This is a genomic window from Stenotrophomonas sp., from assembly GCF_032099025.1.
Lineage (GTDB): Bacteria > Pseudomonadota > Gammaproteobacteria > Xanthomonadales > Xanthomonadaceae > Stenotrophomonas.
The window spans coordinates 21,436-134,738 of the sequence record NZ_DAMCID010000008.1 but is presented as its reverse complement, the minus strand read 5'-3'; the positions used below and the strand labels follow the sequence as shown (position 1 = coordinate 134,738).

Genomic DNA, 113,303 nt, shown 5'->3' with positions numbered 1-113,303 from the left:
GCTCCAGCAGCCGCCCGAGCGGATGCCGCGAGCGCTGCGCGGACCAGCTGCGCAGCTCCTCGCCCCACCACGCCAGCTTGGCGTCGGCCGGCATCGGGTCGCCGGCGGTGTTGAGGATGTCGTCGAACTCCTGCAGCAGCGCGAACCATGCCACCACGAGGGCGCGTTGGGATTCGGCGATGAACGGTTCGGCCACCTGCCATTCCGGCCAGCGGGTCCGCCATTTGTCGAGGAAACTGTCGAGGGCAGTGGAAGTGGTCATTGCAGATGTCCTGGTGAACCGCGTATCGACCAACGGTATGCCCGCCTTTGGCGGGCACCCTTGCGGGCCGTCGCGGGCGACGTTGGGAACGACATTGTCATTCCTTGCGGTACCTACCCATGTTGAGCCGCCAGCGTTACCGGCGCGACGCTGGCCACGCGGCGGCATGCTGCAGCTCAGCCGGCTGTTCGATCATGACCTCGGCACCCCAGGCCAGCGGGTCGTCGGCGTCCAGGCGGTAGCCCCACAGCGCGGCCACCGAGGCCATGCCGGCGGCATTGGCCGCGACGATGTCGCGCTCGTCGTCGCCGACGTAGATGCAGGTGCCCGGCTCGATGCCCATGCGCTCGGCCGCCGCCAGCAGCGGCAGCGGGTGCGGCTTGCGCTGGGCCAGGGTGTCGCCGCCGATCAGCACCGCACAGCGGGTTTCCCAGCCGAGCTGCGGCAGGATCAGCCGCGCCAGGTACTCCGGCTTGTTGGTGACGATTCCCCAGGCACAGCCTGCCGCTTCCAGTGCTTCAAGCATGCCGGCCACGCCGTCGAACAGCACCGCGTGCTGGCCGATCAGTGCTTCGTAACGATCCAGGAACTCGGGCACCAGCGCATCACGCGCCTCCTGCCCCAGCTCCGGGAACGCCACGGACACCATCGCGCGCGAGCCCTTGGAGACCACCGGGCGCAACGCGTCCAGGCTGATCGGCGCGCGCCCGCGCGCAGCCAGCATCGCGTTGGCGGTCGCCAGCATGTCCGGCGCGCTGTCGAGCAGCGTGCCATCCAGATCGAACAGAACCGCCTGCGGGAACAGGCCCGCGTGGACGCCGGACTCAGACACGGGAGGCATCGTCCGGCTTGACCGCGTAGGCCAGGTAGTTGATGTCGGTGCGCGAGCTCAGGCGCGCGCGGTTGCGCCACGGCTCGTAGGCCATGCCGCTGACATCGCGCAGGTTGAAATCAGACTCGCGCAGCCACTTGCCCAGTTCGGCCGGCTTGATGAAATCCTGATAGTGGTGCGTGCCCTTGGGCAGCAGGCGCGCCACGTATTCGGCGCCCACGATGGCCACCGCGAACGCGGCCGGGGTGCGGTTGACGGTGGACAGGAACAGCTGGCCGCCGGGCTTGAGCAGGCGGTGGCAGGCGGCGATGATCGCGCCCGGGTCCGGCACGTGCTCCAGCATTTCCATGCAGGTCACCACGTCGAAGCTGCCCGGCTGTTCGGCGGCCAGGTCTTCAGCGGCCTGCACGCGGTAATCCACGCTGACGCCCGACTCCAGCCCGTGCAGGCGCGCGACCTTGACCAGCTCCGGCGCCAGGTCGATGGCAGTGACCTCCGCGCCTTCCTTGGCCAGTGCCTCACTCAGCAGGCCGCCGCCGCAGCCGATGTCCAGCACCCGCGCACCGCGCAGGCGGGCACGCGTGGCCACGTACTGCAGGCGCACCGGGTTCAGCGCATGCAGCGGCTTCTGCGGGCCGTCGGTGTCCCACCAGCGGTTGGCGAGCGCGGCGAATTTGTCCAGCTCGGCCTGGTCGAAATTGGTGGAAGCGTGGGGGGCATTCATGGGGAAATCCTCGGCGCGATCAGGCGCGCGCAATCAAGCACGGATGTGGCGGATACGCTCGCGCCACTGGCGGGCGTTGGCGACGATCGCGGCGGTGTCCATGCCGACCAGCTCGCGCTGGACCAGCTTGGGCTGCCCAGCGATCCAGACATCACTGACCTGGTGGCGGCCGGCGGCATAGACAAGCTGGGAAAGCACGTGGTGCAGCGGCTGGGTTTCCAGCGCGGACAGGTCCACGCAGACCAGATCCGCCTGCTTGCCCACTTCGATCGACCCGATCCGGTCGCCGAAGCCCAGCGCGCGCGCACCGCCCAGGGTGGCCGCACGCAGCGTGGTGGCCGCGTCCAGCGCGGTGGCATCGTTGGCAACGGCCTTGGCCAGGATGGCCGCGGTGCGGTTCTCGCTGAACATGTCCAGATCGTTGTTGCTGGCGCAGCCGTCGGTGCCGATCGCCAGGTTCACCCCGGCGCGCTGCAGGGCGCAGGCCGGGCAGAAGCCGGAGGCCAGCTTCAGGTTGGACTCGGGGCAATGCACCACGCTGACGCCACGTTCGGCGCAGAGGTGGATTTCCGCCTCGGTCAGCTGGGTCATGTGCACCGCGATCAGGCGGTCGTTGACCAGGCCAAGACGGTCCAGCCGCGCCAACGGCCGCTGGCCGTGCAGCTTGATCGAATCGCTGATTTCCTGGGCGGTTTCATGCGTGTGCAGGTGCACCGGCATGTCCAGCTGGTCGGACAGCATGCGCACGCGTTCGAAATTGGCGTCGTTGACGGTGTACGGCGCGTGGGGCGCGAACGAGGTGCCGATCAGCGGATCGTTGCGCCACTGATCATGCAGTTCGCCGGCCTTGGCAAAGTACTCGTCATCGGTCTTGGCCCAGGCGGTGGGGAAATCGATGATCACCGCGCCCACCAGCGCACGGAAGCCGTGCTGCTTGTAGACGGCCGCCTGGACGTCGCCGAAGAAGTAGTTTTCGTTGGCGCAGGTGGTACCACCGCGCAGCATCTCGGCGATGGCCAGGGTGGTGCCGTCGGCCACGAACTCCGGCCCGATCACCGCCGCTTCCACCGGCCAGATGTGCTGCTGCAGCCACACCATCAGCGGCAGGTCGTCGGCAACGCCGCGCAGCAACGTCATCGGATTGTGCGTATGCGCATTGACCAGCCCGGGCATCAGCGCCGCATCGGGGCGCGACACCACCTGGCGTGCATCGAACCGCGCGCGGGCCTCGGCACGCGGCAGGATGGCGATGATTTCGCTGCCGCGCACGGCCACGGCATGGTCTTCCAGCACCACCGCATGCGGTTCGATCGGGACCACGTAACCGGCTTCGATCAGCAGGTCACAGGGTTCGGGAATGCGGGAGGTGTCGGTCATGCGGGCTCACTGAAGCGGTCGGGGGGCTCGCCGGCGGGGCTCGGCGAGGGACTTTCTGGTAGAGCGGACTGTTGGTCCGCTGCCTTTTCCGTTGCCTTTTGGTAGAGCGGACTGTTAGTCCGCTGCCTTTTCCGTTGCCCGTTGAGAGCCCGTTGGGAGCAGCGGACTAACAGTCCGCTCTACACAGTCCGCTCTACACAGTCGGCTCTACCGTAATCCGACCTGCGGTCGGATTACTTTCCTGCGCGGGCGGAGTATTCGCCCGAGCGGGTGTCGACCTTGATGATTTCATCCTGGTTGACGAACAGCGGCACGCGGACCACGGCGCCGGTTTCCAGGGTGGCCGGCTTGCCGCCGCCGCCCGAGGTGTCGCCACGGACGCCCGGATCGGTCTCGGTGATCTTCAGCTCGACGAAGTTCGGCGGCTGCACGAAGATCGGCTCGCCGTTCCACAGGGTCACGATGCAGACTTCCTCGCCCTTCAGCCACTTCTCGGCGCCGCCCATGCCGGACTTGGTGGCCTGGACCTGCTCGAAGGTTTCCGGGTCCATGAAGTGCCAGTACTCGCCGTCGCTGTACATGAAGTCCATGTTGGTATCCACGACATCGGCCTTCTCCACGTCGTCGGTGGCCTTCATGGTCATTTCGACCACGCGGCCCGACTTGATGAAGCGGTACTTCATGCGGGTGAAGGCCTGGCCCTTGCCCGGCTTGACGTACTCGGTCTCGGTGATGACCGCCGGTTCATTGTTGATCAGGATTTTCATCCCGTTCTTGACGTCGTTCATGCCAACAGTGGCCATGCTGAAACTCCTTAATGGGCAAACGCCGCGCAGGCGCGGCGAGCCGGATAGAATGGATGACCCGCCGGCGACGGCGGGTTGACGCGTTTTTCTGACCCATATGATAACCGCAGGCCCCCATTCCATGCAGCTCTCCGCCACACCCCTGCCCTCCCCCGTACGCTGGCAACAGCTGTGGCGCGAGGCGGTCCGCGACCCGCGGATCCTGCTGGGGCAGCTGGGGCTGGACCCGGACGAACTGCCGCTCTCGGCCGAGGCCGCGCAACAGTTCGCGCTGCGGGTGCCCCAGGGCTTCATTGCCCGGATGCGCCACGGCGACCGCCACGACCCCCTGCTGCGCCAGGTGCTGCCGGTCACCGATGAGCTGCAGCATGCGCCGGGCTTTACCCTGGACGCGGTCGGCGACGGCCTGGCGCGTAAAGCCACCGGGGTGATCCAGAAGTACCAGGGGCGGGCCCTGCTGGTGACCACCGGCAGCTGCGCGATCAACTGCCGCTACTGCTTCCGCCGGCATTTCGATTACGGCACGGAGAACGCCGCCCGCGAGGGCTGGCGCGAGGCGGTGGATGCGATCGCCCAGGATCCTGCCATCGACGAGGTGATCCTGTCGGGTGGCGACCCGCTGTCGCTGGCCACCCACAAGCTGGTCGAGCTGACCGACGCGCTGAAGCAGATTCCGCACCTGCGCCGCCTGCGCATCCACAGCCGCCTGCCGGTGGTGCTGCCCGAGCGTGTGGACGACGAGCTGGTGCAGTGGATCGCCTCGCTGCCGTGGCCGGTGGCGTTCGTGATCCACGCCAACCATGCCAACGAATTCGACACCGCAGTGGATGCCGCGATGGCACGCCTGCGTGGCGCCGGCGCCACCCTGCTGAACCAGGCGGTGCTGCTGCGCGGGGTCAACGACTCCCTGCAGGCGCTGCAGGACCTGAGCGAGCGCAGCTTTGCTGCGGGTGTGCTGCCGTATTACCTGTACCAGGTGGACCGGGTGCAGGGCGTGGCGCATTTCGAGGTGTACGATGCCACGGCCAAATCGCTGCATGCGCAGCTGACGGCCAGGTTGTCGGGGTATCTGGTGCCGAAGCTCGTTCGGGAGATTTCGGGCGATTCGAGCAAACGGCCTGTGTGACGCCGATTTCCACGTAAATCCAACGCACACGGTCGCCTGCTCTAAATGGGCCGCGCTGCGCGCGGTCTCCACGCAGGGCGTGGATCTACGGATCATTTCCGCGGTCGTAATCGCACCACGCCGAAAAGCGGATCATTTCCGCGGTCACAATGGCATCGCGCCGAAAACCGGATCATTTCCGCGGTCGCAATGGCATCGCGCCGAAACGCGGATCATTTCCGCGCCGGCGAACGCACGCCGCCGAAAAGCGACGCGCGACGCTGCGGGCAGGTCACCACCGAGGGCCGTCACGCCTTTCAGCGCCCGGATTGAATCATCTCCACGACCTCGGTCGCGGTGATCGGCACGCTCAGCAGGTACCCCTGCGCCAGGTCGCAGCCGCGCTGGCTGAGCAGGTCGAACTGCACTTCCTGTTCGATGCCTTCGGCCACCACCGTGATGCCCAGCGCATGGGCCATGGCGATGATCGCCGTGGTCAGGGCCAGGTCGTCCGGGTCGCGCTGCATGTCGGCCACGAAACTTTTGTCGATCTTCACCCCGTCCACCGGCACCTGGCGCAGGTGGCTCAGCCCGGAGAAGCCGGTGCCGAAGTCGTCCAGCCAGACCTTCACGCCGGTGCGGTGCAGCTTGTCCAGCAATGCCGCAGCGAGCATCTCATCGCCGATCACCGCCGTTTCGGTCAGCTCCAGGTGCAGGCGCGAGGCCGGCAGGCCGGTCTCGCGCAGGCAGTCGGCCACCAGGGTCGGCAATTCGCCGCCACGCAGCTGGCGCGGCGAGACGTTGACCGAGACGAACATGCCTTCGCCGTCGCTCGAATGCGGCCACTGCACCGCCTCCATGCAGGCCGCGCGCAGCACCTTCGGCCCGATCACCTCGATCAGCCCGCTCTGCTCGGCCACTTCAATGAACACCGACGGCGGAATCGTGCCCAGGGTCGGGTGCTGCCAGCGCAGCAGCACTTCCACGCCGACCATGCGCCGGTCGCGGGTGCGGAAGATGGGCTGGTAGACCAGGCGCAGCTCGCCGCGCTCCCAGGCGCCGCGCAGCTCCTGCTCCATGTGCACGCGGCGCTCCACCGCATGGTCCATGGCCCGGCTGTAATACCGGTAGCAGTTCTTGCCCGCCATCTTGGCCTGGTACATGGCGATATCGCCGTTCTTCAGCAGCGTCGTGGCATCGGCTGCATCGTCGGGGAACAGGGTCACGCCGATCGACGTGCCCAGGAACAGTTCCCTGCCCTGCACCACCAGCGGCTTGCTCAGCTCGCGCACGAGGATCTCGGCGAGCTGTCGGGCACCGGCGGCCACGTCGCCATCGCCGATCAGGATCACGAATTCATCGCCGCCAAAGCGCGCCAGCAGGGCCTCGTCGCCACCGGCCTGCGCCACGGCGGCGCTGATGCGCTGGGCGAACTGCAGCAGCGCTTCGTCGCCAGCCTCATGGCCCAGGGTGTCGTTGACCCGCTTGAAATCGTCCATGTCGGCGAACAGCAGGCCCAACCGGTGGTTGGACGCACGGGCCGCCATCAACCGGTGGTCCAGCGCCTCGCGGAACGCGAGCCGGTTGGTCAGCCCGGTCAGGGCGTCGGTATACGCCATGTGCCGCACTTCACGGTCATGGCGCGCGATGGCCTCGCTCATCCGGCCGAACGCACGGACCAGTTCGCCGACCTCGTCCTTCCGGTCGCTCTGGCTCAGCTGCGGACGGTAGTCGCCCGCCTCGATCTGGCGCGCGGCCGCGGCCAGGCCACGGATCGGCCCCACCAGGGTGCGCTGCACATAGATCACCACCAGTACGCCGATCCCGACCAGCAGGCCCAGCATCAACAGCAGCCAGCCCAGGTGGCGCTTGCCGACCTGCTGCAGGCGCTCGCCCAGGGTCTGGTTGGCGCGCAGCTCCATGGCCTGCACGTCATCCAGCGCCATGCCGACCCGGACACCGCCGATGCGCTGGTTGCCGATCATGATGGGCATGGCGTTGTCGAGCACCTTGGGCGACTGCTGCACCACCAGCGCGCGCGCGCCGACGGCACCGGGCGCCAGCGGGTCCTGCATGGGCCGGCCGAAGTCGACCACCTCGGTGGAGCCGTCGTGGATGAGCTTGCCATCCTCGTCGAACACCAGCACGTAGCGCACCACCTGCTGCCGCGAGGTATTGCGCACCAGCGCGCCGACCTGCTCCAGGTCGTTGTAGTACAGCGGATTGGCCAGCGCATCGGACAGTTCGCGCGCCAGGGCCTCGCCCCGGCTGCGCACGCTGCGATCGAACAGGTCATGGATGACGTTGCCGCTGAGGTGCTTGACCTCATCCTGCATCGTCGCCTGGCGCCCCAGCACCACCGCCACGATCGCCACCACCACCAACATTGCCCCGCCCATCGCCAATACGAAACGGGACTGCATTCCGGAACCCAACGGCCTCATTCCACTTCCATCCGCACGCGTGTAAGACCCTGTTTCAATTCATCCAAACGGTGCTGCATCTGCGCATCCACCCGATGGAACCCGGACGTACCAAAAAACTTTTCCAGCGCATCCTGCGCCTGCGGATCCGACGCTGCCTCCAGCAACACCTGCTGCAGCCGGTCGCGCACCTTCGGGTCCAGCCCGGCCCGCACCACTTCCACCGCACGCGGGTACGGCTCGGTGCGATGGATGACCCGGAAGTCCCGACGGAACGTGGCCGGAATGCGGTGCGGGTCGGCCCAGTCCACGCTGCTCACGGCCCCGGCGTCGACCAGCCCCTTGTGCACGAAGGTGGCGATGTTGCCCTCCGAACGTGCAAATACATACCCCACGGTGTCCGGCGCGGCCGCGTCGCGTGCGGACAACAGGATCTCCGGGGTCAGCCCGTTCTGCAACAAGGTCATGACCGGCACCAGGTAGGCGCTGGTGGAGGCCACGTTCTGCAGGGCCAGGGTGTGCCCCTGGAGCTCGGCCAGCGAGGTGATCGCGCTGTCGCGGCGCACGAAGAACACGGTGTGGTAATCGCGCACGCCGCTGCGCTCGGTCAGCAGCAGCGGCTCGGCGCCGCTGCGCAGGCCCAGGTTCACGGCGGTTCCGGAGGTCTCGGTCACCCAGTCCACCCGGCCACGGCGCAGGTAACTGGCCATCTGCTGCGCATCGGGCGCCATCAGGATGCGGCCTTCGGTGATGCCGACATCCCGCATGCGCGGGACGACGTAATCCAGCAGGGGTTGCAGTTGCGCATAGTGTGACTTGGGGTTGTCGCTGATACGGCCCAGGACGAGCACATTGTCAGGGCCTGCGGCGGCCGTTCCGGTCATCGCGATGATGGCCAGACACAGCAACCCTCCCTGCAACAGCCATCGCAGCACCGGCAATCCCATTCGCTCCCCCCAAGGAATCGAAACAGCCTACCCGAAAAACTGAGACGTGCGTCAGCTCATTCGGGCTTCTGGTTCGCCAATCGAGCCATCCGCTGGGCGTCGGACAGGATGCCGCGCAGCAGGCGCACTTCCTGTTCGCTCAGTTCGGTACGCAGGAACAGGCGACGCAGCTTGCGCATGGCCGATTCAGGGGCGCGGCCCTTGTGGAAATCGATATCGTCCAGCGCCTGGCCGAGCTGGCCGAACAGGCCTTCGACCTGAGCGTGGCTGGCCGGCTGCTCACGGTGCTCCGGGTCGGCCGGGGCGGCCGCGTCCACACCGCCCAGGCTGGCCATGCGCAGTTCATAGGCCAGCACCTGCACGGCCGCCGCCAGGTTCAGCGAACTGAAGTCGGGATTGGAGGGGATGTGCACGGCCAGGTGGCAGAGCTGGAGCTCCTCATTGGTCAGGCCGGTGCGCTCGCGACCGAACACGAAGGCCACTTCGCCATCGGCTTCAGTGGTCCTGGCCAGGGCGCGCTGCGCGGCCACGCCGGGCAACAGTTCTTCCAGCTGAACGCGGCGGGCACGGGCGGTGCAGCCCAACACGAGCCGGCAATCTGCCACGGCCTGGGCCAGCGTCGCCACCACCGGGGCATCGCCCAGCACGTCCTCGGCGCCGGCAGAGCGCCGGAAGGCCTCGTCGTCCAGGGGTTTTTCAGGCGCGACCAGCACCAGCCGGCCCAGCCCCATGGTCTTCATGGCGCGCGCCGCGGCCCCCATGTTGCCGGGGTGCTGGGTGCCGACGAGGACGAAACGAATGCGGGATGGAGCGGTTTCGATAGACATGAACAGGCCAAACGCGAGCAGGACAGTCACAAATGGTAAACTGTGTGACCGGCCTCTGCGCCGGGACCGCTCTTTTCCCCCGCCAGTACCCCCTACTCTGCCTTTCCGGGAGCTTTTCGCCATGCAGAAACCCGCCGTCACCGTCATGGTCAAGGCCGCCCGCCTCGCCGGCAACGTCCTGTTGCGCAACATCAACAAGCTGGAGGCGTTGAACGTCGTTCAGAAGGGGCGCATGGACTATGCCAGTGAAGTCGATGCGGATGCGGAAAAGGTCATCGTCAAGGAACTCAAGCGTGCCTACCCTGAATACGGGATCATGGCCGAAGAAGGTGGCGTACAGGGCGCGAACCGCTACATGTGGGTCATCGACCCGCTCGACGGCACCAGCAACTACCTGCGCGGCTTCCCGCATTACTGTGTCTCCATCGCCCTGGTCGAGAACGGCGAGCCGATCGACGCGGTGATCTTCGACCCGCTCCGCAATGAACTGTTCACTGCCAGCCGGGGTGCCGGCGCGGTCCTGAACGACCGCCGCATCCGCGTCGCCGACCGCAAGGACCTGGCCGGCGCGATGATCCACACCGGCTTCGCCCCGCGCGAGCGCAACCGCACCAGCGCCCAGCTGAAGGCCGTCGACGCGCTGCTGGTACACGCCGAAGACGTACGCCGCACCGGTTCGGCCGCGCTGGACCTGGCCTACGTGGCTTGTGGCCGCGCCGACGCCTACTTCGAGGCCGGCGTGAAGGCATGGGACATCGCCGCCGGCGTGCTGCTGGTCCGCGAAGCCGGTGGTCGCGTCTGCGACTACAAGGGCGCCACCCCGGCCCGCATGGACAGCCGCGGCCCGGAGACCCAGCAGATCGTGGCCGGCAACGTGAAGAACACCGACATCCTGCAGAAGGTGCTGGTCAACACCGGCTACGCCGCTGAGTTCGACGCCAAGTTCTGATCTGGTTGATGTGAGATTCAAGCGACGGCGCCTTCGGGCGCCGTCTTTTTTTGGGGATCCCCGCGTAGAGCGGCGGCTGCCTTGGTCTTGCGTGTGGGCGAGGGAGGGGTTTACGCGTGCCCCGCTACCCCCTCCACCCCGCTCCCCCGCGCGCAGACACATAAACAGCCAGCGCTTCTGAGCGGAAAAAGAAAACGCCCGACCAACCGGCCGGGCGTTTCGTCACCACATCAAAGCACCCGCGTTACGCCACGGTGCTGCTCGCCGCCTTCAGCGCCGCGATGCGCTCGTCGAGCGGCGGATGGCTCAGGAACAGCTTCTTTGCCGTGGAACCGGCAATGCCGAACGCCGCGATCTGCGTGGGCAGCGTGCTCTGGCCGTTGTTGAGCTTGAGCCGCTCCAGCGCCGCGATCATCTTCTGGCGGCCGGCCAGATGCGCACCGCCCGCGTCGGCGCGATATTCGCGGTGGCGCGAGAACCACATCGCAATCATCGTCGCGAACACACCCAGCACCATCTCCAGCAGGAACACGATGATGAAGTAGGCGAACCCGCGACCACCGCCTTCCCGGTTACCCGACAGCGCACTGTCGATCACGCCACCGATGAGCCGCGCCAGCACGAACACGAACGTGTTCAACACGCCCTGCAGCAATGCCATCGTGATCATGTCGCCGTTGGCCACATGCGCGATCTCGTGGCCCAGCACCGCCTCGGCCTCGTCTTCGCTCATGTTGTGCAACAGCCCGGTGGACACCGCCACCAGCGCGTTGTTGCGGTTGGCACCCGTGGCGAACGCGTTGATTTCAGGACCCTCGTACACCGCCACTTCCGGCATGCCGATACCGGCCTCGCGCGCCTGGCGCTCCACCGTGGCCAGCAGCCAACGCTCGGTCGGGTTGCGCGGCTCGGTGATCACCACCGCCCGCGTGGACCGCTTGGCGAGCCACTTCGACATCAGCAGCGACACGAACGAACCGCCGAAGCCCAGAACGGCGCCAAAGACCAGCAGACCACTCATCGTGCCGGGATTCACGCCCAGCAGGCGCATCACCACGCTGGCCAGGATCAGCACGGCGAAGTTGGTCGCGAGGAAGAGAGCAATACGACTGAACATGGGAAAAGGACGCTTGTTGGGGGTAGTTGCAGCAAATCTGCGGGGACTTCATGTTGAATTCAAGTCGCAACCTGACCGACGATTCATAGTTCATGTCCATGACTGCCTACCGCGGGCGCTTCGCCCCCTCTCCTACCGGCCCCCTGCATGCCGGCTCCCTGCTCGCCGCCCTCGGCAGCTGGCTGCTCGCCCGCCATGCCGGCGGCCAGTGGCTGGTACGGGTCGAAGACGTCGATCCGCCCCGTACCGTGCCTGGCGCCATCGACCAGCAGCTGTCCGCCCTGGCCGCTTTCGGCCTGGCCAGCGACCGCCCTGTCGTTTACCAGCGCCAGCGCGATGCCCTCTACCAGGCCGCCCTGGATCGCCTGCTCGACGCGGGTACCGCGTTCGCCTGCCACTGCAGCCGCACCGACCTGGCCGAGCAGCATGGCGTCCACCATCACTGCGTCGCACGCACCGAGCGTGCGCAACCGGCCATCCGCCTGCGCGTGCCCCCGGGCAGCGTCGTGACCTTCCAGGACGGCCTGCGCGGTGCCATCCGCCAGGACGTCCACGCCGACGTCGGCGACGTCGTGCTGCGCCGTGCCGATGGCTACTGGGCCTACCAGCTGGCCGTGGTCGTGGACGATGGCGCCCAGTGCATCACCGATGTCGTTCGGGGCGCCGACCTGCTGGACTCCACCCCGCGCCAGATCCTGCTCCAGCGCGCCCTCGGCCTGCCCACCCCGCGCTACCTGCACCTGCCCCTGCTGCTGGACCGCGACGGCCGCAAACTGTCCAAATCCGACGCCGCCCAGCCGCTGGACCCCGACGTTCCCCTGCCCGCCCTGCGACGCGCCTGGGCCCAGCTGGGCCAGGAACCGGCCTGCCTGGCCGGGTGCAGCACCGTCGAAGAAGCGCTTGCCCAGGCCCGCGCCGGCTTCGCCCCGGACCGATTGCCACCGGGAGACATCCGGCCTGACGGCGGTGTCCGTTGAGTCCCCATTCTTCGCCGCGATGTTGCAGAATCGCTGTCCCCCTTGTTGGTCCCGCCCTACGGAGTAGCTGCTCATGACATCTCGCGTCGCACTGGTCACCGGTGGTACCGGCGGTATCGGCACTGCCATCTGCCAACGTCTGGCCGACCAGGGCCATCGGGTTGCCACCAATTACCGCGACGAAGCCAAGGCCACCGCCTGGCGCGAAACGATGCTCGCGCGCGGCTGCGACGTGGCGATCTTCCCCGGCGACGTCTCCGACCCGAGCACGGCCGAACAGATGGTGCATGCCGTCGAGGCCGCGTTCGGCCCGGTCGAGATCCTGGTCAACAACGCCGGCATCACCCGCGACACCACCTTCCACCGCATGCGCGCCGACCAGTGGCACGACGTCATCAACACCAACCTCAATTCGGTGTTCAACGTCACCCGCCCGGTCATCGAAGGCATGCGCCGCCGCGGCTGGGGCCGGGTCATCCAGATCAGCTCGATCAACGGCCTGAAGGGCCAGTATGGCCAGGCCAACTACGCCGCGGCCAAGGCCGGCATGCACGGCTTCACCATCTCGCTGGCCCGCGAGAACGCCGGCTTCGGCATCACCGTCAACACCATCTCGCCCGGCTACGTTGCCACCGACATGGTGATGGCCGTGCCCGACGAAGTGCGCGCCAAGATCATCGCCGACATCCCCACCGGCCGCCTCGGCAGGCCGGAAGAAATCGCCTACGCCGTGGCCTTCCTGGTCGCCGAGGAAGCCTCCTGGATCACCGGCTCCAACCTCGACATCAACGGCGGCCACCACATGGGTTGGTAACGGTTACACCGTTACATAATCTCAGCTGGAGAACAGCCCCCTTCTTGTTGAAGGGGGCGCGCCGAAGGCGCGGGGTTAAGGTGGCATGCCGCAGGGGCCCGAGCTTTGCGCAGCAACGCTTGGGCAAGCGCAGCAGGCGTTGCGATGACCCAAAAATGCTGCACCCATGCTGCGCAGCATGAAGAAAAGCGGTAAACGGCCAATGGAGGTTGCAACGCCTGCTGCGCTGCGCCATGCTTCGCGCTTACTGTGACGAGTGATTGCTTCATGGCTGCGAACCGCATCATCAAGAAGTATCCGAACCGCCGTCTCTACGACACCGAGATTTCCAGCTATATCACCATCGAGGATGTCCGCCAGCTCATCCTGGACGGCGAGGACTTTGAAGTCCGCGACGCCAAGAGCGGCGACGACCTGACCCGCTCGGTATTGCTGCAGATCATCGCCGACCAGGAGCAGGACGGTGAACCGATGCTCTCCACCCAGCTGCTCAGCCAGCTGATCCGCTTCTACGGCGACTCCCTGCAGGGCTTCATGGGCAACTATCTGGAGCGCAGCATGCAGGTCTTCCTGGACCAGCAGCAGCAGTTCCGCCAGCAGATGGGCAACCTGCTCGGCCAGACCCCGTGGGCCATGATGAACCAGCTGACAGAACGCAACATGGAGCTCTGGCAGGACTTCCAGCGCAACATGGGCACCGGCTTTGGCGGCCGTCCGCCGGGCACGGGGACCGGAACGGGTACGGGTACCGGCACGGGCACCGGCAAGCCCGAAGCACCCGCCGCGGGCAAGACCCGCCGCTGAGGGCTGCCTGCCCGGCATCGCCCGGGCAGCATGAAAAAAGGCGCAGCCTCACGGCCGCGCCTTTTTCGTGGGTGCCCCGCGCAGTTCAGCGCTTCGGCTTGGCGCAGCCCGTGCAGATGCGCTCCACCTGGTAGCCCTTGGCGCGCAGCTTCTCCACCACGCCGTCCTCGCCCAGCAGGTGCAGCGTGCCCACCACCACCAGCGTGCCGCCCTGCCCGGCCTTCAGCTGCTGCTGAAGCTTGGGCACCCAGGCGTCGTTTCGGTCGGTGTTGATGCGCTTGTACAGCTGCGGGTATTGCCCGCGCATCTCCACGGCCATCGACGTCCACAACACCTTGTCGTCACCACGGCGCCACGCATCGTGCAGCTTGCGCCCCATCACATCGGCCTGGCCGGCCTGGTCCAGCGCCTCGGCCACCATCTGCTGCTGCTCCTGGGCCGACATCTGCGAGAGCACCGCCACCTGCGTGTCGATGTCCTCAAGACCACTGGTCGGCTTGCCGGCGTCGACAGCGCGGGTCATGAAATGCTGGTCCAGGCCCAGCGCCGGGTCCAACCCCATCCTGGTGAACTGCGCCAGGGTGATGGTCAGCCCCACGAACCAGGGCTTCATGCCCTGCAGCTGGGCCAGCGGGAGGTTGTTGTCACGTGCGTAGGCCTGCAGCTTGGTCCAGGTCGGCGCGTCCAGGTCACGCTTGAGCTCGCTGCCATCGGTGCGCATCGCCGCCTGCAGCATCTTGCGGGTCAGCTCCGGCGACTTCATGTCCTGCGGCGACAGCTCGAACACCACCCGCTTGGACGCGGCAAACGCCTGGTCGACGTCGGCGGCCACCGGGTAGTCGTCCGCGCGCAGCATGTGGAACGAACCCAGCAGGTACAGGCGGCTGTCGCCCGGGCCGGTCACCTTCCACAGCAGCGGAACGGGCGGGGCGGCGGAGGCGGTCGCAACCGCACCGGCACTACCCAGCAGCACGCTGCCGGCCAGCAGCACGGGAACCGCCAGTCGCTTCAACATCGACATGCTCAAACCTCTCCTTCAGGGGCGTGGTAAGCCTGCTCACCGGCTTCGACGCGCAGGTCCAGGCGGTTCTCAGGCGGCGTCAGCGGGCACGTGGCGAACGGTGTGAACGCGCACGGCGGGTTGTAGGCGTGGTTGAAATCGATGATGACCTTGCCGCTGGCATCCGGCGGCGGCAGGTCCAGGTAGCGTCCGGCCGGATAACTGCCATGGCCACTGGTGCGGTCGCCGAAGATCACGAACAGGTCGCGCCCCGGCTCGCCAAGCGCTTCCAGCTGCCATGTCTTTCCATCGCGCTCGAATTCCAGGGCGCCCGAATTGGGCATCTCGGTGGTGAGCCCGGTGATGTCCACGATCGGCAGGGTCTTGCCGGGCGGATGCGGCACGAAACGCGCGGTGATCCGCCAGTCCGGGCCGCCCGGCCAATAGGTCAGGCCGGTGAAGCCGCTGCGCGAAAAGGCATCGGCGTGCTTCACCCGCAATGCGTAGCGCGCGCCGCGATGGATCAGGCTCAACTGGCCCTTGCCGTCGTCGAAGGCGATCAGGGTCGGCGCCGCGTCACGGTCGCTGTTGAAGCGGATCCGCCCGGTCAGCGGCGTGCCATCCACGCTCAACGCCACGCCGCGTTCCGGCGTGAACGTCACCGTGTCGCCATTGCGCGCCACCATGCCCAGCTTGGCCGGGCCCACCGCCAGGCGGATGCCGCTGCCCGGGCCGCTGCCGATGTAGTGCGCCTTGTGCTCCAGCCAGTGCAGGCCCACCAGGCTGGTCCAGCCGTCGGGGGCGTGCAGCTCGGTATACCGCTGTTGGCGCCATTGCTGCTGTTCGGCGGCAAACGTCGGGTCCACCGCCGCCGACGCTGCCGGTGCAGCGTCCTTGTCGCCGCAGCCCACCATGCCCAGCGCCAGCAGTGTGGCGCCAAGTCCCCATCCCCATGTACGCATCGTGCTCCCCTTCAACGTCCGCGCAGGAACCAGCGGTCGATTTCCGCCAGTGAAAAACGGGCCCAGGTCGGTCGGCCGTGGTTGCACTGGCCGGACCGCTCGGTAATTTCCATGTCGCGCAGCAGGCCGTTCATTTCCGGCACCGTCAGGCGCCGGTTGGCGCGCACCGCACCGTGGCAGGCCATGGTGGACAGCAGTTCGTCGCGCGCACTGGCGATGCGCCGGCTCTGGCCGTGTTCGCGCAGGTCGGTCAGCACATCGCGCAGCAGGCCTTCGGGTTCGGCGTTGGCCAGCAACGCCGGAATGCTGCGCACGTGCAGCGAACCGGGGCCCGACCGGGTGATCTCGAAACCCAGCGCGGTGAGGGTGTCGGCCTCGCGCTCGGCCGTATCGGCGTCGCGCTCGCCCACCGCCAGCGTGATCGGCACCAGCAGCGGCTGCGCATGCAGGCCCATGCCGTCGTGCGCGGTCTTCAGGCGTTCGTAGCCGATCCGTTCGTGGGCGGCATGCATGTCCACCACGATCAGGCCTTCGGCGTTTTCGGCCAGGATGTAGATGCCATGCAGCTGTGCCACCGCATAGCCCAGAGGCGGCACGCCGCTGTCGGCGGCGGTCTGCGGCAGGCCCTGCACGCTCGGCATCGGCGGCAACGCGATGTCTTCGCTGCCCGCCGGGCGCGCGTACAACGCGGCGTAGGCGGACGGCGCGTCGGCCACGCGCAGCCCCAGCGGGGACTGCTGCGGGCGCCACGCCTGGCTGCCGCCCATGCCGCCACCGCCACCGCCGCCACCCAGTGCGTACCCCGCACCGGCGGACGCGGTGGCATACGCCGGGGCGGACGCGTCGGCACCGCCCTCTGCGGCAACGCCGGCCGCCGTCATGCCGGCGCGTGTTTCGGCCAGCGCTTCCTTGAGCGTGCGGTAGACGAAATCGTGGATGAGGCGCGAATCGCGGAAGCGCACTTCATGTTTGGCCGGGTGCACGTTGACGTCCACCCGGGTCGGGTCCAGTTCCAGGAACAGCACGTAGGCCGGCTGGCGGCCATGGAACAGCACATCGCCGTAGGCCATCTTCACCGCATGCGCCACGCTGCGGTCGCGCACGGAACGGCCGTTGACGTACAGGTACTGCTGGTCGGTACTGGCCCGCGAATAATGCGGCTGCGCGATCCAGCCGTGCAGGCGCAGGCCGGCACCGCTGTGGTCCACGCGCATGGCCTGCAGGGCGAAATCCTCGCCCAGGGTCTCGCCCAGGCGCGCATCGGAATACAGGTCGCCGGGCTTGTAGCGCCGCGACGGCTTGCCGTTGTGCGAGACGCGCAGCTCCACGTCCGGGCGCGCCAGGGCCAGCGAGCGCAGCCACTCTTCGATGTGGCCCAGCTCGGTGCGTTCGGCGCGCAGGAACTTGCGCCGTGCGGGCACGTTGTAGAACAGTTCGCGCACCTCCACGGTGGTGCCTTGGGCATGCGCGCGCGGGGTCACCTCACCCAGCTTGCCGCCTTCGATCTGCAGCGCGGAGCCATGCGCGTCGCCGGCGCGCCGCGAGGACAGGGTGAACCGGCTGACCGAGGCGATCGACGGCAGCGCCTCGCCGCGGAAGCCGAGCGTGGCCACCGCTTCCAGGTCGTCCAGGCTGGCGATCTTGCTGGTGGCATGCCGCGATACGGCCAGCGACAGTTCCTCCGGGGCGATGCCGCCACCGTCGTCGCGGATGCGGATCAACCGCACACCCCCTTCTTCCAGGTCGATATCCACGCGCGTGGCACCGGCATCGAGCGCGTTTTCCACCAGCTCCTTGACCACCGACGCCGGCCGTTCGACGACCTCGCCGGCAGCGATCTGGTTGATGAGGATTTCGGGGAGTTGGCGGATGGTCATGCGGTGATGATAGCGGCAACCGGCGGTAGAGCCGACTGGGTATGGCCAACTGAGGAGAGGCAGCCGACTCACAGTCGGCTCTACACAGTCGGCTCTACAGCAAATAAAAACCCGCGTTCGCGGGTTTTTATTTGCTTCCACCGGCGACGGTACCGGCGGCGTCTATTTCGGCTTGGGCCTTCGCCGCGTACAGGGTGCCTGGCGGGGGCTGGCGGCTGAAGAAGGTGTGCACGCCATCGAGCACCGCACCGGCGATCTGGCGCTGGTAGGCCGGGTCCATCAGGCGGCGCTCTTCATCCGGATTGGAGATGAAGGCGGTTTCCACCAGCATCGCGGGCATGTCCGAGGTGCGCAGCACCGCGAAGTTGGCGCGTTCGATGTTCGGCTTGTGGTTCTTGCCAATGGCCTTCAGGCCGCCCAGCACATGGCCGGCGGCGTCTTCAGACGCCTTCATGTAGCCGCTCTGGGCCAGGTCCAGCAGCACGTTGGCCAAGGTGCCCTCGGTCTGCTGCAGGCGCACGCCACCCACCAGATCGGCGGCGTTTTCCTTGTCTGCCAGCCAGCGCGCGCGTTGCGACGAGGCGCCCTTGGTCGACAGCACATACACCGACGAGCCCGTCGCGGCCCGGTTCTCGGCCGCGTCCGCGTGGATCGAAATGAAGATGTCCGCCTTGGCCGAGCGTGCCTTCTGCGCGCGCATCGGCAGCGGAATGAACACGTCGGTGTCGCGGGTCAGGAACGCCTTCAGGCCCGGCGTGGCGTTGACCTGGCGCGCCAGCTCCCGCGCCACGGCCAGGGTGATGTCCTTCTCGCGCTTGCCGGTCGGGCCCACGGCGCCCGGATCCTGGCCGCCATGGCCGGGATCGATCGCCACCACCAGCGGGCGCATGCCCGGCTGCATTTTGATGCGCGACGCATCGCTGGGCATGACCGGGCGCGGCGGCACGGCCGGCGGCACCGGCGTGGGCGTAGGTACGGGCGCGGACACCACCGTAGCGGTCGAATGGCCCGCCAGGATGGCGGCCGGCGACGCGGAATTGCTGGCCGCATTGGCCGTTCCCGCCGCCGCCACAGTGGCGGTGGTCGCCGTTGGCGTGGCCGCGGTCGGCACCGCCGTTGCCGCGCTGGCACTGGCCTGCTGGCGGGCCGACGCGGTCAGCAGCGCCGTGGCCCGCGCGGCATCGTTGCGCGCCTGCGTGGCTTCGGCCGGGGTCGGCGGCAAGGTCTGGGTGGTCGCCTGGGCAGGCACGGGCGCGGGCTGGGCCGCCATCGGCGCAGGCACGGCGGGCGTCGGCGCGGCCGCCACGCTGGACGGCGCGTCACCCGGCCACTCGATCACCAGCCGGGAGTCGTCCCCCTGCTTGACCATCTGCGGTTTGAACGGCGCGACCGATTCGGCCAGGTCGAACACCACGCGGAACGTGCCGGGTACCGGCTGGCCGCTGCGCACGGCGGTGACCACGCCCTTGGGCGAAGGCAGCTTGAGGTTGCGCACCGCGCTGGAATCGGGGAAATCCACCACCAGGCGGTTCGGACCGGACAGGGTGAGCGTCTTGTAGCCACCGCTGCCGGCCAGCGCGATCTCGGCGCGGGTGCCGGTGGAACCGGTCTCCAGCGCCACCTGGCGGACTTCGCCGGCCCACGACACGGCGCTCGCCAGACAGAGTCCGACGGCGGCGCAGATGGCGGTGAGCGGTTTACCCATTGGCATGGCTGAGGATTCAATCACCACGCTGAATGAAATGCAACACCTTTTCCCTTAATAATCCGTAACCTGGGGGTGTTTCCTACTGTCAGCCGACAGAAAGGGCCTGCAAGTCACCCCCTTGCGGCAGCCGAAGCAGCCAGTCACGTCCACCCTCGCCGTGCGCGGAAAGCCGTGCCCGACGCCCCTGCCCCTCGATCTCAAGGGCCACCACCAGGTCGGTGGGCGGCAGCGCGCCGACGCCGCGTTCGGGCCATTCCACCAGCCACAGCGAGGCACTGCCTTCGTCCAGGCCGAGGAAATCCAGCTCTTCGGCCTGGCCGATGCGGTACAGGTCCAAGTGCCACGCCTCGTGGCCGTCGTCCAACGGGTAGCGCTCCACCAGCGTATAGGTCGGGCTGCGGATGGCGCCCTGCACGCCCAGCGCACGCAGCAGGGCGCGCGCCAGCGTGGACTTGCCGGCGCCCAGGTCGCCCTGCAGCTGCACCACCCCGTGCGGTGGCCGGGTGGCGGCCAGCCATTGTCCGAGCAGGTCGGTGTCCTGGGGCTCGGCGAGGAAGAATTCGATCATCGGGTTCATTGTTCTGGATTGACCAGGCGGCGCAGCGGCACCAGCAGGTTGGTGGGAAGCAGGCCGCGCTGGCCTTCACTGGCGGCGGCATCGCCGGCCAGGCTGTGCAGCAGGGCGCCGCTGCTGGCGGCGTCGAACGCCTCCAGTCCCTGCGCGCGCAGGGCCGCGATGATGCCGGTCAGCAGGTCACCCATGCCACCGACGGCCATGCCCGGGTTGCCTGCCGCGATCACCCGCGGCCGCGCATGCGGCGCGGCCACCACGGTGCCGGCGCCCTTGAGCACCACCACCGCGTTGTAGCGCGCCGCCAGCGCCGCGGCGGCCGCGAACCGGTCTGCCTGCACTTGTGCGGTGTCGCTGCCGAGCAGGCGGGCGGCCTCGCCCGGATGCGGAGTGAGAATGGCGTCGTGCAGCGGCTGGGGCGCGGCGGCGAGCAGGTTCAACGCATCCGCATCGATCACCAGCGGCTTGCCGCTTGCCAGCACCAGCCGCCAGAGCTCGCGCGCCCATTCGTCCTGGCCCAGCCCCGGTCCGATCGCCACCACCTTGGCGCGCGGCAGCAGTGCGCGCAGCTCCTGCGCCTCCTGCACCGCATGCGCCATGGCTTCAGGAACGCGCGCCAGCAACGGGGCAACGTGCTGCGCCTGGGTCGCCACGCTCACCAGCCCTGACCCGGCCCGCAGGGCCGATTCGGCAGCCAGCATCACCGCCCCGCCGCTGCCGACGTTGCCGCCCACGCACAGCACGTGGCCGGACTCGCCCTTGTGGGTATTGGCGCGGCGCGCCGGCAGCTGCCGCGCCAGGCGCGAAGCGGCCCATACGCAGGCCGCAGCGTCCACGCCCGCCGCTGCGCCGTCGGGCAGGCGCAGTGGGGCAAGCCGGCGGTCGCCCACGTAGTCCAGCGCATCGCCGGTGTACAGGCCCTGGTGGCGGACGATGAACTGCAGGGTGAGCGTCGCGCGTACGGCCACGCCCGGCACCGCGCCGGTGCGCGCGTCCACGCCGCTTGGCACGTCCAGTGACAGCACCGGCAGTGCGCTGCCGGCGATGGCCTGGATCAGCCGCGCCGCCTCACCGTCCGGGGCGCGGTTGAGGCCGATGCCGAACAGCGCATCCACCAGCACGTCCGCCTCCGGCAGGCCATCGCCGAACACGTCGGCCTGGCCTCCATCGGCAAGAAAGGCGTCGCGCGCGCCTTCGGCCAACGCCGTCAGCGCTGGCGCGTCGGCCAGCCGCAGCAGCTGTACCCGGCGCCCCGCCTGGCGGGCCAGGCGCGCCAGCACGTAGCCGTCGCCACCGTTGTTGCCGGCCCCGACCACCACGCACACGCGCTGCGCCTGCGGCCAGCGCTCCAGCAGGCACTGCCAGGCGGCCGTGCCGGCCTGCTCCATCAGCGCGGCACCGCCATCGCCCAGCAGGGCGCTGGCCTGCGCATCGAGGCGGCGCGCAGCGGCAACATCGAACAGTTCAGCAAGCTCGGGCATGCCGGGATTCTATACTTACGCCATGTCCGCTGTTCCGCTGCCCGCCCCCCTCCACCTGGCCCGTGCCGCCGAGCGCGTGCGCGCGCTTGCGCGTGAACATGGCTTCCAGCGCTGCGGCGTGTCGGGCATCGACCTGGCCGACGACGAGGCGCACCTGGCCGACTGGCTGGGCCAGGGCCTGTACGGCACGATGGAGTGGATGGCGCGCCACGGCACGCTGCGCGCGCGGCCTGCCGAGCTGCTGCCCGGCACCGTGCGCGTGATCTCGGTGGGCATGGACTACGGGCACAAGGACGACACCCAGGCCTGGGACACGCTGCACGATGGCGACCGCGCCTACGTGGCGCGGTATGCGCTGGGCCGCGATTACCACAAGCTGATGCGCAACCGCCTGCAGAAGTTCGCCGATGCACTGGGCAGGGAAATCGGCGCGTTCGGCTACCGCGTGTTCGTCGATTCGGCACCGGTGCTGGAGCGCGCATTGGCGCGCAACGCCGGGCTGGGCTGGATCGGCAAGCACACCTGCCTGATCGACCGCCAGGGCGGGTCGTGGTTCTTCCTGGGCGAGATCTACATCGACCTGCCGCTGCCGGTGGATGTACCCGCCACCGCGCATTGCGGCACCTGCACGCGCTGCATCGATGTGTGCCCCACGCAGGCCATCACCGGCCCGCAGCGGCTGGATGCGCGACGCTGCATTTCCTACCTCACCATCGAACACGACGGCGCCATTCCCGAAGAGATGCGGCCGTTGATGGGCAACCGCATCTACGGCTGCGACGATTGCCAGCTGGTCTGCCCCTGGAACAAGTTCGCACGGCGTACCGACGAACCCGATTTCCGCGCCCGCAATGATCTGGACACGGCGTCGCTGGCACAGCTGTTCGCCTGGGAGGAGGATGAATTCCTGCGCCGCACCGAAGGCAGCCCGATCCGCCGCAGCGGCCACGAACGCTGGTTGCGCAACATCGCCGTGGCGCTCGGCAACGCGCCGGGCCACGCCGACACACTGGCCGCGCTGCAGTCACGCAGCGCGCACCCGTCCGCGCTGGTCCGCGAGCACGTGCAGTGGGCCCTGCAGCAGCATGCCGCGCGCGGCAACGCCGGCTGACCGCCGCAACGACGCGCCCACCGCCAACATGCGACCATGGGCGCCCGTTCGTACCGTTTGACCGTCCATGGACCGTAGCGCGCAGATCCTCACGCCCAGCCAGCTCAACGTCCTGGCCCGCGACCTGCTGGAAGGCACGTTCCCGATGGTGTGGGTGGAGGCCGAACTGGGCAGCGTCACCCGGCCTGCGTCCGGGCACATGTATTTCACGCTGAAGGATGCGCGCGCGCAGATCCGGGCGGCCCTGTTCAAGCCCAAGAGCCAGTGGCTGAAGTTCGTGCCGCGCGAAGGCCTGCGCGTGCTCGCGCGCGGCCGCTTGACGCTGTACGAAGCGCGCGGCGAGTACCAGATGGTGCTCGACCACATGGAAGAAGCCGGCGAAGGCGCACTGCGCCGCGCCTACGAACAGCTCAAGGCGCGGCTGGAGGCCGAAGGCCTGTTCGCCGCCGAACGCAAACGCGCCCTGCCCGCCCATGTGCGCCGCCTGGCCGTGATCACCTCGCCCACCGGCGCGGCGGTACGCGATGTGCTGAGCGTGCTCGAGCGCCGTTTCCCGCTGCTGGAGGTGGATCTTCTCCCCAGCCTGGTGCAGGGCGACAGTGCAGCGGCGCAGATCACCGCGTTGCTGCGCGGCGCCGATGCCAGCGGCCGCTATGACGTGATCCTGCTGACCCGTGGCGGCGGCTCGATGGAAGACCTGTGGGCCTTCAACGACGAGCAGCTGGCGCGCGCCATCGCGGCGAGCACGACCCCGGTGGTCTCGGCGGTTGGCCATGAGACCGACTTCAGCCTGGCCGATTTCGCGGCGGATCTGCGCGCACCCACGCCATCGGTTGCCGCTGAGCTGCTGGTGCCGGACCAGCGCGACCTGCAGCTGCGCCTGCGCCGGCTGGCCGCGCGGTTGGTGCAGCTGCAGCGCCACGGCCTGGGACAAGCCATGCAGCGCGCCGACCGTGCCCTGCTGCGCCTGAACGGCCAGAGCCCGCAGGCCCGCCTGCAGTTGCTGCAGCGGCGCCAGCAGGACCTGGCACGGCGGTTGGCCGGGGTCTGGCAGCAGCAGCACGAGCGCCGCCTGGCGCGCCTGCGTCACGCGGCCGTGGTGCTGCGCAATGGCCATCCGCAGCGGCGCCTGGACGCGCTGGGCGAACGCCTGCAGCGCCTGCAACCGCGCGCCGAGGCGGCCATGGCCCGGCAGCTGCAGCGCGACAGCCTGCGCCTGCGGGCGTTGGCGCGGTCGATGGAGGCGGTGAGTCCGTTGGCGACCGTGGCGCGTGGCTACGCGATTCTGACCCGCGAAGAGGATGGGCGGCTGGTGCGCTCACCGTTGGACGTGTCGCCGGGTGATGCGTTGAAGGCACGCGTGCAGGACGGCGTCATCGACGTGGTGGTGTCGTAGGGACACGCATGGCGTGTCTCTACGGTGTTCCGCCCGGGGGTCCGCCCGCGTCATTGGGTCGCCGGCGCCCCCGCCGTTTCACAGAACCGCTGGCGGTATTCCATGGCCTTGGGCATCAATGCCTGCAGGTTCTGGATGCGCGTACCCGGGTTCGGGTGGGTGGAGGAGAACTCCGGCGGTGCCTGGCCGCCACTGGCCTGGCCCATCCGCTCCCACAGCGGCACCGCTTCGCGCGGGTCGAAACAGGCCGCTGCGGCCAGCATCAGCCCGACTTCGTCGGCCTGGGTTTCGTGGCTGCGCGCATACGGCAACAGGTAGCCATAGCCCATCGCCGACATCACCATCTGTTGCTGCTGCGGGTCCATGCCGCTGGCCGCACCGGCCATCTGCCCGATCTGGGTGAGCTTCTGCTGGGCCATGCGCTGTGCACCATGCCGCAGCAGGGCGTGGGCGATCTCATGGCCCATCACCACCGCCATGGCATCGCGCGTGCGCGCCACTGGTATCAGGCCGGTGTACACCGCCATCTTGCCGCCCGGCAGGCAGAACGCGTTGGCCTGGTCGGACTGGATCACGTTGACCTCCCACTCGAAGTCACGCGAGAAGTGCGCCGGCGTCAGGCCGTGCTCTTCAGCCAGCGCGGTTTCCACCACATCCACCTTGCGAATCAACTGTTCGGCAATGGCGCGCACATCGCGCGACACCTGCGCATTGGGGTCCATCGGCCGCTCTTCGGCCAGGATCTGCTGATAGGCCTGCAGGCCCAGCGCTTTTTCCTGGTCCGCGCCCAGCGAGCTGTCAATCAGCACGCTCTCGCCGGTATAGGGATCGACGCTGCGGTTGGAGAACCAGTAGAACGCGGCATAGCCGGCGAACGCCAGCAGCACCCACCAGCGGATGTTGCCGAACAAGCCCGGGCGCCGTGCACGTTGCTGCTGCTGGCCGCCAAACGGATCGCTGCGCATGTTGGTGGTTCCTGTTGGGGGCCGGCCACCCTGCCGGCCATGGGGTCAATCCTAGCGCCAAGCCCGGGGCTCAGATACCTCGGACCAGGCGGAAACCGATCCTGGCGCTGGTCGTGTCCGAATCCTGTGATTGCCGCCATGCCGCGCGGGTCTGCTCGGGCGCATTGGCCCAGTTGCCGCCACGGATCACCCGTTGCCGGCAGCCCGGGTTGAACCAGGCCAGGCCGTCGGCCGGCGCGCGCCGGTAGCTGGCATGCCAGCAGTCGGCCACCCATTCGCTGAGGTTGCCCGCCATGTCATGCAGGCCCCAGGCATTGGGCTCGAAGGTGGCCACCGGCGCCGGTCCCCACCAGCCATCGCCATAGCCCACGAATGCGTTGAACCAGCGCCGCCCGGACGGCGACACGTCCTCGGCGCCGGTGAAGTTGCCCGACCGCGGTGGCGGCGTGCCCTCGTCGCCCCACGGATACCGGCCGCTGCTGCCGGCGCGCAGCGCATATTCGAACTCCGCTTCGCTGGGCAGCCGGTATGACCGCCCGGTCTGTTCGGACAACCACATCGCATAGTGTTCGGCATCGCGCACGCTGACGTGCATGACCGGCGAATTGGCGATGGCCGGGGTGCCGTCATAGCCGGATTGCCAGTCCACCCCGCTGCTGCGGGTGAAGTTGCCGCTGCGTTCGTCGTAAATGATCGAATGCCCGCGCCGGGTGGCGCGTGGGCGCGCGTTGGTGGCGGTCACGTAGCGTCGATAATCGGCGACGGTCACCTCGGTGATGGCCAACGCGAACCCGCGCTCGAAGCGCACGTAGTGCGAGGGCTTCTCGGCATCGCTGGCGCCCGGCTCGCTGTCGCCTGCACCCATCTGGAAGCCGCCATGCGGCACCACGATCATCTGCGGGCCACGGCCACCATCGCGCAGCGCATCGCTGAACACCTGGCGCGGGCGGAAGCTGCCGTAATGCGTGACCAGCTCGATGCGTTCGCGCAGCTGCCCCACCACCGGGTCACCGGGCATGGCGATGCGCAGCGCGTCTTCCAGTTTCTGACGGGCCGCTTTCAACCCCTGCGGCGTAGCCAGGTCGCGCAGGCCCTCGTCGCGCAGCCGCACCAGCGTATCGGCGCGGATTTTCTCGACCCGTTCAAAGGCTTCGACAATGGTGGGGGCGGAGTCGCGCACCTTGGCCGCTTCTGACAGCCAGGTACCGGCCGCGGTGAAGTCCGCCTCGCGCGCGGCCGTTTCGGCGCGACGGATCAGCGCGCTCTCGGCGGCGGCCATGCCCTGGCGGGCACGCGGGTTGTCTGCCTCCAGCGCCAGCGCCTCACGGAAGTTCGGGATCGCCCCATCGCCGTCTTCACCGATGCGGTCGGCGCGCAGGTCGTCCTCACCGGCGCGGTTGTAGGCGATCACCCGCTGGGCGAGCTCCACGCGCGACTGCAGCTGCCGCACGTGCTCGTCATCGGGCGCCAAGGTCAGCAGCACCAGTCCGATTTCGCTGGCCTCGGCCACTGCTTCCCGCTGCTTCAGGGGGCGCGCCAGCAGCGCGGTGGCGTCGGCAAGCAGGCGCTGCCGGGCGCGCTTGAGTCCGGCCTCGGCCTGGCGATCGGCAGGGTCGCGCGCGCGCAACGCCAGCCAGATCGGAATGGCGTCTTCGGCCGTTTCAAACAGCCGCCCCTCCTCGAAGGCCTTGGCCGCGTCACGCCGCGCCTGGGCCACGCCCGCATCCGTGAGGGTGACCGCCGGTGGCTTCCAGCGCTGTTCGGTCTCGGCCGCATCTTCACCGCCGATGGTGACCTGGGCCGGCGCAGGCGCTGGCGCTGGGGCGGCACGCTTCGCAGGCTCGGCCGGGCGCACGGCCGCCGGGCGCGGCGGTGGCGCATCGGGTGAACATGCCGTCGTGGCGGCCATCAGGGTGGCCAGCAACAGCGGAAGAGAACCGGTGGGACGCAAGATCGGGTTCCTCGGGCAAAGCCAGGCGCTGCGGGGCGATTCGCCCGCGGCGCACGGCGACGGGTTCATCATAACGGCGCGCGCCTTCATCGCGGCGCGCTATCCTCCCTCCCTGAGCAAACCTGCAGTAGACGGAACCCCTACGTGGCTTATTGGATCAAAACCCCGGCGGAACTGGACGAGCGCTACCGCCAGCGCCCCACCCGCATCGGGCTGGATACCGAATTCATCCGTGAACGCACCTACTGGCCCCAGCTCGCGCTGGTGCAGATGGCGGTCGGCGATGAAATCCTGCTGATCGACCCGCTCATTCCGGGCATGACCGACGCACTGGCGCCCTGGCTGGCCGACACCTCGATCCTGAAGGTGATGCACAGCGCCAGCGAAGACCTGGTGACCTTCAAGGTCGCCTGCGGCGTACTGCCGCGGCCGCTGTTCGACACCCAGATCGGCGCCTCGCTGGCCGGCATCGGCGGCGGCATGGGCTACCAGAAGCTGGTCACCGCGATCACCGGCGTGACCCTGACCAAGGGCGAGACGCGTTCGGACTGGATGCGTCGCCCGCTGTCCGACGCACAGCTGGAATACGCCGCCGACGACGTGGAGTACCTGTTTGCGATCCACGATGCCGTGGATGCCAAGCTGGGCGAACTGGACCGTCGCCAATGGCTGCAGGACGATGCCGAACGCCTGCTTGCCAGCGTCGAGCATGACGAGGAGCGCTGGCCGCACGTGGCGATGCGCTCGGCGCAGTTCATGGATACCGCCGCGCAGCTGCGCCTGTTGCGCCTGCTGCGCTGGCGCGACGTGCAGGCCCGCGCCAGCGACAAGCCGCGCAGCTGGATTCTCGACAATGAGCTTGCCGCCGTGCTCGCACGCACCCCGCCGGCCGATGTGGAGGCACTGTCCACGCTGATGGAAGGCTTCCCGAAGGCACCGCGCAAGCTGGCCGCACAGGTGTGGGAGGCGCTCATCACCCCGCTCGCCGACGAAGCCGAGGCCCCGCTGGCGCTGCCGGCCAACGATGCCAACAAGCAGGCGCTGAAGCGTCTGCAGGATGCGGTGAGCGCACGCACGGCCGAACTCGGCCTGCCCGATGGCGTGCTGGCCTCGCGCAAGCATCTGGAAAGTTACCTGGAAAGCGGCCAGTGGCCCGCCGCACTCGCGGGCTGGCGCCAGCCAGTGCTGGAGCCGGTGCTGGCGCCGTTGTTGCCAGACGCAGGCTGATACCGCGCAGCCACGCAGGGCGTGGCTCTACGGAATTGCGGGTAGCAGCCACGCAGGGCGTGGCTCTACGGAGTTGCGGGTAGAGCCACGCCCTGCGTGGCTGCGCACGACAGCGATGAAAAGGCCCCGCTCGCGCGGGGCCTTTTCGTTCAACGTGTTACCAGTTGAGGTTCAGCGAAACACCCACGGTGCGCGGTTCGTTGTACACCGCCGCCATGTAGTTCTCGATCACACCCTTCAGGTTCTTCTCGTTGGTGATGTTGCGCGCGAACAGCGCCGCTTCCCACGCACCGTAGTTGCCCGAGTAGCCCAGCTTCAGGCCGCCTTCGAAACTGCCCTTGGAGTTGAACTCGGCCGAGTCGTACAGCACGAAGCTGGTGTAGCCCTGCTTGTTCCAGTCGGTGGAGACGAAGAACACATCGCTGTCGTTGACCGGAATGTCGTACCGCGCGGCGAAGTTCAGGTTGTACTTCGGTGCGTTCGGCAGCGGGTTGCCGTTGATCTGCGCGAAGGTGTTGGCACCGACTTTGATGGTCGGGTCGTTCACCGTGCACACCACCGCGCCGTTGAGCGCGCAGACCTGCGCGTACACGCGGTCGTCCTGGATCTCGCTGTGCAGCAGGCTCACACCGGCGCTCAGGCTCAGGTTCGGGATCGGGCGCAGTTCCATGTCCGCTTCCAGGCCGTAGGCCTTGGCCTTGTCGGCGTTGAACAGCACGCCGTTGCCGTCCGAATCGTTGCCGTTGAGCTGGATATCGTTCACCGCGTAGGTGAAGGCCGTGGCATTCAAGCGCAGGCGGTTGTCCCACAGGCTGCTCTTGATGCCCGCTTCCCACGACAGGATGGTTTCCGAATCGGCGGTGGTGAAATCGGCATTGAACACCGCCGAACGGCCCTGGATGGTCGGGCCACGGAAGCCGCGGGCCACCTTGGCGTACACGCTCACCTGCGGGTTGAACGCGTACATCGCGCTCAGGTCCCAGCTCGGCGTGGTGTCGGCCATGGTCACGTCGGTACGGCCACGGTAGGTGACCACGCCGGCCGCGGTGTCGGCGGTCTTGAGCAGGCGCGTGCGCTTCTCGTCGCGGGTCTGGCGCAGGCCGGCCGTCAGCGTGAACTTGTCGGTCACGTCATAGCTGACCTGGCCGAAGCCGGCCCACGAGGTGTTGGTGTTGCGCAGGCGCACCCAGTTGTTCGGATTGCGCGCGGCGCCCTTCAGGAACCAGGCGCGCTGGTAGAAATCGGTGGTGTCGCGGCCGTCGAAGTAGAACGCGCCCACCTGCCACTTCAGGCGGTTGTCATCGGCATTGGCCAGGCGCACTTCCTGGGTCCACTGGTCCAGGTCGCGGATCTGGCCCATCGACTGGCCGTAGCCATTGGGTACGCCGTTGACCGGGAAGTTCACCGCCGCGCCGCCGTCGGTATCGCCACGGCTGTAGCCCGAGGTGGTCTCGTAGGCAGTGATCGAGGTCAGCGAGACGTTGCCGAAGTCGTAGACCGCCTTCACCGAGCCGCCGTAGGTCTTGTACGCCTGCGGGTTGTTGTCCGCTTCGTCATAGGCCACCTGGTCGCGCGGCACATCGGTGGTGTTGGAGCCCTTGGTGATGGCATTGCGCAGGAACAGGGTCGAGGTGCCTTCGTAATCGCGTGCGTGCGCCGAGGCCAGCAGCGAGAAGTTGTCGCTCGGCTGCAGCAGCAGCTGCGCCCGTACGTTGCGGTCGTCGAAGCCGCCCATCGCGTTCTTCTTCGGCGCCACCGTGCCATCGGCGCTGGGGCCGGTGTAGGTGTTGTCGACGTAGTCGTCGCGGTGCTGGTACAGGGCCGATACGCGGAACGAGGCGATGTCGTTGATCGGGCCACCGAAGCCGCCGTCCACCGCCACGCTGCCGTAGCTGCCGTAGCTGGCCTGCACGCGGCCGCTGTAGTCCTGGCTGGGCCGGATGGTGTCGAACTTGACGATGCCGGCGGTGGTGTTGCGGCCGAACAGCGTGCCCTGCGGGCCACGCAGCACTTCAATCTGGTCCACGTCGTAGACCGGGTTGGACTTCAGCACCACGTGCTCCAGCACCACGTCGTCCTGGATGATCGACACCGGCTGCGAGGCACCCAGGTAGAAGTCGATGTTGCCCAGGCCGCGGATGTAGAACCGCGGGAAGATGCGGCCGGTGGTGGTTTCGGCGTAGAAACTCGGCACGCGGCCGCTCAGGGCCAGCAGGGTGTCATCGCCGCCGGCGGTGTAGTCGCGGATGCGCTCGCCCTGCACCACCCCGACCGAGACCGGGACCTCCTGCAGGTTGCGCTCGCGGTGGTCGGCGGTAACGGTGATCGTATCGAGCGAGGTCGGGCTGGCGTCCTGGGCCAGGGCGGTCCCGCTCAGGCCAAGCAGCGCGGCACAGGCCAGCGCCAGCGCGTGGGGGCGCGGCTGCACGGCGGTGCGGGGGGAGGAAGCGGCGAAACGAACGGAGGTGGTGCGATGGGCAGACATTCAGGGGTCTCGGGCAGTACGGATCAAGGTGGCGTGCGGCGCACGCGGACGAACAACGGCAGCACCGCTGGGTGCGCAGCGATGCGGCAAGATATTGCGTACATGTTTCAAGGGGGTTTCAGGGCGATGCGGGGGACGGCCGTCCGTTCCCTACCCTGGTGTGCTGGCTGAGCCGCCGTAATTCTGGCGCGGATTATGCCTGCTCGGCGCGACAGTCGGAATAGCCGATCCTGTCCATTGCCGGATCCATTGCGGACCCGGCCGTTCCTTTCCGGTTTGATCCGGCGGTGGCGTCTGCGACTCCCCATCGCAGACGCCACCGCACCCGATCAGGCCGCAACGCGCTCCTTGCGCGCGGGCTGCGCGTCGGCCAGGCGGAAGCGCCCGACCGATTGCTGCAGCTCGGACGACTGCGCGTTCAATGCGCGCGCAGCGGCCGAAGCCTCCTCGACGAGGGCAGCGTTCTGCTGGGTCACACCGTCCATCTGCACGATGCTCTGGTTGACCTGCTCGATCCCTGCCGCCTGTTCCTGGCTGGCGCTGGCGATTTCCTCAATCAGCCCGCCCAGCTCACCTACCGATGCCACCACGCGCTGCAGGGTCTGCCCCGCCTGGTTGGCCAGTTCACTGCCGTCGGCCACCTGGGCCACGGAGGCCTCGATCAGGCCCTTGATTTCCTTGGCCGCACTGGCCGAACGCTGCGCCAGCGCGCGCACTTCCGAGGCGACCACGGCAAAGCCGCGCCCTTCCTCGCCCGCACGGGCGGCTTCCACGGCGGCGTTGAGCGCCAGGATGTTGGTCTGGAACGCAATCCCGTCGATGACGGTGGTGATGTCGGCAATGCGACGCGAGGACGCCTCGATGCCGCTCATGGTGTCCACCACCTGGGCGACGGCCGCGCCGCCCTGCACCGCAACGTCCGCCGCTTCGGCAGCCAGGCGGTCGGCCCGGCGGGCGTGGTCGGCGTTCTGCTTCACTGCTGCCGTCAGTTCTTCCAGCGACGCGGCCGATTCTTCCAGGCTCGCTGCCTGCTGCTCGGTGCGGCGCGACAGGTCGTCGTTGCCGGCCGCGATCTCCGCCGAGGCGGTGGCCACCGACACGGCCGCCTGCTGGATGCCGCCGACAATGGCGGTCAGCTGCGCCACGGTGGCGTTGGCGTCGTCGCGCATGGTGGCGAACACGCCCTGGAACTGGCCATCGATGCGGCCACGCAGGTCGCCGGCGGCCAGCGCGCGCAGCAGCCCGGACAGGGCGCTGAGGTTGCGGTCGGCGGTGACCATCAGGGTGTTGAGGCCCTCCACCATGACCCGGAAGTCGTACTGGTAGGCATCGGCGTTGCCGCGCACGCTGAAGTCGCCGGCCGCAGCCGCCGCCACCAGGTGCTTGATCTCGCCATTGATCGCCTGCAGGCGGTCGCGCACGCCGTTCACCGCTTCAGTGATGCGCGCCTTCTCGCCCGGCAGCGCTTCCATCGACTGCGACAGGTCGCCATCGGCGTAGCGACGGACCAGGTCGACCATGCGCATCTTCACCGAGATATGCGCGGCAACCAGTTCGTTGGTCCCGGTCACCATGGTGCCGAACTCGCCCTCGAAACGGCTGGCATCGATGCGGTGGCTGATCGCGCCCTCGGCATGCCGCTGGCTCATTTCGTTCTGCGCCTGGATGATCTCGCGCAGCTTGTCCTGCATCTGCTGCAGCGCGCCCATCAGGCGCCCGACTTCGTCCTGGCTGCGCACCACGATGCGCTGGTCCAGGCGACCGGCCGCCACGTCACGCGCCACCTGCCCGGCCTGGGCCAACGGCACGCTGACCAGGCGCCGCACCACCACGACCAGCGCCACGATCACCGCCAGCAGGCCAAGACCGGAGACCACGCCAATCTGCAGCATCAGCTTGTGCAGCACCGCCTGCAGCACCGAGGTCGGCTCCAGGCCCAGCACCGTCCACTGCCACGGGCCGTAGGTCTGGGCGGTGACGAACCAGGTCTGCGGCGAGGCGTCCTTGGTCGTGCGCAGACGCAATGTGCCTTGGGTGGCCTTGCCGGCCAGCAGTGCATCCAGCGTGGCCTGATCGGCAGGATCCACCAGCGCCGACAGCATTTCGCCTTCGCCGGCGAAGGAAGCAACCAACGTGCCGAGCTGGTCACCGGGGCGGGTGTTGACCGCCACGAAGTGGCCTTCCTTGCCCAGCTTGGAATCGCGCAGGCGCGTCTTCAACGCGGCCAGGCCTTCGGTGTAGTTCTGGCCAACGAAGGCAATGGCGGCCACCTCACCGGCGGCGTCCTTGATCGGCATGTAGTGGGTCATGTAGTCCACCCCGAACAAGCGCACCGGGCCGGTGTAGCCTTCGCCGGCGATCACCTTCGCGTAGGCCGGGCTGGCATGGTCCAGCACGGTGCCCATGGCGCGCGCGCCTTCGGCATTGCGCACCGAGGTGGACACGCGGACGAAGTCGTCGCCATCGCGCACGAACACGGTCGCCACGCCGCCGCCGGTGGCCTCGGCAAAGCGGTCCACGGCGGCTTCCTGCAGGTTGAGCACTTCGCTCCCGAGCCGCAGCGTCGGGGTCGGGCGCTCGCCCACGGTAATGGTTTTGGCGGCGTCCACGCTGACATCGCCGCTCGGCAGCATGGCGTGGAAGATGCCCGCCATGCGTTCGGTGCTGTCGCTCAGGCTGCGGTCGTACAGCTCCACCGTGTCACGCATCAGTTCGGTGGAGGACTGCAGCCCGGCTTCAACGCGCTGCTGGTAGCTGGTGGCAGCCTGGCGGTAGATCAGCACCGCCAGCGCCACGAAGGCCACGGTGGTGATCAGACCCATCAGCAGCGCCAGGCGCGCGCCGATGGAGGTGGAGAAAACGGTGGCGGCACGGGTCGTCATCGTTGGTACTCGAGGGGAAGGTTGTTTGAGAGTTGCGTCACATTTCTTATCGGCACCAAAGTGGTCCTCTTTACGTAAAAAAAGCCAAAATTCGAATTGCTTTCGTTTAACGCAAGTGATTGATTCGACACGGATTGATACGGAATACCCCTTCACAAAGCCGGATTTCCGTTCAGAAAAGTGGGTTTTTCTCTCAAGTTGGGCACCCTGCTGCCGCCAACGGCGCCGCCCTTCCCAGCCTTAGGGTCGGAATGAAAGGGGAGCGGAATCGACATGCCGGGCGTTCCACCGCGCACGAGTGCTCCGTAAGCGTCTACCTGACCGCTCACGCAGCGTGGCCCTTGGCAGCCCGGGGTGCTCGGCGCTACACTTCATTCATCGCGGCTCCCAACCCGCGTCGCAGCACCACCACGGGGCCATAGCTCAGCTGGGAGAGCGCGTCGTTCGCATCGACGAGGTCAGGAGTTCGATCCTCCTTGGCTCCACCACATTCCCGCCCCCGTCGACCAGACGGCCGCGACAAAAAAGCCACCCCTCGGGTGGCTTTTTATTTGCGCTGGCATCTCAACCTTCGCGCGGCGATGCCCCGTAGAGCGACGCCCTGCGTCGCTGCAGGCGATGCCGATCACTGCCGCCAGCCACGCATGGCGTGGCACTACGCGTCAGACCGCCATCGCTTCGTGCACTGCATCCGGGCGTATGGCCGCAATCTTCAACAGCGTCCTGGCTGCACCGGAAGGCTCCCGGCGGCCCTGCTCCCAATCCTGGAAGGTTCGCACCGACACACCCAGCATCCCTGCAAACTGCGCCTGGGACAGGCCCAGTCGCTGGCGCGCCTCGGCCGCAATGGACACTGGAACCATGTTCACCTTGCCCACCTTGCCTGCCTTGATGGCACGGACAGACGCCAACAACTCGGCGCCGATATCACGCTTGGCGTCGCGAGCCTCCAACACGTTCTCATTCTTCGGCATGACCAAGCTCCTCTGCCAACTCGCGCAGGACATGCGCAGGAATGTTCTCTTCCGTGCCCTTTCCATAAATGGTCAAGGCAACGACTGCACCGCTGGCAAGACGCAGGGTGTAGATGACGCGTACGCCGCCACGCTTCCCTCTGCCGTCCCCGGCTCACCGTACCTTTCGGCAACCGCCGGATCCTTTGATGACGTCTCCGGCCTCTGGATGCCCGGCGATGAACGCCACGAACTCCGCGTGCTGTTCCGCCGTCCAGTAGTCAGGCCAGTACCTGGTAAAGAGCGGCGACTCGATGACCGTCAGTAGAGACATGGAATGACTATACGGCATTGCCGTAGTTCAAGCAAATGTTTTCCGGCCCGGTCGGCCGGTCTCGCCAGACACCCCTGACCAGCCGCACAATGCGGCGCTGCCGGCGCCTGCCGGTGGCGCATGGACACCGAACCCACTCTCACAAGGACCCGAACGTGATTCGATATGCATTCGTTGTGCTGGCGATGGCCGCTTCGTCCGCCTCTGCCGCCGACCGCTTTGTTCCCCCGCCCGCCCCGCGCATCGTTGATGCCCCGCCGCTGGCGCTGGAGCGGGAGGTCTACGGCAACCAGCAGATCATCCATATTCCGCGTTCGTCGCCGGCCCGGCAGTTCCAACTGGCGGGCAACTATCTGGTCGACCTGGTGTGCACCGGCAGCTTTCCGCTGCAGGCGCAGCTGAGCACACGGACCACACCGTTCGGCCGTCCAACCGAAGAGCTGGTGTTCCTGTCGCTGCCTGCCAGCCAGGACGCGCAGTGCCAGTTGACGGTACTGGACCGCTCCGAGCATCCCTGGAAGCGGATGTTCCAAGGCACGCTCGCCTCGATCCCGACGATGCCCAACTAGGTGTTCGACATGAATCACCGTCAATGGGCGTCCCCGCTACGCGCAACCTGCGTGGCAACAGCACTGCTACTGGCAGGGTGCGATAGCACGCCGCCCGCTGCCGCCACCGCTTCCACACCGTCCGCGCCTGCCGCAGCACCCGGCCCCTCGCCCGCCGAGGCGCTGGTCAAGCGCTTCAACATGGGTGCGGGCCTGGCGTCGCTGGCGTACGACGCCGCGCGTGGTACCACCACCTTCGGCGCGATGGCCAACCAGCAAGGCGCAGCGCAGGCCGACCAGCGGCTCCGGGCCGAGATCGCACGCATCTTGCCGGCCTACCAGCAGCGCTGGGAGCACACGCTGGCATCGCTGTATGCACGCCATCTCAGTGCGCCCGAGCTGAGCTCGCTGGCAGCCCAAGGCACCGCCTCACCGTATGCGGCCCGATTCAGAACCGTGCAACCCACGGTCGCCGCAGAGATGCAGGCGATGTCAAAGCCGTTGCTGGAAGCGCTGGTGACCGAGGCACTGACCAAGGCAGCGGGCGGATCGGATTGAAGCAGCGCAAGGGCGCCGCTTCAGCGCGGCGCGTCCCCCGCCCGCTCGGCAATCGGCCGCACCTGCTGCACCAACGTCAGCAGGGTCTTGCCCGGTTCTTCGATCATCACCTCGTGGGCGGACTGCTCGAACCACACCAGCTGCTTGGAAGGTGCCTTCACCGTAGCGAACCACTGCGCCGCCAATTCGGAGGACACGTTGTGGTCGTGCCGGCCCTCGAACAGGAACAGCGGCGTCTTCAGTTCGCGCACCGCGCTCATGTCCAGGGTCAACACCTCGCCCAGCAGGTGCTGCATCGAGAAGTCGTTGCCCTTCCAGACATCGGCCACGTCCTGGTCGGTGTACTCGGGCGAGAGCTTGACGGCCGCCGCCTCGGCGTCGCCGCCGCGGCGGTTGTGGACCATGCCGCCATAGTGATTCAGCCACCGGCGTTGCTTGAACAACGCGTCCAGCGGCACCGGGGTGCTGCCCTGCGCATACGGGGCCAACGCATTGAGTTCCGCTACGGCCTCGGCATTGCCATCGGCGCGCGCCTGCTGCAGCGTCCACGCCCAGCCGCGCCGCTCGCTTTCGGGCGCATTCGATATCTGCCCGATGCCAATATAGGCGTGCAGCCACTCCGGCCGGCGCTGTGCCAGTTCCAGACCCAGGTAGCTGCCCCAGGAGTGGCCCAACACGAAAATCCTGTCCTTGCCGAATTCGCCCCGCAGCCAGGCCACCATCTCTTCGCTGTCAGCGATCATCCGTTCGCGGGTCATGGTCGGCGCGACCACCGCCGGGTCGTTGGCGGCATAGGTCTTGCCCGCGCCGCGCTGGTCCCACTGGACCACCGTGAAATATTCCTCCCAGCCCCGCTGGAAATACCAGCTGGTTGGCATGGCCACCCAGCCCGGTCCGCCGTGCAGCATCAGCAGCACCGGGTTGCGGCGGTCATTGCCACGAATCGACACCCATTGGTCGATGCCGCCGATACGTACCTTTTCCAGGCGCTCCACGCCCTGGTCGGACACGACTTTGCGCAGATTCGCGATGATGGCGGTGGACGCCTCGCGGCTGGCGGGCGCCACCGGCGCGGCGGCCATCGCCGGAGCGACGGCGCTGGCAAGCAGGAACAGCAACGACAGCAGCGGCTTCATCGGCGTCCGGGTCCAGTCATGCAGGCGCCGATTGTGCCACGCCCTTCGGATGCAGGATGCCCCCGCAGACGGCGCCTAGGACGTCGGCTTGGACCGGTCCAGCACCTCGCGCAGCGTATCCACCAGCTGCCTGGCGCGGTACGGCTTGGGCAGGAAGGCCTCATCCGCAACATCCGGATGGGCGCGGTTGACGAAGGCCGTGGTGTAGAAGAACGGTATACCGCGCTTCCTGAGCAATGCCGCTGCAGGGAAGCTGGTTTCCGAGCCCAGATTCACATCCAGGATGGCCCCATCCACCGACTCGGTCAGGATCAGCTCGATGGCCTCGGCCAACGTGGATGCGGGGCCGATGACCTGCACGTTGCTGTCTTCCAGCAGTTGCGCGGCGAGCTCGGAGATCATGCTGTCGTCTTCAACGAGCAGGATGCGTTCGCGGGTGAAGCGGTGCGGTGGCGTGCGTGGCGCGCGCGGATCGACCTTGGATGCATTCATTTCGATTCCTCGGCGGCAGGGAGACGTTCAGCGACTCAGTCGCTCGCGTTGTCCTTGCGCTCCGGGCGGCGCGTTTCAGCGTCGTGGATCTGCTGGTCGGTCTGCGCGGGCCGCTGCTTGGCCACCTCGTCCTGCTTCCGGTCCTGCTGTACTTCTTCAACGCCCTGCTGCTTGCCGGGCTGTTTTTCGCTGTTCATGTTGCGTGCTCGTCGCGTCAGCCCGCACTGGGCATGGGCTCAACCTAGCGACCCGGGCGTGACGCAAGGGTCAGGAGGATGTTCACTCCTGGTCAGTATCCGCCTGGGCATGGCGGGTGGCGCCCGACGGTGGGTCGGGCGACCACGACGGCACGGCATCAGCCCTGGATGAACGCCAGCAGCGCGGCATTGATCGCCTCGGCATGGGTGGTGCACATGCCATGCGGGTAGCCCGGGAACACCTTCAGCGTGCCCTGCGTGAGCAGCTTGATCGTCAGCTCGCTGGCGTCGGCGATCGGCACGATCTGGTCATCGTCGCCGTGCAGCACCAGCGTAGGCACGGTGATGGCCTTGAGGTCCTCGGTGAAGTCGGTCTCCGAGAACGCCTTGATCCCTTCGTAATGCGCCTGCGCACTGCCGGTCATGCCCTGGCGCCACCAGTTGCGGATGACGCCTTCGGACACCGCCGCGCCGTCGCGGTTGAAGCCGTAGAACGGGCCGCTGGCCAGGTCGAGATAGAACTGCGCCCGGTTCGCCGCCAGCTGTGCACGGAAGCCGTCGAATACCGACAGCGGCAGGCCGCCCGGGTTGGCCGGGGTCTGCAGCATGATCGGCGGCACCGCGCTGATCAGCACCGCCTTGGCGACGCGGCCCGGCGCAGCCTTGGCCACGTAGCGCGCCACTTCGCCGCCACCGGTGGAGTGGCCGATGTGCACCGCGTTCTTCAGGTCCAGGTGGTCGGCCACGGCCGCTGCGTCGGACACGTAATGGTCCATGTCGTTGCCTTCGCTGACCTGCGCCGAACGGCCGTGGCCGCGGCGGTCATGCGCTACCACGCGGTAGCCCTTGGCCAGGAAGAACAGCAGCTGCGCATCCCAGTCGTCGCTGGACAGCGGCCAGCCGTGGTGGAACACGATGGGCTGGGCGTCCTTCGGGCCCCAGTCCTTGTAGAAGATGTCGACGCCATCGGAGGTGGTGATCGTGCTCATGGGTGCTGCTCCTGGAGTGGGTGGGGACTGCAGGAACAGCGTAGGCGCGTGCATCACCAGAGAAAATCGTACGCTTGGGTCGCCGCGTCATACACAGGTATGGGCGGAGTTGCTTAGCGGACTAACAGTCCGCTCTACACCGTGCGCGCTACACAGTGGAGCGCTTCTGCGAGGCACTGTGACATCGCCTCGCCGTCCACCGGCTTGACCAGGAAGGCGCGCCCGCCGCGGCCCATCACGCGATCGCGCACGGCGTCGTTCGGGAACGCGGTCATGAACAGCATCGGGAAGCGGCAGCCGCGCTCGATCAGCGCGGCCTGCAGCTGGTCGCCGCTCATCTGCGGCATCTGGATGTCGGTGAGCAGGCAGTCCGGCGCATCGCCGTCATCGGCCAGGAACGCCGCCGCCGAGGCATACGTGCGGACCTCGTGGCCCAGTGAACGCACCAGGCTGGACAGCGACTGGCGGACGCCGTCGTCGTCGTCAACAATCGCGATGCGGTAGAGCGGTTTCATCCGGGACATCCTGGGGCCAAGGGCCGGCCATGGCCGACGCTGCCTTTATGCCCCATCCGCGCGCGCGCCGGAACCATACACAGGTTTGCCCTGCCGCCTCAGCGCGCGCCCACGCCCACCCCAAGCAGCTCCGCGTGGCGCACCAGGTCGGCCAGCGAGCGCACCCCCATCTTGCGCATCACGTTGCCACGGTGGATCTTCACCGTGATCTCGCTCAGGTTCAGCTCGCCGGCTACCTGTTTGTTCATCAGGCCGGCCACCACGTGCGCCATCACCTCGCGCTCGCGCGGGGTCAGCGTGGCATAGCGTGCGTCCAGGCCATCGCGTGCGGCCAGGGTGTGGCGGCGCTGGGTATCGCGTTTGATCGCTACGCTGACCGCGTCCAGCATGTCCTGGTCGCGGAACGGCTTGGCCAGGAAGTCCACCGCGCCGGCCTTCATCGCCCGCACCGACATCGGGATGTCGCCGTGGCCGGTCATGAACACGATGGGCAGGTGGATGCCCTGTGCGGCCAGCTGGCCCTGCAGGTCCAGCCCGCTGATGCCCGGCAGCCGGACGTCCAGCACGATGCAGCCGGGAACGTCCGGCAGCTGCGCCTGCAGCAGTTCAGCCGGCGAAGCGAGCACGCGCGTCTGCAGGCCGATGGACCGCAGCAGGCTGTCCAGCGCGTCGCGCACGGCGCTGTCGTCGTCGACGACCACCACCAGCGGCGGGGCGGGCGCGGGTGTGCCGCGCGGCGGTTGCGGTGGACTCATGACAACAGCTCTCCTGCGTGGGAAGTGCCCAGCACCAGCCGGAACGTAGCGCCACGGCCCGGCGCGCTATGCACGGTGAGGTGGCCGCCGTGAGCTTCCGCCGTGGACCGGCAGATCGCAAGGCCCATGCCCATGCCCTGCGCCTTGGTGGTGAAAAACGGCTGGAACAGCGTGTCCAGGTGCGCCTCGTCGATGCCGGGCCCGGTGTCGGTGACGCTGATTGCCACCTGCCCCGCCGCGTCCGGCTGTGCATCGACCAGCAGGTGGCGCCCGCCGGCCTGCCCGGCCATGGCCTGGCTGGCGTTGATCAACAGGTTCACCAGCACCTGCTGCAGCTGCACCGCATCGCCCAGCACCGGCGGAAGATCGGCCGCCACGGCCACGCGCAGCACCACGGCCTCGCGGCTGAGCTCGTGCTGCACCAGCCGCACCGATTCTTCAATGAGCGTGCCCACCGCCAGCGCTTCGCGCGGCGTGCTGCGCTTGGCCAGGAACGAGCGCACCCGTTTGACGATCTCGCTGGCCCGGCGCGCCTCGGCCACCGTGCGTGCGATCGCCGCGCCTACTTCTGGCAGGTCCGGAATGTCGCGGTGCAGCCAGCGCAGGCCCGCCTCACCATTGGTGACCACCGCCATCAGCGGCTGGTTGACCTCGTGTGCGAGCGATGCCGTCAGCTCGCCCAGCGTGGCCACGCGTGCGGCATGCGCGAGTTCGGCCTGTGCGCGCAGCGCGGCGTCCTGGGCCTGGCGGCGCTCGCTGTTGTCGACGATGAACACCAGCACGCAGGCATCGTCGTCGTCCGCGCTGGGGAAGGTGATCGCAAACAACACCGGTACGCTGCGACCATCGGCCGCCACGACCTCCGTTTCGCCTTCATGGAAGGCATCACCGGCCACGAACGCCGCCAACGCCGCCGCGAAGCTGGGGTCCTGCCGGTCCAGCACGTCGTCCAGCGAGGCGATGTCGCGATGCTGCCCGTCGCGCCCCTGCACCATCGACACGAAGGCTGGATTCACATCAGCGATGCGGGTCAGCTGCCGCGCCTGCACGATGAACTCGGGATGGTCGGCAAGATGCGCCTGCAGTGCCTGCGGATCGGCAATGCCCAGCCGGTCCAGCAGCACGCGCAGCGCGCTCCAGTCTTCCTGCACCACGCCGATCCGGCTGGCATCGAACATGCGCCGGTAACGGCGTTCACTGCGCACCAGGGCCGCGTAGGTCGCGGTGCGCTCGGTCACGTCGGTATGCGTCTCCAGCACCCCGACCGCGCGCCCCTGCGCATCGCGCTGGATCACCCAGCGGCTGTCCAGCACCCGCCAATCACCATCGCGGGTACGCTGCTCCAGCGTGCCTTCCCAGGTGCCCTGCGCCAGCAGCGCCGCTTCCACCGACTCCCGTGCCTGCGGATAGCGCGTGGCCAGCAACGTGTCGGCGACACAGCCCACCGCTTCGGCGGCGGACCAGCCATACACCTGAGCGGCAGTGCGATTCCAGAACGTGATCACGCCAGTACGGTCGCGCACGAAGATCATGTCGTGCGACAGGTCCAGCAGCGTGGCCTGCGCACGCAGGCGTTGCATTGCATGCTGGTGCTGCAGGGCCAGCACCGCCGTGATGCCGATGGCGGCCAGGCTGACCAGCGCGCGGAAGGTCTGCGAACCCACGTGGTTCAGCCCGTGCGAATCCACGTACGCCGCCAGGGTGAGCACGATCCCGGCCAGCGCGGTCACGATGATGTCCGCGCGGCGACCGGTGCGCGCCACCAGCAGCACGGCCACCACGTACAGCACCGCCACCGCACCTTCGAGCGTGGTGAGCACATCGACCAGGAAAACGCCCAGCGTGAGCAGGCCGGCCGCGCACCGGTACAGCGTGCGGCGGCGGTGCGGGGGCACACCAGCGGGACGTTCGCGTTCGGAGGGGGCGGTGGTCACGGTCTGGCGTCCTGGCATCGCGCGGCTCCCGGCAGTGGGGTGACGCCAGTATCCCCCGCCTCCGGGGCCGGCTGATCCCTCCAAAGAGGGATGCGCGGGCAGGCGCGCGGCCGGACCCTCAAACCAAGGTATGAGACGGAGAAACGATGGCGCAATGTTCGCCGCCGCCGTCCCTGCCTAGTCTGGATCCGTCGGCCCCACCGCACTGTCCGCGGCGCCCGGCCCACCCCTCACCTGATGCCGGAGACCTGCCATGAACGAGCTTTCGACCCCGTCCCGCCGCGCCGCCCCGCTGCACACCCCGTCCGATCTCGGCCTGCAGGCCGGCAAGGACATCGCCGGTGCGTTGACCGTGCTGCTGGCCGATGTGTTCGCGCTGTACCTGAAGACCAAGAACTTCCACTGGCACCTGTCCGGGCCACACTTCCGCGACTACCACCTGATGCTGGATGAGCAGGGCGACCAGATCTTCGCCATCACCGACGCCATCGCCGAACGCGCGCGCAAGGTGGGCGGCAACACGCTGCGCTCGGTCGGGCAGATCCACCGCACCCAGCGTCTGCTCGACAACGACGCGGACTACGTCACCCCGGAAGACATGCTCGCCGAGCTGGCCGACGACAACCGCCGCCTGGTCCGGTTCCTTCGCGCCACCCACGCCGTGTGCACCACCCACAACGACGTGGCCACCACCAGCCTGATCGAGAACTGGATCGACGAGGCCGAGCGCCGCAGCTGGTTCCTGTTCGAAAGCACCCGCAGCACCCGCTGATCCACGCGCTGTCCTTCCTGTTCCAGGAGTCCGCCATGTCCACGTCCACCCGCACCACGGTACCGATCGGCACGCCTGCCCCGGCCTTCCAGCTGCCTGCCACGCCCGACCAGCGTGTCAGCCTGGAGGAGCTGCGCGGCCAGCCGGTGATCCTGGCGTTCTATCCCGCCGACTGGAGCCCGGTCTGCGGCGACCAGCTGGCGCTGTACAACCAGCTGCTGCCCGAGTTCCACCGCAACGGCGCGCAGCTGATCGGCATCTCGGTGGATGGCGTGTGGTGCCATGCCGCCTTCGCCGAGCAGCGCCACCTGCACTTTCCGCTGCTGGCCGATTTCGAGCCCAAGGGCGAGGTGGCACGGCGCTACGGCGTTTACCGCGAGCAGGACGGCGTGTGCGAGCGCGCGCTGTTCGTGATCGACGCCGACGGCATCGTGCGCTGGAGCTATGTCTCCCCCCTGGGCATCAACCCCGGCGCCGACGGCATCCTCGACGCGCTGGCGCAGCTCTCCCCCACCCCGCCTGTCCCCACCGCTGGAGCAACGTCATGAAAGGTCTGCTGATTCCCGTCGACGCACAGGACCATATCCAGGGTCCGGACAGCGCCGCCATCACTCTGGTCGAGTACGGCGACTACCAGTGCCCCTACTGCGGCGAGGCCTATCCTGTGCTCAAGGCGGTGCAGCAGGCCATGGGCGAGCGGATGCGCTTCGTGTTCCGCAACTTCCCCATTTCCGAGATCCACCCCCACGCGCTGCCAGCCGCACGGTTCGCCGAGGCCGCCGCCGAAGCCGGGCTGTTCTGGGAAGCGCATGACCTGCTCTACCAGCGCCAGAACGCCCTGGGCACGGCCAACCTGGAGGACTACGCCCGCCAGCTGGGCGTGGACCCCGCGCTGGTGCAGGCCGCCGCCAACGGCGCGTTCGACGCACGCATCGAACGCGACTTCATGGGCGGGGTACGCAGCGGCGTCAACGGCACCCCGTGTCTGTTCATCAACGGCGTGCGCTACGACGGCGCCCGCGATGTGGACAGCCTGGTCGATGCACTGAGCGACCTGGCCTGACCCGTTCCGCCGGCGCGCCGGGGTCTCCCTCCCCACCCCGGGCGCGCCGGCACCTGCCAAGGACACTGCCATGCCCGTTTCCCGTCACGTCCGCTCCCTGTGGTCGGCTGCCACCGTCCATGACGATGCCCTGGGCAGCATCCGCCGCCTGACCGCCGACGAATTCCCGTTGCTGGAGCGCCTGTCGATCAAACGCATGCTGCTCGCCGCGGGCAGCATCCGCGAGCCCCACTGGCATGCCAACGCCAACGAACTGGGCTACGTGCTGGGCGGTACGGTATTGATCACCATCGTGGACAACGCCGACGCGGTCAGCTGCATCCGCGTGGCCGCAGGCGAGATGTTCCACATCGGCAGTGGTGCACTGCATGCCATCGAGAACGTCGGCGATGACACGGCCGAGCTTGTCATCGTCTTCAGCCATGAACGCCCGCAGGACTTCTCGCTGCATGCGGCCTTTGGCGCCATGTCCAATGCGGTGCTGGGCAACACCTACGACCTGGCGGCCGGCGAATTCGCAGCGTTGCGTCGTGACACCACATCACCCTACCTGGTGCGGCGGCAGGGCCCGGCGATGGTGCCCGCCGATGCCGACCGCACCGACCCACACCGTTTCGCCATCGAAGCGCAATCGCCGCCGGTGGATTTCGCCTACGGGCAGGCACGCGTGTCGCGCACCCAGTTCTGGCCCGCGCTGCGCAACCTGTCCATGTACTCGCTGCGCATCGCCGACGACGGCATGCGCGAGCCACACTGGCACCCGGAGACCGCCGAGCTGGGCTATGTGCATCGCGGCCAGGCGCGCATGAGCATCCTCGACCCCGACGGTTCGGTGGACACCTACCTCCTGCAACCGGGCGATGTGTACTTCATCCCGCGCGCGTACCCGCACCAGATCGAGGTGCTGGGCGATGACGTGCATTTCCTGGTGTTCTTCGACCAGCCCACGCCGGGCGACGTGGGCTACCGGCTGGCCGCATCCGCGTTCGCGCCCGGGGTGCTGGCTGCCACGTTCGGCATGGAGGCAGCAGGGCTACCGGCGTTTCCGAAGACCGTGCATGACCCGCTGATCGTGGCGCGGATCAACGCCCTCGATTGAGTCCAAGCACCGCGCAGCCACGCATGGCGTGGCACTACGGCGTGCGTAATCGCCGCCATTGCAACGGGCTCATGCCCATCTCGATGCGGAACATGTAGTTGAACGCCGAGGCGGAGGCATACCCCAGCTCATGTGCGATCACCGTGGGCGAACGCCCCTGCGCCAGCCATTCGATCGCGCGCAGCAGCCGCAACCGCGTGCGCCAGGTGCGCAGGCTCATGCCGGTCTCGCGTTCGAAATGCCGCGCGAGCGTGCGAGGCGAGGCACCCAACACCCGCGCCCATTCGTCCACGCCACGCCCATCCGCAGGCTGGTCGTACAGCGCCTGGCACCAGCGCTGCAGGCGCGCATCCTGCGGCCACGGCAGGTGCCGCACATGCTGGCGCTGGCGGCGCAGCTGCACCATCACCAGCGCGCACAGGTGCGCGTAGTACGCCGTATCGTCTTCCGGCCGAACCTGCCCCAGTTCCACGATCAACTCGCGCAGCAGCGGCGACACATCCAGCACCGCGCAGCGGTCGGGCATGCCCAGCGCCGGGTCATCGGCTACATACAGGTTACGGAAGGCGGCCGCGCTCAATGCGCCGGTGTGGTGCACCATGCGCGTGGGCACCCACAACGCCTGCTGCGGCGTGATCACATGACGCGCGTTGCGCGCAGTCACCTGCAGCACGCCCTCGGTGGCGAACACCACCTGGTTCCAGTCGTGCGCGTGCGGCGGGAAACGCTCGCCGGCCGCCAACTGCTGGCTGCGCGCCATCACCGGCCACGGCAACGCGTGCAGGCTCGGCACCGGCACCTCGCGCCACGGACCCGCCGGCGACGCACTGCGCGATTGGCTGCTGGTCAACATGATGGGTCATTCTATCGAAAGACAGCCGCCCTGCCCGCGACCGACCATGGCCGCACTTTCTACCGGCCCGCCCCATGTCCGCCTCCCCTGCAGCACCCAGCACCCCGGCCCCCTTGAAACCCTGGCAGGTCATCGGCGCCGGCATCTGCGCCCTGGTCCTCACCGTCGGGCTGGCCCGGTTCGCCTACACCCCGCTGCTGCCACTGATGCGCGTGGACGCCGGCTTGAGCGCCGCCCAAGGCGGCTGGCTCGCCACCTTCAACTACCTGGGCTACCTGCTGGGCACGCTGCTGGTGGCGCGGGTGGGCGACATGCGGCAGAAATTCCGCTTTTACCGGGTTGGCCTGCTGTTGGCCGTCGCAGCCACCGCGCTGATGGGCGCCACCACCCAGCCGTGGCTGTGGAGCCTGCTGCGCTTCGTGGCCGGTCTCTCCAGCACCGCCGGGCTGCTCCTTGCCTCCGGACTGGTCCTCAACTGGCTGCTCGCCCACCGGCAGCGCCCGCGCCTGGGCCTGCATTTCGCCGGGCTCGGCCTGGGCATCGCGGTGTCCGGGCTGGCCACGGCCGCCCTGGCCGGGGTCGCCAGTTCCAGCGCGCAATGGGGCTGGCTGGGCCTGCTCGGCGTGCTGTTCCTGGTGCCCGCCTGGTGCTGGATGCCCGCCCCGGCGCCGGCGTCAGCCAACCATGCGATCCAGGCGCCGACGCCGCCCGGCAAACGCTGGCGACGGCTGCTGGTGGCGGCGTACTTCTGCGCCGGCTTCGGCTTCGTGGTCAGCGCCACCTTCATCGTGGCCATCCTGGAGCAGACCGCCGCCTTCCGCGGCCACGGCAGCGCCGTGTGGGTGCTGGTGGGCCTGGCCGCCGTGCCGTCCACCTTTGCCTGGGACCGCATCGCCGCCCGTGTCGGCATCATCCGCGCGCTCATGCTGGCCTTCGCCCTGCAGGCGGCGTCATTCGTACTGCCGCTGCTGGACGACGGCCTTGCTGCAGGGCTGGGCAGCGCGGTGCTGTTCGGCCTGACCTTCGCCGGCATCGTCAGCCTCACCCTCACCGTGGTCGGCCGCCACTACCCGCAGAACCCAGCCAAGGCGATGGCCACCCTCACCCTCAGCTATGGCGTGGCGCAGATCATCGCCCCTGCACTGGCCGGCACTCTCGCCCGCGACAGCGGTTCCTACCAGGCGTCGCTGCTGCTGGCGGCGATCATCATGGCAATGGGCATCGTGCTGCTGGCGTTGATGCCGGAGGAGCGCAGCGATCACGCACGCCACTGACGTTGCGCGCGGCCTGCAGGGATGAACAAAAATTCATCAGCGGCGCGCTCGTGCGATCAAGCACTTAAGCCGCCGCAGCAGGCCCGCAGCAACGAATGTGAAATTTTTTGGTCGAAAGGCTTGCCGAACCCTGCAGACCTCCGTATTATTCGCGTCCTCGCCAGCGGCAACGCAGCGATGAAGTGGCCGAGTAGCTCAGTTGGTAGAGCAGGGGATTGAAAATCCCCGTGTCGGCGGTTCGATTCCGTCCTCGGCCACCATGATTTCAAAAAGACCTGCAGAAATGCGGGTCTTTTTTTTGGTTCTTCTCCCATCTGAGGGGAGAAGGCGCACGGCCGACCAGCTAGATTTGTAGTTGTCGAGACAACAAACCGAGGCCGGCCGTGGCCAAGCTGGATTGTATGCCGTTGCTGGGGGTCTGGGCGGGGTATCGCCTGGATGGGTGGCGCCGCGAGGCACGTGGCGCAGCCACGTGGCTGGTGCTTTCGCTGGTGCCCGATTCACGCCGCCGCCGCCGCTGCAGCGGATGCGGCAAGTGGGTCGTGGCCATCCACGACCAGACGCTCCGGCGGGTCCGTGACCTGCCCGTGTTCGATGAGCCGGTCGAGCTGGAAGTCCAGCGACAGCGGCTGGCCTGTCCTCGCTGCGGTCCAAAACTGGAGCATCTGGATTGGTTGGAGCGGCATGCCCGGGTAACGCAACGGCTTGCGCAGAGCGTGGCACGCATGTGTGCCACGACCTCGATCCATGCCACCGCAAAGTGGCATGGCTTGAACTGGAAGACGGTCAAGGCGCTTGATTTCAGGCATCTGGTGCAGACGCTGGGGCCGGTGGACCTATCGGACGTAAGCGTGATCGCGATGGACGAGTTTGCGATCCAGAAGGGCCATCGCTACGCCACCGTGGTGGTCGAGCCATCACGCAAGCGCGTGCTTTGGGTCGGTCGAGGACGCAGTCGCGCTGACGTGCGCCCCTTCTTCGAGTTACTCGGAAGGGCCGGCTGCGAACGCATCCAAGCGGTTGCCATGGATATGAATTCGGCATTCGACCTGGAAGTAAAAGCCCAATGCCCCAACGCCGAGGTGGTCTACGACCTGTTCCATGTGGTGGCTAAATACGGGCGGGAGGTCATCGACCGAGTCCGCGTGGATGAAGCCAACAGGCTGCGGCAGGACAAGCCTGCCCGGCGCGTGGTGAAGACCTCGCGCTGGCTCCTGCTGCGTAACCGGCAAAACGTCCCGACTGATCAACGAGTCAAGCTCAGAGAGCTGCTGGCGGCCAACAAAGCATTGTTTACGACCTATCTGCTGAAAGACGAATTGAAGCAGCTATGGCGCTACCGTAGCCAAGCTTGGGCAGAAAAAGCCTGGAAGAGCTGGCGACAGCGCGCATTGCGTAGCCGCCTAGAGCCCCTGCGAACGTTTGTCCGTCGCCTCCAGCCCTATCTGCCAGGCATCCTGGCCCACTGCCGATGGCCCCTCGGAACGAATCTGGTCGAGGGGATCAACAACAAGATCAAGGTCATCAAGCGCGTCGCCTATGGATACCGCGACGACGCGTACTTCTTCCTGAAGATCCGCGCAGCCTTCCCCGGAGTTGGGTGAAGAACCTTTTTTTTTGCGTCGCCGCCAGGACGCCGACCAGCACACCCGGAAGCAAACCGCTGCTGCCATTGGTCACACCTCCCTACCCCATTCACACTTGATATAGTCCGGGCAACCAACCGGGGTAGCGGTGCGCAATGCATCGTTGGTGGGGAGGCCAGACGATGCGAGTGACTCGCCATCTGCACTGGTCGGCAACAACGCAACGCGCTGCATGGGAAAAGTGGGGCTGATCGGTCGATGCATTCGTGCCACGGCGACGCCGTGGATGACGCATTGCCGCAGCCATGAGGAAGCTCACGTCTGCATCGATGGAACGTCAAATGCTTGGATCACTCGGGAAGCGCTGGCATCACAGGGAACTGGCGAATCATTTGGGCCTCACAGCTGCGCTGCTTGCAAGCGCGATGTGCCTGACGGAATCGGCAGCTGCACAGACGAGCGTGTCAAATTTTGTCTGGGAGGAGTTCCCTGACCGGATCAGCAAGACCGAGAAGATCACTCCTCTAGGCCCCGACCTGTTCGGCGACAACGTCCGGCTGGCTAACGGCGAGTTGGGATTTGAGATCACGGACGTCACGCTTCCCGGCAACAACGCGCTCGAAGTGAAGCTGACCCGTACTTACGAGGTCGTCAGTCGCAAGACCTACACCCCAGACGCCATGCTTGCGGACTGGCAGATCAGCGTCCCCAACATAAGCGGCAGCTACGCGGCCGACTGGGGAACTGGCGCTGGCGCAAGCGCACCCGGCCGCTGCACGACTAGCTGGCTACCCGCGGATCCATTGCATTTCGACACACGGGAGTTCTGGAACGGGTTGTCCGTGAGCATCCCTAACGGCGGCGGGGAAATGCTCCGGACTGCTCCAGGCGTTACGCAGCCCCAAGACGGCGCGACCTACCCGTGGACGACGTCCAACCAGATCTTCTTTGCCTGCCTTCCCTCCATCAAGAATGCAGGGGGCGAAGGATTCATGGCGATCACGCCGGACGGGACACGCTACTGGTTCGATTGGCTGGCACAGACCGTCGAGCCGACGCTGAAGAAGTACGAGTACTTCTATGACGACGGGTCAGAACCACAGCCGCAGCCTTGGCGCTTTCTGCAGCGCCGAAAGAATCTGCTGCTTGCCACCAAGGTCCAGGACCGATTTGGCAACACGGTGCAGTACACCTATACCAACGCGTGGAACGCCGCCCCCAGGTTGACGTCCATCACAGCAAGCGACGGAAGGCAGCTCACGCTCACTTATAACGGCGAAAACGTCAGCAGCGTCAGCGACGGCACCCGCCAATGGCAGTATGTGTACAACAACAGCACTGCCCGGCGCAGCCTCTCCTCCGTTGCGCTTCCGGATGGAAGCCAATGGTCCATCAACTTCACTGACTTCACTCGCGCAGTACTGAAATACGCCGAAGTAATGTCGCCGGAACCCGGCGAGATGTTCCGCAATTGCATCGAAAATGAGATTCCGACGCCCTATCCGTCAGAATTCATCACGGGAACCATGGTGCACCCTTCCGGTGCAACCGGTCGATTCACGGTCACTTCGCTTGAACACGGCCGCAGCCATGTTCCCCTCAACTGCCGGGGCATCGACTACTTTCCCGGGTTCGGGAACAATCCGAATGATGACGTGAACACGTACACGATCTCTGGCTACAGTCTGACGCTGACAGAGAAAGCCATCAGCGGCCCCGGGCTGCCTACATTGCGCTGGCAGTACGCGTACACCCCAAACATCAGTTTCGATCGCTATCCTGGCCAGACTGACGCCGATCAGGTGTGCCCATATGGAAACGCAGCCGCGTGCGCAGCGCCCCCCTGCACCAGCGAGAGCTGCGCGCAATCAAGTATCACCACCGTCACCGGACCGGGCGGGGAATGGATCCGCTACAGCCACGGCAATACCTATCGGTACAACGAAGGCAAGCTTCTCAAGGTTGAAGTTGGCACGGGTGCAGGCGACATCCAGCGCACCACTTCCTACCGGTACGATCTGCTCTCTTCTGGCCAAAACTACCCGGCCCGATATGGCACGAGCGTGCGGTTCTCCGGGGAGGGCTGGGGAAGCGAGTATCACCGCCCGCAACTGGAAACCAACATCACCCAGCAGGGCACGGTCTTCTCATCGGTATCGAGCGAACTGGACTACTTTGCGCGCCCGCATCGCGTGGCGAAGTACAGCACGTTGGGCTTCGCACGCACCGAGGGCTACACCTATTTCGATGACGCAACCCGCTGGGTCATAGGCCAGCGTCAAAGCACCACCTGCCTCGTGCCCGCAAGCTGCGCGGGGCAAGTGATGTCCAACGTGGTCTTTGACCCCGCCACGGCGCTACCGATCCAGTTCCACGCATTCGGGGCGCTCCAACAGGCGCTGACGTATCACCCCAACGGCAACATCGCCACGGCGTCGGATGCCCGTGATGGCGCGGGTATGGACACCACCATGACCCTGTTGGACTGGAAGCGCGGCGTTCCTCAATCCGTCCATTACGGTGACGGCAACATGGAACTGGCTACCGTGAACGATCAGGGTTGGATCGTGCAGTACGCCGACCCAAATGGCTACACGCGCAACTACGCCTACGACACCATGGGCCGATTGCAGCGGACGGACTTCCCGCAAGGCGACACGGTGGCATGGAACCCGACATTGTCGAGCTTCCAGCCGATACCCAACGCAGAGTACGGCCTACCCGCAGGGCATTGGCGCGCCACCATCCAGACCGGAAACCAGCGCCGGCAGGTGCTCTACGACGCGCTGTGGCGCCCCGTGGTGACCATCGAGGAAGACGTGGCCAACCCCCAGGCGACGCAGCGCTGGACAGCGACCCGCTATGACGAAATGGGGCGGGTGTCGTTCACCTCCTACCCGCGAAATCTCTACCAGGAAGGCAATGCGAACTATACCGATCCCGGCCTGCAGGGCACCTACACCGTGTCCGATCTGCTGGGACGCCCGCTGAACATCATGCAGGACTCGGAACTGGGGCTGTTGACCACCACCAACGAGTACTTGACTGGGTTCCAGACCCGCACAACGTCGCCCAAGGGGCAAAAGACCACGACCCAGTACATGGCACTGGATCAGCCCGATACGAGCCTGCCCGTCTACATCAACGAGCCCGGCGGCGTCATCACCACCATCGAGCGGGATGCCCATGGTAAGCCGCTCGATATTTCGCGCAGCGGAGGCGCCCAATGAAGTACCTGCACATCCTTCAGCAACGTCGCGCGGCAACGTGGATGGCTGGCTTCATCGCGCTTGTCCTGATGCTCCTCGTTACCGTCGACGCGTCCGCACAGGCGTCACTGCGGCTGACAGCTCCTGGCGGCACAACCTTTACTGCGCCCTCCGGCTTTGATCTCAAGATCGAAGCCAAGGACGGCTATACCGGCAACAACTATGAACAGGTGGATGTCTATTGGCTTAAGCGCAATGGCGTGCGCATCGACTTCGACGAACCGCTGCCCACCGTAATCCACCATGAGGCAGAGCTTCCCGCCGGCGCGTACCAGTACACGCTGGAAGGCCGGGCCCTTTACTACGACCCACTCAACGGCAATGAGCGCTATAGAACCATCCTTCCGATTCCGACGTTGACCATCACCGTCCAGGTTGGTACTGGCGGGATTACAGCGTCATCCTCCACCTGCACGATGCCCTGGGGCCAGTCCACCTGCCCGGTTACGATCAACTGGTCATCAAATGCGCCCGCGGCGCAGGTGCTGATGTCGGGCTTGGACAACAGCGGCATGCAGCTTGTCGGGCAAGGGCAGTCCGGTTCGATTACCGCCGGGGTGAGCCAGAACGGCGCCCGCTTCCACCTCCGCAATGGCTCGGCCACCTTTGCCACGACAGAGGCCAGAGGGATTCCCACGGTCAACTTGGCTCCAACGGTCAGCATTTCGACCCCGGTGCAAGGCGCCCTGTTTGCCGCCGGCGCAAGCGTTCCCATCAGCGCGGCAGCTGGCGATAGCGATGACGGTGTCAGCCGCGTCGAGTTCAGGGTGGACGGCACCACCGTGGCTACGGTGAACTCCCCGCCCTACTCCACCCGGGTAGCCACCCTCAGCCCTGGCGCGCATTCCCTCATCGCCATTGCCACCGACACGCGGGGTGCCAGCACGACCTCGGCGGCCGTGGCGTTCACCGTCTCTTCTATCCCAGGCACGTCGCTTTCGCGCAAGTACGTGTACGACGCTCAGCAGCGTCTCTGCAAGACGATCGAGCCGGAGACAGGCTCGACCGTGATGGCCTATGACGCGGCTGGCAACCTGATCTGGTCAGCCGCAGGTCTGGACCTGCCAAGCACCACAAGTTGCGATCTGGCAGCCGCCGAAGCGAGTGGCCGAGTCGTCCGCCGAACGTACGACGCTCGCAGCCGTATCGCGACCCTGCGCTTCCCGGACCACAACGGCGACGTCAACTACAGCTACACGCCTGATGGGCTGGTACAGCAGACCACCGCTTACAACGACGGCGGCACCACGACCGCGACGACTACCTACCAGTACAACAAAAGGCGCCTGCTCACGGGCGAAGCCCTTGCCCAGACAGGTGCAGCAACGCGCAGCATCGGTTACGGGTACAGCCCCAATGGCCACTTGGCGGGGCAGACCTACCCCAGTGGACGCTTCATCGATTACGCCCCAAATGCGATGGGCCAAGCCACCCGCGCGGGCGATTACGCCACGGGCGTGAGCTACTACCCCAATGGTGGGATCAAGCAGTTCACATACGGCAATGGGATCCTGCACACCACGCTCCAGAATGCTCGCAGACTCCCCGCCCGCAGTGTGGACAGCAATATCCTTGCTCTCGAGACAACGTTCGATGCCAATGGCAACGTAACCGCAATTGCAGATCTACAGCTGGGCACGAGCTACAGCCGTCAGATGCAGTACGACGATCGCGACCGACTGATCGCGGCGGGCAGCCAGATGTTTGGTGGCGATGGCTGGCATCGATTCAACTACGACGCGCTGGACAACATGCGTAGTTGGTCGCTCGGGGGAGTGAAGGCCGACCAGTACTGGTATGACGCTCGCAATCGGCTCACCAATATTCGCAATGCGGACGGCGCGACCACGGCTGGGCTTTCCTATGATCCCCAAGGTAATCTTGAGATCAAGAGCGGCCAAGCATTCCGATTCGATTACGGAAATCGACTTAGGGCGGCAACCGGAAAGGCGAACTACCGCTACGACGCGAGAGGTCTGCGCACCATGACCGCAAAGTACTCTGGGGCGTCTGAAGAATCGATGTATAGTGAACAAGGAAAACTCATTTACCAGTTAGACGCTGCGAGCGCCAAGCAAACGGAAACAATCTACTTGGCGGAGAGTTCTATTGCGCAGCTCGAGTCCGTGCAAGGCACCCTCACCACGAGCTTCCTGCATACCGACGCCCTGGGTAGCCCGGTCGCGACATCAAACATTGCCGGACAGATCTTGGATCGGACCCACTTCGAGCCTTACGGGAAAGCAATCAACCGCAACGTTGATGGAGTTGGCTACACTGGCCACAGGATGGATGCAGATACCGACTTAACGTACATGCAGCAGCGATATTACGACCCGCAGATCGGTAGATTCCTGTCGGCGGATTCGGTTACCGCCTACAGCAATCCCGCCGAGGCTTTCAACCGGTACTGGTATGCGAGTAGCAACCCATACCGATTCACCGATCCTGATGGTCGCGAGGTCGACGTAGCTTCAGCGGCAGCAGACAGAGTGTCTGGATGGATTGCGAAAAATTCTGCTGGCAAATTCTCCATTTCGTCTCAAGGAAAGATGGCGCTGGAGCAGCTATCCGGCGGAGAGGGAAAGAGGTCAACCTACTTGCGAGACAGACTGTCACAAGCCATTGACTCACCGTTGACAATGCACATACAGGTATTAGAGGTGTATGTTCACCCTATAACATTTATGCCTATCGATGTCGACGCACAGGCAGGCGGCGGATTGACGGTGACCTATCCAAACGGAGACGTAGATGTGGTTGTTTCCGGAAATCCCAACAATTCGCTTAAGAACGTCTCTGGCGGAAGCTTGGTCGACGGACCAGCTGAGATCTTGGGGCACGAAATTGTTGCGCACGCCGTCCCAATTATTGTCGGCCCCGATACCGGAAATGGAATTAAGAACGAGAACAAATTCAGGAGCGAGGTCCCAGGACTGGACCAAAGGGCCCCCGATCCCGACCATCTTGAGGAATAACTTCCGTGAAAATAAGATCACTGCCAGCCAATTTAACTCTAATGCTCTACCTACTTACTGCGGCAGCTGCCTGCTCCGCGAACGAAGTCGCCACCAAAACCCTGGAAGAGAAGGTTTCCGAATCGGACCTGGTCGTGTCTGGCGTCGTTGGGGAGATTTTGCCCTGTGGAACCATTGATGTTGGAGAGTGCTCAAAGTATTCGGTCACCGCCAAGGTTTTGGTACACGACATACTGAAAGGAACCGCGCCCAAAGAGATTCTTTTTCGATGCAAAGAGTCCATCCCCGAATTCAGCCCCCGCGCATGCAACCCGGGCGTAAAGTATCTGATGTTCTTGCAGCAAGATGGAAAGGGAGTGTTTCACTCGGTCAACGGCCCGCGTGGCATCTACAGCCTGACTGAAGTGAACGAAAAATGAGTACTCATGCGCTTTTGCTGCAAGCGAGACGACCCAACGATGAGGGCGCCTTCGTCGCAAGAGATAGACACCGTGCTATCAATCGGCACGTCAATCAATGACGCCAGAGTACACAACTGGCACCGAGCCGGGAGCAGGCCTTTGACGCGCCGGATGCCTTGCAAGCCATGGGAGTGGAGGTGCTAGCGGACGACGTCTACCTTGCGAGCGGCAGCCAGATGCGTCCAACGCATGACAATTGGTACTACGACGCTGATGGGAGTGAATCGCATGACCAGCGGGTTGCCCACAGCGGCGAGAAGGCCAGAAGTTACATACTCAGGTATTCGGAACACCTGGCCTGTTTCGCACTGATTCCTCATCGAGAGAGTTAGGCTTCGCCGACTTTTTTGCTTCTGCATTAGCGTCGCACGCCGGCACAGGCACAATCCAGACACTGTCATTGAACAAGGATGTCCCATGCGCGTTGCCCTGCTCCTCCCGTTCCTGCTCCTCACCGCCGGTTGTGCACACCAGAGCCGAATGACCGCGCCGATAGCGCCCGGCTGGATAACACCCGCGGAAGCCGTCCATGCAGCCAATGACGATCCGCAACGCGGCATCAGTGGCACCTTCGTGTTTACCGTCAAAAACGTCGACGTCACCGAGCATCGCCTCTACCTCAACAGCGAGCAGGACTACCGCCACCAGGTTGCATTGAACGTGTCCTTGGATGCGTCACAACGCGAGGCCCTGCAGGCGCAGCTGGGCATGCCGCTGGACCGGCTGGTCAACCGCCGCCTGCTGGTGCAGGGCACGGCACGCCGCACGACCATCGACTTCACCAACGAAGGCAAGCCAACCGGGAAGTACTACTTCCAGACCCAGGTCAAGGTGACGGATCCTCGCCAGGTGCGTTTCGCGCCCTGAGGGGATTTGCGGCCACCAGAGCGGGCATCAGCGCGACCTGCAAGCGATCAACGACATCGCTTAATGGTTCGATCGGCAGACTATTCTTCCGGAGAAACGCAAGCCACAACGATTGCCGGGATGCATCCTGTCCGAATTCGGAGGTCAGCCCTGCGGGTACAACAGTGGGAACTGCCAAGCCTCTGCGCTCAAAGGTGGCACTGATCGCCTCGGTCAGGAGGCGCATATCCAGCGCTTCGCGCTCGAACAATACCGACAGGTCGAAGTAGTCCTTGAGTCGGCTGTTGGTCATGCCCAGCAACGCGATGGCATGGAACTTCTCGGCAATGACGGTGTATGTGGGGTATGCCCGCAGGTTGGGGGCAGGAAGGTCCGCCAAAAGCACCGGATAGATGCACGTTTGAGGCGCCGGGGTCACTGCATCACCAAAGCCGACATCAATCTGCACCTTGCAGCGTGCCCCGGCCAGATCTCCCGCAATGAAGACACGCACGCCGCCGTAGCCAGCCTCTTTGCGAATTTCCTTCACCACCACCGAGGCAGGATCGAAGGAAATACCATCTTCGACAGCCTGTGCCGCAACTTCACGGAACAGCAGTGCTATCGACGTGACATCGCTGGCGCCGAACCCAAGCAGATCAATATCGCGCGTGGCGCGGTGCGGCATGTCATACCAAAGTGTGAAAAGTAGCGCACCTTTGAGAAGAAAACGCTCGCCATAAGGCGAGTTTGCCAGGCGATACAGGATGCGCTCCAAGGCGAATCTCACCAGGATCTGGTTGAAATCGACCTGTTGATCCCGTGCTACGTTCAGCAGTCGCGCACGAACAGAGGCGGCGACGTTCGTGCGCGGACTGCTCATCCCACGCTCTCGAGATAGGGGCGAATCACGTTGGCCACCCGGCAAATTTTTGCGAAGCGCCAGATGTCCTCGACGGATGCCTTCTCCCCTGCTCTGGCGTCCTTAAGTGCTTCCAATGCGACATCGAGCCCAATCTTGTTGCGGTACTTGAAGCAGTCGGCCACTGTCTTGGCTGCGCTGTATATACGCAGACGCGCACCGTCGCGCTCCACTTCCTCGATGCCACTCGCATACGCCTCGCCACTGAACTGCACCGTTTTCAGGGGCGGGTAGTCGATTCGCGGTGGATGGCTGCCACGTGGCAGTGCGATCCAGAGCTGGCGGGGGAGCTGCGTTGTGAGCTCGTGGAACTGCAGCGCCGTAAGCAGGCAGAACACCGCATTCGGCACTCTGGCGGCAACCGTCGCGAGGCTCGCATACTCCGACGTAAGCGCATTGGGCAGCCGATACATCCCCCTGCCTACCCGATCCAGCAGGCCTGAGGCCACCATACGGGTCAGCACGACCCGCGGCGTTTGAATGTCGTCCAGATCCGCCGCCCGCAGCAGCCCCTTCTGGCTCACCAGATCGAGTACGCGGTGATGGTGGGTCATACCGGTCATGAGGCAATGATGTTCCGTTTTCACATCATTTGCAAATATATGGAGTCACTATGGAACATCGACAGCGGATTTGCTGAATCTATCGTTGACCCTCCGAGCTCCGCACATTGCGCGAGGAATGACGAATCCTTTACACCTCGGCTCTTCACGCCCCCTAAGCTCGGGCGTCCTGCCGGGAGACCTCCATGCGCCTTCGCCCTGCCCTGTTTGCCGCTGGCCTGTTGCTGACGACACTCACCGCCCACGCGGTCGAGCCCGTGCGCTCAGTCCCGGCGCTCGACATGGGCCGCTACGCCGGCCAATGGCATGAAATCGCCCACCTGCCGGTCTCCTTCCAGAAGAAGTGCGTGGGCGACATCACCGCGACCTATGCGCTGCGGGCCGACGGCCGCATCAGCGTGCACAACGCCTGCCGCACCGGCGATGGCGAGCGTATCGCTGCGGAGGGCGTTGCGCGGCCCGTGGAAGGCGAGCCCGGCCAGCTGCAGGTGCGCTTCGTACCGGACTGGCTGGCCTGGGTGCCGCTGGTGTGGGCGGATTACTGGGTGATCGCGCTGGATCCCGAGTATCAATGGGCAGTGGTGGGCGACCCGGGCCACAAGTACCTGTGGATCCTGTCGCGCTCACCGAGCATGGACAAGGCGCTGTTCGCCAGCCTGAAGGCCAAGGCCGAGGCGATGGGGTATGACCTGGCACCGTTGAAGGTTATGGCGCCGCTGGATTGAGGAGGCGCAGGTAGAGGCACGCCCTGCGTGGCTGGCGGCGCCCATGATCCCTGAACAGAGCGCAGCCACGCAGGGCGTGGCTCTACGCCCCTGCCACCTGAATGGACGTCGCATTGTCATACGATGCGTACCGGTCTCGACACACCCTCACAACCACCATACGCCGTAGTATGCTTCCACCTACGCGGCACCCTGCTCGAGGATTGCGCCCATGTTCCACCGCCTCCGTACCGCCCTCACCGTTGCCCTGCTGGCCGGCACCGCTCTGGCCCTGACCGCCTGCGGGGAAGGCGTGGTCAAGCGCGTCTCGCCTCCGGCCGCCAGCGTGCAGCAGCTCACCGTAGGCGCCAATGGCACCTGGACCCTGGCCCTGCGCCTGCAGAACTTCAGCTCCATGCCCATGACCTTCGACAGCGTGGACCTGCAGATGCAGGTGGGCGACCAGGATGCCGGCAAGGTGACCGCGCGCCCGGCGGTGTCGATCGGCGGTGTGTCGGCCGATGTCATCAACGTCGAGCTGCAGCCGTCCTCGGCCGCGCGCATCGTGGTGGCCGACGCGCTGGCCGGCAACCGCACCCTGGGCTATTCGCTCAAGGGCACGGTGAGCGCCACCCCGCAGGAAAAGAAGCAGCGCAGCTTCGATATCGACAACCGCAGCACCCTCAATCAGGCCCCCGGCCTGCCCGGCGTGCTGCGCTGAAACGCGCACCCTCCGTACCCCTTTGCCTGATTCCCTGCATCTGATCGAGACCTGACGATGAGCAGCTACACCGCCCCGCTTTCCGATATCCGCTTCGCCCTGCACGACGTGCTGAAGGTCGAGCCCTTGTTCACCCGCCTCGGCTTTACCGACGCGACCGCGGACGTGGTCGATGCCGTGCTGGAAGAAGCCGGCCGTTTCAGCACCAGCGTGCTGGCACCGCTCAACAGCGTGGGCGACGAAATCGGCTGCGTGCTCGACCAGGCCAGCGGTGAGGTCACCACCCCGCCCGGCTTCAAGCAGGCGTACACGCAGTTTGTCGACGGCGGCTGGACCGGCCTGACCGCCGCCCCGGAACTGGGCGGCCAGGGGCTGCCGCACACGCTGGGCGTGCCGCTCAACGAAATGATCAACGCCGCCAACCTGGCGTGGGGCAACTTCCCGCTGCTTTCTCACGGCGCGATTGAAGCGCTCAAGCAGCATGGCGAAGCGTGGCAGCAGGATGCCTTCCTCAAGCCACTGATCGAAGGCCGCTGGACCGGCACCATGTGCCTGACCGAACCGCATTGCGGCACGGACCTGGGCCTGCTCAAGACCAAGGCCGAACCGAATGCCGATGGCAGCTACGCCATCACCGGCACCAAGATCTTCATCACCGCCGGCGAGCACGACCTCACCGATAACATCGTGCACCTGGTGCTGGCCAAGCTGCCCGACGCCCCGGCCGGTGCCAAGGGCATTTCGCTGTTCGTCACCCCGAAGTTCAAGGTCGACCGCGACGGCAACGTCGGCGAACGCAACGCGCTGCGCTGCGGTTCGATCGAACACAAGATGGGCATCAAGGGCTCGGTCACCTGCGTGATGAACTTCGACGGCGCCGAAGGCTACCTGGTGGGCCAGCCGCACAAGGGCCTGCAGGCGATGTTTACCATGATGAACACCGCGCGCCTGGGCGTGGGCCTGCAGGGCATCGGCCTGTCCGAGCGTGCCTACCAGAACGCCTTGAAGTACGCGCGGGAGCGTCTGCAGTCGCGCTCGCTGAGCGGCCCGAAAAACCCGGACAAGCCGGCCGACCCGATCCTGGTTCACCCGGACGTGCGCCGCATGCTGCTCTCGATCAAGTCGCTGGTGGAAGGCAGCCGCCTGCTCGCGCTGCACGCCGCGACGCTGATCGACGTGGCCCACCACGCCGAAGACCCGGCCGAGCGCGAGCGCGCCGAAACGCTGGTGAGCTTCCTCACCCCGATCTCGAAGGCCTGCCAGACCGAATGGGGTATCGAGAACACCTACAACGCGCTGCAGTGCTTCGGTGGCCACGGCTACATCCGTGAGCACGGCATGGAGCAGCTGGCCCGCGATGCGCGCATCACCACCCTGTACGAAGGCACCACCGGCATCCAGGCGCTGGACCTGATCGGCCGCAAGACCGCCGCCAGCAAGGGCGCGGGCCTGAAGCTGATGCTGGCCGAGATCGAGGCCTTCGCCAAGGCCAACGAGGGCAATGCGGCGCTGGCCGAGTTCATCGCCCCGCTGCGCGCCAAGGCCGATGAGTGGGGCGCACTGACCGTGGCCACCCTGCAGCGCGCGGCCGCCAACCCCGAAGAACTGGGCGCAGCCAGCCACGACTACCTGTTCTATTCGGGCTATGTGGTGCTGGCGTACTGGTGGGCACGCAGCGTGGGCGCCGCCGACGCATCGGCGCAGAGCGAGGCCTTCAAGCAGGCCAAGCGCGAGACTGCCCGCTTCTACTTCGCGCGCATGCTCCCGCGCACCCTCAGCCACGCCGCCGCGATCCAGGCCGGCGCCGACTCGCTGATGGCGATGGAAGACGCGCGCTTCGGCGAGTAACCGACCTGTAGTGCCGGCCGCTGGCCGGCTCCAGGCAAACCATCACCCTCCCGTGCCGGCCGCTGGCCGGCTCCAGGCAAACCATCACCCTCCCGTAGTGCCGGCCGCTGGCCGGCTCCTCATGAACCTGGCACCGCGAGGAGCCGGCCAGCGGCCGGCACTACAGCGCGTGAACCTGGCACCGCGAGGAGCCGGCCAGCGGCCGGCACTACAACGCGTGAACCTGGCACCGCGAGGAGCCGGCCAGCGGCCGGCACTACAGAGCGTGAACCTGGCACCGCGAGGAGCCGGCCAGCGGCCGGCACTACAGCCCTCGCGTTGTGGATGCGCGGGCAAATGGTCTGCGGGCGCGATCTCCCTATACACAATTCGTAACGATTCGGGTATAAGCTGTTTTGCCGATGGAGACAGACACTACACGCTTAGGTCTGATCGATACCGGAGCCTCGTCCGCCCCGGTCGACGAAGTGTCGCCCATCGCCACGCTGCACCGGCCCGGCAGCGTCCGGCTGCTGTCCCTGGATGCCCACGGGCGCGTCCTGGACTGGATCAACTGGCAGGACGCCGCCTGCCTCTACTCGCGCAATGCCGTTGCCTGGACCCTGGGCGACCCCTGCCTGCACATCCATGGCGGCACCAACCGGTTGACCGGCCTGCGCAGCGGCGTGGACCTGCACCCGATCATTGCCGCACGCGGCCACGCCCGCTCGCGCGCACTGGACCCCACCCCGAACCTGTCCAACCAGGCGCTGTTCGCGCGTGATGCCCACCTGTGCCTGTACTGCGGGCATCAGTTCAACCGCCCCCAGCTCACCCGCGACCACGTCATGCCGCTGTCCAAGGGCGGCCTGGACGTCTGGGAGAACGTGGTCAGTGCCTGCTTCCACTGCAATTCGCGCAAGAGCGACCGCACCCCGCAGCAGGCCGGCATGCCACTGCTGGCGGTGCCGTACCGGCCCAGCTGGATCGAACACATGATCCTGTCCAACCGCAACATCCTGGCCGACCAGATGGCATTCCTGAAGGCGCAGCTGCCCAAGCGTTCCAAGCTGGCCGCCTGAACTGCGTCAAACTGACGCAGCCTCCCTCACCGTTTACTCACTGCGGTGGCGGTTTGCTTGCCCCACCCCGGTTTGGGGGCGAAAATAGGCGCTTAAGAAGAAGCGCGATAAAAATGATCGATTCCGCACGCTATCCCCGCCTGTCGCGCATCCAGAATCCGGATGACCTGCGCAGGTTCGATGAATCCGAACTGCCCGCCATCGCAGACGAACTGCGTGCCTACCTGATTGAATCGGTCGGCAAGAGTGGCGGCCATTTCGGCGCCGGCCTGGGCGTGATCGAACTGACCGTCGCCCTGCACTACCTCTACCAGACGCCGGTGGACCAGCTGGTGTGGGACGTGGGCCACCAGACCTACCCGCACAAGATCCTCACCGGCCGCCGCGACGATATCCACACCGTCAAGCAGAAGGACGGCGTGGCCCCGTTCCCGAAGCGCGAAGAGAGCGAGTTCGATACGTTCGGCGTCGGCCACTCGTCGACCTCGATTTCCGCCGCGCTGGGCATGGCCATCGCGCGTTCGCGCGAAGGCGACGACCGCAAGGTTGTGGCGGTGATCGGCGACGGCGCGATGACGGCCGGCATGGCCTACGAGGCGCTCAACCATGCCGGTGGCATGGAGCAGGAGCCGAACCTGCTGGTGATCCTCAACGACAACAACATGTCGATCTCCGAAGCCGTCGGCGGCCTGACCAAGATGCTGGGCCGCGCCACCGGCAGCCGCACGCTCAACGCACTGCGCGAAGGCGGCAAGCGGATTCTCGGCGACAAGAAAAAGTCCCCCTCCGCACGCTTCGTCAAGCGGTGGGAAGAGCACTGGAAGGGCATGTTCGTGCCGTCCACGTTCTTCGAGGAAATGGGCTTCCATTACACCGGTCCGATCGACGGCCACGACGTGCCCGCGCTGGTCGCCACGCTGAAGACGCTCAAGGGCCTGAAGGGTCTGAAGCTGCTGCACGTGATGACCACCAAGGGCAAGGGCTACGAGCGCGCCGAGGGCGACCAGATCGGTTACCACGCGGTGGGTCCGTTCGACCCGGACAAGGGCCTGATCGCCAAGGGCGGCGCCAAGAAGCCGACCTACACCGATATCTTCAGCGACTGGCTGTGCGACGCCGCCGCGGCCGAACCGCGCCTGCTCGGCATCACCCCGGCCATGCGCGAAGGCTCCGGCCTGGTGCGCTTCAGCAAGGAATACCCGGAGCGTTACTTCGACGTGGCCATCGCCGAGCAGCATGCGGTCACGCTGGCCGCCGGCATGGCCACCCAGGGCGCCAAGCCGGTGGTGGCGATCTACTCCACGTTCCTGCAGCGCGCGTACGACCAGCTGGTGCACGACGTGGCGGTGCAGAAGCTGGACGTGCTGTTCGCGATCGACCGCGCCGGCGTGGTCGGCCCGGACGGTGCCACCCATGCCGGCAACCTGGACCTGAGCTTCCTGCGCTGCGTGCCGCACATGGTGGTGATGGCCCCGTCCGATGAGGCCGAGTGCCGCCAGATGCTCAGCACCGGCCTGCAGTACGAAGGCCCGGCCGCCGTGCGCTACCCGCGCGGCAGCGGCACTGGCGTGGCCGCCGGCACCGACCTGGCCACGCTGGAGATCGGCAAGGCCGAACTGCGCGTGCAGGGCAGCCGCATCGCCCTGCTGGCGTTCGGCAGCACCCTGCCCGCCGCGGAGGCCGTGGGCCGCGAACTGGGCCTCACCGTGGTCAACATGCGCTTCATCAAGCCGTTGGACCGCGCCCTGCTGCTGGAGCTGGCCAAGACCCACGAAGGCTTCGTCACCATCGAAGACAACGTGGTGGCCGGTGGTGCCGGTTCCGGCGTGGCCGAACTGCTCAACGCCGAAGACGTGCTGCGCCCGTTCCTGCATCTGGGCCTGCCGGACAGCTTCCAGCATCACGCCAGCCGCGAAGACCTGCTGGCCGAAGCCGGCATCGATGCGGCGGGCATACGTGCTGCGGTGTTGAAGCGCTGGCCGAAGCTGGGTAGTCAGGCATTGAGCGCGTAGCGCTCAATGCGGCCGGGCCACGCCCGGCCAGGCGTCGTAGAGCCACGCCCTGCGTGGCTGCGTTTCGCTCGGGCACCGCGAAGCCACGCAGGGCGTGGCTCTACCCTCGGGTTCGGGCACCGCGAAGCCACGCAGGGCGTGGCTCTACCGTCTGGTCGGTGCCGTGGTTACCGCACCTCGAACTGGCCACGGCAGCCGCCGTTGACCCATACGCCGTCGCGATCGAAGCCCCAGGTGCGGCCTTCAACGCAGGCGGTACGCGAGGTCTGGCGGACCAGCCGCGCGTCGCGGCGGATGCTCACGTTGCAGCGGCGCAGGCGCTGGTCGTTGGAATCGCAGCTGATTACCTGCCCGCCACCACCCCAGCCGCTGCCGTTGTTGCCGCCACCGTTGCCACCCCAACCACCACCACCGTGCGACGGACGGCGCCCTTCGGCAATGAACTCGGCGCGGCACCCCTTGGTCACCCACACCCCGTTGCGGGCCTGGCCCCAGGTATCGCCTTCAACGCACGGCGAACCGGAAATCTGCCGCACCAGCCGGGCGCGCCCCTGGATGGGGCACTGCTGGGTCCGGCCCTTGATGGATTCACAGCGCACCGGGCCATCGTTGTAACCGTCATCACGGTACCGCTCATACTGCTGCGCCTGGGCGGCCGCGCCCATCGCCAGCATCGCCGGCAACAAGGCCCATACCCACTTCTGCGTTCCGTTCGCCATCGCGTCGCTCCTCATGCCTGCCTCGAATCCCTATGTGAATGGGGACAGGATCGGGGAAGACGCACGCTTCGCCTATAGGCCGAAGGTCGCGGATTTCATGCGGGATTTATCTAGCCGACGGGCAGCTGACTGTACGGGTCAGCCGTAACGCACCGCGTCGACGAAGGCGTCCTGCACTTCCACGCGTACGGCGGCGGCGCTGCCGGTCTGCTCGTGGTGTGCCCGGGCCAGCGCGTCGGCCAGGTCGAACGCCGTCGCGCCGCACTCGAAGTCGGCGGCATCGGCATGGCCCGGCTGTACGACTCGCCAGCGGCGATCCTGGCACTGCACTTTGATCATCATGGCGTTCACGTCTCGTGCGGCGCCCTGCGGGCTGACGGCGCTTCATGCCCCGCTGCGCAACGGCAGCGCGGCGGGGTTCGGGTCGGAGGCGGATGCGCTCCTTGACCCGAACGATACGACCCGTCATAGCGCGGCACTATCGGATTAGTCTGATATTGGCACCAGACCTACGCCCCTATCCGGATTTACCCGATGGCGGTAATCGCGCCGCCGGGGACCTACCGGCCAAGCGCCCGGGCCGGTCTGATGCAACGGTGATGGACCCGCCAACGTCAGCCGCGCACAGGCTCGACGTGGTCCACCGGCAGCGTCATCACGAACCGCGCGCCGCCGCCGGCCGCTTCCTCGGCCACGATGCTGCCTGCATGGCGCAGCATGATCTCGCGCGCCAGGTACAGCCCCAGCCCGCTGCCGCTGCCGCTGGGGCGCAGCCGGTGGAACGGCTCGAAGATGGATTGCCGCGCCTGCTCGGGCACGCCGTCGCCTTCATCGCTCACCGACAGCAGACCACCGGGCTGCAGTTCCACCACCACCAGGCCACGGCCACCGCCATGCGCAATCGCGTTCTGCAGCAGGCCGCTGATCACCCGGTGCAGCGCATCGGGATCGCCGCGTACCCATACCGGTGCCTCCGGCGCCTCCACCGCGAACTCATACCCGGCATCGATGAGCAGCGGCGCGACATCGGCGGCCACTTCACGGATCAGGGCCGCCAGGTCGATGCGCTGGTGTTGGCTGCGGTGGTGGTCAAGCCGCTGCAGGTCCAGCAGCTGCTCGGCGATATTGCTCAACCGGCCCAGGTCGCGTTGCAGGCGCGACCGCACCTGCCCGGGCGGCAGGTCGGCAATGCGCGTGGCCAGAATGGCGATGGGCATGCGCAGCTCGTGCGCCGCACTCACCAGGAAGCGGTCCTGCGCGTCGTAGCTCTCGCCGATGCGGCGCACCGCCGCGTTGAACGCATCCACCAGCGGCACGATCTCGCGCGGCACCGCATGCGTATCCAGCCCGCGCCCGCGCTCGGTGATCTGGATCGACGCGGCCTGCGCAGCCACCCGGTTCACACCGCGCAGCGAACGGTGGATCGCCCACGGGGCCACCACCAGCGTGATCACGATCAGCGGCAGCGTGATCCAGCCGCCCAGGTAGCCGATCACCACCAGCACCTGCCGCCAGAAGCCCCGTTGCGGCAGCCCACCGACCATCACATGCAGCCGCCCTTCCTCGCGGTCGGACACCCACACCCGCATGGCCAGTTCCAGCCCACGGCTGCGCGTGCGCACGTCGGTGGGTTCCACATGCGCCAACTGCGCCACCAGCGGGCGGTACACGGCGGGCACCGTGCCGTGCACGAGCTGGTGGCCCTGCTCGTCGGCCGCAGCAAACCAGAACGTGGACGGGCGGTCAGGTGCCGCCGCATCCACCGCCGCCCAGTCCACCTCCAACGCCGAGCCCTGCACGCGGATCGCATCGGCCACCGCTTCACTGGTCTTCCAGTCCACGTAAGCGGTGCTGCGGTCGCCGTAGACCAGCGCGATCCCGGTGAGCGCGATCAACACCATGGCCACCTGGATCAGGCAGATCTTCCAGGCCAGGCTGAAGGACAGCGAGCCGGGTTTGAGAAACTTCATGCACTCTCCTTGAGCAGGTAACCGATCCCGCGCATCACGTGCACTTCCACCTGCGCATCGGCGTCGGCCAGCGCGCGGCGAAGTTTGGATACATGCGCGTCCAACGCATTGGACTGGATCTCATCGTCGAACCCATACACCGCCTCCTGCAGCGCGGCACGCGCCACGGTCCGGCCCTGTCGCAGCGCCAACGCTTCAAGCACCAGCAACTGGCGGCGCGGCAGTGCCAGCAGCGCCCCGTGCACGCTGGCCTGGCGCGCCACGAAGTCGAACTGCAGCCGCCCCAGTGCCAGCACCGGCAAGGTGATCTGCGCCGGTCGCCGTGAAATGGCGCGGATGCGCGCCAGCAGCTCTTCCACCGCGAACGGCTTGGTCAGGTAATCATCGGCACCCACGTCCAGGCCGACCACGCGGTCGGCCACCGAATCGCGCGCGGTGAGCATGATCACCGGCAGGTTGGGCACGTGGCTGCGCGCCACCCGCACGAAGTTGGCGCCGTCGCCGTCGGGCAGCTGGCGGTCCAGCAGCAGCACCTGGTGCACGCAGGATTTCAGCGCTTCGGCGGCCTGCGCCATGGACACCACCACGTCCACCACCATGCCATGGCGGCCCAGGCTGGCCTGGATCGCATTGGCCAGTTCCGGATCGTCTTCGAGCAGCAGGATGCGCATGGCGTGGGGGGCGGTGGGGGCAATGGGTGCCGATGGTACCGCGCTCTCCGGCGCAACGTTCCCACAATGTCCGGCCGGCACCATGGGGGTTTGATCGTCCCCAGGAGCACCACCACATGCAGATCGGTTCACGGAAGACAGCGGCAGCGGGCATCGCCCTGATAGGCCTGCTGGCCAGCGGCAGCCTGCTCGCCCAGGCCGCCCCGGGGGCCAAACCCCGCAGCAGCGTGGGCCTGGCCGTGGCCGCGCAGAAGTCACCCTACGCCGGCTATGACACCGATGTGTTGCCGGTGCCCGTGATCAACTACGAAGGCAGGAAGTTCCACTTCCGTGGCGGCAGCGTCGGCTACACGCTGTTCAACACCGACCGCACCGAAGTCTCGCTGCTGGCCTCGCCCTACTTCATGCGCTTCAAACACAAGGACACCGACGACGTGCAGCTGCGCCAGCTGTCCAACCGCAGCCTGTCGGCGATGGCCGGCGTGGCGGTACGGCATACCGCGCCATGGGGCGTGCTGCAGGGCAACGTGCAGGCCGAGGTCAGCGGCCACGGCGGTGGTCTGGCCGCCGATGCGAAATATGCGTACCCGATCCCGACCGGCCGGGTCACGCTGATTCCCGGCGTGGGCGCGAATTACGCCAGCAGCAGCCTCAACGATTATTACTTCGGCGTCAGCACCGAAGAAGCACAGCGCAGCGGTCTTGCACGCTACCGCGCCGGCAGCGGCGTGGCGCCGTACATGGACCTCACTGCCTTCATGCCGCTGGGCCCGCACTGGACCGCCACTGCCTCGCTGCGCCGCACCCTGCTTTCCGATGCGGTCAAGGACAGCCCGATGACCGTGGGCAACCACATGGATTCGGCAGCGCTCGCACTCACCTACGGGTTCTGAGCATGCGCCAGGGCATCGTACGACGCGTGGCCACGCTGGCGCTGCAGATCGAGCCGGACCGCACCCGCGTACTGCAGTGGATCCTGCATACGCCGTTGGCCGCACTGGGTGGCCAGACCACCTTCGAACTGGCCTGCAACGGCCAGGGCGAGCGGGTCGTCGCGCTGCTGCGCAACGTGCTCGCACAACCGGGCGCCACCACGCCGCAACTGCCGCACGCACACGCCGCGCCGTGAACCGCGCGGTGGGTCCTCCCCCGCCACCAGGAATCCGCATGAGCCGCCCCTTCCCCCTGCTCAGCACCACCGAACCGACCGATGCACCCGCGCTTGCCACAGCGCTGGTCGAGTTCGACCGCGCGGTCCAGGCGTTGGTGGACCAGGACCCGGACACCCATGGGCGCTTCTCGCGCGCCTATGTCACGGCGTTGTTCCGCGCCTGCCTGCAGCCGCACGATCCGGATGCCGGCGCGCCGCGCGGCCGGCCCGACCCGGAGATCGCACAGGCCCTCAAGCGCTGGATCCAGGCGCAGCTGCTGCGCTATCCCGGCGAAGGCGACGACCACCGGCTCACCGCCGCGCGCCGTGCCGCGCACGGGTTCTGGTTGCAGTCGATGGCCTGCCCCATCGATGACGATGGCCGCCCGCGTGCGGCACGCCTGCTGGACGGCCTGCTTGCGCTGACCCGTCCGGCCTGAAACGCCCTCACGGCGCGTTGCAGGCGCACCGCTAAGCTGCTGCCGTTTCCTGGCGGTGGATGCATCAATGCGTAGTTGGATGGGACTGTTGCTGGTAACGCTGGCCCTGCCCGCCTGGGCGCAGCAGGACGACGAAGCGCCGCCCGCCTTCGACCGCCCGGGCCTGGGCTTCTCGGCCGAATCACTGCCACGCGGCGGTGTCGCGCTGGAGCTTGGCCTGCCCGATTACGAACGTGACCGCGATGAAGAAGGCACGCTGAGCACGCAGTTCGGCAGCGACCTCCGCCTACGCGTCGGCCTGGGCGCGGACCTGGAGCTGCAGGTGTTCGGCAACCCCTGGAACCGCCTGCGCGAGGCGCCCCGCAACGCGCCCTCCACCACCACGCGCGGCGCGGGCGACACCGGCATCGCGCTGAAGTACGCCCTGCCCCTCGGCTCCGACCGCCACGCGCTGGCCGTGCTTGCCAGCAGCAGCTTCGACACCGGTTCGCGCGCGTTCGGCGAAGGCGGCACACAGTACGAACTGGGCGCCAGCTATGAGTACACCTTCAATGAACGCTGGACCGGCGCGCTGTATGCCAATGCCACCCGCGGCGCCGGCGAGGATGCATTCACCTGGTCGCCCAGCCTCAACCTGGCCATTACCGACACCGTGACCGGCTTCCTCGAAGCGGGATTCACCCATACCAACGGCGAGCCCTCCACGTCCGTCGCCGGTGCAGGCCTCACCTGGAGGGTGACGCCACGCACCCAGCTGGACGCCTCCGTCGATCTCGGCCTGGACCGCAACAGCCCGGATGTACAGGCCGGGCTGGGGGTGTCGTTCTACTTCGATTGAGCGGTGGGGAGCGAGCGGCGCGCTGGGGCGTCTGTAGATGCATCGATAAAATTGATGAACTTGCCGGAATCGTTGTGTAAGATTGTGTAGACATGCAGTTCCCGGCATGTGCTTCTACCCCGATGGACAGTCGCGAACTCTTGAGACGTTTGCTAGCCGCAGGCTTTGAGATTGTCTCCGTTCGCGGGAGCCACCATAAGCTGCGCCACGGAGAGAGGACTGTGATTCTTCCTCATCCAAAGAAGGACCTCCCATTGGGAACCGTCAACAGCGTTCTGCGGCAAGCCGGATGGAGAAAGTGATGCTTTACCCCGTGTACGTTCATCAGCAGGAGGACAGCGCATTTGGCGCCATCGTCCCGGACCTGCCCGGAGTACATTCCGCAGCAGACCAGCTTGAAGAGCTTCCGGCCATGATCCAGGAGGCAGTGGAACTGATGTATGACGGCGAGGAAAAAACGCCGCCCCCCGCCTCCGCAGTCACCGCGTACCTTGCGCAACCGCAGTATCAGGATGGGTTCTGGATGTTCGTCGATGTCGACCTCACCAAGGTCAACACGCGAGCGGTCCGCCTGAATATCAGCTTGCCCGAGCATCTTGTTGGCAAGATCGACAAAGCGGCGGCGGCACGGCGAATGTCACGCTCGGCGTTTCTTGCCATGGCTGCCGAGCATGAGTTGAGCATCAAGCCAAACGCCTGATCGGAATCCTCCGAACGCCAGCCAACTGCAACTCGTTTGGTTGAACGCTGTGCTCTGCCGCGCCACCGTGCTCGTCCCACCCTGTGGCAGCAAACGGCACGCGATGCGACTCCCCCCAACTGTTGAGCAGCAGCCCCCTGGCATGGACACAGATGAAGCCGATCCTGGCGGCGCGGAATCCGCCGCTGACGCCTTCGACGCCGTGCTGCGGCAGCTTCAGGTTGAGGCCGGCATGCCGTCAGGCGATGTCGATGAAGAGGCCCCCGAACGTGGCAGTGCGGCGTGTTCTGAAGGAGAAAAGGACGCCCGCCGCCCGTATCTGGACAACGGCTTCTGGATTCTGCCGGACGTGCGCCCGCCGGTGCAGCGAGGGCCGGCGGTGACCCGCAGACCCTTGCTCACGGCCGTGCCCATGGCGATGTCAACTGACCTTCTTGGCCACCGTCATGCCCAGCAGGAACAGGATGACGGCAATGATGATGCCCGCCCAGAACAGGAACTTGGCCACGCCGATGGCCGCGCCACCGATGCCGGCGAAGCCCAGGGCACCGGCAATGAGGCCGATGATGGCGAAAATGATGGCCCACTTGATCATGTTGTTCCTTTACCCGGATCGGGATGACTGACAAGCCTTCACGCTAGCGATCGCCGTGTCCCACGCTCGTGAATGGGTCGCACGCGGCGTGTGAAGGCGGCAGATTCGCCGTGAGCGCTAGCACGCTGTCTTCACACTGTCTGTAGGGCTTTTCCGACGAACGGTAAGGTCAATGCATTTGGGACAATCTACAAGCCACTGAATTTGCAGGCTTTTTAAACGTAAAGTCATCACATCGCTAAATGTGTGACCATTGCCGCAATTTCACAGCTTGGTCACAATGATGACGTCCCATCCAGCCATCGAACGTCATGCGCGCATTCGTCTCCAAGCAGCATCCCGCACTGCTCAAGGTCTATTTCGTAGCCTGTTATGTCGTGCTGATTGAAGAAGTGATCCGCGCCATTACCTGACGCGCGTCGGCCTGCGCGCTCAGCGCAGGACCGGAGCGTCGCCGTCGGTTGCCGTACCGGCGCCGCTTTCCGGCGCCTGCAGGGAGTGCAGCGCGCTATCCAGATCGCGCATGCGGAAGGGCTTCTGCAGCCCATAGCGATGCTGCAGCGGTTCGGGAATCACGCTGCGGTCGTAGCCGGTCAGGAACAGATACGGAATTCCCCGCGCCTCCAGCGCCTGCGCCACCGGGAAGGACATCGTGCCGCCCAGGTTGACGTCCAGCACAGCCAGGTCGATGACCTGCTGCTGCAGCGCGTCCAGCGCACCGTCCACGGTGCCCGCCAGCGCAACGACCTCGTAGCCCAGTTCCACCAGGCAGTCTTCGACCATCATCGCCACCAGCGATTCGTCTTCGACCAGCAGCACACGGGCGCTCATGCGTGCACCTGCTCGCCATCGGCGGCCGGCGGCATCGACACCCGATAGCGCAGCCCACCCGGCTCGAATGCCAGGTCCACCTCGCCGCCCAGGTCGTGCTTGAGCCCGCGTTCCAGCAGGCGTGCGCCGAAGCCCAGCTGCGCCGGTGCCTGCACCGGTGGGCCGCCCAGCTCCTGCCACACCAGCTCGATGCGTTGTTGCCCGTCCACTTCGCGCCGCTGCCACTGCACACATACGCGCCCTTCCGGCGCCGACAGCGCCCCGTGCTTGACCGCATTGGTGCCCAGTTCGTGCAGCGCCATGGACAACGCCACCGCGCGGCGCGGGTCCAGCCGGCACGCCTCGCCGTGCACGTCGAAGCGCTGGCCATCGCCTGTACCGTGCAGCGCTGCCACCGCGCCGACCAGTTCGGTGATGTCCGCGCTGTGCCAGTTTTCGCGGGTCAGCACGTCATGCGCGCTGGCCAGCGCCAGCAGGCGGTCTTCTATCTTGTCGCTGGCATCGTCCAACCCGGCCGCGCTGCGCAGGGTTTGCCGGGCAATGGACTGCACCATGGCCAGTGAATTCTTGACCCGGTGGTTGAGCTCGTTGACCATCAGCTGCAGGTGCTCTTCATGCCGCTTGCGATCGGTAACGTCACGGGTGCTGCCGGCAATGGCCTCCACCGCGCCGTCCGGCCCGATCACCGGCGTGAAGATGTAATCGTAGGTGCGCACGCCCTCGGTAGCGTGCGGGAACGGCACATCACCCCGTACCGGCAGGCGGGTGGCAATGACCCGCTCGATCTCCGCGTCGTGCATGGCCGCATGCCACGGCTCGTACCCCAGCTCCAGGCAGGTCTTGCCCATCGCCTGGTCCCAACGCAGGCCCCACATGTCCAGCAGCGCCTTGTTGGCATAGATGAAGCGGTGCTGCAGATCGAACACGTAGGTCAGATCCGGCGTCGCCTGCAGCAGGGCCTCATAGATGCGCCACTTCGCGGTGTTGTCTTCCTGCTCCAGCAGCACGGCTTGGACCCTGTTCACTTCGACGCAGCATAGGAGCGGCCGCGTGAAAATGGGATCACGTTTGCGGTTTGCGCCACCCCATCGCCCTGCGCATGCAGCACTGCGTAGTGACACGCCGCGCGTGTCAACCGCGCGAAGCGCGGCACAAGCGCCCGAAGCCACGCCAATGCCGCGCCGGGCACCCACCGACGCTTGGCCACGACCGAAGACATCGATCCGGGTTCATGAGCCCGGAACGAAGCGCAGACACGCATGGCGTGTCCCTACGGCCGCGCCAGCGCCCTCTCCATGGGCTGGTAGACCAGCCCCGCGTATTCCCCGACCGGCCCGGACACCCGGAACCCGTACCGCTCGTAGGACGGAACCGACCCCAACGAGGCCCGCACCGTGACAAGGTCGCCACGGGCGCAAGCGAGCAAGGCGCCCATCAGCACCCGCCCAATCCCCTGCCCCTGGCAATCAGGACGCACGAACAGGGTGGCCACGTGTTGCCCGCCCATCAGCTCGGCCACTCCCACCACGCGCCCAGCCAGCTCGAACACGAACATGTCATTTTCGTCCGACATGCGATTGGCGAACCCGTCAGCCGAGACAATGCCTGCAAACGTCTCCACGCCCAGCGGCGACAGCGACGGTGCAACGGCCGCCATGAAGGACGCCATGCATACCGCGCTGGCCTCCTCCAGATCTTCGGCGCGCAATCGTCTTGTCGTCATATGTTTATCTGCCCAGCTTGGTCGGAAATGGCGCTATAGACACTAGCTGATCCTGCGTTGCGAATCAGCGAATGGGCGCCACTGTTCCATCCGATGGCAATTGCGACATAGAAGTCAGATTCGCGGAAGCGAAGTGGTATCCGCGCTCACAGTTCGAACCATTGCGCGTTGACTGTCCTCGCACGCCAAGCGCAGCATCCCTGTGTCGCCGCACAATCGGCGACCGGGAATTGCAGCCCGAAGAATGAGGCGCACCAGCGCCCATCGACCGATGCACGGCGCTTTCCTTTTGCCGTGTATCGTCGATGGGCGGATACTTGCCATGTCTATGGCGGACGGTGCGCGGAGGCCGCAAGGCCTGCCGGTTTCTCATTTCCGGTCTGCAACCGCGTACCGTCCGCCACCTCGATTTGCAGCGGGGTTGCGGATTCCGAACACCAAATGAGGAATCCCACCATGTCATACGACACCTTGGCCGCACCTACCGACACTACCGTTGATTACGCGAACGACCTCGGCCTGCTGGCTGACGCCCTGGAATGGAACAGCGCCAACTGGGCCGCGCTTGTGACCTATCTCGAAGACCACCTCGATGCCACTGGGAAGACATTCGGCGCCATGACGCTGGACGAACTCCAATTGGCCATCTGGTCCACAGGCCCCAAGGGCCCTTACGTGTCCCACGTGAACTGCCTGATAGGCAAGGACGACGCGACAAAGCACGACCTGTTCCGCGTAGCCCGCAAGCTGCTACGCATCTACGACCTTCCGATGGTCCATCTGCTCAAGCTCTTTGAGGTACTTGAGCGCTGCCCCGGTACGGTCGAAGACCTGACGCTGAGGAATCTACTGGCACTGATCTCCATCGTAGACCTGGATGATGCTCCTTGCATGGCCCTACCGCTGTCGTGACCGACGGATAGCAGCGGACATACACGCCTGCCGGGCGGGGTTTATGTTGGCGCCGGCAGTGTCTCAGACGGCTAAAGCTGCGACGTAGGGATGTGTCGGCGACCAGACAGTTGCGCCGCTGACGCGCTATCCATGCGGCGCACAACGGATGGCTCAGAAGGATCAACCAGTTCCACGAAGCTATCGCCGGTGAGATTGTCCGGGAACACACACAGGCAGGTGCCAAGCGGGTTCTTTGTCGAGCGATATCTGATCGCTTCGAAGCCAGCCGCAAGCAACCATGCGCCGAAGTGCTGGCTGGGAGCAGGCAGGTCGAATTGCGTCGCCCATGTTCGCCAGTTTCGCACCTGAAGCGCGTCCATCAACTGTGCAGGTGTTCTTATCAGCGCGGTCTCTGGCGGTCCCAGCTTCAGTCTTTTGGACACTCTTTTCAGCTCTTGCGGGATGGAGAACTTCTTCAGCACCGCACAGAACGGACCAAGGCTAAGCAAATTACCAACATCGAAAACGCGATCTACATGCCCCCTCACCCGGTAGTGGGTGGTGCTCACCCCCAGGTTGAGGTCTTCGGGAGAGAGGCCAAGCTGCGCTGCGCCACCTTCGCATTGGTGCATCTCCCGGTATGCCGTCTCGAAGTTCTCTCCGATGTACAACGCGGGGAACGGCCGCACAAGGGATGTATCAAGCAGCGTACCAACGCTGAAGCGGCCACCATAGTTGAGCAGGCCGCCGGCACAGGAGAGTGGCTCAAGCGTCCACCGCGCCTCGACGATACGGGACCAGCGCTCGAAATCGACCGGCGGTGCTGCACATGAAAGAAGTGCAGCCTGCATTTCGGGCATGCGCCGCTGCCGCTCCGGCTCCAGGCTGTAGTGAAGTATCCGGTAATACTCATCCAGATCCGCCGACCGCTCCGCCCAGACGTCGAGGTCCTTTTCGGAGAACGTGTCCAGGACCAACAGCGACGGAGTGAGCCCGCCTGTCCGCCGGCGGGGTGGTAGCTGCTTCTTTGCTTTGATCAACCGGGACACGTCATCTTCCTGAGACCATCAGTGCTCGCTTGGCGACGCATTGGAACTGACCGAGCGTCCTTTCACCACTTCGTGGGACGCCATCGCCGCACAGATGAATTTACGCAACTTTTCATACCGCCCCAAGCGAACCATGTCACGTGGCGACACATCGCCCAACATTGGATTGGTCGATCGGAACCAGAGCGCTGTTTTGCCCACGTCCCCGTCAAAGACCTGGGCTACCAGATTCACAATGCTGCCAATCTCTTCCAGGCGATCACGCACGGCCTTCGGAATGTGGCTGTCGTAGCGCACGGACGACGGCGATACGGCCGACAGCCGCGACACCGCCCTCTTGTCGAGGTCGAGCCAATCCGCGACTTTCTTGGGGTCAAACGACGGGCCGTAGCCAAAGTTGAGCGCATCGCGGGCGGGAATGGTGCTGAAGAGAGACGGTTCCACAAGTCCACCGAACGGAAAACGGGCGTGGGTGATCTTAACGCGCCCCGCTTTAGAACATGTTAACAGCACCTTACAACCATTTTGAGAACATGATTTAGCTTTTATTATTCAATAGCTTATTAGTATTCGGCAGTTGGTCCGTGGTTGATCCTCGCCTTCATGATGCGGCTCCTGCGGCCACTGGGCGAGTGGCAGCGCCGGACGCCATCGCCAATGCGGCCGCCTCGGCGTCGCCCTTGCGCTCACTGTAGCGGTCAACCAGGCAGTCACTGAGATCCCGGACGAGCTGCGTGAACTTCACCAGTTCCTCCATGACATCAACGACCCGGTCGTAGTAAGGCGACGGCTTCATCCGTCCGCTCTCGTCGAACTCCTGCCATGCCTTTGGCACAGAAGATTGGTTTGGGATGGTGACCATGCGCATCCATCGCCCGAGCACGCGCAGTGCGTTCACTACATTGAAAGACTGCGAGCCCCGCTGACCTGCATCATCGCCAGCGTGCGGCCCTAGGTCGGGCGCACGCTGGCTTCTTCTAGCGGAAGCCTGTCGATCTGGTCCTTCAGCACGGCGAGCTTCCGGCTGAAGGACTACCCGCGCACGACAGCCATCGCCTTTACCGCGGCGGGCAACAACTTCGAGTGGCCATTGCTGTAGCGGTTGCCGCGTTCGGCGTCAGCTCACCTGTCGCCTTCGCAGCTGTTATTGGCCCGCTGATTGAAGTGCCGGTTCTTATCATTCTGGTGAACGTCGCGCTACGTCCGAAGCAACGTCATTTCGCTTGGCCACGCGCCTGATGACGCCATGACATTCTGCGCATTCTGGAAAAGAAAAAAGGCTCGAACCCTGCGGTCCAAGCCTTTGATCTGATTACCAACAATGGTCGGGACGGCCGGATTTGAACCGACGACCCTCTGCCCCCCAGGCAGATGCGCTACCAGGCTGCGCTACGCCCCGATGATGCTGGTGTTGTCCCTGCTTTGCAGCAGGCCGACAAGTATAACGGGTTTGATCGAAAAATGGTTCAGCGACGGAGCAACTGCAGTACTTCTTCCAGCTCCATGCGCGTCTGCTTGATGATCTGGTTGCTCAGCGCCGACTCGTCGCGGGCGCCGGCACCTTCCAGGCGCAGGCGGGCGCCGCCGATGGTGTAGCCCTGCTCATAGAGCAGGCCGCGGATCTGGCGCACCATCAGCACGTCGTGGCGCTGGTAGTAGCGGCGGTTGCCGCGGCGCTTGGCCGGTTCCAGGCTGGGAAACTCGGTTTCCCAGTAGCGCAGCACGTGCGGCTTCACATCGCACAGCTCGCTGACTTCACCAATGGTGAAGTAGCGCTTGGCCGGTATCGGCGGAAGCTCGCGGTTACTGCCCGGATCCAGCATATGCCTCTACCCTTTCCTTGAGCTTCTGGCCCGGACGGAAGGTGACCACCGTACGGGCGGAAATCGGAATTTCCTCACCGGTCTTCGGGTTGCGGCCCGGGCGCTGGTTCTTGCGCCGCAGGTCGAAATTGCCGAAGCCGGACAGCTTCACCTGACGTCCCTGTTCCAATGCTTCACGCAGCACATCGAAGAACGCGTCGACAAATTCCTTGGCTTCGCGCTTGTTCAGACCCACTTCGTCGAACAGCTTTTCGGCCATCTCGGCCTTCGTCAATGCCATTGCCTGCTACCCCCCATGCTGCCCGCTCAACCGCGGATCCGGGCGTGGTGTTCACGCTCCATTGCAGCCACCGCCTCGGTGACCACCGCATCCACGTCGCGGTCCGTCAGAGTGCGCGACTTGTCCTGCAAAATCAAGCCCATAGCGAGACTCTTGAAGCCCGGCTCGACCCCCTGGCCCACGTAACGGTCGAACAGGGTCACCTGCCGCAGCAACGGGCCCACGGCACGGCGCAGGGTGGCTTCCAGATCGGCCCAGGCGGCCGCCTCGGGCACCAGGAACGCCAGGTCGCGGCGCACCGACGGGAACCGCGACAGCTCGCTGGCACGCGGCAGGCTGCGGGCCGCCAGCGGGGCGAGGTCCAGCTCGAAGGCGAACACGTCCACGTCGATGTCCATGGCCTTGGCCAGGCGCGGGTGGATCTGGCCGATCCAGCCCAGGCTCACGCCGTCGCGCAGCACCTCGGCCGAACGCGCCGGGTGGCCGTACGGGCGGGTCGAGGGCACGAAGCTGAGCGCGGCGCCGGAGGCGGCGGCCAGCGATTCGAGGTCGCCCTTGAGGTCATGGAAATCGACCTTGCGGGTGGCCAGGCCCCACTGCTGGGTGTCGGCATCGCCACAAACGGCGGCCGCCACGCGCTGGGTTTCCAGCGGTGCGGGCGTGCCCTCCCCGGCCTGCGGGTGGAACACGCGGCCCAGCTCGAACAGGCGCACGGTGGCCTGCTGGCGGGCGGCGTTGCGGCCCAGCGTGGCCACCAGGCCCGGCAGCAGCGCCGGGCGCATCACGGCCAGTTCGGCCGAGAGCGGGTTGGCCAGTGCCACCACGTTGTCGTGCAACTGCCAGTGGGCCAGCAGCGCGGCATCGACGAAGGCGTAGTTGATGGTTTCCTGCAGGTCGCGGGCGACCAGCTGGCGGCGGGTGCTCAGCTCGTCCAGGCGGGTCTCGCTGGGCATGGCAATCCGCGCGGCACCGCCCGGCAGGGTGGTGGGAATGCGCTCGTAGCCATGGATGCGCGCCAGCTCTTCAATCAGGTCTTCTTCGATGGCGATGTCGAAGCGGCGGCTCGGGGCGGTGACCTGCCAGCCATCGGCGGCGGCGGCCACGTCCATGCCCAGCGCGCGCAGGATGCGCTCCACCTCGGCATCGGCAATCTGGATGCCCAGCACGCGGGCGATGCGCGCACGGCGCAGCACGATGGTCGCGGTAGCCGGCAGGTCTGCCTCGCGCACCGCCTCCGTCACCGGGGCGGGCGTACCGCCAGCCAGGTCCAGGATCAGGCGGGTGGCGTATTCAACCGCGGTGCGCGGCAGCGCGGGGTCCACGCCGCGCTCGAAGCGGTGGCCGGCATCGGTGTGCAGGCCCAGCTTGCGGCCACGGCCCATGATGGCGGCCGGCGCGAAGTGCGCGGCTTCCAGGAACACAGCGGTGGTGTCGTCGGTCACGCGGGTGTCGAAGCCGCCCATCAGGCCGGCCAGCGCCACCGGACGGTCGGCGTCGGTCACGACCAGGAAGCTGTCGTCCAGCGCGGCATCGCGGCCGTCGAGCAGCTTCACGGTTTCGCCGGCACGCGAACGGCGCACGCCGATGCTGCCCTGCAGGGTGCCCAGGTCGTAGGCATGCATCGGCTGGCCCAGCTCCAGCATCACGTACTGGGTGATGTCCACCAGCAGCGACACCGGACGCACGCCGCTGCGACGCAGCCGCTCGGCCATCCACAACGGGGTGGCGGCGCGCGGGTTGACGCCCTCGATGACACGGCCGACGAAACGCGGCGCTTCAGCGCCGGCGTCCAGGGCGATGCTCAGTTCACGGCTGCCCACGGCGGCGACGGGGGCGGCAGCGAACGGCACCACTTCGCTGGCGCACGCGGCGGCCACGTCGAAGGCGATGCCACGCACGCTGAAGCAGTCGGCACGGTTGGGGGTGAGCTTGATCTCGATGCTGGCATCGGGCAGGCCCAGGTACTCGACCAGGGGCTGGCCCACCGGGGCGTCGTCGGGCAGCTCGAACAAGCCCGATGCATCGGTGTCCAGGCCCAGTTCCTTGGCCGAGCACAGCATGCCGTTGGAATCCACGCCACGCAGCTTGGCCGCCTTGATGTTGAGGTCGCCGATCTTCGCACCGATCATCGCCAGCGGCGCGACCAGGCCCGGGCGCGCATTCGGCGCGCCGCACACGATCTGCAGCTGCTCGCCCTGCCCGGCGTCGACCTGGCAGATCTGCAGGCGGTCGGCTTCGGGGTGGCGTTCCGCGGAGAGGATGCGCGCCACCACCACGTGGTCCAGGCCAACGCCGAGGTCGGTGACCTCTTCGACTTCCAGGCCGATGGCGGTCAGCACCACGCCGAGTTCATCACGCGAGACGGTGGTGGGAACGTGGCTGCGCAGCCAGTTTTCAGAGAATTTCATGGTGTCACCCTGGGGGGCCCGGCGCAGGCGCCTGGAGCCGTGATGAATGGTTTCGGCGTTACGCGAATTGTTTCAGGAACCGCACGTCGTTCTCGAAGAACGCGCGCAGGTCGTTGACGCCGTAACGCAGCATGGCGAAGCGCTCCACACCCAGGCCGAAAGCGAAGCCGGTGTAGCGCTCCGGGTCGATGCCCACGTTGCGCAGCACGTTCGGATGGACCATGCCGCAGCCGAGCACTTCCAGCCAGCGGGTGCTGCCGTCGGGCTGCTGCCAGGCGATATCGACTTCCGCGCCGGGTTCAACGAACGGGAAGTAGCTGGGGCGGAAGCGCATGTCGAAATCGCGCTCGAAGAACGCGCGCACGAACTCGGACAGGGTGCCCTTGAGGTCGGCGAAGGTCGAATGCTCATCCACCAGCAGGCCTTCCACCTGGTGGAACATGGGCGAATGGGTCTGGTCGCTGTCGCTGCGGTACACCTTGCCGGCGGCGATCATGCGCAGCGGCGGCGCGTGGTCGCCCATGTAGCGCACCTGCACCCCGGAGGTATGCGTGCGCAGCAGGCGGCCGTCGCCGAAGTAGAAGGTGTCGTGCATGGCCCGCGCCGGATGGTGCGGCGGGAAGTTCAGGGCTTCGAAGTTGTGCCAGTCGTCTTCGATTTCCGGGCCTTCGGAGAGCTCGTAGCCCAGGCGGCCGAAGATCTCGGTGATGCGCTCCAGGGTGCGCGTGACCGGATGCAGGCCAGCACGTTCGGCGCGGCGGCCCGGCAGGGTGATGTCGATCGCTTCCGCGGCCAGGCGCGCGTCGAGCGCAGCGTTCTCCAGCACGGCTTTGCGTTCGCCCAGCGCGCGGGTCAGCGCGTCCCGGTAAAGGTTGATGGCTTCGCCGGCGGCCTTGCGCTCGTCGGCGGGCAGCGTGCCCAGCTGCTTGAGCTGTGCGGTGATGCTGCCGCTCTTGCCCAGCAGGGCCACGCGCAGGGCTTCCAGCGCATCGGGGCTCTGGGCGGCGGCCACGTCGGCCAGCGCCTGGGTGGTCAGGGATTGGATGTCACTCATGGATAGCCTGGACCTCGCGTCGGTATGTCTTCGCGATGTGCGCCGGGCCGACCCCCGTCGCCACCGCTGTCGGGACGGCACCCGGTTGGGCTGCCGCCACCACAAAAAAGAATGGGGAAGGACTCGCGCCCTTCCCCATGCATTGCCTTACCCGCAGCCGTTGCGTTTGCACGGCAACGGCGGGGAATGGACTTATGCCGCCAGCGCGCCCTTGGCCTTTTCGGCCAGTGCAGCAAAACCAGCTGCGTCGTGCACGGCGATATCGGCCAGCACCTTACGGTCCAGGGTGATACCCGACTTGAGCAGGCCATTCATGAAACGGCTGTAGCTCAGGCCGTTGATGCGGGCAGCCGCGTTGATGCGGGTGATCCACAGCGAACGGAAGTTGCGCTTCTTCTGCTTACGACCGATGTAGGCGTACTGCTGTGCCTTGATGACGGCCTGCTTGGCAACGCGGAAGACCTTGCGGCGAGCGTTGTAGTAACCCTTCGCCAGGGTCAGAATTTTCTTGTGGCGGCGACGCGCCTGTACGCCACGCTTTACTCGTGCCATGGGTCAGTCCTCAGAGGTAGGGAAGCATACGGTTCAAACGGCCTGCGTCTTCTGCACGAACATGGTTCGTCTGACGCAGATTGCGCTTCCGCTTGGTCGACTTCTTCGTGAGGATGTGGCTACGGTTGGCGTGGCCAGCCTTGAACTTGCCGGACGCGGTCTTGCGGAAGCGCTTGGCCGCCGCCCGGTTGGTCTTGATCTTGGGCATTGCAATGTCCTTGATGATGTTTTGTCACTGACCAGGGCGGTGGCATTGCCACACTTTCCGTCCGTGCCCTTGCCTGCTTGTAAGCCCGGGATCCCCACTGGGAACCAGGCCGGTCCTGTTGCCGTTGAAAAGCTTGAAACCGTTCAAAACAGCAGCCCCGCAAAAAAACGGGGTCGCCCATTATGCATGGGTCGGGGAACGGGTGCAAGCTGTTGATCGGACGGGGTTTGCCGGGCTGAAGGCCGGAAACCTGGACGGGACGCCGCGCCGCTGGGCCACGCGCGCCGTGGCTGCGCGTGGTCCGGGTCCGCGAAGCCACGCAGGGCGTGGCTCTACCGGGCGGCAGTCCGGTACCGCGCAGGACACGCAGAGCGTGTCACCACGGGTTATTTCTTCTTCGGCGCGATCATCATGACCATCTGCCGGCCTTCCAGGCGCGGACGGGACTCGATCACGATGTCCTCGCCCAGATCACCTTCGATCCGGTTGGCCATTTCGCGACCCAGTTCCTGATGGCTCATTTCACGACCACGGAAGCGGATGTTCACCTTGATCTTGTCACCCTCTTCCAGGAAACCGCGCATCTTGCGCAGCTTGATCTGGTAGTCGCCTTCATCGGTGACCGGGCGGAACTTCACTTCCTTGATCTCGACCTGCTTGGTCTTCTTCTTGGCCTCGTTGGCCTTCTTCTGCGCTTCGAACTTGAACTTGCCGAAGTCCATGATCTTGCAGACCGGCGGATCAGCCTGCGGCTGAATCTCGACCAGGTCCAGACCTTCGTCTTCGGCCATCGACAGCGCTTCGTCACGCGTCAACACGCCAATCATTTCACCGTCACTGCCGATCACGCGTACGCGCGGCACCCGGATTTCCTGATTCTTGCGGTTCTGTTTGTTGTCAGGGGTACTGATATTGCAATCTCCCAGAGGAATCAAACCGGCCCTGAGCGGATCATCCGCAGGGCCGGGACTTTCTTACACAGACTGTTCTGCCTGCAACCGCTCGATGAAGGCCTGGACGGACATGCTGCCCAGATCCTCGCCAGAGCGCGTACGCACGGCCACGGCGCCGTTTTCCTTCTCACGGTCGCCCACCACCAGTAGGTACGGGACCCGCTGCAGCGTATGCTCGCGAATCTTATAACCGATCTTCTCATTGCGCAAATCGGCCGTTACCCGGAACCCTTGATCTGCAAGGGTTTTGGTTACTTCCTGGACGTATTCAGCCTGCGCATCGGTAATATTGGCCACCACGGCCTGGGTCGGCGCCAGCCAGGACGGGAACTGACCGGCATGGTGCTCGATCAGGATGCCGATGAAGCGCTCCATGGAGCCCACGATGGCCCGGTGCAGCATGACCGGGTGCTTCTTCTGGCTGTTTTCGTCCACGTACTCGGCGCCGAGGCGGCCGGGCATCATGAAATCGACCTGCATGGTGCCCAGCTGCCAGGTACGGCCGATGGCGTCCTTGAGGTGGTACTCGATCTTCGGGCCGTAGAAGGCACCCTCGCCCGGCAGCTCCTGCCATTCCACGCCACAGGTGGACAGCGCCGAGCGCAGCGCGCCTTCGGCCTTGTCCCAGGTGGCGTCGTCGCCCAGGCGCGATTCGGGGCGCAGGGCGATCTTGATCTGGATGTCGTCGAAGCCGAAGTGCTGGTACACCGCCAGCGCCTGCTGGTGGAAGGCGGTCACTTCCGCTTCGATCTGCGACTCGGTGCAGAACACGTGGCCGTCGTCCTGGGTGAAGCCACGCACGCGCAGGATGCCGTGCAGCGCGCCGGACGGCTCGTTGCGGTGGCACGAACCGAACTCACCGTAGCGGATGGGCAGGTCGCGGTAGCTGTGCAGGCCCTGGTTGAACACCTGGACATGGCCCGGGCAGTTCATCGGCTTGACCGCGTAGGTGCGCTTCTCCGATTCGGTGAAGAACATGTTGTCCTGGTAGTTGTCCCAGTGACCGGACTTCTTCCACAGGCTCACGTCCAGGATCTGCGGGCAGCGCACTTCGCCGTAGCCGCTCTTGCGGTAGACCTTGCGCATGTACTGCTCGACCACCTGCCACAGCGCCCAGCCCTTGGGGTGCCAGAACACCAGGCCCGGGGCCTCTTCCTGCAGGTGGAACAGGTCCTGCTGCTTGCCGATGCGGCGGTGGTCGCGCATTTCGGCTTCTTCGATGCGCTTGATGTACGCCTCGAGCTGCTTCTTGTCGGCCCAAGCGGTGCCGTAGATGCGCTGCAGCTGCTCGTTCTGCGCATCGCCGCGCCAGTACGCGCCGGAGATGCGGGTCAGCTTGAAGGCCTTCAGGAAGCGCGTGTTCGGCACGTGCGGGCCGCGGCACATGTCCACGTATTCCTGGTGGTAGTACATGCCCATGGCCTGGATGTCAGGGGACATGTCTTCGATCAGGCGCAGCTTGTAGTCCTCGCCACGCGCCTTGAAGATCTCGACGACCTCGGCGCGCGGGGTGACCTTCTTGACCACGTCGTAGTCCTGGGCGATCAGCTCGCCCATGCGCTTCTCGATCGCGGCCATGTCCTCGGGCGTGAACGGACGCTCGGACTGGATGTCGTAATAGAAACCTTCGGCGATCACCGGGCCGATCACCATCTTGGCGTCCGGGTACAGCTGTTTCACCGCATGACCCACCAGGTGGGCGCAGGAGTGGCGGATGATCTCCACGCCCTCCTCGTCCTTGGCGGTGATGATGCGCAGGCTCGCGTCATGGTCGATGACGTCACTGGCATCGACCAGGGTGCCGTCCACCGAACCGGCGATGGTGGCCTTGGCCAGGCCGGCACCGATCGACTGGGCGACGTCCATGACACTGACGGGGTTTTCGAACTCACGGCGGCTGCCGTCGGGGAGCGTGATCGCGATCATGACTGGGCTTTGGGCTTTGTGCTTGTGGGCCTGCGAGGCAGGCCGGGGAAACGGAGTCGAGGGTGTCCGGGTGCGCCGCCGGATAAAAGAAAAGCGCCACGAAGGCGCCTGGGCAAGGAGCCGTCGGACGTTCAGCGCTGGGCGGTGGTAGTGCTCATGTCGCACGCTGGACCGGCGCTTGGCGCGGGTCACCTTGTTGCCTCGAGGTGGATGCCCTGATCTTAAACCAAACCCGTTGCGATGCCCAATCAGTAGTGCCGGCCGCTGGCCGGCTCCGTAGTGCCGGCCGCTGGCCGGCTCCCTGTAGTGCCGGCCGCTGGCCGGCTCCAAGGGTAGTGCCGGCCGCTGGCCGGCTCCATGCACAACCGGCGCACGCGCTTCTGAATAGGCCCGTGTGGCGCGCGGAAACGGCAATGATTACCATGCGCAGGCTGCCGTCACCGCCCGGCCCCTCCTGCTTCCCCAAGGACTCCCATGCCCTGCGCCGCCCCTACGGCCCGCACGCCCCTGCCCTGCACGGCGCTTCCATGCTGAGCGCGGACGCCTTGGGGCTGCTGTACTGCGGCCTGGCCGGTGCCGCCTCGGCCTTCTCTGCACTGGCCTTCTACGCCGCCTCCCCGCACTGCCACTGGCCACGCCTGCGCCGCGCCGGCCGGCTGGGTCGCCAGCTCGGGCTCGTCGCCGCGGCCACGTCGCTGTGGCTGTGGATGGGCCAGCTCGGCCTGGCCACCGGCTTCTGCGTGACGCTGGCCGGCTGGATGCTCACCGCCCTGGCGCTGCCCTACCTGGCCGCGTGGACGCGACCGGACGCGGAGGCGCGACGCTGATGTGGGCACGTGCACTGGCCGGCCTGTGTGCCGGGTTCTTCGTGGCCGCCGCGGCCAGCGGCCTGATCGCCTGGCTGCCGCCGGGCCCGTGGCAGTCGGTGATCGTGCCGAGCATGGTCGCGTTCACGCCCTTGTGGATGCTGGCGGCGTTGTGGGCGTTTGCGTTCCGTACCGGGCTGCGCGCATGGCTCTGGCTCAGTGCCAGCGCCGCGCTCGGCTTTGCGCTGCTGTGGCTGCTGCGCCACTTCCACTGGGTGCAGTGAGGCCTATCCGATGAAATTCAGCTCGCTCACCCTGCGTACGTTCACCACCCTGCACACCTGGGTTGGCCTGGTCGCCGGCTTTGCGTTGTTCGTGGCGTTCTATGCCGGTGCCATCACCGTGTTCCACCACGACCTGCCGCTGTGGCAGTCGCCGCAGGGCATGGAACAGCCCGCGCAGACGCTGGACGATGCGCAGCGCCTGCTCGATGGGGTGCTGGCCAGGCACCCCGATGCCCGCAAACACGTGGGCATGACCTTCCCCGGCGCGGAAACACCGCAGTCCATCGCCTACTGGCAGGACGCCAAGGGCACCTGGCTGTTCGCCTGGGCCGACCACGTGGACGGCAGCCCGACCCCACCGCAGGCCGGCCTGGCCGAGCTGGTCAACGAACTGCACTACACGCTGGGGCTGCCGGTGGCGGGCATCTACCTGATGGGCGTGGTGAGCCTGCTGTACGGGCTGGCGCTGCTGTCGGGGCTGGTGATCCACCTGCCGAAGCTGGTCGGCGACCTGTTCGCGCTGCGCCCGGGCCGCAACCTCAAGCAGATGTGGCAGGACGCGCACAACGTGATCGGCGTGCTCAGCCTGCCCTTCCACCTGCTGTTCGCGGTCACCGGCGCGCTGCTGTGCCTGATGTTCCTGCAGATGGCCGCGCTCAATCCGCTGATCTACGACAACAACCTGCTGGCGGCGCTGCCGGCGGCGACCGATACCGCGCCGATCCGCGCGCCGGCCAATGCGCCGGTCCGCGCGGGCAGCCTGGCGATGCTGCATGCACGCGCCATCGCGGTGGCCAACGACCATGGCCAGGCGCGGTTCGAGCCGGCCTACCTGAAGCTGGCCAATGCCGGCGATGCCAACGCGACCATCGAGATCACCGGCGACGGCGGCGTGTCGCTGGGTCCGCTGGGTGCGGTGGCGCTGGATGCCAATACCGGCGATCTGCTGCATACCCAGCTGCCCGGCCAGCGCGACGCCAACCATGCCACGCTGGCAACGGCCTATGCGCTGCACTTTGGCGAGTTCGGCAACGGGTTGGTGCCGTGGCTGTACTTCGCGCTGGGCCTGGGCGGTGCGTTCCTGTTCTATTCGGGCAACCTGCTGTGGATCGAGTCGCGCCGCAAGCGCCGCCAGGTCACGCAGGGGCGCGCGCAGATCAACATGGCGCGGGCCACCGTGGGCGTGTGCATCGGCCTGTGCGTGGCGGTGTCGGCGGCGTTCGTCAGCGTGCAGCTGCTGGAGCACCTGGCCCCGGCGCAGGCCGACCGTGGCATGCGCTGGACCTGCTTCCTGGTCTGGGGCGGCTGCGCCCTGTGGGCGGCGCTGCGTGCGCCGTCGAAGGCGGCCGTGGAGCTGCTGTGGGCGGCAGCCATCGTCACCGCGCTGATCCCGGTGGCGCACGGGGCAATGAGCGGGCTGTGGCTGTGGACCAGCGCGGCGCGCGGTTACTGGCCGCTGTTCTGGGTGGACGGTGTGGCACTGGCGATGGCGCTGGGGTTTGGCGCGATGGCACGCGCAACGCGCCGCCGGGCACTAAACGGCGACCCGAACAGCGTGTGGGCCGCAGCCACCTGACACGCGTAGAGCCACGCCCTGCGTGGCTGCTCTTCGGTGTGGACCGCGAAGCCACGCAGGGCGTGGCTCTACTTGGGTGTCCGGGCGCCTCAGCCACGCAGGGCGTGGCTCTACCCTGGGTGTACGGGCGCCTCAGCCACGCAGGGCGTGGCTCTACCCCCCCGGGGTGGGCGCCTTTCAGAAATCTTCAGGCGCTTTTCCAGCACTTCAGATGCGCTGCTGGCGTAGTGGGCCCCTCACCCAAGGAGCTCCACCCATGCGTCGAACTACACTGCGTTTCCCCGCCCTGATCCTGTCTCTCACCACCTTCCTGCCCATCGCTACCATGGCGGCGCCGGCGCGGCTGGACCCTGCCCCACTCACCGCGCTGGAAGCCGCCATTGCCAGCGAGGACATCAAGCAGGTCACCAGCGTGCTGCTGCTGGTGGATGGCAAGGTGGCCTACGAACACTACTTCAACGGCGCCGATGCCGAGACCCTGAACGATGTGCGCTCGGCCAGCAAGAGCGTGACCGCGATGCTGGTCGGCGCGGCCATCGGCGACGGCCACCTGCCCGGGGTACAGGCGCGCGTCTACGACTACTTCCCCGAATTCACCGCGCAGCACACCGTCGATCCGCGCCTGCTCGGCACCACGGTCGAAGACCTGCTCACCATGAGCAGCCTGTGGGAGTGCGATGACCAGAACCAGTTTTCCAGCGGCAACGAAGAGCGCATGTATGTCACCGAGCGCTGGCTGGACTTCGCGCTGTCGCTGCCGGTGAAGGGATTCGCACCGTGGATGACCCGGCCCGAGGACAGCCCGCACGGCCGCGCGCATGCCTACTGCACCGCCAATTCGTTCGTGCTGGGCGCGGTGGTGGAACGGGCCACGAAGATGCCGCTGGCCGACTACGCCGCGCAGGCGCTGGAGCGCCCGCTGGGCATTGCCAACAGCCACTGGAACCGCTCCCCCGAAGGCATCGGCATGGGCGGCGGTGGCACGCGCTACCGCAGCCGTGACCTGGCCCGGTTGGGCGAACTGGTGCTGGCCGGCGGGCGCTGGCAGGGCAAGCAGGTCGTCCCCGCCGCCTACATCGCGGCCATGATCCGCCCGCAGGCGGAGACCGATGACGGCAGCGACTACGGCTACCAGTGGTGGGGCGTGAAGCTGCCGGTGGACGGCAAGGAAACCACGGTGTGGGCGATGTCCGGCAACGGCGGCAACTACGTGTTCGTGATGCCGGAGAAGAAGCTGGTCGCGGTGGTCACCAGCCGGGCCTACAACCGCAACTATGCCCATCCGCAGTCGCGCCGCGTGCTTACCGAGTTCCTGTTGCCGGCGCTGCGCTGAGGCCCTTCAGGTCATCGGGGCGCCACGGCGCGGACAGCACCTGTGCGCGCTGGGTGGCAACGTCCGCGTCGATGCGGGCGAGCAGACGCTCCCACCCTGCCGCGCTGCGCAGGGGCGCGAATAGCGGGCTGACGCGCAGCCACGCGGCGTCGCGGAAGCCTGCGTCCACGGCAGCGTGCAGGTCGGCCATCGCCGCGCCTGCATCGCCCTGCGCCTGGTGCAGCAAGGCACGCTCAAGCGCGGTGTCCGACCAGCCGTCGTCTGCCTGTTCTTTCAGGGCACGCAGGCGGGCGGTGAGCCACTCGGGCGTGGCCGTGCCGGCACCGTACAGTCCCGCCAGCGTCTGCCCCATCGACTGCTGCGGGCGCAGCTGGCGGCTGTGTTCGAAGGCCTGCGCCGCGCCCTGCGTATCGCCGTCCATCAACAGCAGCTCGCCCTGCAGGCGCAGCAACTCCGGATGCGGGGTGCCGCGTGCGAGGGCCTGGTCCAGTGCCTGCCGTGCCTTGCCCTGCTCGCCCATGGCCAGCAGGCTGCGCGGCCAGGCGATGTTGCTGAAGACGTTGTCCGGAAACAGCTGGAAGTTGTGCGCGTGGCGCCGGGCGGCGGCATCGGTGAAGCCGAGCAGCTCCAGTTCGCGCGCGACCTGCACATCGCGGAACCGGACCCGCTCGGGCGCCTTCAACGCGAGGTTGGCCTGGAGCGCCTGCGCCAGCCGCCCCTTCTCCTGCTGCAGATACGCAAGCGAGGCGCGCGTGCGCTCATCCTGAGGGTCGCGCCGCAGCGCCTGTTCGTAGTCGGCCATCGCCCGCGACATGTCGCCCAGGCAATCGTGTGCATAGCCGCGCGCCGCGAACGCCACCGCATCGTCGGGCGCGGCCGTCAGTGATTGTCCGGCCAGCACCAGCGCCTCCTCCGCATGCTCGCGGGTGCCGTTGAACAGACAGGCGTCGGCCGCCAACGCACGCGCGAGTCCGCGCCGGGCCGCCGCCGAATCCGGATCGATCTGCAGCGCCTGCCGGTACAGCACGATGGCGCGGTCGTTGTTGCTGGCCTGGCCGATGCCGGCGTAGTAGCCCGCACGCTGCAGCACCGGATCGGCCGGCGAACGTGGCGCGCTGCGCGGCCATGCGACGATCACGGCGACCACCGCGACGAGGGCAGCGGCAACGCCGGTTGCCGGCCACGCCCAGCGTCGCTTCGGCTCAGGCGCGCGATCCTGCGGGGGTGCGGGTGCCGAATGCTGCAACGGTGCACCCAGCTGGTAGCCACGGCCGCGCACGGAACGCACGTAGCGCGGCTGGCGGCTGTCATCCCCCAATGCCTGGCGCAGCAGCTTCACCCGCTGGCTGATGGCATCTTCGCCGACCACCGCCGGTGCCCACACCTGGTCGGCGAGCGTGTCGAACGCCACCACGTCGGTGCCGTGCGCCAGCAGGCACTCCAGCAGCCGCCAGCTGAGCCCGCTGACCGGCAGCACCACGTCACCGCGCCTTACCTGCTGCGCGGCACGGTCGATGTGTAGATCCAGCAGCTGCACGGTCGTCATGCGTGCAAGCATAGTGCAGGTTTACGGCTGGAACGGAGCGGCCATCGCCTTCAACAGGCTGCCGCTGTCATCGTCGGCGGTCAGTTCCCAGGTGAACACGCCACGCAGCTTCTGCGCTTTGGCGTAGTCCGCACGCAGCGCGATCGAGGTCGGGTCTTCGTAGCTGATGAAGACCTTCTCGGCAGCGTTGTACAGCCACGGGGTCTGCGCCACCGGGTGCCAGTGGCGCTGCCAACCGGGCGTGTCCAGGAACTCGCGCTGGATGCGGCGCCAGTCGCCTGCTTCGAACGGGGCGCTGTACGGCTGGTACAGGCCATCGGCAGATTCCGTGGTGACCTTGAAGCCACGCCCATAGAACGGCACGCCCAACACCAGCTTGTCATCCGGCACGCCGTGCTGGCGGTAGTACTGCACCGCGCCTTCCACGCTGTTCCAGCGGCGCTGTTCCGGTGCCAGCGGGTCCTGCGGCACCTCGCGCAGCGGCGCGTTGAAGGTGGACACCTTGGAGAAGCCGGTGCCCATGTCGTAGCTCATCAGGTTGATGAAATCGAGCGCCTTGCCCAGTTCCTTCAGCTCATAGCTGAGCGCGGGATCGTACGGACCATCGGTCTGCACGCGGCCCGCCGGCAGCGCGGCGGTGAGCAGCCGGTGCGGCCCACGCCCAGTGTCGAGCGCGTCCAGCTGGCGGCGGAATTCCTGCACCAGCAGGGTCATGTTGCGCCGATCCTCCGGGCGGTCGGTGATTTCCAGCGGGCCGCCGGAGACCGGGAACTCCCAGTCGATATCCACGCCGTCGAAACTGCCCCGATGCTGTTCGAAGAACAGCGCCACGCAGGAGCGCACGAAGCTTTCGCGGCTCTGTGCAGTGAGCGCGGCGTCCGAGAACCCGCCGGCGTTCCAGCCACCGATGGAGATCATGGTGTGCAGCTGCGGGTGTTCGCGCTTGAGCGCGGCCAGCGCCTTGAAGTGCGCCGGCGCATTCTCATCGACCACGCACTTGCCGGCATCGATACGGGCGAAGGCGTAGAACAGATGGGTCAGTGTATCGGCCGGAATGGCGGATACCGGGTAGCGCTCGGCGGAGCCGCCGGGGTAGTAGGCGCCGATCACGGCGTTCGACGGCGTTGCGGCATGGCTGGCGAGCGGGAGCGCCACCGCAATGGCGGCACCCAGCAGGGAAGCAAACAGGCGGGACATGGCAATTCCGTCGAGTGGGATGGGCCAACGTTAACAAGGCACGAGACGACGTGCCCGGATGTCCTGCGAATCTGTCCGGCGGACAGGTCTACGGCGGGTGCGGCGGTCACCTACCGACCCGCAGGTGACCAGAGGCGGTGGCGTGACGGCAAGCAGCCCAGCTATCGTGTGCACAACTCTCCCGCATGCGATGACCATGGACGATCCGGTTGAATCCGCCGACAAGGCTGCTATCAGGGCGCTGTACGACCGCGCCTACGCCACCTTCAACAACGGCGACCTGCACCAGGCCAGCGCGCTGTTTGGCGAACTGACAGTGCACCGCCCCAATGTCGCCTATCTGCACTACATGCGTGGGCTGGCGCACAAGTACATGCGCGACTGGCCGGCGTCGCTGGAGCACAACCTGCGCGCGCAACAGGTTGAGGAAGAATTCGACGAAGCCTCCGCCTGGAATGCCGGCATCGCGGCCACGGCAATGGGCGACTGGGCCGAGGCCCGACGGCAGTGGGCGCAGTGCGGCATCACCATTCCCGAGGGCGATGGCCCGATCGAGTCCGATTTCGGCATGGTCGCGGTGCGGCTCAATCCGTGGGGCACTGGCGAGACGGTGTATGCGCGCCGCATCGACGTGGTGCGCGCGCGGTTGTTGAACGTGCCGCTGCCCGAGAGCGGGCACCGGTTGTTCGACATCGTGCTGCACGACGGCGCCAAGACCGGCGAACGCGTGTCCGGGGACCGCACGTATCCAGTCTTCAACGCGCTGCAGACGCTGCAGCGTTCGGACCACCGTACCTATGTGGCGTTCGTGCAATGCCCAACCGTGGAAGACAAGGAAGCGCTTGAACAGGCGGAACTGCCCGGAATCGGCTTCGTGGAAGACTGGACGCATTCGATCCGGCACCTGTGCCTGCGCTGCAGCTATGGCGTGGCCCATCTGCAGGAACACCCGCAGGGCGACGCCGATGCCGGCAACGATGACTGGAAGGTGGAGCGGCAGCTGGGGATGGGTGCGCAGGGCAAGGCGGCGGTGGAACGCCTGCTGGCCGATTGGGCGGCCGCTGGGCCGGGGCGGCGGGTGGATGCGATCGAGAGCCGGGAGGTCGAGGCTGAGGGGCCTGCCGAGGGGTCAGTGTGGTGGCGGGGGTTTGAGGACGAGGAAAACGAGGAAAGCGAGGAATAAAAAAAAACGGGCCTGGGCCCGTTTTTTTTCTTCAAGGAGTGACGACTAACAGTCGTCACTACCAGTCGTCACCGACCCTCGTAATCCGCCGTTGGCGGGTTACTCGGCGGAAACGCCTTCGCCTTCTTCGACGGCCTTCATCGACAGGCGGATACGGCCCTGCTTGTCGACTTCCAGCACCTTCACCTTGACCACATCGCCTTCCTTCAGCTTGTCGCCGACCTTCTCGACGCGCTCGCTGGAGATCTGCGAGACGTGGACCAGGCCGTCCTTGCCCGGCAGGATGGTGACGAACGCACCGAAGTCCATGATCTTGGCGACCTTGCCTTCGTAGATGCGGCCCGGCTCGACGTCCGAGGTGATCTGCTCGATGCGGGCCTTCGCCGCCTGCGCGGCGATGGCGTTGACCGAGGCGATGACGATGGTGCCGTCATCCTGGATGTCGATCTGGGTGCCGGTTTCCTTGGTGATGGCCTGGATGGTGGAACCACCCTTGCCGATCACTTCGCGGATCTTGTCCGGGTGGATCTTGATGGTCAGCAGGCGCGGCGCGTAGTCCGACAGCTCCTGGCGCGGGGCGGTCAGGCCGTGGGCCATTTCACCCAGGATGTGCAGACGGCCAGCCTTGGCCTGCTGCAGTGCCTGCTTCATGATCTCTTCGGTGATGCCTTCGATCTTGATGTCCATCTGCAGGGCGGAGATGCCCTCAGCGGTACCGGCCACCTTGAAGTCCATGTCACCCAGGTGATCTTCGTCACCCAGGATGTCGGACAGGACGACGAAGCGATCGCCTTCCTTGACCAGACCCATGGCGATACCGGCCACCGGCGACTTGACCGGCACGCCGGCGTCCATCAGGGCCAGCGAGGAACCGCAGACCGAGGCCATCGACGAGGAGCCGTTCGATTCGGTGATTTCCGACACGACACGGATGGTGTACGGGAAGGATTCCAGCGACGGCATCACTGCCAGCACACCGCGCTTGGCGAGACGGCCGTGGCCGATTTCGCGACGCTTCGGGCCCATCATGCGGCCGGTCTCACCCACCGAGTACGGGGGGAAGTTGTAATGGAACAGGAAGTTGTCCTTGTACTCACCGGACACGGCATCGATGACCTGGCCATCACGGGCGGTGCCCAGGGTGATGGTCACGATGGCCTGCGTTTCGCCGCGGGTGAACAGCGAGGAACCGTGGGTACGCGGCAGGATGCCGGTCTTCACGGCGATCGGGCGGACGGTGTCCAGCGCACGGCCGTCGATGCGGACCTTGGTGTCCAGCACCGAGTTGCGCATGGTGCTGTATTCCAGCTCACCGAATTCCTTCGACAGCTCGGCCGGGTTCCAGCCGTCGGCGGCAACGCGGCCGGCCAGCGACTCCGTCACGTCCTTCTTGATCGCCGAGATGGCGTCACGGCGCTGCAGCTTGTCGCGCACCTGGAAGGCTTCGCCCAGGCGCGGGCCAACGGCTTCCTGCAGGGCGCTGATCAGCGCATCGTTCTTGGCCGGGGCCACCCAGGTCGACGGCTTGGTGCCGGCTTCCACGGTCAGCTCGTTGATGGCGTTGATGACCTTCTGCATTTCGCGGTGACCGAAGGTCACGGCGCCCAGCATCACGTCTTCGGAGAGCAGCGCGGCTTCGGATTCCACCATCAGCACGGCATTCGAGGTACCGGCAACCACCAGTTCCAGCTCCGAATCCTTCAGCTCGGTCACGGTCGGGTTGAGGATGTACTCACCGTTCTTGTAACCCACCTTGGCAGCGGCGATCGGACCCTTGAACGGGGTACCGGCCAGCGACAGGGCTGCCGAGGCGCCGATCAGGGCAGCGATGTCACCATCGATGTCCGGGTTCAGCGACATCACGGTGGCGATGATCTGCACTTCGTTCTTGTAGTCTTCCGGGAACAGCGGACGGATCGGGCGATCGATCAGGCGCGAAATCAGCGTCTCTTTTTCGGTCGCGCGGCCTTCGCGCTTGAAGAAGCCACCCGGGATACGGCCACCGGCGTAGAACTTCTCCTGATAGTCACAGGTCAGGGGGAAGAAGTCCTGGCCCTCACGCGCGCTCTTGGCAGCCACGGCGGAGACCAGCAGCACGGTGTCGTCGAACTTGACGATGACGGCGCCACCGGCCTGACGGGCGATTTCGCCGGTTTCAAGCGTGACGGTGTGCTTGCCGTACTGGAAGGTTTTGGTGATTTTTGCCACGGGGGATGTCCTTGGGGAAATGCTGTCTTCGAATGGACCGCAGGCGACCCTTGCCGCCGGCGGGTGACCGGAAGTCCGGTCCTGGCGTTTGATGCGGTACTACCAAAACAAAACCGCGGCGCATTCCTGCGCCGCGGTCGGGGTGTCTGCTTAGCGACGCAGGCCGAGCTTTTCGATCAGGGCCTTGTAACGCACGACGTCTTTCTTCTTCAGGTAGTCCAGCAGGCTGCGGCGGCGGTTGACCATCTGCAGCAGACCGCGGCGGCTGTGGTGATCCTTCTTGTGGGTCTTGAAGTGGCCGGTCAGCAGCTCGATGCGGGCGGTCAGCAGGGCGACCTGGACTTCCGGGGAGCCGGTATCGGCCGAGCTGCGCTTGTTGTCTTCAATGACTTTCTGGGTGTCGATCGACATATCTGTTTTCTCTTGGATGCGTGGCCCGCAGAAACGTCCCATTGACGTACCGCGCGACTCGCCGTTAACGAAAGGATGAACCCGCCTACGCGGGAAGCCTGAAAAGGCCGCGAAATTGTAACGGTCGCGGCCTCCCGGAACAAGCTCCGGGTGACCGCAGTCACAGGTTGAAGCGGCGCTGCGGGGCCAGCAGACCGGTCTCGTCGACCTGGCCAAGCCCCTGGATACGGGCGTCCGGGCCGTAGACGGCCACCGTGCCCGGCGGCCAGGCCGGATCGCGCAGGCGCTGTCCCACGCAGAAGCGCGGTGCCTGTTCAGCGTCCAGCTGGACCTGCGGATAGTGAGCCAGGCCGTCGGCCAGGGGCAGCAGCAGGCGCTCCATGGCCGCCTCGTCGCCCTGCTCCGCCAACGCATACAGGGCCTCAAGGGTCACCATGGGGGCGTCGCGGAACGGGTCCACCCACAGCCGCCGCAGTCCGGCGATGTGCGCCCCACAACCCAGGGTTTCGCCCAGATCGCGGGCCAGGCTGCGGATATAGGTGCCCGATCCGCAGGTCACGCGCAGCGACAGGCGGGTGGGCTGCTGGTCCAGCACCTCGATGGCATGCACCACCACATCGCGCTCGGGCGCTTCGATGGTCTCGCCACGGCGGGCCTTCAGGTACAGCGGTTCACCGCCCTGCTTGAGCGCCGAGTAGATCGGGGCGCGCTGTCGTATATGGCCCTTCAGGGGCGCAAGGGCTGCGTCGAGCTGTTCACGGCTGATGGTCGGCACGGGCCGTTCCAGCAGCACGCTGCCATCGGAATCGTCGGTGTCGGTGGTCCGGCCCAGCACCACGTCGGCGTCGTATGCCTTGGCCGAGCCCAGCAGCAGGCCGGCAATCTTGGTGGCCTCACCGAAGCACAGCGGCAGCAGGCCGGTGGCGAGCGGGTCGAGGCTGCCGGTGTGGCCGCCCTTCTCGGCACGGAACAGACGGCGTGCCAGCTGCAGCGCGGCGTTGGAGCTCATGCCGGTGGGCTTGTCGAGCAGCAGGATGCCGTCGAGGCGACGGAAGGTAATTCGGGTCATGTGTTTCGCCGGCGTCTATCGCGCAGCCAGGCAGGGCCTGGCTCTACGTGACAACAGCCCTTGCGGGCTGTTGTTTTTATTCGGGTTTGGTGTCGCTGTCGTCGCTGTCGCCGTCGCCGGCGTCACGACTCTTCTCGGCCGCCAGGGTGTCGGGCAGCTCACGCAGCAGATTGTCGATGCGCTCGCCACGGTCGACCGAGTCGTCGTAGTGGAAGTGCAGCTCGGGCACGTGGCGCAGCTTCATGGCCTTGGCCAGGTCCATGCGCAGCTCCCAGGCCAGCTCCTTGAGCCCCTTCATCGCTTCGGCCGAACGTTCGGGCATCAGCGCGGTGACGAAGATCTTGGCATGGGCCATGTCACGGGTGATTTCGACGTCGGAAACGCTCACCGAAGGCAAGCCGTGCACACGCACAAGGTTATGTACGAGCGTACCCAGCTCACGGCGGATCTGGGCGGAAACACGGTCGGTTCGATGGAAGGTTTTTGGCACGAGGAGCTCTTCGATATTGGAATTTCGGTAGGGCCCGACCGTTGGTCGGGCCCCGTCCACATTACAGGGTGCGCGGCACTTCGATACGCTCGAAGCATTCGATCTGGTCACCCGGCTTCACGTCGTTGTAAGCCTTCACGCCGATACCGCATTCGGTACCGTTGCGGACTTCCTCGACGTTTTCCTTGAAGCGACGCAGCGATTCCAGCTCGCCTTCGAACACCACCACGCTGTCGCGCAGGACGCGGATCGGCTTGCTGCGCTTGACCGTGCCTTCGATGATCATGCAGCCAGCGACCGCACCGAACTTGGAGCTGCGGAACACGTCGCGGACCTGGGCGATACCGATGATCTCTTCGCGGATTTCCACGCCGAGCAGACCGGAGGCCACCTGCTTCACCTGATCGATCACGTCATAGATGATCGAGAAGTAACGCAGGTCAACGCCGTTGGATTCAATGATGCGACGCGCCGAAGCGTCGGCACGCACGTTGAAGCCGATGACGGTGGCCTTGGAGGCCACGGCCGAGTTGGCGTCCGACTCGGTGATGCCGCCCACGCCGGAGTGGATCACGTTGATGCGGATGTCTTCGTTGGACAGTGCAACCAGTGCCTGGCTCAACGCCTGCACCGAACCCTGCACGTCAGCCTTGATCACCAGGTTCAGCACCTGCTGGCCATCGCCCTTGCCCAGGGTTGCCATGATGTCTTCCATGCGGCTGCCGGCAGACTGCACCAGGCGCGATTCGCGGCGCTTGGTTTCGCGCTGCTGCGCAACGTCCTTGGCCAGGCGCTCGTCCTCGACCACCACGAAGTCATCGCCGGCATCCGGCACGCCGGACAGACCCAGCACCTGCACCGGAATCGACGGGCCAGCCTGGTCGGGCTGCTTGCCGGTTTCGTCGAACAGGGCGCGCACGCGGCCGTACTGGATACCGCAGACCAGGTAGTCGCCCTTCTTCAGCGAACCCTGCTGCACCAGCACGGTGGCGATCGGGCCACGGCCCTTGTCCAGCGAGGATTCGATGACCACGCCGCTGGCGCGGCCCTCGGCCGGGGCCTTCAGTTCCAGCAGTTCTGCCTGGATCGAAATCGCGTCCAGCAGGTCATCGATGCCGAGACCGGCCTTGGCCGAGATCTCCACCATCTGGGTGTCACCACCGAAGTCTTCAGACACGACCTGCTCGGTGAGCAGCTCGTTCTTGACCCGCATCGGGTCGGCGCCGGACTTGTCGATCTTGTTGATGGCCACGATCAGCGGCACACCGGCGGACCGGGCGTGCTGGATCGCTTCCTTGGTCTGCGGCATCACGCCGTCGTCGGCTGCAACCACCAGCACCACGATGTCGGTCAGCTTGGCACCGCGGGCACGCATCGAGGTAAACGCGGCATGGCCCGGGGTATCCAGGAAGCTGATGACGCCCTTGGGCGTTTCAACGTGGTACGCACCGATGTGCTGGGTGATGCCACCGGCTTCGCCCGTGGCAACCTTGGTGCGGCGGATGTAATCCAGCAGCGAGGTCTTGCCGTGGTCGACGTGACCCATGATGGTCACCACCGGCGGACGTGCCACCGGCTCGCCCTGCTCACCGTCGTTCAACGCCAGCAGCGCGTCTTCGGCGTCGTTGGTGTTGGCACGGATCACATTGTGGCCGAGTTCTTCGGTCACCAGCGCGGCGGTGTCATGGTCGATGGTCTGGGTGATGGTCGCCATGACGCCCATCTTGAACAGCGCCTTGACCACGTCGCCGCCCTTGACGGCCAGCTTCTGGGCCAGATCGGCCACGGTCACGGTGTCGCCGATGGTCACATCACGCACGATCGGTGCGAGCGGACGCTCGAAACCATGGGCACCGCCACCACTGCGCGACTGGTTGCTGTCGCGACGGCCACCATGCTGCACGCGACCGGTCGGACGACCACGCGAGTTGCTGTTGTTGCCGCGACGTGCGCGATCGGCGGCCGACAGATGCAGCTGACCGGCGAACCGGTTGCCACCGTCATCGTCGCGCTTGGCGCCCGGGCGGTTGTTGTTGTTGTTGTTGTTCGAGTTGCGGTCATCCGAACGCGGGGCCGGACGGGCCGCCGATGGCGCAGACGGACGCGCAGCGCGGGCGGGGGCCGCAGCCTCGGCGGCAGGCTTGGCGGCGACCGGTGCAGGCGGCGCGTTCTTCGCGGCTTCCGCAGCGGCTTCGGCCGCCTTGCGCTCGGCTTCGGCGCGATCCTTGGCGTCGATTTCTTCCTGGCGCTTGCGTGCGATTTCTTCGTCACGCGCACGGTCCTTCTCGGCCAGTGCGCGCTGCTCATCCAGATTGCGCTGGCGGGATTCCTCCAGCTTGCGCAGGATGTCGGCGCGCTCCTCATCCGGCGTCATCGCCTTGCCACTCGCGTCCTTGGTGTAGGTGCGCTTCTGGCGCACTTCGACGTTGACGGTGGTCTTGCTGCGGCCGGCGCTGACGGTCACTTCCTGCAACTTGCGACGGTTGAGGGTGATCTTCTTGGCAGCTTCGTCGGCGCTTTCGACGGGCTGTTCGGCCTTGCCATGCGAACGACGAAGGAAGCCCAGGAGCTTCACCTTCTCGGTGCTGGTCACAACCTGGTCGGGACCGCTGAACTTCATGCCGGCTTCGGCAAGCTGTACAAGCAGTTTTTCGACCGGGGTATTGACCAGTTCGGCAAGCTTGCGGATGGTGGTTTGCTGCGACATTCGGATCCTATGATCTGGTTGGCGCTCCTCCGAAACGGGCGAAGGCAGCGCGGAGTCTAAGCCCTGATCGGGTCAGGGCACTGTTCATCGCTGGCTCATTCGCCGCGCTCCAGGCGGGCGATCTCCTCGGCTCGGGCGGCAAGGATCAGGGCGGCGGCGCGCTCCTGGTCCATGTCCTCGATGCCGAACTCGAGGATCTCATCGGCGGCCAGCTCCGACAGGTCCTCACTCGTACGCACGCCATGACCGGCCAGGGCGTAGGCGGTTGCCTCGTCCATGCCTTCCAGGGCGAGCAGGTCTTCGGACGGCGAACCATCTTCCAGACCCTCTTCCACCGCCAGCGCTTCGTTGAGCAGCGCGTCGCGGGCACGGGCACGCAGCTCTTCGACGATGTCTTCGTCGAAGCCTTCCACGGCCAGCAGTTCGCCGACCGGGACGTAGGCGATTTCTTCCACGGTGTTGAAGCCTTCGGTCACCAGGATGGCGGCGATTTCTTCATCCACTTCCAGCTTGTCCATGAACAACTGGCGGGCAACGCCCTGCTCTGCCTCGGACTTGGCGGTCACCTGGTCCTGGGTCATCACATTGAGCTGCCAACCGGTCAGGCGGCTGGCCAGGCGCACGTTCTGGCCACCCTTGCCGATCGCCTGGGCCAGGCGCTCTTCCGCCACGGCCAGGTCCATCGAGTGCTTGTCTTCATCGACGATGATCGACTGCACTTCCGCCGGCGCCATCGCGTTGATGACGAAGTTGGCGGGGTTGTCGTTCCACAGCACGATATCCACGCGCTCGCCATTGAGCTCGTTGGACACGGCCTGCACGCGCGAACCGCGCATGCCGATGCAGGCGCCGATCGGATCGGTACGCGCATCGTGGGCGAGCACGGCGATCTTGGCGCGGTCACCCGGATCGCGGGCACAGGCCTTGATCTCGACCAGGCCCTGGCCCACTTCCGGCACTTCAAGCTTGAACAGCTCGATCATGAATTCCGGCGCGGCGCGGCTGATGAACAGCTGCGGGCCACGCGGTTCCGAGCGGACTTCGGCCAGGTAGCCGCGTACGCGGTCGCCAGCGCGCAGCACGTCGCGCGGAATGCCCTTGTCCTTCGGAATGAAGGCCTCGGCGTTGCCGCCCAGGTCCACATAGATGTTGCCGCGCTCGGCACGCTTGACCACACCGGTGACCAGCTCGCCCACGCGATCCTTCCACGCATCGACAACCTGCTGACGCTCGGCCTCGCGCACGCGCTGGACGATCACCTGCTTGGCGGCCTGTGCGGCGATACGGCCGAAGTCCGGGTTTTCGATCTGCTCTTCGATGTAGTCGCCCACTTCCACGCCTTCGGCTTCGTCGATGGCATCCATCAGACGCACCTGGCGATCAGGCGATTCCATCACTACGTCATCGGCCACCACTTCCCAGCGGCGGAAGGTTTCGTAGGTGCCGTCCTTGTGGTCGATCGACACACGGGCCAGCACTTCTTCTTCCGGGTAACGCTTTTTGGCAGCCGAAGCCAACGCTGCCTCAATGGCATCGAAGATGACTTCGCGCGGAACGCCTTTTTCGTTGGCGACCGCATCCACTACCAGCAAAAGTTCCTTGCTCATTGGCTCACTCCGCGCGCGGCTTTTTAGCCGCCGGCTCGTTGGATGGTTTCTTGTTCGCCTTGCCACCCTGTTTGGGTGCCGGGCCAGTCGGTTTGGTCGGAGCCAGGCCGAGGGCGGCCCAGTCCGGCATGATGCGTGCCTTGTCGATGTTCTCGATATCGGCGGTGAACGGGGAATTGTCGACCTTGAAGGTGACATTGCCCTGTTCCAGGTCAACACTCAGGATTTCGCCCTGCAGGCGACGGCGGCCGTCCTGCGGCAGCTTCAGCGTCACCTTGGCCGATTCGCCGATGGCGCGCTCGAACTGTTCGCCGGTGAACAGCGGACGGTCCACGCCCGGCGATGACACTTCCAGCGTGTAATTGGCGCTGATCGGGTCTTCCACGTCCAGCTGCGCCGACACTTCGCGGCTCACGCGCTCGCAGTCGTCGATGTTGACGATGCGCTCGGGCTGTTCGGCCAGCGGCACGTCGATATACAGGCGCAGGGTGGCACCACCCGGGGCGGTCAGATACTCCACACCCAGCAGCTCGAGACCCAGCGACTGAACGGTGGGGGCGAGCAGATTCGCGATTTCGGTTGCCTTGTCGCTCACAGTCTGCCTTGATTCGTTGAAAGAGGTACTGGGCCGGCCAGTCACGCTGGCCCGATCCCACTGAACAGGTTCCGGAAACAACAAAGGGCCCGCTGGGCCCCTTGTCCGGTACAACTCCGGTCATGCTGGATTCCGGTTGCGGCGTCACGCGCGGTGCGTGCTGCTGCGAGCCCAGCCTTCCGGGGGGTTGCAACTACCTGAAGGGAAGTCGCACGGCCCGGAAGCCGGTCGCGGGACGGTCCGCATTCCGGGGAATGGGGCCAGTCAGGTAGTCCGCTAAGCCGTGGATGATAACGACTGGACGGTCGTGGCGCAATGGCAAGCGCCCTTTTCAGGCACAAAGCTGAACAGGCCGGTCAACGCGCACGCCCCAACGAAAAAAGCGACCCCGTTGCCGGAATCGCCTTTTCGTCTACTGCATCTGCACTGCAGATTTTCTGTGGTAGCGGGGGCAGGATTTGAACCTGCGACCTTCGGGTTATGAGCCCGACGAGCTGCCAGACTGCTCCACCCCGCAGCAGAAGCGGAATTGTAATGGCATTTGAAGATGCGTGCAACCCCAAGGGGTAGAGCCCGGGTGAGGCCGGCTATCTCCCCAGAGCCAGCTGCATCAGGGATAGTGTAACCATGGCCCCTCCCCGTACCGATGCAACAATCTATTGCGAATAGCCGAGTTCAACCTTGCAGCGCCGGACTGGGGATAGAAGACGCGTGTTGGACCGGACTTTGTCAGCCGTACCACACCGCCTTGCGCCCTGATAACGCCGAGATGCGCCTCGACCGGGACTTGGGCTGCATTTGAAAACCCTTGGCCTTGTGCGGCATCACCGCCCCACCCGCCCAGACACGATTGAAACTCGACGGGCACTTCTCTGGAGTTTCCGATTCCCGTGTTCTTGTACTTGATGCCTACCTCCTCTCCCGTCATCCGGTCGGGCCCCCACTTGGTCCGACCCGGCCCACCATGTACCCGCACGATGTCCTTGTCGGGCCTTCTCCAGATGATTACGTCGCCCAGCGCAAGATCCTTGTTAACCACCTTCACTGGCGGACGCATTGACCGAACTACATGCATTCCCCCGGCGGTCATCGCCGCAGCCCCAAGCGCCCCGGCGGTCGCACCCAATATGCCGGCCTCTTTGCTTTTTCCCTGCGCGGCCATTACCCCCGCTGCAGCCCCCACCCCCACCGCACCGATGCCCATGAATGCAGCAAGAGGCACCAGAAAGTGGCCACTGGGGTCGGTGTGGTTGACCGGGTCGCCTTCGCAGTAGGCGTATGCGTTGATACCGCCTTCGCCAAACGGACTCAGGCTGTCCGGGCTATGAAACCGCCTCAGCACCGGGTTGTACTCGCGGTAGCCGTTGCCCAGGATCTGCGAGCAACTGCGCGGCTCGTGCAACTGGCCGTTGTAGCCGAGTCGCGCCCGAGCGCCTGCGTGTGGAGTGGCGCCTGGGGCGCGTGTTCCGCCGGGTGTGGGGGATGTTGAAGACATGCTCAACCCTCGGTGCGCTGCCCGATGTTGCGTGCGCCCCTACGAGCCGAAGCACTACGCCCCATCAGATCAATGCTCGGTGAACTGCGACGATTCTTCCCACGTTGCGGAGGGTCTCCGAATACCCGCCACGCGCATCGCAACCGGCCGCCCGTTGGATGTCAGATCCGCACTCAACGGCAGCGGCGGCGGCGGCGGCGGCGCGACCGTCGGACGAGACACGCCCATTCTCTGCCTCGACCGCCCGGGAATGTGTAACTCCGCAGGGCGTGAAGGCGGCGGCGGCGTTGTGCGTGATGCAGGTGACGTGGGCGATGGCATCGCCGATGTGGGCGCGGTCGAGAGAGGCGTTGAGCGCGTTGAGTTCGTATTGAGCGTTGAGAGCGTGCTGGGTCTGCGCGCAGCCGGGCGGGCGGCCGCTGCGGCCGCCCTCCGCTGGGCGGCCTTCCTGAACGCGTAGCGCCCCCCCATGAACGCACCAGCAGCCGCTATGACGGCGCCGACAATCGCCAACCCGCGCTGCGTATCGTTCTTGCTGGCGACGGCCAAGCCCACCGCGCCCAACGAGGCGGCCGTCGCCACCAAAACCGGCGTCACCAGCGTCGTTTTCAGTTTGTACGTCGCCAGGCTGGCGGCGAACGCCGCGAAAGACCAGTGTCCATTCGGGTCCAACCGGTTGACCGGGTCGCTCACGCAGTAGGCATAGGCATTGATGCCGCCCTTGTCGAAGGGACTCAGGCTGTCGGGACTGTGGAAGCGCATCAGCACCGGGTTGAAGATGCGGTAGCCGTTGCCCAGGAACTGCCGGCATTCGCCTGGCTCATGAAACTGGCCATTGAAGCCCAGCCGGCCGTGCAGGTCTGCGCGCGGGCCTGAATGCGGATGCCGGGAAACGGACATGGGAGACGGTGACGACATGGCAGACCCTCGGTGCTATGCCCGATGTGGCGTGTGTCCCCCGACCACCGCATCAATACGCCCGCGATGATCAAGGCGGGGTGAATGGAGGGGGTTGGGCCTGACTGGTTACCACACCCGGCGTGGCACTACAACGAAAAAAGCGACCCCGTTGCCGGGATCGCTTGATTCGTCCATCACCCCGGTCTGCACCGGGTCGATATGGTAGCGGGGGCAGGATTTGAACCTGCGACCTTCGGGTTATGAGCCCGACGAGCTGCCAGACTGCTCCACCCCGCAACGGAAGTGCTTGAATTGGATTGATCACCAGCAGTGATCAGTACAGCAACGATATTCTGGCGAAACCGCTGCATCAACAACTCAGGAGATGAATATTACACTAGTTGTGCAGTTTTGTATCGTTTTTTACGCAAGATGTGCAAAAGCCTGCTGGCACCAGACCATGATCGGGTTCCACGCCAGGCCCAGTGCCAGCAGCGCCAGAGCGTTCACGCCCAGCACCACGCCCAGCACGCGGTCGTTGTTGGCCGGCAGCGGCTCGCCCACCGGTTCATCGAAGTACATGACCTTGATCACGCGCAGGTAGTAGAAGCAACCGATCACCGCGCAGATCACACCGAGCAGGGCCAGCCACAACATACCGCCGTTGATGGCCGCGCCGAGCACTGCCAGCTTGGTCCAGAAGCCCAGGAACGGCGGGATGCCGGCCATGGACGCCATGATGCACAGGACCAGGCCTGCCATCCACGGGTTGCGGGCGTTCAGGCCCTTGAAGTCTTCGATCTTCTCGGCTTCAAACCCATTGCGCGACAGCGCGATGATGGCGCCGAAGGCCGCGGTCGACATGATCGCGTAGCTCAGCGCATAGAACAGCGCCGCCGCGTAGCCGCGTTCACCGCCACCGGCGATGCCCATCAGCAGGAAGCCGATGTGTGAGACGGTGGAGTACGCAAGCATGCGCTTCAGATTGCTCTGCGCGATCGCCATCAGGTTGCCGATCACCAGCGAGAGCGCGGCCAGGCCACCAATCAGATACTTCCATTCCGGCGACAGCGGGCCCACGCCCACTTCCAGCAGGCGGTAGGCCATGCCGAACGCGGCCAGCTTGGGGGCCGAACTGATGAACAGTGCGATCGGTGCCGGGGCACCCTGGTACACGTCGGGCAGCCACATGTGGAACGGGGCCGCACCGAGCTTGAAGGCCACGCCGGCGATCATGAAGACCGCGCCGGTGAGCAGCAGCACCTTCTCGTCCGAATGCGGGATGGCCGCATGGATCGCGTCCAAGTGCAGCGAGCCGGTGGCGCCGTAGATCAGCGACATGCCGTACAGCAGCAGGCCCGAGGCCAGCGAACCCAGCACGATGTACTTCATGGCCGCTTCGGTAGCCAGGCCGTTGTCACGGTTGCTGGCCACCAGCGCGTAGGAGCACAGGGCCAGCAGTTCCAGGCCCAGGTACACCATCAGCAGGCTGCCGGCCGAGACCAGGATCATCATGCCGGCGGTGCCGAACAGGATCAGGACCGGGATCTCGCCCTGGAACAGATCGCGCTCGCGCAGGTAGCTCCAGCCGTAGACCAAGGTCAGGCCACTGCACAGCACCACCACGGTCTTCATCACGTCGGCTGCGGTGTCGCGGACGAACATGCCGTGGAAGACCTCGCCCTGCCCGCCTACGCCGGTGGCGAGCATGAACAGCACGACCGCCAGTGCGGCAACCGAGAACAGGTGGGTCCAGATCTTGTTCTCTTTGCTGATGAACAGATCGAGGATCAACAGGGTGAACGCGCTGCCGATCAGCACCAGCTCGGGCGCGAGTGGCGGCAGGTCAGCGGCGGTCAATGGCAACAGCGGCGAGGTGGTCATCATCAAATCCTGGAGTTACAGCAACTTGCTGGATGCGATCTGCATCGCCAGCTTCGCGATCGAGGGTTCCATCAGGTCGGTCAGCGGCTTCGGGTACAGACCCAGCGCCAGCGTACCCACGGCGAACACACCCAACACCAGCCATTCACGGCCGTTGATGTCCTTCAGTTCGGCAACATGGGCGTTGGCCACTTCACCGAAGAACACGCGCTTGTACAGCCACAGCGTGTAGGCCGCGGTGATGACCAGCGTGCTTGCCGCCGCCAGGGCCAGCCACGGATTGCGCTGGAAGCTGGCCATGATGATCATGAACTCGCCCACGAAACCGCTGGTGCCCGGCAGGCCGGCATTGGCCATGAAGAACAGCATGGCGAAGGTGGCGAACCATGGCATGACGTTGACCACGCCGCCGTAATCGGCGATGCGGCGGCTGTGCATGCGGTCGTACAGGACGCCGACGCAGGAGAACATGGCACCGGACACGAAACCGTGCGAGATCATCTGCACCATGGCGCCCTGCAGGCCCAGGCGGGCCGCGTCCGGGTTGCCGGCGTCACGCACCAGCCACAGCGCGATGAACGTGCCGAGGGTGACGAAGCCCATGTGCGCGATCGACGAATAGGCGATCAGCTTCTTCATGTCGTCCTGGACCAGGGCGACCAGGCCGACATAGATCACGGCGATCAGCGACAGGGTGATCACCAGCCATGCCCATTCCTGCGACGCGTCCGGGACGATCGGCAGGTTGAAGCGCAGGAAACCGTAGCCACCGATCTTCAGTGCGATGGCAGCCAGGATCACCGAACCGGCGGTGGGCGCTTCCACGTGCGCGTCCGGCAGCCAGGTGTGCACCGGGAACATCGGCACCTTGACCGCGAAGGCGATCAGGAACGCGAAGAAGATCCAGGTCTGCTCCTGGGCCGACAGCTGCAGCTGGTACAGGTCGGCCAGCTGGAAGCTGCCGCCCTTCAGGTACAGGTAGATCAGCGCCACCAGCATCAGCACCGAGCCGAGGAAGGTGTAGAGGAAGAACTTCAGCGCGGCGTAGATGCGGCGCGGGCCGCCCCAGACACCGATGATCAGGAACATCGGGATCAGCATCGCTTCGAAGAACACGTAGAACAGCATCGCGTCCGTGGCGGCGAAGATGCCCACGGTGACGCCTTCCAGGATCAGGAAGGCCGCCACGTACTGGTTGACGCGCTTGTCGATCGCGCTCCAGGCACCGATCAGTGCCAGCACCGAGACCAGCGTGGTCAGCAGGATCAGCGCGATCGCGATGCCGTCCACACCCAGGTTGTAGCCGATGTCGTAGGCGGGGATCCAGGCGCGGGTCTCGACGAACTGCAGCGCGTCGTTGCTCACGTCGTAGCCGCTGAGCAGGAACAGGCTGGCCGCGAAGGTCAGCACCGCCACGCCCAGCGACGCCCAGCGGGCGGTCTGCGCATCACGGATGGCAAGGATCAAGGCACCGCCGAGGATCGGCAGCCAGATGAGAACACTGAGTAGAGGCCAGTTCGACACGTCTTCTTATTCCGTACAGGTCATCAACGCAGGTAATGCATCAGGACGCCCAGGAGGGCAATCAGGCCGATGATCATCGCGAAGGCGTAGTGATAGAGGAAACCGGATTGGGTGCGACGCAGCAGGTTGGCCGCCAGGTCGATCAGGCGTGCCGAACCGTTGACCACCACACCATCGACGATGTTCGTGTCGATCGCGCGCGAAACCTTGCCCAGCTTGATGCCGCCACCGGCGAAGCCGCCGATCCAGAGTTTGTCGAAGCCGTACTTGTTCTCCAGCACCGACACCAGCGGGGCGAAGGTCTTGCGTGCCTTCGTCGCCAGTTCCGGCTTCCACAGGTAGAACAGGACTGCCAGCAGGAAGCCTGCCACGGTCAGGAAGAAGGCCGGAGCCATCATGCCGTGCAGGGCGAATGCCACGGGGCCGTGGAACTCTTCGGCCAGCGCGCCAATGGTGTTGCGGGCCGGATCGTAGAAATCGACGACGCCGGTGAAGAACGAATGCACCTGGCCCGGAATGCCGTGCTCGGCATGGTGGCCGGCCCAGTCGGTGCCGTACAGCATCGGACCGATGCTGAAGAAACCGATCAACATCGACGGAATCGCGAGTAGGATCAGCGGCAACGTCACCACCCACGGGGTTTCGTGCGGCTCATGCGGACCGTGGCCATGGCCGTGGTCGTCATGGTGCGCGTCACCGTGGTGGGCATCGGCATGCGCGTCGGCGGCAGGATGGTCGTCATGGCCATGGCCATGATCGTCATGCGCGTCGCGGAAGCGCTCCTTGCCGTGGAAGGTCAGGAACAGCAGGCGGAAGCTGTAGAAGCTGGTAACAATCACGCCACCCAGCACAGCCCAGTAGCCATAGGTCGCCACCCAGCTCGAGGACATGTGCGCGTGGTGCTCCGCCGCCTCGATGATGGTGTCCTTCGAGTAGAAGCCGGAGAAGAACGGCGTGCCGACCAGGGCCAGCGTACCGATCCACATGGTGATGAAGGTGATCGGCATGTACTTGCGCAGGCCGCCCATCTTGCGCATGTCCTGCTCGTGGTGCATGGCGATGATCACCGAGCCCGCGCCGAGGAACAGCAGCGCCTTGAAGAAGGCGTGGGTCATCAGGTGGAACACGGCGGCCGAGTACGCCGACACGCCCAGTGCCACGGTCATGTAGCCCAGCTGGGACAGCGTGGAGTACGCGACGACGCGCTTGATGTCGTTCTGCACGATGCCGATCAGGCCGGTGAAGAACGCGGTGGTGGCACCGATGAACAGCACGAAGTTCAGCGCGGTCTGCGACAGCTCGAACAGCGGCGACATGCGGGTGACCATGAAGATGCCCGCGGTGACCATGGTCGCGGCGTGGATCAGGGCCGAGATCGGGGTCGGGCCTTCCATCGAGTCGGGCAGCCACACGTGCAGCGGCACCTGGGCCGACTTGCCCATCGCGCCGATGAACAGGCAGATGCAGATGATGGTGGCGATCGACCAGATCACCGGCTCGGCGGTCACCTGGATGCTGGTCAGGCCGAACAGATTAATCGTGCCCGACCAGATCTGAAGCTGGGCTTCCGGATGGGCCAGGATCGAGGCATTGGCGAACACGCTGGCGTAGTCCAGGGTGCCGAACACCCACAGCACGCCGGCGATGCCGAGGATGAAGCCGAAGTCGCCCACTCGGTTGACCAGGAAGGCCTTCATGTTGGCGAAGATCGCGGTCGGACGCTTGAACCAGAAGCCGATCAGCAGGTACGACACCAGGCCCACCGCTTCCCAGCCGAAGAACAGCTGCAGGAAGTTGTTGCTCATCACCAGGGTGAGCATCGAGAAGGTGAACAGCGAGATGTAGCTGAAGAACCGCTGGTAGCCCGGGTCATCCTGCATGTACCCGATGGTGTACACGTGCACCAGGAACGACACGAAGGTGACCACGACCATCATCATCGCGGTGAGCTTGTCGATCATGAAACCAACATGCGCCGAATACTGGCCCACCTCGAAGAACGTGTAGACGTTCTGGTTGAACGGCTGCGCGCCGCCCCACAGCAGCTGGTAGAACACGTAGCTGGACAGCAGGCAGCTGACCGCAACACCCAGGATGGTGACGGACTGGGCGCCGACGCGACCCACCTGGCGACCAAACAGGCCGGCGATGATGCTGCCGAGCAGCGGTGCAAGCACCACGGCAATCAACAGACTCTTGGAGAGAGTGATTTCCATCTACGGATCAGCCCTTCAGCGAATCGACTTCGCCGACATTGATGGTGCGGCGGGTACGGAACAGGGTTACCAGGATCGCGAGGCCGATCGCGGCCTCGGCCGCGGCCACGGTCAGGATGAAGAAGACGAACAGCTGTCCGGCCGTATCACCCATCTCACGCGAGAACCCGACGAAATTGATGTTGACCGACAGCAGCATCAGCTCGACCGACATCAGCAGCACGATGATGTTCTTGCGGTTGAGGAAGATGCCGGCAAGGCTGATGCAGAACAGCAGCGCGCCGAGGGCCAGGATATGACCGAGGGTGATCATGGGGTGGCCTCCTCGTTGCTGGACGGCTTGGTGAGGGTGTGGACCACCGGCTTTTCGGCGTCCATCTTGACCACGCGCAGGCGGTCATGGCCCTTGACCATGGTCTGCTCGGTCGGGTTCTGGGTCTTCAGGCCGGTGCGGCGACGCAGGGTCAGCATCACGGCGGCGACCACGGCCACGGTCAGGATGACGGCGGCGAACTCGAACGGCAGCAGGTACTCAGTGAACAGGCTGCGCGCCAGCCAGGTGATGTTGGAGCTGTCCGCGGCGACCGCAGCGGCGTTGTCGGCCGGGAACGGGTTGACCGCCCTGCCCTTCACGCCGATCAGGACCAGCATCTGCACCAGCATGGTCACGGCAACCACCAGCCCCACCGGCAGGTAGCGCACCCAGCCTTCGCGCAGGTTGGTGGCGTCGATGTCCAGCATCATCACCACGAACAGGAACAGCACCATGACCGCGCCGACGTAGACCAGCACCAGCGCCACCCCCAGGAACTCGGCCCCGACCAGGATCCAGATGCAGGCCACGGAGAAGAAGGTCAGGATCAGGCACAACACGGCATACACCGGGTTGCGCACGCTGATCACCGCCACGGCGGAGATGCCCGCCACGATGGCGAAGGCCCAGAAGAAGATATTTACCCAATCCATCATGCGACCTCAGCGGAAAGCGGCATCGGCGGCACGACGCTCGGCGATTTCGGCTTCAAGCCGATCACCGATGGCCAGCAGCTGCGGCTTGGTAACGATGTTCTCGCCACGGTTCTCGAAGTGGTACTCGAGAATGTGGGTCTCGACGATCGAGTCCACCGGGCAGCTTTCCTCACAGAAGCCGCAGAAGATGCACTTGAACAGATCGATGTCGTAGCGGGTGGTGCGGCGGGTGCCGTCCTCGCGCTTGGCCGAATCGATGGTGATGGCCAGCGCCGGGCACACCGCTTCGCACAGCTTGCAGGCGATGCAGCGCTCTTCCCCGTTGGGGTAGCGACGCAGCGCATGCAGGCCACGGAAACGCGGCGACTGCGGGAACTTTTCCATCGGGTACATCAGCGTGTACTTCGGCTTGAAGGCGTACTTGAGGGTCAGCCACAGACCCCCGAGCAGCTCGAGCAGCAGCAGGCTTTTGAAGTAATGGGTAATTCGATTCATCACTTAGACGCCCTTCTGGATCACGCCGTAGAACACCATCACAGCCGTAACAGCAATCCACGCGATGGTGAGCGGGATGAAGACCTTCCAGCCCAGACGCATGATCTGGTCATAACGGAAGCGCGGGAAGCTGGCACGGAACCAGATGTAGGCACTGGCGAAGAAGAACACCTTCAGCAGCAGCCACGGGGCACCGCCCTTCCAGATCCAGTCGATCCACGGCGAGATGTCCGCCGTGATCCAGCCTTGGAACGGGCTGAGCCAGCCGCCGAGGAAGAAGATCGAGATCAGGAAGCTGATCAGGATCATGTTGGCGTACTCGGCAAGGAAGAACAGCGCGAACGCACCGCCGGAGTACTCGACCATGTGGCCGGCGACGATTTCCGATTCACCTTCCACCACGTCGAACGGCGCGCGGTTGGTTTCGGCCACGCCGGACACCCAGTACACGATGAACAACGGGAACAGCGGAATCAGGAACCAGTCGAAGAAGCCGGAGTTGCCGGCCTGCGCCATCACGATGCCGCTCAGATTGAGGCTGCCGGCGGCGATCATGACACCGACCAGGGCAAAGCCCATCGCGATTTCGTAGCTGATCATCTGCGCCGAGGCGCGCATCGCACCCAGGAAGGCGTACTTCGAGTTGGAGGCCCAACCGGCCAGGATGATGCCGTACACGCCCAGCGAGGTCATCGCCAGCAGGTACAGCAGACCGGCGTTGGCGTTGGACAGCACGATCTGCGCGTCGAAGGGCACCACCGACCAGGCCGCGAAAGCCGGGGCCAGGGTGATCAGCGGCGCCAGGATGAACATCGCCTTGTGCGAGCTCGCCGGCTGGATGATCTCCTTGAACAGCAGCTTGAAGACGTCGGCGAAGGCCTGGAAGATGCCCATGCCGACGTACATCGGACCGTGGCGGACATGCATCCAGCCGATCAGCTTGCGTTCCCAGACCACGTAGAACGCCACCGAGATGATCACCGGCATGGCGATCACCAGGATCTTCAGGATGATCCACAGCAGCGCGCCGATCTCACCCAGGCCCAGGAGCCATTGGTGGAGCGGATCGACCGCGTTCAACAGCAATTCGTTCATGCAGCCACCACCGTTACGCGTGCGGCACCCAGCGGCGCGGTTGCACCGTGGCCCGATTCAATCCAGACCGACCCCACGGCGACGCGGGCGTCGACCACCACCGGCAAGGTGGCCTTGCCGGCATCGGTGCCGACCTTGGCCATCTGCCCTTCGACCAGCTGCAGGCGCGCGGCGTCATCGGCATTGAGCACGATGCGCGGCGCGGTGTTGAGCGGGTGCGACTGCAGCGCCTGGGCGCGACGGACGACCGCATCGGTGCGGTAGATGGCCGCGGTGGACGCGACCTCCAGGCCCTCGCCCGCCACCGGCGTGGCCGCCGAGGTCGAGACGGTGACGCTGACCGGAGCCAGGCTGGCACGCAGGCCGGCCAGGTCGGTGAATTCGAAACCGGCCAGCGCCAGCTCGCCGCCCAGCGCGCGCAGCACGCGCCAGCCTTCACGGGCCTCGCCCGGCAGCTTGCCGCCGGCACGGGCCGACTGCTCGCGACCATCGAGGTTGGTCAGGGTGGCGTCGACTTCCGGCAGCGCGCCGATCGGCAGAATCACGTCGGCCACGTCGCGGGTCGAGGCACAGGCGAACTGGCTGAAGGCCACCACCTGGGCACCGGCCAGCGCCTTGCGGGCGGCGGCGGTGTCGGCGAAATCCAGGCCCGGCTCGATGCCGTACAGGGCATAAGCCTTGCGCGGCTGGGCCAGCATGGCGCTGACGTCCTTGCCGGCCGGCAGTACGCCGGCGCGGGACAGGCCCACGGCATTGGCGCCCTGCGGAATGCGGCACAGCTTGGCACCGGTAGCGGCGGCGAAATCACGCGCGGCGGCGCGGATCGCGGCGGCCTGCGGGTGGTTTTCGGCGATGCCACCGACGATCAGCACGGCAGTGCTGTTGGTGACCGCCTGGCGCAGCTCG

General features: G+C 66.1%; 104 protein-coding genes, 5 tRNA genes and 2 pseudogenes (1 of these 111 running past the window's edge). 40 read left to right on the top strand and 71 right to left on the bottom strand.

Annotated features, from left to right (window positions below; translation table 11 throughout):
* From RT456_RS07980 to efp, 5 genes are all read right to left on the bottom strand, one after another.
* Positions 1 to 262, bottom strand: partial view of a squalene/phytoene synthase family protein gene (locus RT456_RS07980; RefSeq protein ID WP_313344829.1) — the 5' portion only. It extends 446 nt beyond the left edge of the window; only the first 262 of its 708 coding nucleotides appear in the window; the start codon lies at positions 260 to 262; the stop codon falls past the left edge of the window.
* Between the two features lie 136 nt (positions 263 to 398).
* Positions 399 to 1,094 carry a phosphoglycolate phosphatase gene (locus RT456_RS07975; RefSeq protein WP_313344826.1) on the bottom strand — a complete coding sequence of 232 codons (696 nt, stop codon included), beginning with the start codon at positions 1,092 to 1,094 and terminating at the stop codon, positions 399 to 401.
* Positions 1,087 to 1,818: a bifunctional 2-polyprenyl-6-hydroxyphenol methylase/3-demethylubiquinol 3-O-methyltransferase UbiG gene (gene ubiG / locus RT456_RS07970; protein ID WP_313344824.1), complete on the bottom strand. Its 732-nt coding sequence runs from the start codon at positions 1,816 to 1,818 to the stop codon at positions 1,087 to 1,089. The genes RT456_RS07975 and ubiG overlap by 8 nt, the downstream gene beginning before the upstream one ends.
* 33 nt (positions 1,819 to 1,851) lie before the next feature.
* Positions 1,852 to 3,195 carry a TRZ/ATZ family hydrolase gene (locus tag RT456_RS07965; RefSeq protein ID WP_313344822.1) on the bottom strand — a complete coding sequence of 448 codons (1,344 nt, stop codon included), beginning with the start codon at positions 3,193 to 3,195 and terminating at the stop codon, positions 1,852 to 1,854.
* Between the two features lie 233 nt (positions 3,196 to 3,428).
* On the bottom strand, positions 3,429 to 3,998 hold the full coding sequence (gene efp, locus RT456_RS07960; protein ID WP_313344820.1) for an elongation factor P: 570 nt from the start codon (positions 3,996 to 3,998) through the stop codon (positions 3,429 to 3,431).
* A 100-nt stretch (positions 3,999 to 4,098) separates the two neighbouring features.
* Here efp and epmB point away from each other — a divergent pair, with 100 nt between their 5' ends.
* On the top strand, positions 4,099 to 5,127 hold the full coding sequence (epmB, locus tag RT456_RS07955) for an EF-P beta-lysylation protein EpmB (protein ID WP_313344817.1): 1,029 nt from the start codon (positions 4,099 to 4,101) through the stop codon (positions 5,125 to 5,127).
* A gap of 296 nt (positions 5,128 to 5,423) precedes the next feature.
* Here the strand turns inward: epmB and RT456_RS07950 are convergent, their stop codons facing one another.
* From RT456_RS07950 to RT456_RS07940, 3 genes are all read right to left on the bottom strand, one after another.
* Positions 5,424 to 7,550 carry an EAL domain-containing protein gene (locus RT456_RS07950; protein WP_313344815.1) on the bottom strand — a complete coding sequence of 709 codons (2,127 nt, stop codon included), beginning with the start codon at positions 7,548 to 7,550 and terminating at the stop codon, positions 5,424 to 5,426.
* On the bottom strand, positions 7,547 to 8,470 hold the full coding sequence (locus tag RT456_RS07945; RefSeq protein WP_313344813.1) for a phosphate/phosphite/phosphonate ABC transporter substrate-binding protein: 924 nt from the start codon (positions 8,468 to 8,470) through the stop codon (positions 7,547 to 7,549). Before RT456_RS07945 ends, RT456_RS07950 begins: the two co-directional genes overlap by 4 nt.
* 62 nt (positions 8,471 to 8,532) lie before the next feature.
* Positions 8,533 to 9,303, bottom strand: a complete 771-nt coding sequence (locus RT456_RS07940) for an RNA methyltransferase (protein ID WP_313344810.1) — start codon at positions 9,301 to 9,303, stop codon at positions 8,533 to 8,535.
* Positions 9,304 to 9,424: 121 nt separating this feature from the next.
* Here RT456_RS07940 and RT456_RS07935 point away from each other — a divergent pair, with 121 nt between their 5' ends.
* On the top strand, positions 9,425 to 10,252 hold the full coding sequence (locus RT456_RS07935; protein ID WP_313344808.1) for an inositol monophosphatase family protein: 828 nt from the start codon (positions 9,425 to 9,427) through the stop codon (positions 10,250 to 10,252).
* Between the two features lie 244 nt (positions 10,253 to 10,496).
* On the opposite strand, the gene htpX is transcribed toward RT456_RS07935, so the two are convergent.
* Positions 10,497 to 11,369, bottom strand: coding sequence for a protease HtpX (gene htpX, locus RT456_RS07930; protein ID WP_313344805.1), 873 nt, complete (start codon positions 11,367 to 11,369; stop codon positions 10,497 to 10,499).
* A gap of 92 nt (positions 11,370 to 11,461) precedes the next feature.
* Between htpX and gluQRS the strand changes: the two genes are divergently transcribed.
* The 3 genes from gluQRS (at position 11,462) to phaR (ending at position 13,964) form a co-directional block, all read left to right on the top strand.
* The gene (gene gluQRS, locus RT456_RS07925) at positions 11,462 to 12,346 is read left to right on the top strand and encodes a tRNA glutamyl-Q(34) synthetase GluQRS (RefSeq protein WP_313344802.1); all 885 of its coding nucleotides are present in this window, start codon (positions 11,462 to 11,464) and stop codon (positions 12,344 to 12,346) included.
* 73 nt (positions 12,347 to 12,419) lie between these two features.
* The gene (gene phbB / locus RT456_RS07920; protein ID WP_313344800.1) at positions 12,420 to 13,160 is read left to right on the top strand and encodes an acetoacetyl-CoA reductase; all 741 of its coding nucleotides are present in this window, start codon (positions 12,420 to 12,422) and stop codon (positions 13,158 to 13,160) included.
* 267 nt (positions 13,161 to 13,427) lie between these two features.
* Positions 13,428 to 13,964: a polyhydroxyalkanoate synthesis repressor PhaR gene (gene phaR, locus RT456_RS07915; protein ID WP_313344797.1), complete on the top strand. Its 537-nt coding sequence runs from the start codon at positions 13,428 to 13,430 to the stop codon at positions 13,962 to 13,964.
* 85 nt (positions 13,965 to 14,049) lie between these two features.
* On the opposite strand, the gene RT456_RS07910 is transcribed toward phaR, so the two are convergent.
* From RT456_RS07910 to RT456_RS07885, 6 genes are all read right to left on the bottom strand, one after another.
* Positions 14,050 to 14,985 (bottom strand): TraB/GumN family protein, encoded by a 936-nt coding sequence (locus tag RT456_RS07910; RefSeq protein ID WP_313344794.1) that lies wholly within the window; start codon positions 14,983 to 14,985, stop codon positions 14,050 to 14,052.
* Between the two features lie 2 nt (positions 14,986 to 14,987).
* Positions 14,988 to 15,878: a DUF1684 domain-containing protein gene (locus RT456_RS07905; protein WP_313344910.1), complete on the bottom strand. Its 891-nt coding sequence runs from the start codon at positions 15,876 to 15,878 to the stop codon at positions 14,988 to 14,990.
* Positions 15,879 to 15,937: 59 nt separating this feature from the next.
* Positions 15,938 to 17,803, bottom strand: a complete 1,866-nt coding sequence (gene mutL, locus RT456_RS07900) for a DNA mismatch repair endonuclease MutL (protein WP_313344791.1) — start codon at positions 17,801 to 17,803, stop codon at positions 15,938 to 15,940.
* Positions 17,804 to 17,930: 127 nt separating this feature from the next.
* The gene (locus RT456_RS07895) at positions 17,931 to 19,508 is read right to left on the bottom strand and encodes an N-acetylmuramoyl-L-alanine amidase (protein ID WP_313344908.1); all 1,578 of its coding nucleotides are present in this window, start codon (positions 19,506 to 19,508) and stop codon (positions 17,931 to 17,933) included.
* Positions 19,509 to 19,596: 88 nt separating this feature from the next.
* The gene (gene tsaE / locus RT456_RS07890; RefSeq protein ID WP_313344906.1) at positions 19,597 to 20,079 is read right to left on the bottom strand and encodes a tRNA (adenosine(37)-N6)-threonylcarbamoyltransferase complex ATPase subunit type 1 TsaE; all 483 of its coding nucleotides are present in this window, start codon (positions 20,077 to 20,079) and stop codon (positions 19,597 to 19,599) included.
* Between the two features lie 5 nt (positions 20,080 to 20,084).
* Positions 20,085 to 21,563 carry an NAD(P)H-hydrate dehydratase gene (locus RT456_RS07885; protein ID WP_313344788.1) on the bottom strand — a complete coding sequence of 493 codons (1,479 nt, stop codon included), beginning with the start codon at positions 21,561 to 21,563 and terminating at the stop codon, positions 20,085 to 20,087.
* Positions 21,564 to 21,585: 22 nt separating this feature from the next.
* On the opposite strand from RT456_RS07885, the gene queG reads away from it, so the two are divergent.
* Positions 21,586 to 22,674 (top strand): tRNA epoxyqueuosine(34) reductase QueG, encoded by a 1,089-nt coding sequence (queG, locus tag RT456_RS07880; RefSeq protein WP_313344786.1) that lies wholly within the window; start codon positions 21,586 to 21,588, stop codon positions 22,672 to 22,674.
* A gap of 67 nt (positions 22,675 to 22,741) precedes the next feature.
* Positions 22,742 to 24,070 (top strand): exodeoxyribonuclease VII large subunit, encoded by a 1,329-nt coding sequence (gene xseA / locus RT456_RS07875; protein WP_313344783.1) that lies wholly within the window; start codon positions 22,742 to 22,744, stop codon positions 24,068 to 24,070.
* Between the two features lie 50 nt (positions 24,071 to 24,120).
* On the opposite strand, the gene RT456_RS07870 is transcribed toward xseA, so the two are convergent.
* On the bottom strand, positions 24,121 to 25,035 hold the full coding sequence (locus RT456_RS07870; protein WP_313344780.1) for a M48 family metallopeptidase: 915 nt from the start codon (positions 25,033 to 25,035) through the stop codon (positions 24,121 to 24,123).
* Between the two features lie 70 nt (positions 25,036 to 25,105).
* The gene (locus RT456_RS07865) at positions 25,106 to 26,944 is read right to left on the bottom strand and encodes a formylglycine-generating enzyme family protein (protein WP_313344903.1); all 1,839 of its coding nucleotides are present in this window, start codon (positions 26,942 to 26,944) and stop codon (positions 25,106 to 25,108) included.
* 186 nt (positions 26,945 to 27,130) lie between these two features.
* On the opposite strand from RT456_RS07865, the gene rnd reads away from it, so the two are divergent.
* Positions 27,131 to 28,213 (top strand): ribonuclease D, encoded by a 1,083-nt coding sequence (gene rnd, locus RT456_RS07860; protein ID WP_313344777.1) that lies wholly within the window; start codon positions 27,131 to 27,133, stop codon positions 28,211 to 28,213.
* 157 nt (positions 28,214 to 28,370) lie between these two features.
* On the opposite strand, the gene RT456_RS07855 is transcribed toward rnd, so the two are convergent.
* Positions 28,371 to 30,698 (bottom strand): TonB-dependent receptor, encoded by a 2,328-nt coding sequence (locus RT456_RS07855; RefSeq protein ID WP_313344775.1) that lies wholly within the window; start codon positions 30,696 to 30,698, stop codon positions 28,371 to 28,373.
* Positions 30,699 to 31,027: 329 nt separating this feature from the next.
* The gene (locus RT456_RS07850) at positions 31,028 to 33,580 is read right to left on the bottom strand and encodes a Cache 3/Cache 2 fusion domain-containing protein (protein WP_313344773.1); all 2,553 of its coding nucleotides are present in this window, start codon (positions 33,578 to 33,580) and stop codon (positions 31,028 to 31,030) included.
* Positions 33,581 to 33,992: 412 nt separating this feature from the next.
* On the opposite strand from RT456_RS07850, the gene RT456_RS07845 reads away from it, so the two are divergent.
* Positions 33,993 to 34,068: transfer RNA gene (locus RT456_RS07845), tRNA-Ala, on the top strand.
* Between the two features lie 174 nt (positions 34,069 to 34,242).
* On the opposite strand, the gene RT456_RS07840 is transcribed toward RT456_RS07845, so the two are convergent.
* Positions 34,243 to 34,554 carry a helix-turn-helix domain-containing protein gene (locus RT456_RS07840; RefSeq protein ID WP_313344771.1) on the bottom strand — a complete coding sequence of 104 codons (312 nt, stop codon included), beginning with the start codon at positions 34,552 to 34,554 and terminating at the stop codon, positions 34,243 to 34,245.
* Between RT456_RS07840 and RT456_RS07835 the strand changes: the two genes are divergently transcribed.
* From RT456_RS07835 to RT456_RS07825, 3 genes are all read left to right on the top strand, one after another.
* Entirely contained in the window at positions 34,553 to 34,861 is a 309-nt protein-coding gene (locus RT456_RS07835; protein ID WP_313344913.1) for a hypothetical protein, read from the top strand. The two genes, RT456_RS07840 and RT456_RS07835, sit on opposite strands and share 2 nt — an antisense overlap.
* 191 nt (positions 34,862 to 35,052) lie before the next feature.
* Entirely contained in the window at positions 35,053 to 35,436 is a 384-nt protein-coding gene (locus tag RT456_RS07830) for a hypothetical protein (protein WP_313344769.1), read from the top strand.
* Entirely contained in the window at positions 35,437 to 35,973 is a 537-nt protein-coding gene (locus tag RT456_RS07825) for a hypothetical protein (protein WP_313344766.1), read from the top strand.
* Positions 35,974 to 35,993: 20 nt separating this feature from the next.
* On the opposite strand, the gene RT456_RS07820 is transcribed toward RT456_RS07825, so the two are convergent.
* From RT456_RS07820 to RT456_RS07790, 7 genes are all read right to left on the bottom strand, one after another.
* Positions 35,994 to 37,109: an alpha/beta fold hydrolase gene (locus RT456_RS07820; protein ID WP_313344764.1), complete on the bottom strand. Its 1,116-nt coding sequence runs from the start codon at positions 37,107 to 37,109 to the stop codon at positions 35,994 to 35,996.
* A gap of 75 nt (positions 37,110 to 37,184) precedes the next feature.
* On the bottom strand, positions 37,185 to 37,601 hold the full coding sequence (locus tag RT456_RS07815) for a response regulator (protein ID WP_313344762.1): 417 nt from the start codon (positions 37,599 to 37,601) through the stop codon (positions 37,185 to 37,187).
* Positions 37,602 to 37,636: 35 nt separating this feature from the next.
* Positions 37,637 to 37,798 carry a hypothetical protein gene (locus RT456_RS07810; protein ID WP_313344759.1) on the bottom strand — a complete coding sequence of 54 codons (162 nt, stop codon included), beginning with the start codon at positions 37,796 to 37,798 and terminating at the stop codon, positions 37,637 to 37,639.
* A gap of 158 nt (positions 37,799 to 37,956) precedes the next feature.
* Positions 37,957 to 38,787: an alpha/beta hydrolase gene (locus RT456_RS07805; protein WP_313344757.1), complete on the bottom strand. Its 831-nt coding sequence runs from the start codon at positions 38,785 to 38,787 to the stop codon at positions 37,957 to 37,959.
* A gap of 134 nt (positions 38,788 to 38,921) precedes the next feature.
* Positions 38,922 to 39,302: a response regulator gene (locus tag RT456_RS07800; protein WP_313344754.1), complete on the bottom strand. Its 381-nt coding sequence runs from the start codon at positions 39,300 to 39,302 to the stop codon at positions 38,922 to 38,924.
* A gap of 98 nt (positions 39,303 to 39,400) precedes the next feature.
* The gene (locus RT456_RS07795; protein WP_313344751.1) at positions 39,401 to 40,057 is read right to left on the bottom strand and encodes a response regulator; all 657 of its coding nucleotides are present in this window, start codon (positions 40,055 to 40,057) and stop codon (positions 39,401 to 39,403) included.
* On the bottom strand, positions 40,054 to 41,991 hold the full coding sequence (locus tag RT456_RS07790; protein WP_313344748.1) for an ATP-binding protein: 1,938 nt from the start codon (positions 41,989 to 41,991) through the stop codon (positions 40,054 to 40,056). Before RT456_RS07790 ends, RT456_RS07795 begins: the two co-directional genes overlap by 4 nt.
* 253 nt (positions 41,992 to 42,244) lie before the next feature.
* On the opposite strand from RT456_RS07790, the gene RT456_RS07785 reads away from it, so the two are divergent.
* The 4 genes from RT456_RS07785 to RT456_RS07770 all read left to right on the top strand — a co-directional run bounded on the left by RT456_RS07785 (position 42,245) and on the right by RT456_RS07770 (position 44,925).
* Positions 42,245 to 42,763: a DNA starvation/stationary phase protection protein gene (locus RT456_RS07785; protein ID WP_313344746.1), complete on the top strand. Its 519-nt coding sequence runs from the start codon at positions 42,245 to 42,247 to the stop codon at positions 42,761 to 42,763.
* Between the two features lie 35 nt (positions 42,764 to 42,798).
* On the top strand, positions 42,799 to 43,311 hold the full coding sequence (locus RT456_RS07780) for a peroxiredoxin (RefSeq protein ID WP_313344743.1): 513 nt from the start codon (positions 42,799 to 42,801) through the stop codon (positions 43,309 to 43,311).
* A complete protein-coding gene (locus RT456_RS07775) occupies positions 43,308 to 43,826 on the top strand; it encodes a DsbA family protein (RefSeq protein WP_313344740.1) in 519 nt (172 codons plus the stop codon). The genes RT456_RS07780 and RT456_RS07775 overlap by 4 nt, the downstream gene beginning before the upstream one ends.
* Before the next feature lie 70 nt (positions 43,827 to 43,896).
* On the top strand, positions 43,897 to 44,925 hold the full coding sequence (locus RT456_RS07770; protein WP_313344737.1) for a cupin domain-containing protein: 1,029 nt from the start codon (positions 43,897 to 43,899) through the stop codon (positions 44,923 to 44,925).
* 34 nt (positions 44,926 to 44,959) lie between these two features.
* On the opposite strand, the gene RT456_RS07765 is transcribed toward RT456_RS07770, so the two are convergent.
* Positions 44,960 to 45,778, bottom strand: coding sequence for a helix-turn-helix transcriptional regulator (locus tag RT456_RS07765; RefSeq protein ID WP_313344735.1), 819 nt, complete (start codon positions 45,776 to 45,778; stop codon positions 44,960 to 44,962).
* 74 nt (positions 45,779 to 45,852) lie between these two features.
* Here RT456_RS07765 and RT456_RS07760 point away from each other — a divergent pair, with 74 nt between their 5' ends.
* The 7 genes from RT456_RS07760 to RT456_RS07730 all read left to right on the top strand — a co-directional run bounded on the left by RT456_RS07760 (position 45,853) and on the right by RT456_RS07730 (position 56,213).
* Positions 45,853 to 47,052 carry a YbfB/YjiJ family MFS transporter gene (locus tag RT456_RS07760; RefSeq protein WP_313344733.1) on the top strand — a complete coding sequence of 400 codons (1,200 nt, stop codon included), beginning with the start codon at positions 45,853 to 45,855 and terminating at the stop codon, positions 47,050 to 47,052.
* Positions 47,053 to 47,236: 184 nt separating this feature from the next.
* Positions 47,237 to 47,312, top strand: a tRNA-Phe gene (locus RT456_RS07755).
* Between the two features lie 123 nt (positions 47,313 to 47,435).
* A complete protein-coding gene (locus tag RT456_RS07750) occupies positions 47,436 to 48,656 on the top strand; it encodes an ISL3 family transposase (RefSeq protein WP_313344730.1) in 1,221 nt (406 codons plus the stop codon).
* Between the two features lie 323 nt (positions 48,657 to 48,979).
* On the top strand, positions 48,980 to 51,868 hold the full coding sequence (locus RT456_RS07745) for a wall associated protein (RefSeq protein WP_313344727.1): 2,889 nt from the start codon (positions 48,980 to 48,982) through the stop codon (positions 51,866 to 51,868).
* Positions 51,865 to 54,885 (top strand): RHS repeat-associated core domain-containing protein, encoded by a 3,021-nt coding sequence (locus RT456_RS07740; protein ID WP_313344723.1) that lies wholly within the window; start codon positions 51,865 to 51,867, stop codon positions 54,883 to 54,885. Before RT456_RS07745 ends, RT456_RS07740 begins: the two co-directional genes overlap by 4 nt.
* Positions 54,886 to 54,890: 5 nt before the next feature.
* Entirely contained in the window at positions 54,891 to 55,304 is a 414-nt protein-coding gene (locus tag RT456_RS07735; protein ID WP_313344720.1) for a hypothetical protein, read from the top strand.
* 459 nt (positions 55,305 to 55,763) lie between these two features.
* A complete protein-coding gene (locus RT456_RS07730) occupies positions 55,764 to 56,213 on the top strand; it encodes a hypothetical protein (RefSeq protein ID WP_313344717.1) in 450 nt (149 codons plus the stop codon).
* On the opposite strand, the gene RT456_RS07725 is transcribed toward RT456_RS07730, so the two are convergent.
* Entirely contained in the window at positions 56,173 to 57,075 is a 903-nt protein-coding gene (locus tag RT456_RS07725; protein WP_313344715.1) for a nucleotidyl transferase AbiEii/AbiGii toxin family protein, read from the bottom strand. The two genes, RT456_RS07730 and RT456_RS07725, sit on opposite strands and share 41 nt — an antisense overlap.
* Complete coding sequence (locus RT456_RS07720) at positions 57,072 to 57,677, bottom strand: type IV toxin-antitoxin system AbiEi family antitoxin domain-containing protein (protein WP_313344712.1); 606 nt, start codon at positions 57,675 to 57,677, stop codon at positions 57,072 to 57,074. The genes RT456_RS07725 and RT456_RS07720 overlap by 4 nt, the downstream gene beginning before the upstream one ends.
* Positions 57,678 to 57,862: 185 nt before the next feature.
* Between RT456_RS07720 and RT456_RS07715 the strand changes: the two genes are divergently transcribed.
* From RT456_RS07715 to dxs, 5 genes are all read left to right on the top strand, one after another.
* On the top strand, positions 57,863 to 58,402 hold the full coding sequence (locus tag RT456_RS07715) for a lipocalin family protein (protein WP_313344709.1): 540 nt from the start codon (positions 57,863 to 57,865) through the stop codon (positions 58,400 to 58,402).
* A gap of 211 nt (positions 58,403 to 58,613) precedes the next feature.
* Entirely contained in the window at positions 58,614 to 59,102 is a 489-nt protein-coding gene (locus RT456_RS07710) for an LEA type 2 family protein (RefSeq protein WP_313344707.1), read from the top strand.
* A gap of 57 nt (positions 59,103 to 59,159) precedes the next feature.
* Positions 59,160 to 60,950: an acyl-CoA dehydrogenase C-terminal domain-containing protein gene (locus RT456_RS07705; RefSeq protein WP_313344704.1), complete on the top strand. Its 1,791-nt coding sequence runs from the start codon at positions 59,160 to 59,162 to the stop codon at positions 60,948 to 60,950.
* Between the two features lie 401 nt (positions 60,951 to 61,351).
* On the top strand, positions 61,352 to 62,011 hold the full coding sequence (locus tag RT456_RS07700; RefSeq protein ID WP_313344702.1) for an HNH endonuclease: 660 nt from the start codon (positions 61,352 to 61,354) through the stop codon (positions 62,009 to 62,011).
* Positions 62,012 to 62,124: 113 nt separating this feature from the next.
* Positions 62,125 to 64,023, top strand: a complete 1,899-nt coding sequence (gene dxs / locus RT456_RS07695) for a 1-deoxy-D-xylulose-5-phosphate synthase (protein WP_313344700.1) — start codon at positions 62,125 to 62,127, stop codon at positions 64,021 to 64,023.
* Positions 64,024 to 64,190: 167 nt separating this feature from the next.
* On the opposite strand, the gene RT456_RS07690 is transcribed toward dxs, so the two are convergent.
* The 4 genes from RT456_RS07690 to RT456_RS07675 form a co-directional block, all read right to left on the bottom strand.
* Positions 64,191 to 64,742, bottom strand: a complete 552-nt coding sequence (locus RT456_RS07690; protein WP_313344697.1) for a DUF3011 domain-containing protein — start codon at positions 64,740 to 64,742, stop codon at positions 64,191 to 64,193.
* Positions 64,743 to 64,880: 138 nt separating this feature from the next.
* Positions 64,881 to 65,084: a hypothetical protein gene (locus RT456_RS07685; RefSeq protein ID WP_313344695.1), complete on the bottom strand. Its 204-nt coding sequence runs from the start codon at positions 65,082 to 65,084 to the stop codon at positions 64,881 to 64,883.
* A gap of 272 nt (positions 65,085 to 65,356) precedes the next feature.
* On the bottom strand, positions 65,357 to 66,712 hold the full coding sequence (locus tag RT456_RS07680; protein WP_313344692.1) for a HAMP domain-containing sensor histidine kinase: 1,356 nt from the start codon (positions 66,710 to 66,712) through the stop codon (positions 65,357 to 65,359).
* Positions 66,709 to 67,383 (bottom strand): response regulator transcription factor, encoded by a 675-nt coding sequence (locus tag RT456_RS07675; protein ID WP_313344690.1) that lies wholly within the window; start codon positions 67,381 to 67,383, stop codon positions 66,709 to 66,711. Before RT456_RS07675 ends, RT456_RS07680 begins: the two co-directional genes overlap by 4 nt.
* A 116-nt stretch (positions 67,384 to 67,499) precedes the next feature.
* Here RT456_RS07675 and RT456_RS07670 point away from each other — a divergent pair, with 116 nt between their 5' ends.
* From RT456_RS07670 to RT456_RS07650, 5 genes are all read left to right on the top strand, one after another.
* Positions 67,500 to 68,276 (top strand): MipA/OmpV family protein, encoded by a 777-nt coding sequence (locus tag RT456_RS07670; RefSeq protein ID WP_313344687.1) that lies wholly within the window; start codon positions 67,500 to 67,502, stop codon positions 68,274 to 68,276.
* A gap of 2 nt (positions 68,277 to 68,278) precedes the next feature.
* Positions 68,279 to 68,512 carry a hypothetical protein gene (locus tag RT456_RS07665; RefSeq protein ID WP_313344685.1) on the top strand — a complete coding sequence of 78 codons (234 nt, stop codon included), beginning with the start codon at positions 68,279 to 68,281 and terminating at the stop codon, positions 68,510 to 68,512.
* 38 nt (positions 68,513 to 68,550) lie between these two features.
* Positions 68,551 to 68,973 carry a hypothetical protein gene (locus RT456_RS07660; RefSeq protein WP_313344682.1) on the top strand — a complete coding sequence of 141 codons (423 nt, stop codon included), beginning with the start codon at positions 68,551 to 68,553 and terminating at the stop codon, positions 68,971 to 68,973.
* Positions 68,974 to 69,052: 79 nt separating this feature from the next.
* Positions 69,053 to 69,811: a transporter gene (locus RT456_RS07655; protein WP_313344679.1), complete on the top strand. Its 759-nt coding sequence runs from the start codon at positions 69,053 to 69,055 to the stop codon at positions 69,809 to 69,811.
* Positions 69,812 to 70,112: 301 nt separating this feature from the next.
* Complete coding sequence (locus RT456_RS07650; protein WP_313344676.1) at positions 70,113 to 70,511, top strand: type II toxin-antitoxin system HicB family antitoxin; 399 nt, start codon at positions 70,113 to 70,115, stop codon at positions 70,509 to 70,511.
* Positions 70,512 to 70,932: 421 nt separating this feature from the next.
* Here the strand turns inward: RT456_RS07650 and RT456_RS07645 are convergent, their stop codons facing one another.
* The 4 genes from RT456_RS07645 to RT456_RS07630 all read right to left on the bottom strand — a co-directional run bounded on the left by RT456_RS07645 (position 70,933) and on the right by RT456_RS07630 (position 73,645).
* The gene (locus tag RT456_RS07645) at positions 70,933 to 71,106 is read right to left on the bottom strand and encodes a DUF1328 domain-containing protein (protein WP_313344673.1); all 174 of its coding nucleotides are present in this window, start codon (positions 71,104 to 71,106) and stop codon (positions 70,933 to 70,935) included.
* Between the two features lie 432 nt (positions 71,107 to 71,538).
* Positions 71,539 to 71,937: a response regulator gene (locus tag RT456_RS07640; RefSeq protein WP_313344670.1), complete on the bottom strand. Its 399-nt coding sequence runs from the start codon at positions 71,935 to 71,937 to the stop codon at positions 71,539 to 71,541.
* Positions 71,934 to 72,941, bottom strand: coding sequence for an HWE histidine kinase domain-containing protein (locus tag RT456_RS07635; RefSeq protein ID WP_313344900.1), 1,008 nt, complete (start codon positions 72,939 to 72,941; stop codon positions 71,934 to 71,936). The genes RT456_RS07640 and RT456_RS07635 overlap by 4 nt, the downstream gene beginning before the upstream one ends.
* Before the next feature lie 266 nt (positions 72,942 to 73,207).
* Positions 73,208 to 73,645 carry a GNAT family N-acetyltransferase gene (locus RT456_RS07630; protein ID WP_313344667.1) on the bottom strand — a complete coding sequence of 146 codons (438 nt, stop codon included), beginning with the start codon at positions 73,643 to 73,645 and terminating at the stop codon, positions 73,208 to 73,210.
* Between the two features lie 471 nt (positions 73,646 to 74,116).
* Here RT456_RS07630 and RT456_RS07625 point away from each other — a divergent pair, with 471 nt between their 5' ends.
* Positions 74,117 to 74,572, top strand: coding sequence for a hypothetical protein (locus RT456_RS07625; RefSeq protein WP_313344664.1), 456 nt, complete (start codon positions 74,117 to 74,119; stop codon positions 74,570 to 74,572).
* Positions 74,573 to 74,643: 71 nt separating this feature from the next.
* Here RT456_RS07625 and RT456_RS07620 read toward each other — a convergent pair whose 3' ends face one another.
* From RT456_RS07620 to RT456_RS07610, 3 genes and pseudogenes are all read right to left on the bottom strand, one after another.
* Entirely contained in the window at positions 74,644 to 75,603 is a 960-nt protein-coding gene (locus tag RT456_RS07620) for an RES family NAD+ phosphorylase (RefSeq protein ID WP_313344661.1), read from the bottom strand.
* An 18-nt stretch (positions 75,604 to 75,621) separates the two neighbouring features.
* A complete protein-coding gene (locus RT456_RS07615; protein WP_313344658.1) occupies positions 75,622 to 76,047 on the bottom strand; it encodes a hypothetical protein in 426 nt (141 codons plus the stop codon).
* A gap of 157 nt (positions 76,048 to 76,204) precedes the next feature.
* Positions 76,205 to 76,617 (bottom strand): annotated as a pseudogene (locus tag RT456_RS07610) (NAD(P)H-dependent oxidoreductase); the annotation flags it as partial.
* Between the two features lie 16 nt (positions 76,618 to 76,633).
* Between RT456_RS07610 and RT456_RS07605 the strand changes: the two are divergent.
* Positions 76,634 to 76,842 (top strand): annotated as a pseudogene (locus tag RT456_RS07605) (arsenical-resistance protein); the annotation flags it as partial.
* Between the two features lie 83 nt (positions 76,843 to 76,925).
* Here RT456_RS07605 and RT456_RS07600 read toward each other — a convergent pair.
* The 9 genes from RT456_RS07600 to thrS all read right to left on the bottom strand — a co-directional run bounded on the left by RT456_RS07600 (position 76,926) and on the right by thrS (position 84,807).
* A tRNA-Pro gene (locus RT456_RS07600) sits at positions 76,926 to 77,002 on the bottom strand.
* 67 nt (positions 77,003 to 77,069) lie between these two features.
* Positions 77,070 to 77,426 (bottom strand): MerR family transcriptional regulator, encoded by a 357-nt coding sequence (locus RT456_RS07595; RefSeq protein ID WP_068853353.1) that lies wholly within the window; start codon positions 77,424 to 77,426, stop codon positions 77,070 to 77,072.
* A complete protein-coding gene (locus tag RT456_RS07590) occupies positions 77,407 to 77,706 on the bottom strand; it encodes an integration host factor subunit alpha (protein WP_005410432.1) in 300 nt (99 codons plus the stop codon). Before RT456_RS07590 ends, RT456_RS07595 begins: the two co-directional genes overlap by 20 nt.
* Positions 77,707 to 77,732: 26 nt before the next feature.
* Positions 77,733 to 80,114 carry a phenylalanine--tRNA ligase subunit beta gene (gene pheT / locus RT456_RS07585; protein ID WP_313344654.1) on the bottom strand — a complete coding sequence of 794 codons (2,382 nt, stop codon included), beginning with the start codon at positions 80,112 to 80,114 and terminating at the stop codon, positions 77,733 to 77,735.
* A 58-nt stretch (positions 80,115 to 80,172) separates the two neighbouring features.
* Positions 80,173 to 81,168 carry a phenylalanine--tRNA ligase subunit alpha gene (locus RT456_RS07580; protein ID WP_313344651.1) on the bottom strand — a complete coding sequence of 332 codons (996 nt, stop codon included), beginning with the start codon at positions 81,166 to 81,168 and terminating at the stop codon, positions 80,173 to 80,175.
* Positions 81,169 to 81,360: 192 nt separating this feature from the next.
* Entirely contained in the window at positions 81,361 to 81,720 is a 360-nt protein-coding gene (gene rplT, locus RT456_RS07575) for a 50S ribosomal protein L20 (RefSeq protein WP_017355264.1), read from the bottom strand.
* 10 nt (positions 81,721 to 81,730) lie between these two features.
* The gene (rpmI, locus tag RT456_RS07570; protein ID WP_017355265.1) at positions 81,731 to 81,928 is read right to left on the bottom strand and encodes a 50S ribosomal protein L35; all 198 of its coding nucleotides are present in this window, start codon (positions 81,926 to 81,928) and stop codon (positions 81,731 to 81,733) included.
* 386 nt (positions 81,929 to 82,314) lie between these two features.
* Positions 82,315 to 82,854, bottom strand: coding sequence for a translation initiation factor IF-3 (infC, locus tag RT456_RS07565; RefSeq protein WP_172407481.1), 540 nt, complete (start codon positions 82,852 to 82,854; stop codon positions 82,315 to 82,317).
* A gap of 48 nt (positions 82,855 to 82,902) precedes the next feature.
* Positions 82,903 to 84,807, bottom strand: coding sequence for a threonine--tRNA ligase (gene thrS / locus RT456_RS07560; RefSeq protein ID WP_313344649.1), 1,905 nt, complete (start codon positions 84,805 to 84,807; stop codon positions 82,903 to 82,905).
* 413 nt (positions 84,808 to 85,220) lie between these two features.
* Between thrS and RT456_RS07555 the strand changes: the two genes are divergently transcribed.
* From RT456_RS07555 to RT456_RS07540, 4 genes are all read left to right on the top strand, one after another.
* Positions 85,221 to 85,634, top strand: coding sequence for a hypothetical protein (locus tag RT456_RS07555; RefSeq protein ID WP_313344646.1), 414 nt, complete (start codon positions 85,221 to 85,223; stop codon positions 85,632 to 85,634).
* On the top strand, positions 85,634 to 85,897 hold the full coding sequence (locus tag RT456_RS07550; RefSeq protein ID WP_313344643.1) for a hypothetical protein: 264 nt from the start codon (positions 85,634 to 85,636) through the stop codon (positions 85,895 to 85,897). Before RT456_RS07555 ends, RT456_RS07550 begins: the two co-directional genes overlap by 1 nt.
* A 10-nt stretch (positions 85,898 to 85,907) precedes the next feature.
* Positions 85,908 to 87,473: a PepSY-associated TM helix domain-containing protein gene (locus tag RT456_RS07545; protein WP_313344640.1), complete on the top strand. Its 1,566-nt coding sequence runs from the start codon at positions 85,908 to 85,910 to the stop codon at positions 87,471 to 87,473.
* A gap of 256 nt (positions 87,474 to 87,729) precedes the next feature.
* Positions 87,730 to 88,806, top strand: a complete 1,077-nt coding sequence (locus RT456_RS07540; protein ID WP_313344637.1) for a serine hydrolase — start codon at positions 87,730 to 87,732, stop codon at positions 88,804 to 88,806.
* Here the strand turns inward: RT456_RS07540 and RT456_RS07535 are convergent.
* Both RT456_RS07535 and RT456_RS07530 read right to left on the bottom strand, forming a co-directional pair.
* A complete protein-coding gene (locus RT456_RS07535; protein ID WP_313344634.1) occupies positions 88,775 to 90,352 on the bottom strand; it encodes a winged helix-turn-helix domain-containing protein in 1,578 nt (525 codons plus the stop codon). The two genes, RT456_RS07540 and RT456_RS07535, sit on opposite strands and share 32 nt — an antisense overlap.
* A 21-nt stretch (positions 90,353 to 90,373) precedes the next feature.
* Complete coding sequence (locus RT456_RS07530; protein ID WP_313344631.1) at positions 90,374 to 91,549, bottom strand: glycoside hydrolase family 18 protein; 1,176 nt, start codon at positions 91,547 to 91,549, stop codon at positions 90,374 to 90,376.
* A 196-nt stretch (positions 91,550 to 91,745) separates the two neighbouring features.
* Here RT456_RS07530 and RT456_RS07525 point away from each other — a divergent pair, with 196 nt between their 5' ends.
* The gene (locus RT456_RS07525) at positions 91,746 to 92,732 is read left to right on the top strand and encodes a hypothetical protein (protein WP_313344628.1); all 987 of its coding nucleotides are present in this window, start codon (positions 91,746 to 91,748) and stop codon (positions 92,730 to 92,732) included.
* A gap of 99 nt (positions 92,733 to 92,831) precedes the next feature.
* On the opposite strand, the gene pnp is transcribed toward RT456_RS07525, so the two are convergent.
* The 19 genes from pnp to RT456_RS07430 all read right to left on the bottom strand — a co-directional run.
* A complete protein-coding gene (pnp, locus tag RT456_RS07520) occupies positions 92,832 to 94,940 on the bottom strand; it encodes a polyribonucleotide nucleotidyltransferase (protein ID WP_313344625.1) in 2,109 nt (702 codons plus the stop codon).
* A gap of 150 nt (positions 94,941 to 95,090) precedes the next feature.
* Positions 95,091 to 95,351: a 30S ribosomal protein S15 gene (gene rpsO, locus RT456_RS07515; protein WP_313344622.1), complete on the bottom strand. Its 261-nt coding sequence runs from the start codon at positions 95,349 to 95,351 to the stop codon at positions 95,091 to 95,093.
* A gap of 160 nt (positions 95,352 to 95,511) precedes the next feature.
* Positions 95,512 to 96,420 carry a tRNA pseudouridine(55) synthase TruB gene (gene truB, locus RT456_RS07510; RefSeq protein WP_313344619.1) on the bottom strand — a complete coding sequence of 303 codons (909 nt, stop codon included), beginning with the start codon at positions 96,418 to 96,420 and terminating at the stop codon, positions 95,512 to 95,514.
* 76 nt (positions 96,421 to 96,496) lie between these two features.
* The gene (gene rbfA, locus RT456_RS07505) at positions 96,497 to 96,910 is read right to left on the bottom strand and encodes a 30S ribosome-binding factor RbfA (protein ID WP_313344616.1); all 414 of its coding nucleotides are present in this window, start codon (positions 96,908 to 96,910) and stop codon (positions 96,497 to 96,499) included.
* A 61-nt stretch (positions 96,911 to 96,971) separates the two neighbouring features.
* The gene (gene infB / locus RT456_RS07500) at positions 96,972 to 99,617 is read right to left on the bottom strand and encodes a translation initiation factor IF-2 (protein ID WP_313344613.1); all 2,646 of its coding nucleotides are present in this window, start codon (positions 99,615 to 99,617) and stop codon (positions 96,972 to 96,974) included.
* Positions 99,618 to 99,712: 95 nt separating this feature from the next.
* On the bottom strand, positions 99,713 to 101,224 hold the full coding sequence (gene nusA / locus RT456_RS07495; protein ID WP_313344610.1) for a transcription termination factor NusA: 1,512 nt from the start codon (positions 101,222 to 101,224) through the stop codon (positions 99,713 to 99,715).
* A gap of 4 nt (positions 101,225 to 101,228) precedes the next feature.
* Positions 101,229 to 101,819 (bottom strand): ribosome maturation factor RimP, encoded by a 591-nt coding sequence (gene rimP / locus RT456_RS07490; protein ID WP_313344607.1) that lies wholly within the window; start codon positions 101,817 to 101,819, stop codon positions 101,229 to 101,231.
* Between the two features lie 440 nt (positions 101,820 to 102,259).
* Positions 102,260 to 102,336: transfer RNA gene (locus tag RT456_RS07485), tRNA-Met, on the bottom strand.
* 93 nt (positions 102,337 to 102,429) lie between these two features.
* The gene (locus tag RT456_RS07480; RefSeq protein ID WP_313344604.1) at positions 102,430 to 103,314 is read right to left on the bottom strand and encodes an RHS repeat-associated core domain-containing protein; all 885 of its coding nucleotides are present in this window, start codon (positions 103,312 to 103,314) and stop codon (positions 102,430 to 102,432) included.
* Positions 103,315 to 103,383: 69 nt separating this feature from the next.
* On the bottom strand, positions 103,384 to 104,232 hold the full coding sequence (locus RT456_RS07475) for an RHS repeat-associated core domain-containing protein (RefSeq protein WP_313344601.1): 849 nt from the start codon (positions 104,230 to 104,232) through the stop codon (positions 103,384 to 103,386).
* A gap of 202 nt (positions 104,233 to 104,434) precedes the next feature.
* Positions 104,435 to 104,511: transfer RNA gene (locus RT456_RS07470), tRNA-Met, on the bottom strand.
* A 126-nt stretch (positions 104,512 to 104,637) separates the two neighbouring features.
* The gene (gene nuoN, locus RT456_RS07465; protein WP_313344598.1) at positions 104,638 to 106,098 is read right to left on the bottom strand and encodes an NADH-quinone oxidoreductase subunit NuoN; all 1,461 of its coding nucleotides are present in this window, start codon (positions 106,096 to 106,098) and stop codon (positions 104,638 to 104,640) included.
* Positions 106,099 to 106,113: 15 nt separating this feature from the next.
* Positions 106,114 to 107,622, bottom strand: coding sequence for an NADH-quinone oxidoreductase subunit M (locus RT456_RS07460; RefSeq protein ID WP_313344595.1), 1,509 nt, complete (start codon positions 107,620 to 107,622; stop codon positions 106,114 to 106,116).
* A 23-nt stretch (positions 107,623 to 107,645) separates the two neighbouring features.
* Complete coding sequence (gene nuoL / locus RT456_RS07455; protein WP_313344592.1) at positions 107,646 to 109,838, bottom strand: NADH-quinone oxidoreductase subunit L; 2,193 nt, start codon at positions 109,836 to 109,838, stop codon at positions 107,646 to 107,648.
* 7 nt (positions 109,839 to 109,845) lie between these two features.
* Positions 109,846 to 110,151: an NADH-quinone oxidoreductase subunit NuoK gene (gene nuoK / locus RT456_RS07450; RefSeq protein ID WP_313344589.1), complete on the bottom strand. Its 306-nt coding sequence runs from the start codon at positions 110,149 to 110,151 to the stop codon at positions 109,846 to 109,848.
* Positions 110,148 to 110,807: an NADH-quinone oxidoreductase subunit J gene (locus RT456_RS07445; RefSeq protein ID WP_313344586.1), complete on the bottom strand. Its 660-nt coding sequence runs from the start codon at positions 110,805 to 110,807 to the stop codon at positions 110,148 to 110,150. The genes nuoK and RT456_RS07445 overlap by 4 nt, the downstream gene beginning before the upstream one ends.
* 6 nt (positions 110,808 to 110,813) lie before the next feature.
* Entirely contained in the window at positions 110,814 to 111,302 is a 489-nt protein-coding gene (gene nuoI / locus RT456_RS07440) for an NADH-quinone oxidoreductase subunit NuoI (protein WP_017355930.1), read from the bottom strand.
* Positions 111,303 to 111,305: 3 nt separating this feature from the next.
* On the bottom strand, positions 111,306 to 112,397 hold the full coding sequence (nuoH, locus tag RT456_RS07435) for an NADH-quinone oxidoreductase subunit NuoH (RefSeq protein WP_313344583.1): 1,092 nt from the start codon (positions 112,395 to 112,397) through the stop codon (positions 111,306 to 111,308).
* On the bottom strand, positions 112,394 to 113,303 hold a 910-nt coding region (locus RT456_RS07430; protein WP_313344580.1), incomplete at its 5' end, for a molybdopterin-dependent oxidoreductase. The genes RT456_RS07430 and nuoH, both read right to left, overlap by 4 nt.

Excerpts from the sequence above, each read along its gene's own strand:
- RT456_RS07730 (WP_313344717.1), top strand. The coding sequence starts at position 55,764 with ATGCGCGTTGCCCTGCTCCTCCCGTTCCTGCTCCTCACCGCCGGTTGT.
- RT456_RS07640 (WP_313344670.1), bottom strand. The coding sequence starts at position 71,937 with ATGAGCGCCCGTGTGCTGCTGGTCGAAGACGAATCGCTGGTGGCGATG.
- RT456_RS07820 (WP_313344764.1), bottom strand. The coding sequence starts at position 37,109 with ATGAAGCCGCTGCTGTCGTTGCTGTTCCTGCTTGCCAGCGCCGTCGCT.
- pheT (WP_313344654.1), bottom strand. The coding sequence starts at position 80,114 with ATGAAATTCTCTGAAAACTGGCTGCGCAGCCACGTTCCCACCACCGTC.
- RT456_RS07795 (WP_313344751.1), bottom strand. The coding sequence starts at position 40,057 with ATGAGTCCACCGCAACCGCCGCGCGGCACACCCGCGCCCGCCCCGCCG.
- RT456_RS07675 (WP_313344690.1), bottom strand. The coding sequence starts at position 67,383 with ATGCGCATCCTGCTGCTCGAAGACGATCCGGAACTGGCCAATGCGATC.
- RT456_RS07940 (WP_313344810.1), bottom strand. The coding sequence starts at position 9,303 with ATGTCTATCGAAACCGCTCCATCCCGCATTCGTTTCGTCCTCGTCGGC.
- nuoH (WP_313344583.1), bottom strand. The coding sequence starts at position 112,397 with ATGAACGAATTGCTGTTGAACGCGGTCGATCCGCTCCACCAATGGCTC.
- RT456_RS07810 (WP_313344759.1), bottom strand. The coding sequence starts at position 37,798 with ATGAACAGCGAAAAACAGCCCGGCAAGCAGCAGGGCGTTGAAGAAGTA.
- RT456_RS07680 (WP_313344692.1), bottom strand. The coding sequence starts at position 66,712 with ATGAAGTTTCTCAAACCCGGCTCGCTGTCCTTCAGCCTGGCCTGGAAG.
- efp (WP_313344820.1), bottom strand. The coding sequence starts at position 3,998 with ATGGCCACTGTTGGCATGAACGACGTCAAGAACGGGATGAAAATCCTG.
- nusA (WP_313344610.1), bottom strand. The coding sequence starts at position 101,224 with ATGAGCAAGGAACTTTTGCTGGTAGTGGATGCGGTCGCCAACGAAAAA.
- RT456_RS07785 (WP_313344746.1), top strand. The coding sequence starts at position 42,245 with ATGAACGAGCTTTCGACCCCGTCCCGCCGCGCCGCCCCGCTGCACACC.
- RT456_RS07685 (WP_313344695.1), bottom strand. The coding sequence starts at position 65,084 with ATGATGATCAAAGTGCAGTGCCAGGATCGCCGCTGGCGAGTCGTACAG.
- RT456_RS07715 (WP_313344709.1), top strand. The coding sequence starts at position 57,863 with ATGCGCCTTCGCCCTGCCCTGTTTGCCGCTGGCCTGTTGCTGACGACA.
- RT456_RS07645 (WP_313344673.1), bottom strand. The coding sequence starts at position 71,106 with ATGATCAAGTGGGCCATCATTTTCGCCATCATCGGCCTCATTGCCGGT.
- RT456_RS07895 (WP_313344908.1), bottom strand. The coding sequence starts at position 19,508 with ATGGGTAAACCGCTCACCGCCATCTGCGCCGCCGTCGGACTCTGTCTG.
- RT456_RS07540 (WP_313344637.1), top strand. The coding sequence starts at position 87,730 with ATGCGTCGAACTACACTGCGTTTCCCCGCCCTGATCCTGTCTCTCACC.
- RT456_RS07655 (WP_313344679.1), top strand. The coding sequence starts at position 69,053 with ATGGGACTGTTGCTGGTAACGCTGGCCCTGCCCGCCTGGGCGCAGCAG.
- RT456_RS07905 (WP_313344910.1), bottom strand. The coding sequence starts at position 15,878 with ATGGTGGGCTGCGGCGACAAGGACGCTGCACCGGCAGCGTCGGCGGCG.
- RT456_RS07910 (WP_313344794.1), bottom strand. The coding sequence starts at position 14,985 with ATGTCGATGTTGAAGCGACTGGCGGTTCCCGTGCTGCTGGCCGGCAGC.
- RT456_RS07830 (WP_313344769.1), top strand. The coding sequence starts at position 35,053 with ATGGCCGCTTCGTCCGCCTCTGCCGCCGACCGCTTTGTTCCCCCGCCC.
- RT456_RS07445 (WP_313344586.1), bottom strand. The coding sequence starts at position 110,807 with ATGATGGATTGGGTAAATATCTTCTTCTGGGCCTTCGCCATCGTGGCG.
- RT456_RS07530 (WP_313344631.1), bottom strand. The coding sequence starts at position 91,549 with ATGTCCCGCCTGTTTGCTTCCCTGCTGGGTGCCGCCATTGCGGTGGCG.
- phaR (WP_313344797.1), top strand. The coding sequence starts at position 13,428 with ATGGCTGCGAACCGCATCATCAAGAAGTATCCGAACCGCCGTCTCTAC.
- RT456_RS07580 (WP_313344651.1), bottom strand. The coding sequence starts at position 81,168 with ATGAGTGACATCCAATCCCTGACCACCCAGGCGCTGGCCGACGTGGCC.
- RT456_RS07815 (WP_313344762.1), bottom strand. The coding sequence starts at position 37,601 with ATGAATGCATCCAAGGTCGATCCGCGCGCGCCACGCACGCCACCGCAC.
- mutL (WP_313344791.1), bottom strand. The coding sequence starts at position 17,803 with ATGACCATCCGCCAACTCCCCGAAATCCTCATCAACCAGATCGCTGCC.
- RT456_RS07650 (WP_313344676.1), top strand. The coding sequence starts at position 70,113 with ATGCTTTACCCCGTGTACGTTCATCAGCAGGAGGACAGCGCATTTGGC.
- RT456_RS07690 (WP_313344697.1), bottom strand. The coding sequence starts at position 64,742 with ATGGCGAACGGAACGCAGAAGTGGGTATGGGCCTTGTTGCCGGCGATG.
- RT456_RS07625 (WP_313344664.1), top strand. The coding sequence starts at position 74,117 with ATGTCATACGACACCTTGGCCGCACCTACCGACACTACCGTTGATTAC.
- RT456_RS07665 (WP_313344685.1), top strand. The coding sequence starts at position 68,279 with ATGCGCCAGGGCATCGTACGACGCGTGGCCACGCTGGCGCTGCAGATC.
- RT456_RS07710 (WP_313344707.1), top strand. The coding sequence starts at position 58,614 with ATGTTCCACCGCCTCCGTACCGCCCTCACCGTTGCCCTGCTGGCCGGC.
- RT456_RS07835 (WP_313344913.1), top strand. The coding sequence starts at position 34,553 with ATGACCAAGCTCCTCTGCCAACTCGCGCAGGACATGCGCAGGAATGTT.
- htpX (WP_313344805.1), bottom strand. The coding sequence starts at position 11,369 with ATGTTCAGTCGTATTGCTCTCTTCCTCGCGACCAACTTCGCCGTGCTG.
- thrS (WP_313344649.1), bottom strand. The coding sequence starts at position 84,807 with ATGATCGCGATCACGCTCCCCGACGGCAGCCGCCGTGAGTTCGAAAAC.
- RT456_RS07700 (WP_313344702.1), top strand. The coding sequence starts at position 61,352 with ATGGAGACAGACACTACACGCTTAGGTCTGATCGATACCGGAGCCTCG.
- phbB (WP_313344800.1), top strand. The coding sequence starts at position 12,420 with ATGACATCTCGCGTCGCACTGGTCACCGGTGGTACCGGCGGTATCGGC.
- RT456_RS07595 (WP_068853353.1), bottom strand. The coding sequence starts at position 77,426 with ATGCTGGATCCGGGCAGTAACCGCGAGCTTCCGCCGATACCGGCCAAG.
- RT456_RS07475 (WP_313344601.1), bottom strand. The coding sequence starts at position 104,232 with ATGTCGTCACCGTCTCCCATGTCCGTTTCCCGGCATCCGCATTCAGGC.
- RT456_RS07935 (WP_313344808.1), top strand. The coding sequence starts at position 9,425 with ATGCAGAAACCCGCCGTCACCGTCATGGTCAAGGCCGCCCGCCTCGCC.
- nuoL (WP_313344592.1), bottom strand. The coding sequence starts at position 109,838 with ATGGAAATCACTCTCTCCAAGAGTCTGTTGATTGCCGTGGTGCTTGCA.
- RT456_RS07855 (WP_313344775.1), bottom strand. The coding sequence starts at position 30,698 with ATGTCTGCCCATCGCACCACCTCCGTTCGTTTCGCCGCTTCCTCCCCC.
- RT456_RS07705 (WP_313344704.1), top strand. The coding sequence starts at position 59,160 with ATGAGCAGCTACACCGCCCCGCTTTCCGATATCCGCTTCGCCCTGCAC.
- RT456_RS07670 (WP_313344687.1), top strand. The coding sequence starts at position 67,500 with ATGCAGATCGGTTCACGGAAGACAGCGGCAGCGGGCATCGCCCTGATA.
- RT456_RS07555 (WP_313344646.1), top strand. The coding sequence starts at position 85,221 with ATGATTACCATGCGCAGGCTGCCGTCACCGCCCGGCCCCTCCTGCTTC.
- rpsO (WP_313344622.1), bottom strand. The coding sequence starts at position 95,351 with ATGTCGATCGACACCCAGAAAGTCATTGAAGACAACAAGCGCAGCTCG.
- RT456_RS07780 (WP_313344743.1), top strand. The coding sequence starts at position 42,799 with ATGTCCACGTCCACCCGCACCACGGTACCGATCGGCACGCCTGCCCCG.
- RT456_RS07590 (WP_005410432.1), bottom strand. The coding sequence starts at position 77,706 with ATGGCATTGACGAAGGCCGAGATGGCCGAAAAGCTGTTCGACGAAGTG.
- RT456_RS07965 (WP_313344822.1), bottom strand. The coding sequence starts at position 3,195 with ATGACCGACACCTCCCGCATTCCCGAACCCTGTGACCTGCTGATCGAA.
- tsaE (WP_313344906.1), bottom strand. The coding sequence starts at position 20,079 with ATGATCGAATTCTTCCTCGCCGAGCCCCAGGACACCGACCTGCTCGGA.
- RT456_RS07660 (WP_313344682.1), top strand. The coding sequence starts at position 68,551 with ATGAGCCGCCCCTTCCCCCTGCTCAGCACCACCGAACCGACCGATGCA.
- RT456_RS07805 (WP_313344757.1), bottom strand. The coding sequence starts at position 38,787 with ATGAGCACGATCACCACCTCCGATGGCGTCGACATCTTCTACAAGGAC.
- xseA (WP_313344783.1), top strand. The coding sequence starts at position 22,742 with ATGGACCGTAGCGCGCAGATCCTCACGCCCAGCCAGCTCAACGTCCTG.
- epmB (WP_313344817.1), top strand. The coding sequence starts at position 4,099 with ATGATAACCGCAGGCCCCCATTCCATGCAGCTCTCCGCCACACCCCTG.
- RT456_RS07840 (WP_313344771.1), bottom strand. The coding sequence starts at position 34,554 with ATGCCGAAGAATGAGAACGTGTTGGAGGCTCGCGACGCCAAGCGTGAT.
- truB (WP_313344619.1), bottom strand. The coding sequence starts at position 96,420 with ATGACCCGAATTACCTTCCGTCGCCTCGACGGCATCCTGCTGCTCGAC.
- queG (WP_313344786.1), top strand. The coding sequence starts at position 21,586 with ATGTCCGCTGTTCCGCTGCCCGCCCCCCTCCACCTGGCCCGTGCCGCC.
- RT456_RS07800 (WP_313344754.1), bottom strand. The coding sequence starts at position 39,302 with ATGAAACCGCTCTACCGCATCGCGATTGTTGACGACGACGACGGCGTC.
- nuoI (WP_017355930.1), bottom strand. The coding sequence starts at position 111,302 with ATGAATCGAATTACCCATTACTTCAAAAGCCTGCTGCTGCTCGAGCTG.
- RT456_RS07535 (WP_313344634.1), bottom strand. The coding sequence starts at position 90,352 with ATGACGACCGTGCAGCTGCTGGATCTACACATCGACCGTGCCGCGCAG.
- RT456_RS07885 (WP_313344788.1), bottom strand. The coding sequence starts at position 21,563 with ATGCCCGAGCTTGCTGAACTGTTCGATGTTGCCGCTGCGCGCCGCCTC.
- RT456_RS07550 (WP_313344643.1), top strand. The coding sequence starts at position 85,634 with ATGTGGGCACGTGCACTGGCCGGCCTGTGTGCCGGGTTCTTCGTGGCC.
- rpmI (WP_017355265.1), bottom strand. The coding sequence starts at position 81,928 with ATGCCCAAGATCAAGACCAACCGGGCGGCGGCCAAGCGCTTCCGCAAG.
- RT456_RS07765 (WP_313344735.1), bottom strand. The coding sequence starts at position 45,778 with ATGTTGACCAGCAGCCAATCGCGCAGTGCGTCGCCGGCGGGTCCGTGG.
- dxs (WP_313344700.1), top strand. The coding sequence starts at position 62,125 with ATGATCGATTCCGCACGCTATCCCCGCCTGTCGCGCATCCAGAATCCG.
- RT456_RS07770 (WP_313344737.1), top strand. The coding sequence starts at position 43,897 with ATGCCCGTTTCCCGTCACGTCCGCTCCCTGTGGTCGGCTGCCACCGTC.
- RT456_RS07870 (WP_313344780.1), bottom strand. The coding sequence starts at position 25,035 with ATGCGCAGCGATCCGTTTGGCGGCCAGCAGCAGCAACGTGCACGGCGC.
- nuoN (WP_313344598.1), bottom strand. The coding sequence starts at position 106,098 with ATGACCACCTCGCCGCTGTTGCCATTGACCGCCGCTGACCTGCCGCCA.
- RT456_RS07740 (WP_313344723.1), top strand. The coding sequence starts at position 51,865 with ATGAAGTACCTGCACATCCTTCAGCAACGTCGCGCGGCAACGTGGATG.
- nuoK (WP_313344589.1), bottom strand. The coding sequence starts at position 110,151 with ATGATCACCCTCGGTCATATCCTGGCCCTCGGCGCGCTGCTGTTCTGC.
- RT456_RS07725 (WP_313344715.1), bottom strand. The coding sequence starts at position 57,075 with ATGAGCAGTCCGCGCACGAACGTCGCCGCCTCTGTTCGTGCGCGACTG.
- RT456_RS07545 (WP_313344640.1), top strand. The coding sequence starts at position 85,908 with ATGAAATTCAGCTCGCTCACCCTGCGTACGTTCACCACCCTGCACACC.
- RT456_RS07950 (WP_313344815.1), bottom strand. The coding sequence starts at position 7,550 with ATGAGGCCGTTGGGTTCCGGAATGCAGTCCCGTTTCGTATTGGCGATG.
- RT456_RS07775 (WP_313344740.1), top strand. The coding sequence starts at position 43,308 with ATGAAAGGTCTGCTGATTCCCGTCGACGCACAGGACCATATCCAGGGT.
- rplT (WP_017355264.1), bottom strand. The coding sequence starts at position 81,720 with ATGGCACGAGTAAAGCGTGGCGTACAGGCGCGTCGCCGCCACAAGAAA.
- RT456_RS07760 (WP_313344733.1), top strand. The coding sequence starts at position 45,853 with ATGTCCGCCTCCCCTGCAGCACCCAGCACCCCGGCCCCCTTGAAACCC.
- infB (WP_313344613.1), bottom strand. The coding sequence starts at position 99,617 with ATGTCGCAGCAAACCACCATCCGCAAGCTTGCCGAACTGGTCAATACC.
- RT456_RS07525 (WP_313344628.1), top strand. The coding sequence starts at position 91,746 with ATGGACGATCCGGTTGAATCCGCCGACAAGGCTGCTATCAGGGCGCTG.
- RT456_RS07865 (WP_313344903.1), bottom strand. The coding sequence starts at position 26,944 with ATGGCCGCCACGACGGCATGTTCACCCGATGCGCCACCGCCGCGCCCG.
- RT456_RS07480 (WP_313344604.1), bottom strand. The coding sequence starts at position 103,314 with ATGTCTTCAACATCCCCCACACCCGGCGGAACACGCGCCCCAGGCGCC.
- ubiG (WP_313344824.1), bottom strand. The coding sequence starts at position 1,818 with ATGAATGCCCCCCACGCTTCCACCAATTTCGACCAGGCCGAGCTGGAC.
- RT456_RS07720 (WP_313344712.1), bottom strand. The coding sequence starts at position 57,677 with ATGACCGGTATGACCCACCATCACCGCGTACTCGATCTGGTGAGCCAG.
- gluQRS (WP_313344802.1), top strand. The coding sequence starts at position 11,462 with ATGTCCATGACTGCCTACCGCGGGCGCTTCGCCCCCTCTCCTACCGGC.
- RT456_RS07745 (WP_313344727.1), top strand. The coding sequence starts at position 48,980 with ATGCTTGGATCACTCGGGAAGCGCTGGCATCACAGGGAACTGGCGAAT.
- RT456_RS07850 (WP_313344773.1), bottom strand. The coding sequence starts at position 33,580 with ATGACGACCCGTGCCGCCACCGTTTTCTCCACCTCCATCGGCGCGCGC.